Annotated in this window: 106 protein-coding genes and 2 pseudogenes (1 of these 108 running past the window's edge); 49 read left to right on the top strand and 59 right to left on the bottom strand. The window is 73.4% G+C overall.

What is annotated here, in order from left to right:
• Window positions 1-38: 38 nt before the first annotated feature.
• The 3 genes from ACSUPT_RS19510 to xseA form a co-directional block, all read right to left on the bottom strand.
• Window positions 39-629: a malonic semialdehyde reductase gene (locus ACSUPT_RS19510; RefSeq protein WP_404144440.1), complete on the bottom strand. Its 591-nt coding sequence runs from the start codon at window positions 627-629 to the stop codon at window positions 39-41.
• 164 nt (window positions 630-793) lie between these two features.
• On the bottom strand, window positions 794-1,105 hold the full coding sequence (locus ACSUPT_RS19505; RefSeq protein WP_351968406.1) for an exodeoxyribonuclease VII small subunit: 312 nt from the start codon (window positions 1,103-1,105) through the stop codon (window positions 794-796).
• Window positions 1,106-1,133: 28 nt separating this feature from the next.
• Complete coding sequence (gene xseA / locus ACSUPT_RS19500; protein WP_351968407.1) at window positions 1,134-2,369, bottom strand: exodeoxyribonuclease VII large subunit; 1,236 nt, start codon at window positions 2,367-2,369, stop codon at window positions 1,134-1,136.
• Window positions 2,370-2,450: 81 nt separating this feature from the next.
• Here xseA and ACSUPT_RS19495 point away from each other — a divergent pair, with 81 nt between their 5' ends.
• Window positions 2,451-3,443 carry a 4-hydroxy-3-methylbut-2-enyl diphosphate reductase gene (locus ACSUPT_RS19495; RefSeq protein WP_351968408.1) on the top strand — a complete coding sequence of 331 codons (993 nt, stop codon included), beginning with the start codon at window positions 2,451-2,453 and terminating at the stop codon, window positions 3,441-3,443.
• An 88-nt stretch (window positions 3,444-3,531) separates the two neighbouring features.
• The gene (gene ppgK / locus ACSUPT_RS19490; RefSeq protein ID WP_351968409.1) at window positions 3,532-4,272 is read left to right on the top strand and encodes a polyphosphate--glucose phosphotransferase; all 741 of its coding nucleotides are present in this window, start codon (window positions 3,532-3,534) and stop codon (window positions 4,270-4,272) included.
• A 164-nt stretch (window positions 4,273-4,436) separates the two neighbouring features.
• Here ppgK and ACSUPT_RS19485 read toward each other — a convergent pair whose 3' ends face one another.
• Window positions 4,437-4,964 carry a DUF4245 domain-containing protein gene (locus ACSUPT_RS19485; protein ID WP_404144436.1) on the bottom strand — a complete coding sequence of 176 codons (528 nt, stop codon included), beginning with the start codon at window positions 4,962-4,964 and terminating at the stop codon, window positions 4,437-4,439.
• A 126-nt stretch (window positions 4,965-5,090) separates the two neighbouring features.
• Between ACSUPT_RS19485 and glpX the strand changes: the two genes are divergently transcribed.
• Window positions 5,091-6,122 carry a class II fructose-bisphosphatase gene (glpX, locus tag ACSUPT_RS19480; protein ID WP_351968410.1) on the top strand — a complete coding sequence of 344 codons (1,032 nt, stop codon included), beginning with the start codon at window positions 5,091-5,093 and terminating at the stop codon, window positions 6,120-6,122.
• Window positions 6,123-6,369: 247 nt separating this feature from the next.
• On the opposite strand, the gene ACSUPT_RS19475 is transcribed toward glpX, so the two are convergent.
• Both ACSUPT_RS19475 and ACSUPT_RS19470 read right to left on the bottom strand, forming a co-directional pair.
• Window positions 6,370-6,744: a WhiB family transcriptional regulator gene (locus ACSUPT_RS19475; protein WP_351968411.1), complete on the bottom strand. Its 375-nt coding sequence runs from the start codon at window positions 6,742-6,744 to the stop codon at window positions 6,370-6,372.
• A gap of 169 nt (window positions 6,745-6,913) precedes the next feature.
• Complete coding sequence (locus ACSUPT_RS19470; RefSeq protein WP_436945107.1) at window positions 6,914-7,618, bottom strand: DUF1707 SHOCT-like domain-containing protein; 705 nt, start codon at window positions 7,616-7,618, stop codon at window positions 6,914-6,916.
• A gap of 138 nt (window positions 7,619-7,756) precedes the next feature.
• Between ACSUPT_RS19470 and ACSUPT_RS19465 the strand changes: the two genes are divergently transcribed.
• Both ACSUPT_RS19465 and ACSUPT_RS19460 read left to right on the top strand, forming a co-directional pair.
• Window positions 7,757-9,433: a fumarate hydratase gene (locus tag ACSUPT_RS19465; protein ID WP_436945106.1), complete on the top strand. Its 1,677-nt coding sequence runs from the start codon at window positions 7,757-7,759 to the stop codon at window positions 9,431-9,433.
• 144 nt (window positions 9,434-9,577) lie between these two features.
• Window positions 9,578-10,138, top strand: coding sequence for a hypothetical protein (locus ACSUPT_RS19460; protein WP_436945105.1), 561 nt, complete (start codon window positions 9,578-9,580; stop codon window positions 10,136-10,138).
• A 143-nt stretch (window positions 10,139-10,281) separates the two neighbouring features.
• Here the strand turns inward: ACSUPT_RS19460 and ACSUPT_RS19455 are convergent, their stop codons facing one another.
• Window positions 10,282-11,817 carry a ricin-type beta-trefoil lectin domain protein gene (locus ACSUPT_RS19455; RefSeq protein ID WP_436945103.1) on the bottom strand — a complete coding sequence of 512 codons (1,536 nt, stop codon included), beginning with the start codon at window positions 11,815-11,817 and terminating at the stop codon, window positions 10,282-10,284.
• 105 nt (window positions 11,818-11,922) lie between these two features.
• Between ACSUPT_RS19455 and ACSUPT_RS19450 the strand changes: the two genes are divergently transcribed.
• The 3 genes from ACSUPT_RS19450 to ACSUPT_RS19440 all read left to right on the top strand — a co-directional run bounded on the left by ACSUPT_RS19450 (window position 11,923) and on the right by ACSUPT_RS19440 (window position 16,678).
• Window positions 11,923-13,362 carry a class II fumarate hydratase gene (locus ACSUPT_RS19450; protein ID WP_404144427.1) on the top strand — a complete coding sequence of 480 codons (1,440 nt, stop codon included), beginning with the start codon at window positions 11,923-11,925 and terminating at the stop codon, window positions 13,360-13,362.
• Window positions 13,363-13,477: 115 nt separating this feature from the next.
• Entirely contained in the window at window positions 13,478-14,269 is a 792-nt protein-coding gene (gene fomD / locus ACSUPT_RS19445; protein WP_361664742.1) for a cytidylyl-2-hydroxypropylphosphonate hydrolase, read from the top strand.
• A gap of 246 nt (window positions 14,270-14,515) precedes the next feature.
• The gene (locus tag ACSUPT_RS19440) at window positions 14,516-16,678 is read left to right on the top strand and encodes a SpoIIE family protein phosphatase (RefSeq protein WP_404144423.1); all 2,163 of its coding nucleotides are present in this window, start codon (window positions 14,516-14,518) and stop codon (window positions 16,676-16,678) included.
• A gap of 211 nt (window positions 16,679-16,889) precedes the next feature.
• Here the strand turns inward: ACSUPT_RS19440 and ACSUPT_RS19435 are convergent, their stop codons facing one another.
• Window positions 16,890-19,142: a transglycosylase domain-containing protein gene (locus ACSUPT_RS19435; RefSeq protein WP_436945101.1), complete on the bottom strand. Its 2,253-nt coding sequence runs from the start codon at window positions 19,140-19,142 to the stop codon at window positions 16,890-16,892.
• Between the two features lie 273 nt (window positions 19,143-19,415).
• Between ACSUPT_RS19435 and ACSUPT_RS19430 the strand changes: the two genes are divergently transcribed.
• Genes ACSUPT_RS19430 through ACSUPT_RS19420 form a run of 3 tightly spaced genes read left to right on the top strand, consistent with a single transcriptional unit; the run spans window position 19,416 to window position 21,667 of the window.
• Window positions 19,416-20,396 (top strand): SPFH domain-containing protein, encoded by a 981-nt coding sequence (locus ACSUPT_RS19430; protein WP_351968373.1) that lies wholly within the window; start codon window positions 19,416-19,418, stop codon window positions 20,394-20,396.
• On the top strand, window positions 20,393-20,677 hold the full coding sequence (locus tag ACSUPT_RS19425) for a hypothetical protein (protein WP_351968374.1): 285 nt from the start codon (window positions 20,393-20,395) through the stop codon (window positions 20,675-20,677). The genes ACSUPT_RS19430 and ACSUPT_RS19425 overlap by 4 nt, the downstream gene beginning before the upstream one ends.
• 27 nt (window positions 20,678-20,704) lie before the next feature.
• Entirely contained in the window at window positions 20,705-21,667 is a 963-nt protein-coding gene (locus ACSUPT_RS19420) for an endonuclease/exonuclease/phosphatase family protein (protein ID WP_436945100.1), read from the top strand.
• An 87-nt stretch (window positions 21,668-21,754) separates the two neighbouring features.
• Here the strand turns inward: ACSUPT_RS19420 and ACSUPT_RS19415 are convergent, their stop codons facing one another.
• Window positions 21,755-22,714 carry a hydrogen peroxide-inducible genes activator gene (locus ACSUPT_RS19415; RefSeq protein WP_351968376.1) on the bottom strand — a complete coding sequence of 320 codons (960 nt, stop codon included), beginning with the start codon at window positions 22,712-22,714 and terminating at the stop codon, window positions 21,755-21,757.
• Window positions 22,715-22,864: 150 nt separating this feature from the next.
• On the opposite strand from ACSUPT_RS19415, the gene ACSUPT_RS19410 reads away from it, so the two are divergent.
• Together ACSUPT_RS19410 and ACSUPT_RS19405 are read left to right on the top strand one after the other, a co-directional pair.
• Window positions 22,865-23,419 carry a peroxiredoxin gene (locus tag ACSUPT_RS19410; protein WP_351968377.1) on the top strand — a complete coding sequence of 185 codons (555 nt, stop codon included), beginning with the start codon at window positions 22,865-22,867 and terminating at the stop codon, window positions 23,417-23,419.
• A gap of 23 nt (window positions 23,420-23,442) precedes the next feature.
• Window positions 23,443-23,982, top strand: a complete 540-nt coding sequence (locus ACSUPT_RS19405) for an alkyl hydroperoxide reductase (RefSeq protein ID WP_023586776.1) — start codon at window positions 23,443-23,445, stop codon at window positions 23,980-23,982.
• Window positions 23,983-24,085: 103 nt separating this feature from the next.
• Here the strand turns inward: ACSUPT_RS19405 and ACSUPT_RS19400 are convergent, their stop codons facing one another.
• The 5 genes from ACSUPT_RS19400 to ACSUPT_RS19380 all read right to left on the bottom strand — a co-directional run bounded on the left by ACSUPT_RS19400 (window position 24,086) and on the right by ACSUPT_RS19380 (window position 30,027).
• Window positions 24,086-24,904, bottom strand: coding sequence for a hypothetical protein (locus ACSUPT_RS19400; RefSeq protein WP_436945099.1), 819 nt, complete (start codon window positions 24,902-24,904; stop codon window positions 24,086-24,088).
• Window positions 24,901-26,271, bottom strand: coding sequence for an AI-2E family transporter (locus ACSUPT_RS19395; RefSeq protein ID WP_351968379.1), 1,371 nt, complete (start codon window positions 26,269-26,271; stop codon window positions 24,901-24,903). Before ACSUPT_RS19395 ends, ACSUPT_RS19400 begins: the two co-directional genes overlap by 4 nt.
• 109 nt (window positions 26,272-26,380) lie before the next feature.
• Complete coding sequence (locus ACSUPT_RS19390; RefSeq protein WP_351968380.1) at window positions 26,381-27,082, bottom strand: transglycosylase SLT domain-containing protein; 702 nt, start codon at window positions 27,080-27,082, stop codon at window positions 26,381-26,383.
• Window positions 27,083-27,571: 489 nt separating this feature from the next.
• Window positions 27,572-28,894, bottom strand: a complete 1,323-nt coding sequence (locus ACSUPT_RS19385; RefSeq protein ID WP_351968381.1) for a PhoH family protein — start codon at window positions 28,892-28,894, stop codon at window positions 27,572-27,574.
• A gap of 371 nt (window positions 28,895-29,265) precedes the next feature.
• Window positions 29,266-30,027 (bottom strand): isoprenyl transferase, encoded by a 762-nt coding sequence (locus ACSUPT_RS19380; RefSeq protein ID WP_351968382.1) that lies wholly within the window; start codon window positions 30,025-30,027, stop codon window positions 29,266-29,268.
• A 116-nt stretch (window positions 30,028-30,143) separates the two neighbouring features.
• On the opposite strand from ACSUPT_RS19380, the gene mgrA reads away from it, so the two are divergent.
• Entirely contained in the window at window positions 30,144-31,181 is a 1,038-nt protein-coding gene (gene mgrA / locus ACSUPT_RS19375) for an L-glyceraldehyde 3-phosphate reductase (protein ID WP_436945097.1), read from the top strand.
• A 257-nt stretch (window positions 31,182-31,438) separates the two neighbouring features.
• On the opposite strand, the gene ACSUPT_RS19370 is transcribed toward mgrA, so the two are convergent.
• A complete protein-coding gene (locus tag ACSUPT_RS19370) occupies window positions 31,439-32,278 on the bottom strand; it encodes a prepilin peptidase (protein WP_436945096.1) in 840 nt (279 codons plus the stop codon).
• Between the two features lie 269 nt (window positions 32,279-32,547).
• Between ACSUPT_RS19370 and ACSUPT_RS19365 the strand changes: the two genes are divergently transcribed.
• A complete protein-coding gene (locus ACSUPT_RS19365; RefSeq protein WP_404144412.1) occupies window positions 32,548-32,883 on the top strand; it encodes a DUF192 domain-containing protein in 336 nt (111 codons plus the stop codon).
• Here ACSUPT_RS19365 and ACSUPT_RS19360 read toward each other — a convergent pair.
• The 14 genes and pseudogenes from ACSUPT_RS19360 to ACSUPT_RS19295 all read right to left on the bottom strand — a co-directional run bounded on the left by ACSUPT_RS19360 (window position 32,855) and on the right by ACSUPT_RS19295 (window position 45,594).
• Window positions 32,855-34,240, bottom strand: coding sequence for a hypothetical protein (locus ACSUPT_RS19360; protein ID WP_436945095.1), 1,386 nt, complete (start codon window positions 34,238-34,240; stop codon window positions 32,855-32,857). The genes ACSUPT_RS19365 and ACSUPT_RS19360 overlap by 29 nt on opposite strands.
• Before the next feature lie 44 nt (window positions 34,241-34,284).
• Window positions 34,285-35,499, bottom strand: a complete 1,215-nt coding sequence (locus ACSUPT_RS19355; RefSeq protein ID WP_436945094.1) for a GDSL-type esterase/lipase family protein — start codon at window positions 35,497-35,499, stop codon at window positions 34,285-34,287.
• Between the two features lie 318 nt (window positions 35,500-35,817).
• A pseudogene (locus ACSUPT_RS19350) lies at window positions 35,818-36,449 on the bottom strand (OmpA family protein).
• On the bottom strand, window positions 36,449-37,063 hold the full coding sequence (locus tag ACSUPT_RS19345) for a hypothetical protein (protein WP_404144406.1): 615 nt from the start codon (window positions 37,061-37,063) through the stop codon (window positions 36,449-36,451). The pseudogene ACSUPT_RS19350 and the gene ACSUPT_RS19345 overlap by 1 nt, the downstream one beginning before the upstream one ends.
• Before the next feature lie 20 nt (window positions 37,064-37,083).
• Window positions 37,084-37,737, bottom strand: coding sequence for a pilus assembly protein TadG-related protein (locus ACSUPT_RS19340; RefSeq protein ID WP_404144685.1), 654 nt, complete (start codon window positions 37,735-37,737; stop codon window positions 37,084-37,086).
• On the bottom strand, window positions 37,734-37,970 hold the full coding sequence (locus tag ACSUPT_RS19335) for a hypothetical protein (RefSeq protein ID WP_404144404.1): 237 nt from the start codon (window positions 37,968-37,970) through the stop codon (window positions 37,734-37,736). The genes ACSUPT_RS19340 and ACSUPT_RS19335 overlap by 4 nt, the downstream gene beginning before the upstream one ends.
• Before the next feature lie 411 nt (window positions 37,971-38,381).
• Window positions 38,382-39,269 (bottom strand): DUF5936 domain-containing protein, encoded by an 888-nt coding sequence (locus ACSUPT_RS19330; RefSeq protein WP_436945092.1) that lies wholly within the window; start codon window positions 39,267-39,269, stop codon window positions 38,382-38,384.
• 16 nt (window positions 39,270-39,285) lie between these two features.
• Window positions 39,286-40,224, bottom strand: a complete 939-nt coding sequence (locus tag ACSUPT_RS19325; protein ID WP_436945090.1) for a type II secretion system F family protein — start codon at window positions 40,222-40,224, stop codon at window positions 39,286-39,288.
• A 46-nt stretch (window positions 40,225-40,270) separates the two neighbouring features.
• Window positions 40,271-41,617, bottom strand: a complete 1,347-nt coding sequence (locus tag ACSUPT_RS19320; RefSeq protein WP_361663572.1) for a CpaF family protein — start codon at window positions 41,615-41,617, stop codon at window positions 40,271-40,273.
• The gene (locus ACSUPT_RS19315) at window positions 41,614-42,237 is read right to left on the bottom strand and encodes a TadE/TadG family type IV pilus assembly protein (RefSeq protein WP_436945089.1); all 624 of its coding nucleotides are present in this window, start codon (window positions 42,235-42,237) and stop codon (window positions 41,614-41,616) included. The genes ACSUPT_RS19320 and ACSUPT_RS19315 overlap by 4 nt, the downstream gene beginning before the upstream one ends.
• Complete coding sequence (locus ACSUPT_RS19310; RefSeq protein WP_351968427.1) at window positions 42,234-42,629, bottom strand: TadE/TadG family type IV pilus assembly protein; 396 nt, start codon at window positions 42,627-42,629, stop codon at window positions 42,234-42,236. The genes ACSUPT_RS19315 and ACSUPT_RS19310 overlap by 4 nt, the downstream gene beginning before the upstream one ends.
• Before the next feature lie 20 nt (window positions 42,630-42,649).
• On the bottom strand, window positions 42,650-43,879 hold the full coding sequence (locus tag ACSUPT_RS19305; protein ID WP_351968426.1) for an AAA family ATPase: 1,230 nt from the start codon (window positions 43,877-43,879) through the stop codon (window positions 42,650-42,652).
• A gap of 7 nt (window positions 43,880-43,886) precedes the next feature.
• Window positions 43,887-44,618: a Flp pilus assembly protein CpaB gene (gene cpaB, locus ACSUPT_RS19300; RefSeq protein ID WP_361663565.1), complete on the bottom strand. Its 732-nt coding sequence runs from the start codon at window positions 44,616-44,618 to the stop codon at window positions 43,887-43,889.
• A 73-nt stretch (window positions 44,619-44,691) separates the two neighbouring features.
• Entirely contained in the window at window positions 44,692-45,594 is a 903-nt protein-coding gene (locus ACSUPT_RS19295; protein WP_351968424.1) for a hypothetical protein, read from the bottom strand.
• A gap of 286 nt (window positions 45,595-45,880) precedes the next feature.
• Here ACSUPT_RS19295 and ACSUPT_RS19290 point away from each other — a divergent pair, with 286 nt between their 5' ends.
• Window positions 45,881-47,653, top strand: a complete 1,773-nt coding sequence (locus ACSUPT_RS19290; RefSeq protein ID WP_436945088.1) for a chitinase — start codon at window positions 45,881-45,883, stop codon at window positions 47,651-47,653.
• 50 nt (window positions 47,654-47,703) lie between these two features.
• Here the strand turns inward: ACSUPT_RS19290 and ACSUPT_RS19285 are convergent, their stop codons facing one another.
• Window positions 47,704-49,089, bottom strand: a complete 1,386-nt coding sequence (locus tag ACSUPT_RS19285) for an Nramp family divalent metal transporter (protein ID WP_436945086.1) — start codon at window positions 49,087-49,089, stop codon at window positions 47,704-47,706.
• 286 nt (window positions 49,090-49,375) lie between these two features.
• Here ACSUPT_RS19285 and ACSUPT_RS19280 point away from each other — a divergent pair, with 286 nt between their 5' ends.
• From ACSUPT_RS19280 to ACSUPT_RS19270, 3 genes are all read left to right on the top strand, one after another.
• Window positions 49,376-50,719: a M14 family metallopeptidase gene (locus ACSUPT_RS19280; RefSeq protein ID WP_361663556.1), complete on the top strand. Its 1,344-nt coding sequence runs from the start codon at window positions 49,376-49,378 to the stop codon at window positions 50,717-50,719.
• 135 nt (window positions 50,720-50,854) lie between these two features.
• Window positions 50,855-52,705 carry a serine/threonine-protein kinase gene (locus ACSUPT_RS19275; RefSeq protein WP_436945084.1) on the top strand — a complete coding sequence of 617 codons (1,851 nt, stop codon included), beginning with the start codon at window positions 50,855-50,857 and terminating at the stop codon, window positions 52,703-52,705.
• A gap of 102 nt (window positions 52,706-52,807) precedes the next feature.
• Entirely contained in the window at window positions 52,808-54,100 is a 1,293-nt protein-coding gene (locus ACSUPT_RS19270) for an alanine racemase (RefSeq protein ID WP_351963525.1), read from the top strand.
• 5 nt (window positions 54,101-54,105) lie between these two features.
• Here the strand turns inward: ACSUPT_RS19270 and mptB are convergent, their stop codons facing one another.
• Window positions 54,106-55,578, bottom strand: coding sequence for a polyprenol phosphomannose-dependent alpha 1,6 mannosyltransferase MptB (gene mptB, locus ACSUPT_RS19265; protein ID WP_351963524.1), 1,473 nt, complete (start codon window positions 55,576-55,578; stop codon window positions 54,106-54,108).
• A gap of 162 nt (window positions 55,579-55,740) precedes the next feature.
• Here mptB and ACSUPT_RS19260 point away from each other — a divergent pair, with 162 nt between their 5' ends.
• From ACSUPT_RS19260 to ACSUPT_RS19245, 4 genes are all read left to right on the top strand, one after another.
• On the top strand, window positions 55,741-56,121 hold the full coding sequence (locus ACSUPT_RS19260) for a type II toxin-antitoxin system RelE/ParE family toxin (RefSeq protein ID WP_351963523.1): 381 nt from the start codon (window positions 55,741-55,743) through the stop codon (window positions 56,119-56,121).
• Complete coding sequence (locus ACSUPT_RS19255; RefSeq protein ID WP_351963522.1) at window positions 56,118-56,441, top strand: helix-turn-helix domain-containing protein; 324 nt, start codon at window positions 56,118-56,120, stop codon at window positions 56,439-56,441. Before ACSUPT_RS19260 ends, ACSUPT_RS19255 begins: the two co-directional genes overlap by 4 nt.
• A 90-nt stretch (window positions 56,442-56,531) precedes the next feature.
• A complete protein-coding gene (locus ACSUPT_RS19250) occupies window positions 56,532-57,743 on the top strand; it encodes a pyridoxal phosphate-dependent aminotransferase (protein WP_436945082.1) in 1,212 nt (403 codons plus the stop codon).
• A gap of 84 nt (window positions 57,744-57,827) precedes the next feature.
• Window positions 57,828-58,220, top strand: coding sequence for a hypothetical protein (locus ACSUPT_RS19245; RefSeq protein WP_436945081.1), 393 nt, complete (start codon window positions 57,828-57,830; stop codon window positions 58,218-58,220).
• Between the two features lie 131 nt (window positions 58,221-58,351).
• Here the strand turns inward: ACSUPT_RS19245 and ACSUPT_RS19240 are convergent, their stop codons facing one another.
• Window positions 58,352-60,175, bottom strand: coding sequence for a phosphoenolpyruvate carboxykinase (GTP) (locus ACSUPT_RS19240; protein ID WP_351963519.1), 1,824 nt, complete (start codon window positions 60,173-60,175; stop codon window positions 58,352-58,354).
• Window positions 60,176-60,371: 196 nt separating this feature from the next.
• Between ACSUPT_RS19240 and trhA the strand changes: the two genes are divergently transcribed.
• Window positions 60,372-61,064 (top strand): PAQR family membrane homeostasis protein TrhA, encoded by a 693-nt coding sequence (trhA, locus tag ACSUPT_RS19235; protein WP_351963518.1) that lies wholly within the window; start codon window positions 60,372-60,374, stop codon window positions 61,062-61,064.
• Between the two features lie 308 nt (window positions 61,065-61,372).
• Here trhA and ACSUPT_RS19230 read toward each other — a convergent pair whose 3' ends face one another.
• On the bottom strand, window positions 61,373-63,403 hold the full coding sequence (locus tag ACSUPT_RS19230) for a thioredoxin domain-containing protein (protein WP_436945080.1): 2,031 nt from the start codon (window positions 63,401-63,403) through the stop codon (window positions 61,373-61,375).
• A gap of 196 nt (window positions 63,404-63,599) precedes the next feature.
• Between ACSUPT_RS19230 and ACSUPT_RS19225 the strand changes: the two genes are divergently transcribed.
• A complete protein-coding gene (locus ACSUPT_RS19225; RefSeq protein ID WP_351963516.1) occupies window positions 63,600-64,166 on the top strand; it encodes a Uma2 family endonuclease in 567 nt (188 codons plus the stop codon).
• 182 nt (window positions 64,167-64,348) lie between these two features.
• On the opposite strand, the gene ACSUPT_RS19220 is transcribed toward ACSUPT_RS19225, so the two are convergent.
• Together ACSUPT_RS19220 and mca are read right to left on the bottom strand one after the other, a co-directional pair.
• On the bottom strand, window positions 64,349-64,585 hold the full coding sequence (locus ACSUPT_RS19220; RefSeq protein WP_351963515.1) for a hypothetical protein: 237 nt from the start codon (window positions 64,583-64,585) through the stop codon (window positions 64,349-64,351).
• Window positions 64,578-65,459, bottom strand: a complete 882-nt coding sequence (gene mca / locus ACSUPT_RS19215) for a mycothiol conjugate amidase Mca (protein WP_351963514.1) — start codon at window positions 65,457-65,459, stop codon at window positions 64,578-64,580. The genes ACSUPT_RS19220 and mca overlap by 8 nt, the downstream gene beginning before the upstream one ends.
• Before the next feature lie 96 nt (window positions 65,460-65,555).
• Between mca and ACSUPT_RS19210 the strand changes: the two genes are divergently transcribed.
• Window positions 65,556-65,957: a DUF4307 domain-containing protein gene (locus ACSUPT_RS19210; protein WP_361654958.1), complete on the top strand. Its 402-nt coding sequence runs from the start codon at window positions 65,556-65,558 to the stop codon at window positions 65,955-65,957.
• A gap of 226 nt (window positions 65,958-66,183) precedes the next feature.
• Window positions 66,184-66,681 carry a transcription elongation factor GreA gene (gene greA / locus ACSUPT_RS19205; protein WP_023586814.1) on the top strand — a complete coding sequence of 166 codons (498 nt, stop codon included), beginning with the start codon at window positions 66,184-66,186 and terminating at the stop codon, window positions 66,679-66,681.
• A 99-nt stretch (window positions 66,682-66,780) separates the two neighbouring features.
• Here greA and ACSUPT_RS19200 read toward each other — a convergent pair whose 3' ends face one another.
• The 3 genes from ACSUPT_RS19200 to ilvA form a co-directional block, all read right to left on the bottom strand.
• On the bottom strand, window positions 66,781-67,629 hold the full coding sequence (locus ACSUPT_RS19200; protein ID WP_351963512.1) for an ABC transporter permease: 849 nt from the start codon (window positions 67,627-67,629) through the stop codon (window positions 66,781-66,783).
• Window positions 67,626-68,633: an ATP-binding cassette domain-containing protein gene (locus tag ACSUPT_RS19195; RefSeq protein WP_365728250.1), complete on the bottom strand. Its 1,008-nt coding sequence runs from the start codon at window positions 68,631-68,633 to the stop codon at window positions 67,626-67,628. Before ACSUPT_RS19195 ends, ACSUPT_RS19200 begins: the two co-directional genes overlap by 4 nt.
• A 376-nt stretch (window positions 68,634-69,009) precedes the next feature.
• Window positions 69,010-70,239 carry a threonine ammonia-lyase gene (ilvA, locus tag ACSUPT_RS19190; protein WP_351963510.1) on the bottom strand — a complete coding sequence of 410 codons (1,230 nt, stop codon included), beginning with the start codon at window positions 70,237-70,239 and terminating at the stop codon, window positions 69,010-69,012.
• Window positions 70,240-70,361: 122 nt separating this feature from the next.
• On the opposite strand from ilvA, the gene ACSUPT_RS19185 reads away from it, so the two are divergent.
• From ACSUPT_RS19185 to ACSUPT_RS19175, 3 genes are all read left to right on the top strand, one after another.
• The gene (locus tag ACSUPT_RS19185) at window positions 70,362-70,874 is read left to right on the top strand and encodes a MarR family winged helix-turn-helix transcriptional regulator (protein ID WP_361654951.1); all 513 of its coding nucleotides are present in this window, start codon (window positions 70,362-70,364) and stop codon (window positions 70,872-70,874) included.
• 125 nt (window positions 70,875-70,999) lie between these two features.
• Entirely contained in the window at window positions 71,000-71,464 is a 465-nt protein-coding gene (locus ACSUPT_RS19180; protein ID WP_361654948.1) for a sigma factor-like helix-turn-helix DNA-binding protein, read from the top strand.
• A complete protein-coding gene (locus tag ACSUPT_RS19175) occupies window positions 71,461-71,718 on the top strand; it encodes a hypothetical protein (protein ID WP_403498839.1) in 258 nt (85 codons plus the stop codon). The genes ACSUPT_RS19180 and ACSUPT_RS19175 overlap by 4 nt, the downstream gene beginning before the upstream one ends.
• Window positions 71,719-71,728: 10 nt before the next feature.
• Here the strand turns inward: ACSUPT_RS19175 and ACSUPT_RS19170 are convergent, their stop codons facing one another.
• On the bottom strand, window positions 71,729-72,883 hold the full coding sequence (locus tag ACSUPT_RS19170; protein WP_351963506.1) for a cystathionine gamma-synthase: 1,155 nt from the start codon (window positions 72,881-72,883) through the stop codon (window positions 71,729-71,731).
• Between the two features lie 163 nt (window positions 72,884-73,046).
• Here ACSUPT_RS19170 and ACSUPT_RS19165 point away from each other — a divergent pair, with 163 nt between their 5' ends.
• The 5 genes from ACSUPT_RS19165 (at window position 73,047) to msrA (ending at window position 78,988) form a co-directional block, all read left to right on the top strand.
• A complete protein-coding gene (locus ACSUPT_RS19165; RefSeq protein WP_351963551.1) occupies window positions 73,047-74,153 on the top strand; it encodes a hypothetical protein in 1,107 nt (368 codons plus the stop codon).
• 229 nt (window positions 74,154-74,382) lie between these two features.
• Window positions 74,383-75,975, top strand: a complete 1,593-nt coding sequence (locus ACSUPT_RS19160) for a M48 family metalloprotease (RefSeq protein ID WP_436945076.1) — start codon at window positions 74,383-74,385, stop codon at window positions 75,973-75,975.
• Window positions 75,976-76,041: 66 nt separating this feature from the next.
• Window positions 76,042-77,178, top strand: coding sequence for a hypothetical protein (locus ACSUPT_RS19155; protein ID WP_365728112.1), 1,137 nt, complete (start codon window positions 76,042-76,044; stop codon window positions 77,176-77,178).
• Window positions 77,175-78,260, top strand: coding sequence for a hypothetical protein (locus ACSUPT_RS19150; protein WP_399216932.1), 1,086 nt, complete (start codon window positions 77,175-77,177; stop codon window positions 78,258-78,260). The genes ACSUPT_RS19155 and ACSUPT_RS19150 overlap by 4 nt, the downstream gene beginning before the upstream one ends.
• A 62-nt stretch (window positions 78,261-78,322) precedes the next feature.
• Window positions 78,323-78,988 carry a peptide-methionine (S)-S-oxide reductase MsrA gene (gene msrA, locus ACSUPT_RS19145; RefSeq protein ID WP_351963502.1) on the top strand — a complete coding sequence of 222 codons (666 nt, stop codon included), beginning with the start codon at window positions 78,323-78,325 and terminating at the stop codon, window positions 78,986-78,988.
• Between the two features lie 16 nt (window positions 78,989-79,004).
• Here the strand turns inward: msrA and ACSUPT_RS19140 are convergent, their stop codons facing one another.
• The 3 genes from ACSUPT_RS19140 to ACSUPT_RS19130 all read right to left on the bottom strand — a co-directional run bounded on the left by ACSUPT_RS19140 (window position 79,005) and on the right by ACSUPT_RS19130 (window position 81,477).
• The gene (locus ACSUPT_RS19140) at window positions 79,005-79,361 is read right to left on the bottom strand and encodes a DUF1330 domain-containing protein (RefSeq protein ID WP_351963501.1); all 357 of its coding nucleotides are present in this window, start codon (window positions 79,359-79,361) and stop codon (window positions 79,005-79,007) included.
• Window positions 79,362-79,636: 275 nt separating this feature from the next.
• A complete protein-coding gene (locus ACSUPT_RS19135; RefSeq protein ID WP_351963500.1) occupies window positions 79,637-80,911 on the bottom strand; it encodes a L,D-transpeptidase in 1,275 nt (424 codons plus the stop codon).
• Between the two features lie 191 nt (window positions 80,912-81,102).
• On the bottom strand, window positions 81,103-81,477 hold the full coding sequence (locus ACSUPT_RS19130) for a hypothetical protein (RefSeq protein ID WP_399216933.1): 375 nt from the start codon (window positions 81,475-81,477) through the stop codon (window positions 81,103-81,105).
• A gap of 106 nt (window positions 81,478-81,583) precedes the next feature.
• Between ACSUPT_RS19130 and ACSUPT_RS19125 the strand changes: the two genes are divergently transcribed.
• A complete protein-coding gene (locus tag ACSUPT_RS19125) occupies window positions 81,584-81,907 on the top strand; it encodes a hypothetical protein (RefSeq protein ID WP_351963498.1) in 324 nt (107 codons plus the stop codon).
• Between the two features lie 100 nt (window positions 81,908-82,007).
• On the opposite strand, the gene hutH is transcribed toward ACSUPT_RS19125, so the two are convergent.
• From hutH to ACSUPT_RS19100, 5 genes and pseudogenes are all read right to left on the bottom strand, one after another.
• Window positions 82,008-83,549 (bottom strand): histidine ammonia-lyase, encoded by a 1,542-nt coding sequence (gene hutH / locus ACSUPT_RS19120; RefSeq protein WP_403498881.1) that lies wholly within the window; start codon window positions 83,547-83,549, stop codon window positions 82,008-82,010.
• Between the two features lie 109 nt (window positions 83,550-83,658).
• Window positions 83,659-84,839, bottom strand: a pseudogene (locus tag ACSUPT_RS19115) (diguanylate cyclase domain-containing protein).
• Between the two features lie 83 nt (window positions 84,840-84,922).
• The gene (locus ACSUPT_RS19110) at window positions 84,923-85,738 is read right to left on the bottom strand and encodes an enoyl-CoA hydratase/isomerase family protein (protein ID WP_361654926.1); all 816 of its coding nucleotides are present in this window, start codon (window positions 85,736-85,738) and stop codon (window positions 84,923-84,925) included.
• Between the two features lie 36 nt (window positions 85,739-85,774).
• On the bottom strand, window positions 85,775-86,914 hold the full coding sequence (locus tag ACSUPT_RS19105; protein WP_023586834.1) for an adenylate/guanylate cyclase domain-containing protein: 1,140 nt from the start codon (window positions 86,912-86,914) through the stop codon (window positions 85,775-85,777).
• Window positions 86,915-87,076: 162 nt separating this feature from the next.
• Window positions 87,077-87,940, bottom strand: a complete 864-nt coding sequence (locus ACSUPT_RS19100; RefSeq protein WP_351963495.1) for a biotin--[acetyl-CoA-carboxylase] ligase — start codon at window positions 87,938-87,940, stop codon at window positions 87,077-87,079.
• Window positions 87,941-88,059: 119 nt separating this feature from the next.
• Between ACSUPT_RS19100 and ACSUPT_RS19095 the strand changes: the two genes are divergently transcribed.
• The 4 genes from ACSUPT_RS19095 (at window position 88,060) to ACSUPT_RS19080 (ending at window position 90,865) form a co-directional block, all read left to right on the top strand.
• Window positions 88,060-89,649: an acyl-CoA carboxylase subunit beta gene (locus ACSUPT_RS19095; protein ID WP_351963494.1), complete on the top strand. Its 1,590-nt coding sequence runs from the start codon at window positions 88,060-88,062 to the stop codon at window positions 89,647-89,649.
• Between the two features lie 9 nt (window positions 89,650-89,658).
• Entirely contained in the window at window positions 89,659-89,877 is a 219-nt protein-coding gene (locus ACSUPT_RS19090) for an acyl-CoA carboxylase epsilon subunit (protein ID WP_436945074.1), read from the top strand.
• Between the two features lie 80 nt (window positions 89,878-89,957).
• Complete coding sequence (gene mmpB, locus ACSUPT_RS19085) at window positions 89,958-90,086, top strand: morphogenic membrane protein MmpB (RefSeq protein ID WP_351963492.1); 129 nt, start codon at window positions 89,958-89,960, stop codon at window positions 90,084-90,086.
• A 176-nt stretch (window positions 90,087-90,262) separates the two neighbouring features.
• Complete coding sequence (locus ACSUPT_RS19080; protein ID WP_436945072.1) at window positions 90,263-90,865, top strand: nucleoside triphosphate pyrophosphatase; 603 nt, start codon at window positions 90,263-90,265, stop codon at window positions 90,863-90,865.
• Window positions 90,866-90,876: 11 nt separating this feature from the next.
• On the opposite strand, the gene ACSUPT_RS19075 is transcribed toward ACSUPT_RS19080, so the two are convergent.
• Window positions 90,877-91,326: a hypothetical protein gene (locus ACSUPT_RS19075; protein WP_365726582.1), complete on the bottom strand. Its 450-nt coding sequence runs from the start codon at window positions 91,324-91,326 to the stop codon at window positions 90,877-90,879.
• Window positions 91,327-91,681: 355 nt separating this feature from the next.
• On the opposite strand from ACSUPT_RS19075, the gene ACSUPT_RS19070 reads away from it, so the two are divergent.
• Entirely contained in the window at window positions 91,682-93,445 is a 1,764-nt protein-coding gene (locus ACSUPT_RS19070) for an acetyl/propionyl/methylcrotonyl-CoA carboxylase subunit alpha (protein WP_351963489.1), read from the top strand.
• A 156-nt stretch (window positions 93,446-93,601) separates the two neighbouring features.
• Entirely contained in the window at window positions 93,602-94,165 is a 564-nt protein-coding gene (locus ACSUPT_RS19065) for a TetR/AcrR family transcriptional regulator (RefSeq protein ID WP_351963488.1), read from the top strand.
• A 97-nt stretch (window positions 94,166-94,262) separates the two neighbouring features.
• Here the strand turns inward: ACSUPT_RS19065 and ACSUPT_RS19060 are convergent, their stop codons facing one another.
• From ACSUPT_RS19060 to ACSUPT_RS19050, 3 genes are all read right to left on the bottom strand, one after another.
• Window positions 94,263-95,225 carry a DeoR/GlpR family DNA-binding transcription regulator gene (locus ACSUPT_RS19060; RefSeq protein WP_351963487.1) on the bottom strand — a complete coding sequence of 321 codons (963 nt, stop codon included), beginning with the start codon at window positions 95,223-95,225 and terminating at the stop codon, window positions 94,263-94,265.
• Between the two features lie 187 nt (window positions 95,226-95,412).
• Complete coding sequence (locus ACSUPT_RS19055) at window positions 95,413-96,852, bottom strand: NAD(P)H-quinone dehydrogenase (RefSeq protein WP_351963549.1); 1,440 nt, start codon at window positions 96,850-96,852, stop codon at window positions 95,413-95,415.
• Window positions 96,853-97,039: 187 nt separating this feature from the next.
• Window positions 97,040-97,657 (bottom strand): GPP34 family phosphoprotein, encoded by a 618-nt coding sequence (locus ACSUPT_RS19050; protein ID WP_436945070.1) that lies wholly within the window; start codon window positions 97,655-97,657, stop codon window positions 97,040-97,042.
• A gap of 677 nt (window positions 97,658-98,334) precedes the next feature.
• Between ACSUPT_RS19050 and ACSUPT_RS19045 the strand changes: the two genes are divergently transcribed.
• The 3 genes from ACSUPT_RS19045 to ACSUPT_RS19035 all read left to right on the top strand — a co-directional run bounded on the left by ACSUPT_RS19045 (window position 98,335) and on the right by ACSUPT_RS19035 (window position 101,795).
• Window positions 98,335-98,772 (top strand): gamma-glutamylcyclotransferase, encoded by a 438-nt coding sequence (locus ACSUPT_RS19045; protein WP_023586845.1) that lies wholly within the window; start codon window positions 98,335-98,337, stop codon window positions 98,770-98,772.
• Between the two features lie 125 nt (window positions 98,773-98,897).
• Window positions 98,898-99,722 carry a purine-nucleoside phosphorylase gene (locus ACSUPT_RS19040; RefSeq protein WP_351963485.1) on the top strand — a complete coding sequence of 275 codons (825 nt, stop codon included), beginning with the start codon at window positions 98,898-98,900 and terminating at the stop codon, window positions 99,720-99,722.
• Between the two features lie 402 nt (window positions 99,723-100,124).
• Complete coding sequence (locus ACSUPT_RS19035; protein ID WP_436945069.1) at window positions 100,125-101,795, top strand: phospho-sugar mutase; 1,671 nt, start codon at window positions 100,125-100,127, stop codon at window positions 101,793-101,795.
• Window positions 101,796-101,854: 59 nt separating this feature from the next.
• Here ACSUPT_RS19035 and ACSUPT_RS19030 read toward each other — a convergent pair whose 3' ends face one another.
• Window positions 101,855-102,445, bottom strand: coding sequence for a PH domain-containing protein (locus tag ACSUPT_RS19030; protein ID WP_436945067.1), 591 nt, complete (start codon window positions 102,443-102,445; stop codon window positions 101,855-101,857).
• 357 nt (window positions 102,446-102,802) lie between these two features.
• Between ACSUPT_RS19030 and ACSUPT_RS19025 the strand changes: the two genes are divergently transcribed.
• Together ACSUPT_RS19025 and ACSUPT_RS19020 are read left to right on the top strand one after the other, a co-directional pair.
• Window positions 102,803-104,719, top strand: a complete 1,917-nt coding sequence (locus ACSUPT_RS19025) for an FG-GAP-like repeat-containing protein (RefSeq protein WP_436945065.1) — start codon at window positions 102,803-102,805, stop codon at window positions 104,717-104,719.
• A 150-nt stretch (window positions 104,720-104,869) separates the two neighbouring features.
• On the top strand, window positions 104,870-105,238 hold the full coding sequence (locus ACSUPT_RS19020) for a VOC family protein (RefSeq protein WP_436945063.1): 369 nt from the start codon (window positions 104,870-104,872) through the stop codon (window positions 105,236-105,238).
• A 10-nt stretch (window positions 105,239-105,248) separates the two neighbouring features.
• Here ACSUPT_RS19020 and ACSUPT_RS19015 read toward each other — a convergent pair whose 3' ends face one another.
• From ACSUPT_RS19015 to ACSUPT_RS19000, 4 genes are all read right to left on the bottom strand, one after another.
• On the bottom strand, window positions 105,249-106,106 hold the full coding sequence (locus ACSUPT_RS19015) for an XRE family transcriptional regulator (protein WP_436945062.1): 858 nt from the start codon (window positions 106,104-106,106) through the stop codon (window positions 105,249-105,251).
• Between the two features lie 162 nt (window positions 106,107-106,268).
• A complete protein-coding gene (locus ACSUPT_RS19010; RefSeq protein WP_436945060.1) occupies window positions 106,269-106,475 on the bottom strand; it encodes a DUF397 domain-containing protein in 207 nt (68 codons plus the stop codon).
• An 84-nt stretch (window positions 106,476-106,559) separates the two neighbouring features.
• Window positions 106,560-106,769, bottom strand: coding sequence for a DUF397 domain-containing protein (locus ACSUPT_RS19005; RefSeq protein WP_361654889.1), 210 nt, complete (start codon window positions 106,767-106,769; stop codon window positions 106,560-106,562).
• Window positions 106,766-107,644: a helix-turn-helix domain-containing protein gene (locus tag ACSUPT_RS19000; protein WP_361654886.1), complete on the bottom strand. Its 879-nt coding sequence runs from the start codon at window positions 107,642-107,644 to the stop codon at window positions 106,766-106,768. Before ACSUPT_RS19000 ends, ACSUPT_RS19005 begins: the two co-directional genes overlap by 4 nt.
• Window positions 107,645-107,846: 202 nt before the next feature.
• Between ACSUPT_RS19000 and ACSUPT_RS18995 the strand changes: the two genes are divergently transcribed.
• The gene (locus tag ACSUPT_RS18995) at window positions 107,847-108,275 is read left to right on the top strand and encodes an ATP-binding protein (RefSeq protein WP_361654883.1); all 429 of its coding nucleotides are present in this window, start codon (window positions 107,847-107,849) and stop codon (window positions 108,273-108,275) included.
• A 219-nt stretch (window positions 108,276-108,494) separates the two neighbouring features.
• On the opposite strand, the gene ACSUPT_RS18990 is transcribed toward ACSUPT_RS18995, so the two are convergent.
• A complete protein-coding gene (locus tag ACSUPT_RS18990; RefSeq protein WP_403498874.1) occupies window positions 108,495-109,118 on the bottom strand; it encodes a helix-turn-helix domain-containing protein in 624 nt (207 codons plus the stop codon).
• A gap of 176 nt (window positions 109,119-109,294) precedes the next feature.
• Here ACSUPT_RS18990 and ACSUPT_RS18985 point away from each other — a divergent pair, with 176 nt between their 5' ends.
• On the top strand, window positions 109,295-110,629 hold the full coding sequence (locus ACSUPT_RS18985; protein ID WP_436945058.1) for an MFS transporter: 1,335 nt from the start codon (window positions 109,295-109,297) through the stop codon (window positions 110,627-110,629).
• A 107-nt stretch (window positions 110,630-110,736) separates the two neighbouring features.
• On the opposite strand, the gene ACSUPT_RS18980 is transcribed toward ACSUPT_RS18985, so the two are convergent.
• Window positions 110,737-111,099 (bottom strand): peptidase inhibitor family I36 protein, encoded by a 363-nt coding sequence (locus ACSUPT_RS18980; RefSeq protein ID WP_351963478.1) that lies wholly within the window; start codon window positions 111,097-111,099, stop codon window positions 110,737-110,739.
• Between the two features lie 242 nt (window positions 111,100-111,341).
• On the bottom strand, window positions 111,342-111,431 hold the 3' end of the coding sequence (gene helR, locus ACSUPT_RS18975) for an RNA polymerase recycling motor ATPase HelR (RefSeq protein WP_436945056.1). Its footprint extends 2,094 nt past the window's final position; the window shows 90 of its 2,184 coding nt (coding positions 2,095-2,184); the start codon falls outside the window, past its right edge; it ends in the stop codon at window positions 111,342-111,344.

Raw genomic sequence — 111,431 nt, 5'->3', positions numbered from 1 at the left:
GCGCGGGGCCGTCGTCTCGAGGGGGCTCCCCGACGGGGTCACACGGTGGTGACGACCTCGTCGTACTCCAGGCGCGGGGAGCGCGGGTACCACGCGTCGGCGGCGGGCTTGCCGATGTTGACGATCATCAGCGGCGTGTGGTCGTCGTCCAGGAACTCCTTCTGGACGGCCGCGTGGTCGAAGCCGGTCATCGGGCCGGCGGCCAGGCCGGCGGCGCGGACGCCGACGATGAAGTACGCGGCCTGCAGCGCGGCGTTCATGCCGGCCGACGCCTCGCGGACCGGGCGCTCGGCGAAGAAGGCGTCCTTGGCCTGCGGGAACGCGGGGAACAGCTTCGGCAGCTCGGCGTGGAACTCGTTGTCCGCCGCCAGGATGGCGACCAGCGGGGCGGTCGCGGTCTTCGCCTGGTTGCCCTCGGCCATCAGCGGCACGAGGCGCTCGCGGGCCTCGGCGGAGCGGACGAGCACGATGCGCAGCGGCGTCTGGTTGAACGCGGTCGGGCCGTACTTGACCAGGTCGTAGATCGCCTGGACCTGCTCCTCGGTCACCGGCTCGTCGGTGAACGCGTTGGCGGTGCGGGCCTCGCGGAACAGCAGGTCCTGCGCGGCGGGGTCGAGGACGAGCGACATGGGGTGGTGCCTTCCGACGTACGAGTCAGGGGGTGCCGCGCGACGGAACGGGCGCCGCGCGATGCCTCCACCGTACGCCGAGATAGGTGAATCTTCAACTAAAAGGGGGGTGCGGTGCTCCACGTCACAGCGCCGGCCACCCCGCACGGCACCGCGTGGAAGGGCTATCCCTCCTGGTCGGAGCCGTCCCGCTCCTGGGCCAGCGACGCGTCCAGCCGGGCCCGCGCGCCCTCCAGCCAGTGGCGGCAGACCTTCGCCAGCTCCTCGCCCCGCTCCCAGAGCGCCAGCGCCTCCTCCAGCGTCGTCCCGCCCGCCTCCAGCCGGCGGACCACGTCGATCAGCTCGTCGCGCGCCTGCTCGTACCCGATGGCCGCGCCGCTCTCCGTCACCGCCACCGTCGTCGCGCCCGGGTCGGCACCCGCCCCCGGATCCGCCGCGCCCGCGTCCGTCGCCGCGTCCGTCGTGTTCGCTGCCATGTCCTCCACCCTCGCCATGCCCTCCACCCTACGGTCGGGGTCCGACAGCGCCGTCGCCGTCGACCCGCCGCACCGTGAACGCCCCGGCCGCCACCCGCGCCCGCAGCTCCTCGTCCCCGCCCACCTCGTCCGGTGAGCGCACCACCGAGCCGTCCGGCCGCTGCAGGACGGCATACCCCCGCTCCAGCGTGGCCGCCGGCGACAGCGCCACCACACGCGCGCGGGTGTGGGACAGCTCCGACTCGGCCCGGTCCAGCAGGTGCCCCAGCACCCGCCTGCTGCGCGCCAGCAGCGCCTCGACCTGCGCCTCCCGCTCCTCGACCATCCGCTGCGGGTGCTCCATCACGGGCCGGGCCAGGGCGTGCGCGAGGCCCCGCTCCTCCCGCTCCAGCAGAGCCCGTACGCAGCGCAGCGCGCGGTCCCGCAGCGAGCGCACCCGCTCCAGCTCCTCGCGCACGTCCGGCACGACCTTCTTCGCCGCGTCCGTCGGCGTGGCCGCGCGCAGGTCGGCGACCAGGTCCAGCAGCGGCGAGTCCGGCTCGTGGCCGATCGCCGACACCACCGGCGTACGGCACTCGGCGACGGCCCGCACGAGCTGCTCGTCGGAGAACGGCAGCAGGTCCTCGACGCTGCCGCCGCCCCGCGCGACGACGATCACGTCGACCTCGTCCATCCGGTCGAGCTCCCGCACCGCCCGCACCACCTGCGGCACCGCGTGGACGCCCTGCACCGCGACATTGCGCACCTCGAAGCGGACCGCCGGCCAGCGGCGCCGCGCCACCTCCAGCACATCGCGCTCCGCCGCCGACGCCCGGCCGCACACGAGGCCGATCAGCTGCGGCAGGAACGGCAGCGGCCGCTTGCGCTCCATGGCGAACAGCCCCTCGGCGGCCAGCGACCGCTTCAGCTGCTCCAGGCGGGCCAGCAGCTCGCCGATGCCGACCGGCCGTATCTCGGCGGCCCGCAGCGACAGCTGGCCGCGCGGCGCGTACCACTCGGGCTTCGCGTGCACGACGACGCGGGCGCCCTCGGACACGACGTCCGCGACCGCGTCGAAGACCTGGCGATAACACGTCACGCTGACCGAGATGTCGTGCGACGGGTCGCGCAGCGTCAGGAAGACCACGCCCGCGCCGGGCCGCCGCGACAGCTGCGTGATCTGCCCCTCCACCCAGATGGCGCCGAGCCGGTCGATCCATCCCCCGATGAGCCGGGACACCTGGCCGACGGGCAGCGGGGCTTCGGCAGACGTAGTCAGAGGCATACGGCGAGCGTACGCGCCGCCACCGACAGGGCCGCCGCGTCCGCCCCGCGCGGATCTTCGGCGCGGGCGGCCACCCTTACGATGGGGGGCATGACTCCTACGCCTCCTGCCCGCCGGGTCCTCCTCGCCGCTCCGCGCGGCTACTGCGCGGGCGTGGACCGCGCCGTGATCGCCGTCGAGAAGGCGCTGGAGCAGTACGGCGCGCCGATCTACGTCCGGCACGAGATCGTCCACAACAAGTACGTCGTGCAGACCCTGGAGAAGAAGGGCGCGATCTTCGTCGACGAGACCCACGAGGTGCCCGAGGGCTCCATCGTGATGTTCTCCGCGCACGGCGTCGCCCCGATCGTCCACGAGGAGGCCGCGAGGCGGAAGCTCGCGACCATCGACGCGACGTGCCCGCTGGTCACCAAGGTCCACAAGGAGGCCGTGCGCTTCGCGCAGGAGGACTACGACATCCTGCTCATCGGCCACGAGGGCCACGAGGAGGTCATCGGCACGTCCGGCGAGGCGCCCGACCACATCCAGCTGGTCGACGGCCCCGAGGACGTGGCGAAGGTCGAGGTGCGCGACCCGTCGAAGGTCGTCTGGCTGTCCCAGACCACGCTGTCCGTGGACGAGACGATGGAGACGGTCGACGCGCTGAAGGAGAAGTTCCCGCAGCTCATGTCGCCGCCCAGCGACGACATCTGCTACGCCACGCAGAACCGCCAGCTCGCCGTGAAGCAGATGGGCGCCGACTCCGACCTGGTCATCGTGGTCGGTTCGCGCAATTCGTCCAACTCCAAGCGGCTGGTCGAGGTCGCCAAGCTGGCCGGAGCCCGCGCCGCGTACCTGGTGGACTTCGCCGACGAGATCGAGGAGGCCTGGCTGGAGGGCGTCTCGACGGTCGGTGTCACCTCCGGCGCCTCGGTGCCCGAGGTGCTGGTCGAGGGCGTCCTGGAGTGGCTGGCGCAGCGCGGCTTCGAGGACGTGGAGATCGTGAAGGCCGCCGAGGAGTCGATCACCTTCTCGCTGCCGAAGGAGCTGCGCCGCGACCTGCGCGCCGAGGCGGCCGCGCTCTCGGAGGGCTGAGCCCGGGCGGCCGGTGCCGCTCGCCGGGGGCGGCGGCCCTTCGCCGTCCTCCCCCGGAGCGCCGGTCCCCCGCCGTAACGTGGTGTCCATGAACGTCTTCGGAGTGGACATCGGCGGGTCGGGGATCAAGGGCGCTCCCGTGGACCTCGAACGCGGCGATCTGGCCGAGCCCCGCCACAAGGTACTGACCCCGCAGCCCGCGACGCCCTCGGACGTCGCGGACCGCGTCGCGGAGGTCGTGGCGCACTTCGGCTGGTCGGGGCCGGTCGGGGTGACGTTCCCCGGCGTGGTCACCGGGTCGGTGGTCCGCACGGCCGCCAATGTCGACAAGGGCTGGATCGACGTGGACGCGGCGGCGCTGCTCGGGGAGCGGCTCGGCGGCCTGCCGGTGACGGTGCTGAACGACGCCGACGCGGCGGGGGTCGCGGAGATGACGTACGGCGCGGGCCGGGGCCGTACCGGCACGGTGATCATGCTGACGTTCGGTACGGGGATCGGCAGCGCCCTGTTCGTGGACGGGCGGCTCGTGCCCAACACCGAGCTGGGCCACCTGGAGCTGAACGGCAAGGAGGCGGAGAAGCACGCCTCGACCAAGGCCAAGGAGGACAAGGACCTCAGCTGGGAGGAGTGGGCGCACCGGGTGCGGAAGTACCTGGCGCACGTCGAGATGCTCTTCTCGCCCGAGCTGTTCATCGTCGGCGGCGGGGTGAGCCGCAAGGCGGAGAAGTTCCTGCCGCTGATCAAGAACGTGCGCGCCGAGATCGTCCCCGCGCGGCTCCAGAACAACGCGGGCATCGTGGGCGCCGCCATGGCCGCGGCCGGCCGCTAGCGCCGCACCAGACGTCGGACGGTCCTCGGGGGCGCCGCCCGCCCCGCGCGAGCAGGGTCCACGCCGTGCGGGCGGCCCCGCGAGGGCGCGCCGCCCCACCGCGCGCGCCGCCCCACCGCGCGCGGCGCTCTCGCGGGCGCCCGGCCGTGCTCGGCGGCCCGGGGTCAGCCCTGCTTCTGCGTCCTGAGCGCCGCGGCCATCTGGCCCAGGCGCTCGAAGGACGCCGTGCCGGTGACGACCGTCGTCACGCCCTTCTCGCGCAGCACGAGGGCGTCGTACTTGGGGCCCTCCCAGCGCTCCCAGGCACGCCCCGCGACCTGCTGCTTCCTGCCCGTGTCGCGGGCGTCGTGCGTGGTCTTCACGATGTGGCGGACGGGCGTCTCGGTGGACTGCTCGACGGCGACGTACTCCCGCTCCGGCGTGAGGAAGCCCAGGTGCCAGGCGTCGGCGTTGCGGCGGTCGTACGAGACGGAGGTCGGCCGCCAGTCCTTGCCGAGGCCCTCGGGCGCGGCGACCGGGTAGGGGGCGGCGCGCTGGGCCGTCACCAGCTCCACCCGGTAGTCGATCGGCTTCATCGGGTCCACCGTGTCGTCGTGCGGGACGAAGAGGTAGATCACCCCGGCGGCGGCGCAGATCACCGCCATCGACTGGAACATCCCGCGCACTGTCTGCTTGCCTCGCATACCTGCCACCCCCCTATGGTCGCATCAGGGCATCCCGCTCATACGTGGGCCCCTCTGCTCAATTTGTCGACGTACCGATAGAGTCGCAGCACCCTCTTCACCACCGGCCGTCGCCGTACAGAAAGGTGCGCTCCGATGACCGAGCACGCTCTGCCGTCCGAACTCGAGGTCTCGCCCGAGGCCCCCGACCGCAACCTCGCCCTGGAGCTGGTCCGGGTCACCGAGGCCGCCGCGATGGCCGCGGGCCGCTGGGTCGGCCGCGGCGACAAGAACGGCGCCGACGGCGCGGCCGTCCGGGCCATGCGCACCCTCGTCTCCACCGTCTCCATGAACGGTGTCGTCGTCATCGGCGAGGGCGAGAAGGACGAGGCCCCGATGCTCTTCAACGGCGAGCGGATCGGTGACGGGACCGGCGCCGAGTGCGACATCGCCGTGGACCCGATCGACGGGACGACGCTGACCGCGAAGGGCATGCCCAACGCGATCGCCGTACTGGCGGCGGCCGACCGTGGCGCGATGTTCGACCCGTCGGCCGTCTTCTACATGGACAAGCTGGTCACCGGCCCGGAGGCGGCCGACTTCGTGGACATCGACGCGCCGGTGTCGGTCAACATCCGCCGCGTCGCCAAGGCGAAGAACACGGCGCCCGAGGACGTCACCGTCGTCATCCTGGACCGGCCGCGCCACGAGGGCATCGTCAAGGAGATCCGCGAGACGGGCGCCCGGATCAAGTTCATCTCGGACGGCGACGTGGCCGGTTCGATCATGGCGGTCCGCGAGGGCACCGGTGTCGACCTGCTGCTGGGCATCGGCGGTACGCCCGAGGGCATCATCAGCGCCTGCGCCATCAAGTGCCTGGGCGGTGTCATCCAGGGCAAGCTGTGGCCGAAGGACGACGCGGAGCGGCAGCGCGCCATCGACGCGGGCCACGACCTGGACCGCGTGCTGTCCACGGACGACCTGGTGCGCGGCGACAACGTCTTCTTCGTCGCGACCGGCATCACGGACGGCGAGCTGCTGCGCGGCGTCCGCTACCGCTCCGAGACGGCCACGACCTCGTCGCTGGTGATGCGTTCGAAGTCCGGCACGATCCGGCAGATCGACTCCACGCACCGGCTGTCGAAGCTGCGCGCGTACAGCCAGATCGACTTCGACCGGGCGAAGTAGCCCGCGCGGCCGCCGGGCGAGACCGGCGGCCCCGGCGGCAGGGCCACGCCGGACGGCGGACTCGGGACGGGCGGTTTCCGGCCGGGCCGACCGGGACGGCGATACGAAAAGGGGCGCTCCCAGTGCGGTGGGAGCGCCCCTTCCCGTGCGGGCCGTGCCGCGGTGTGCCGTGCCGTCCCTGGGGCCGTGCGGACCGGGTCCGCCGCCGCGTACGGGCCGGTGCCCGTGCGCGCCGCCGGACGGGCGGTCAGCCGGCGGCGGCGATCTGCTGGCCGGCCGACGCGGCCTTCTTCAGCTCCACCTCGCGGCGCCGGCGGCGGGCCAGCACCACACGGCGCTCGGCGGCGGTCAGGCCGCCCCACACGCCGTACGGCTCCGGCTGGAGCAGGGCGTGCTCGCGGCACTCGACCATGACGGGGCAGCGGGCGCAGACCCGCTTGGCGGCTTCCTCGCGGGCGAGCCGGGCGGCCGTGGGCTCCTTCGACGGGGCGAAGAACAGGCCCGCCTCGTCGCGGCGGCACACCGCCTCCGTGTGCCAGGGGCCCGCCTCGTCCTCCCGCGCCGGAACGCGCTGGGACGGGACGGCGGCGACCTGGAGGGGCTGATGCGGCAGTGGCAGCACGGTCTACTCCTGACGACGGCCTACACGGGCGAGAGAGACGATGCAGCAAGCCCTACCCGCTGTGCGCACGCCTATGCACTGAGTCGCACGGGCTTCCAGGTGGTGGGACGCGGTACGGCCGAAACTCGACGGTCGGCCGGGGAGCTCCGCCCGCCGCGCCCCGCCCGCGTCAGTGCCCCAGGTGCTTGCGGAGCTTGTCGTGGATGAGGTCCGCGATGCGCTTGCCGCGCTTGGGGCGGGCCTCGACGTTGCCGAAGACCGAGTAGCCGTTGACGACCACGACGGGGGCCTCCGGGTCGTCGGCCTCCAGGGTCTGCACCTCGAAGTTGCCGAAGACGCCGCCGCCGGTGCCGCGCAGCGAGACGTTCTCGGGGACGCGGATCTCGACGTTCCCGAAGACCGAGGTGGCGTCGATGGTGGTGAGGCGCTGGGTGAAGGTGGCCTCGGTGAGGTCGATCTCGATGTTGCCGAAGAGGGAGAACGCGGTGGTGCGCGGCCCGATGCGGCGCCGGCCGCGCAGGGTGCTGCTGGAGAAGACCGCGACCACGCGGTCCTGGTCGCCGGCCGCGCCGGCCGGGTCGTAGGCCGCGGTCGCGGCCGGGCGGGACCCCGCGGGGGCGGCCGGGGCGGGGAGGTCGCTGACGATGGGCTCCAGCTCGGCGAGGGTCTTGGCGCGGTACACCGCGTCGACGCGCTCGCCGTGCTCCTCGGCGTCGAGCCGCCCCTCGGCCAGCGCGTCCGCGAGGATGTCGGCGACCCGGTCGCGGTCGGCGTCCGAGGCGCGCAGCGCCGGGGCGGGGGCGGCGGACTGCGGGGCGGCGGACTGCGGGGCGCGGGGGTCGGGCTGCTTCTGGGGCTGCTTCTCGAGATCCACCTCCTCAGCCTAGCGAAACGCGATAGATCGCGACCAGGGCCGGGTGAGCCTTACCTCACAAGCCCGGCCCGGCCGGCGCGTCTTACGCTTGGGGGCGCGTTGCCAAGGGAGGCCGCGCCGCTGTCTGCCGAGTGAGGAATGGCCGTCATGCCAGAGTTTGCGTACTCCGATCTGCTCCCGCTGGGAGAGGACACCACGCCGTACCGACTGGTGACCTCGGAGGGGGTGTCCACCTTCGAGGCCGACGGGCGGACGTTCCTCAAGGTGGAGCCGGAGGCGCTGCGCAAGCTGGCCGAGGAGGCCATCCGCGACATCCAGCACTATCTGCGCCCCGCGCACCTCGCGCAGCTCCGGAAGATCATCGACGACCCGGAGGCGTCGGCGAACGACAAGTTCGTGGCGCTGGACCTGCTGAAGAACGCCAACATCGCCGCGGCCGGCGTGCTGCCCATGTGCCAGGACACGGGCACGGCGATCGTCATGGGCAAGCGCGGGCAGAACGTGCTGACCGAGGGCCGCGACGAGGAGGCCCTGTCCCGCGGCATCTTCGACGCGTACACCAAGCTCAACCTGCGGTACTCGCAGATGGCGCCGCTGACCATGTGGGAGGAGAAGAACACCGGCTCCAACCTCCCGGCGCAGATCGAGCTGTACGCGACGGACGGCGGCGCGTACAAGTTCCTCTTCATGGCCAAGGGCGGCGGCTCGGCCAACAAGTCGTTCCTCTACCAGGAGACGAAGGCCGTCCTGAACGAGGCCTCCATGATGAAGTTCCTGGAGGAGAAGATCCGCTCGCTCGGCACGGCGGCCTGCCCGCCGTACCACCTGGCGATCGTCGTCGGCGGCACGTCCGCCGAGTACGCGCTGAAGACCGCCAAGTACGCCTCCGCGCACTACCTGGACGAGCTGCCCGAGGAGGGCTCGGTGCTCGGCCACGGCTTCCGCGACAAGGAGCTGGAGGAGAAGGTCTTCGAGCTGACGCAGCGGATCGGCATCGGCGCGCAGTTCGGCGGCAAGTACTTCTGCCACGACGTGCGCGTGGTGCGGCTGCCCCGGCACGGCGCGTCCTGCCCGGTCGCCATCGCCGTCTCCTGCTCGGCCGACCGCCAGGCCGTCGCGAAGATCACCGCCGAGGGCGTCTTCCTGGAGCAGCTGGAGACCGACCCGGCGCGCTTCCTGCCGGACACGACGGACGAGCACCTCGCCGAGGAGGGCGACGTCGTGAAGATCGACCTCAACCAGCCGATGGACGACATCCTGGCCGAGCTGACCAAGTACCCGGTCAAGACCCGGCTCTCGCTGACCGGCCCGCTGGTCGTGGCGCGCGACATCGCCCACGCCAAGATCAAGGAGCGGCTCGACGCGGGCGAGGAGATGCCGCAGTACCTGAAGGACCACCCGGTGTACTACGCGGGCCCGGCGAAGACGCCCGAGGGGTACGCCTCCGGGTCGTTCGGCCCGACGACGGCCGGGCGCATGGACTCGTACGTGGAGCAGTTCCAGGCGGCCGGCGGCTCGAAGGTCATGCTGGCCAAGGGCAACCGCTCCCAGCAGGTGACCGACGCGTGCGCCGCGCACGGCGGCTTCTACCTGGGCTCCATCGGCGGCCCGGCGGCGCGCCTGGCGCAGGACTGCATCAAGAAGGTCGAGGTCGTCGAGTACGAGGAGCTCGGCATGGAGGCGGTCTGGAAGATCGAGGTCGAGGACTTCCCGGCGTTCATCGTCGTGGACGACAAGGGCAACGACTTCTTCAAGGACCCGGCCCCCGCGCCGACCTTCACCTCCATCCCGGTGCGCGGTCCCGGTCTCGGCTGACCCCGCCCGCGTGACATGAGCGAGAGCCCCCGGCGAGCCCGCCGGGGGCTCTCGCGTCTCCCCCCGCCGGGCTGGACCCGCCTCGGCGCCGGTAGCGTCCCGGCCAGGTGGCTCCGCGGGCGCGGGGCCGATGAGGAGGCGTACATGCGCACGCTCGCCGACCGGTTCGTCCCCCGGCCCGACTTCGCCAGCCGGCACGAGACGGTCATCGACGCGCCCGCCGACGCGGTGTGGGCCGCGTTCCGGGCGATGGAGCTGGAGCGCGGTGTGCGCGGGATCGGCGTCGCCCGCGTCCTGATGGCCGTCCGCGCCGTGCTCGGCCGGGCCGTCAACCGCGGCCGGGTGTACCGGGACGAGCCCTCCGCGTTCACGCCGCTCGCCGAGGAGCCGGGCCGGGAGGTGGTGCACGGCATCGTGGGCCGGTGGTGGCGGCTGGGCGGCGCCCCGAACCGTACGGACGTGGCCACGGCGGAGCAGTTCCTGGCCTTCGCCGAACCGGGGTACGCCAAGGGGACGTTCGGGCTGCGCCTCACCGGGTCGCCGGACGGGCGGCGCACGCGGGTGGTCACCGAGACGCGGGTGCTGTGCACCGACGAGGCGGCCCGGCGGGCGATGCGCCGCTACTGGGGCATGATCCGGCCGTTCAGCGGGCTGATCCGGAAGGCGATGCTGCGGGAGCTGCGGCGCAGGGTCGCCGCGCGCTGAGCGCGGGCGCGTCTCCGCCCGTGCGCGCGCTGAGCGCGGGGCGCGTCTCATCCGTGCCGCGCGCCGGGTGGAGGCACGCCCCCGTCCGGTGCCGGGCACCGGACGGGGGCGTGGTGTGCGCTGGGACGTGGACGCGGTCGGGGTCAGGCGAAGCGCTGGTTCGCGGCGCCCGCGGCGCAGGGCTGGAGGCGCAGCGGGTCCTTGGCGGAGGCGAGGGTGGCGCACAGGTGCGGGGCGGCGGCCGGGCGGAGCGTGCCGGCCTCGCGGACGAACTTCTGGTTGCCGGTGCCGGAGCAGTTCCAGACGATCAGGGCCGTCCCGGCGGTGTAGCGGGCCCCCGGCACGTCGAGGCAGCGGTCGTGGGTGAGCTCGGTGTGGACGGAGCCGCGGTCGGGGTCGTACCACCAGCCCTGGTTGCGGCCGCCGTGGCAGTCCCAGCCGGTGACGGCGGTGCCGTTGCGGGTGGTGGCTCCGGTGACGTCCACGCAGGTGCCGGTGGCGGCGTTGCGCAGCGGGGCGAACTTGTCGTCCCAGGCGCCGGGCACGAGGACCGGCTTGCCGGTGGAGGCGGGGTCGGCGCAGCTCGCCTCCCGCAGCCCGGCCGCGTACAACTGGGTCAGGCAGGACGCGAAGGCGGCGTGGCCGGCCTTGTTGGGGTGGAAGGACTGGCGGACGGAGTTCTCGTCCCAGGGGAACTTGGTCACGTCGACGAAGAGGCCGCGGGCCCACGCCTGGTCCATGCAGACCTCGTGGCCGTGGAAGAGGCGGGAGGCGTCGAGGTAGACGGCGCCGGTGTTCGCGGCGGCGGTGCGCATGCCGCGTTCGAAGGCGGGTACCGCGGTGTCGCGGCCCCAGGCGGTGTCGGAGTCGTAGCCGAGGCCGCCGCAGGCGAGCTTGCCGGGGAAGTCGGGGTTGTCGTGGAAGTCCGGGCCGATGGGGCTCGGGTAGCTCATGACGACGAGCCGGTAGTCCCCGTCGGCGTACCCGGCGTCGCGCATGACGGTGCGCAGGTCGCGGACGGTCTGCTCGACCTTGGGGACGAGTCCGTCGATCCGGTTCTGCCAGGTCGGCGCGTACTTCGGCGCGCAGGGGCCCTGGAGGAGGACGTAGCGGGTGACGCAGTCGGTCATGACGGGGCCGAACTGGAGGTCGTCGTTGGCCCCGGCGACGAGGAGGACCATCTTGACGCGGGTGTTGCGGGCCTTGACGGCGAGGTTGTCGCTCTGGACGAGCTCGTCGGCGTACTGCCGGGTGCCGCCGACGCGGATGTTCGGGGTGGCCGCGCCGGAGCAGGAGACGTTGTACGTGACGTCGGCGGGGATGCCGGTGCGGTGGATCGCCGCGTCGGGCGAGCGGTGGCACCAGTTGTCGGGGCCGTCGGTGCCGGGCTCGTACACGCCGACGCCCTCGCCGGAGATCTCGCTGTCGCCGAGGGAGACGAGGGCGGTCTTGCGCTCCGCGAGGGGCCGCTCCTCGGGGCTGCCGTACAGGGCGGTCGCCTCGGCCGCGCGGACGCGTTCCAGCTCGGCGGGGAGCGGGGCGGAGCTGACGGTCCGTTCGGCGGTCGCGGCCGCGGGGGCGCCGGCCGCCGCGGCGGGCGGGGCGGCGGCGGTGCCGCCGAGGGTGGCGGCGAGCGCGGCGGCTGCCGCGCATACGAGTTTCAGTCTGGTGCGCGCCATTGCGCCTCCTGGAAGTGGGGTTACCCACGGTTTTTACTGGCCGGTAAAGCACTTGGGAATAGACCGAACCAGACAAGTGCTCAACTTTTCCGGGAGGTTGGGACGATGACGGACACCAGCGGGCGGCAGGGCGACGGCCTGGGCGGCGGGAGCGGCGACGGCGGCTTCCGGGTCGAGCACGACTCGATGGGCGAGGTGCGGGTCCCCGCACACGCCAAGTGGCGGGCGCAGACGCAGCGGGCGGTGGAGAACTTCCCCGTGTCGGGGCAGCGCCTGGAGCGGGCCCACATCGCGGCCCTCGCCCGGATCAAGGCGGCGGCGGCCAAGGTGAACGCGGAGCTCGGCGTCCTGGACCCGGAGATCGCGCGGGCGGTGCGGGAGGCCGCGGCGGAGGTCGCGGAGGGCCGGTGGGACGACCACTTCCCGGTCGACGTGTTCCAGACCGGCTCGGGCACCTCGTCCAACATGAACATGAACGAGGTCCTGGCCACCCTCGCGACCGAGCGGCTCGGCGGCCGGGCCGTCCACCCCAACGACCACGTCAACGCCTCGCAGTCGTCGAACGACGTCTTCCCCTCGTCCATCCACATCGCGGCGACCGCCGCCGTGACCGGCGACCTCATCCCGGCCCTCGACCATCTGGCCGCCGCGCTGGGGCGAAAATCAGCCGAATTCGCGGAGGTCGTCAAGTCCGGCCGTACGCATCTGATGGACGCGACGCCCGTGACGCTCGGTCAGGAGTTCGGCGGGTACGCGGCGCAGGTGCGGTACGGCGTGGAGCGGCTGCGGGCCGCCCTGCCGCGCCTGGCGGAGCTGCCGCTGGGCGGTACGGCCGTCGGTACGGGCATCAACACGCCGCCCGGGTTCTCCGCGGCGGTCATCGCGGAGGTGGCGCGGGAGACCGGGCTGCCGCTGACCGAGGCGCGCGACCACTTCGAGGCGCAGGGCGCGCGGGACGGCCTGGTCGAGACGTCGGGCCAGCTCCGCACGGTCGCGGTCTCCCTCACCAAGATCGCCAACGATCTGCGGTGGATGGCGTCGGGGCCGCGCACGGGCCTGGCCGAGATCAATCTGCCGGACCTCCAGCCCGGCTCGTCCATCATGCCGGGCAAGGTGAACCCGGTCGTCCCCGAGGCCGTCCTGATGGTCGCCGCGCAGGTCGTCGGCAACGACGCGACGGTGGCCGCGGCGGGCGCGGCGGGCAACTTCGAGCTCAACGTGATGCTCCCGGTGATGGCGAAGAACCTGCTGGAGTCCATCCGCCTGCTGGCCAACGCGGCGCGGCTCCTCGCGGACCGCACGGTCGACGGGATCACCGCCAACGCCGAGCGGGCCCGCGAGTACGCCGAGTCGTCGCCGTCCGTGGTGACCCCGCTCAACCGGTACATCGGGTACGAGGAGGCGGCGAAGGTCGCCAAGCGGTCGCTCGCCGAGCGCAAGACGATCCGCGAGGTGGTGCTGGAGTCGGGGTACGTGGAGCGCGGTGATCTGACGCTCGAACAGCTCGACGAGGCGCTCGACGTCCTGCGGATGACCCGCCCCTGACCAGCCGCTCCCCCGGCCCGTACCGCCCCTGACCTGCGGCGTCGAACATGCCGGCGTCCCGTATTCGTGACCTGGATCGCGGACGGGCGGCCCGGCGCGGCCCTAAGATCTGCGCATGACAGCGGAGACGACAGGTTCGGCGCCGGAGGCCGGGGCGGCGCCGCGGGCACAGTCCGTACCGGCCCCGGGGGCGCAGGCGGCGCCCGTACCCGCGCCGGCCGGGTCAGGTACGGGCGAGGGGGCCGCCGGCGGCGGCCGGGTGCGGCGCTGGGCGCCCGGCGACCGCATCCTGTGGCGCTACCGGGACAACGGCGACGGCCATGTCCACATCTGCCGCCCCGTGACCGTCGTCCAGGACACCCCGGACCTGCTCGCCGTCTGGATGGCGCCCGGCACCGAGTGCGTCAGGCCCGTCCTCGCGGACGGCACCCCCGTGCACGAGGAGCCGCTGGCCACCCGCTACACCGCGCCCCGCACCACCGCCCGCACCCGCTGGGCCGGCATGGGCGTGCTCAAGCTGGCCCGCCCGGACGAGCCGTGGTCGGTGTGGCTGTTCTGGGAGGACGGCTGGGAGTTCCGCAGCTGGTACGTCAACCTGGAGTCGCCGCGCGTACGGTGGTCCGGGGGCGTCGACTCGGAGGACCACTTCCTCGACATCTCCGTCTACCCCGACCGCAGCTGGCTGTGGCGGGACGAGGACGAGTTCGCCCAGGCGCAGCGCGCCGGCCTGATGGACGCCGACCAGGCGCGCCGGGTCCGGGAGGCCGGTGACGCCGCCGTGGAGGTGATCCGGGCGTGGGGCGCGCCGTTCGCGGACGGCTGGGAGAACTGGCGGCCCGACCCCTCCTGGCCCGTTCCCGAGCTGCCGGCCGACTGGGATCGCACCCCGTGCCGCACGGCACCGTGAGACCCTTGATACGCCCCTGGGGGGTAACCGTAGGATCGTCCTCCGCCGGACGGCCACCAGGCCCCGCGGCCGGCAACGACCGAGTACGGAACAGGAACTGACCGTAAGTCACCTACGAGGGGGTGGAGCCGTGCCCGAGGTGCGCACGGGTCCGTCGCCCCTTGTCGACGCCGCGCTCAGAGCGGGTATAGCGCCTGACAGAGCGATTGCATCGCCCACCCGGCCCGGACGGACGGAATCCCACGCGTGACGGAGCATCCCACCTCCCACGAAGGCAGGCAGCCGCTCGCTGCCCGGCCTCAGGAGCGCACCCGGCCCCGGCAGGAGGCCCCCGAGCCCGCCGGTGAGGCGGGCATGGCCGCGCCCGCGCACGGCAGGCCGCACCCCGGCACGGCCCCCGTCCCGGCCCAGCCGGGTCCCGTGGCCGCGCCCGACGCCCCGGACGGCGCCAACGCGGCGCGCGGCGCCTCCCGTACGGCCCGTTCGGCGTCGGCCGCGCGCAGGGCGGCGGACACCGAGCGCGGCGGCGCCCAGGCGCGGGCCCGCGCGGACGACGAGCCGGAACGTCCCGCCACCCGCGACGCCGCCGCCGGCCATGTGCCCGCGCAGCCGGACGTGCGCGCCGGGGACGGCGCGCCGGCCGGCGGGGTCGCGCCGGTGAGCGGCGGCGGGGTGCCGCAGGACCCGGTGGGGACCGCGCGGCGGGAGGGCGACCGGCTGCGGTTCGTGGGCGCGGCGACACGGCGGATCGCGCGCGGCATCGACCTGGACGAGATCGTGCTGGGCCTGTGCCGGGCCACCGTGCCGACCTTCGCCGACGCGATCCTGGTGTACCTGCGCGACCCGCTGCCGGTCGGCGACGAGCGTCCCGTGGACCCGTTCGTGCTGCGGCTGCGCCGCGCCGACCGGCTGCGTTTAACGGCGGACGACCCCGGTGACCTGGGCCTGTTCCCGGTGGGGCAGGTCGGGGCGCCGGACGTCGAGCAGAGCCCGGCGGCCGAGCTGTGCGAGGTCCGCCCCGGCGGGCACCTGGCTGAGGTGCTGCGCGGGGTGCGGCCGGTGTTCGGCGACTCGGCGGCGGCCCGCGCGGCGCTGCCGGAACTGCTGGGCGAGGGGCCTTCCGTGCCGCCCGGGCACCGGGCGATCCTCGCGCCGCTGCGGGGCCGGCGTCGGGTGATCGGCGCGGCCGTGTTCCTGCGCCGCCCCGACCGCGTCGCCTTCGAGCCGAACGATCTGCTGGTGGCGGCGCAGCTGGCCACGCACACGGCGCTCGGCATCGACAAGGCCGTGCTGTACGGGCGTGAGGCGTACATCGCGGACGAGCTCCAGCGGACGATGCTCCCGGAGAACCTCCCGCAGCCCACCGGTGTGCGGCTGGCGTCCCGCTATCTTCCGGCGGCCGAGACCGCGCGGGTCGGCGGGGACTGGTACGACGCGATCCCGCTGCCCGGCAGCCGGGTCGCGCTCGTGGTGGGCGACGTCATGGGCCACTCCATGACCTCCGCCGCGATCATGGGGCAGCTGCGGACGACCGCGCAGACCCTCGCCGGGCTCGACCTGCCGCCGCAGGAGGTCCTGCACCACCTGGACGAGCAGGCGCAGCGGCTCGGCGAGAACCGCATGGCGACCTGCCTGTACGCGGTGTACGACCCGGTCGCGCACCGCATCACCATCGCCAACGCCGGCCACCCGCCGCCGATACTCCTCCACCTGGGCGGCCGCGCCGAGGTGCTGCGGGTCCCGCCGGGCGCGCCGATCGGCGTGGGCGGCGTGGACTTCGAGGCGGTCGAGCTGGACGCCCCCGCGGGCGCGACGCTGCTGCTGTACACCGACGGCCTGGTCGAGTCGCGGCTGCGGGACGTGTGGACCGGCATCGAGCAGCTGCGGGAGCGGCTTGCGGCGACCGCACAGCTGACGGGCCCGGACCATCCGCCGCCGCTGGAGGCGCTCTGCGACGACGTGCTCGACATGCTCGGGCCCGGCGACCGGGACGACGACATCGCGCTGCTGGCGGCCCGCTTCGACGGGATAACGCCGAGCGACGTGGCGTACTGGTTCCTGGAGCCGGAGGACGCCGCGCCGGGCCGCGCGCGCAGGCTCGCCCGCAGGGCCCTGGCCCGCTGGGGCCTGGAGGAGCTCAACGACGCCGTGGAGCTGCTGGTCAGCGAGGTCGTCACCAACGCGGTGCGGTACGCGTCGCGGCCGGTGACGCTGCGGCTGCTGCGCACGGACGTACTGCGCTGCGAGGTCGGCGACGACTCGCCGCAGCTGCCGCGGCAGCGCCGGGCGCGGGACACCGACGAGGGCGGGCGCGGTCTGTTCCTGGTCAACCGGCTGGCGCGCCGGTGGGGTGCGACGCGGCTGTCCACCGGGAAGGTCGTCTGGTTCGAGCTGCCGACGCGGGTCTGAGCCCGCCGGGTCGCCCCGGCCGCCGACGCCGCCGCGGGGCGCGTCCGGTGCCGGGCGCGGGCCCGCCTTGCGGGCGTCGGGCACGTACGGCGGGGCGACGGGCGCGTACGGCGGGGCGACGGGCGCGTACGGCGGGGCGACGGGCGCGTACGGAGAAAGGGAGGCGGCCGGGGCCCTGACGGGTCCCGGCCGCCTCCCCTCTCCGGTGCGGCTACTGCTTGACGGGCTTGTCGTTGACGAACCCGGTGTCCGGGCCCGGGTCCGTGCCGGGCTCGCCGCCGTCGCCCGGGTCGGGGCTGGCCGGCGCCGACGACGACGGGGACTGCGTGGGCGGCGTCGGCTGCTGGGACGTCGGGCTCTGCGAGGACGGCGTGCCCGTCGGCGCGCTGGAGGACGGGGAGCTCGTCGGCTCGTCCGGCTCGTCGCTCGGCGAGGACGACGGCGACGCGCTCTCGGAGGGCGAGGAGCTGGGCTCCGGCTCCGGTCCGGCGACCTCCAGGACGTCCAGGTCGAACCGCGCGTCGGAGCCGCCGCCGAGGGCGTCCAGCGTGTAGTCGGCCCAGATGCGGGCGGGGAAACCGCCGCCGTTGGCGCGGCCCGAGTTGGCCGTGCCGGTCAGCGTGACCTGGGTGCCCTTCTCCGCGTCCTCGCCGAAGAGGGCGACCACCGTGGTCAGCTCGGGCGTGTAGCCGGCGAACCAGGCGGACTTGTTGTTCTCCGACGTACCGGTCTTGCCCGCCGCCTCGTACGCGGAGGTGTTCGCCGCCGCGCCCGAGCCGTTCTTGACGACGCCGGTCAGGACGGAGGTGACGGTGTCGGCGGTCTGGCGGCTGATGACCTGCGCGCCGATCGGGTCGGCCGGCTCGACCGCGCGGTCCTTGTGCTCGGCGGACTTCACGATCGTCGGGGTAACCTTCTTGCCGTGGTTGTCGAGCGTGGCGTACACGCCGGCCATGTCCCAGGTGGAGGCGCCCATGACGCCCAGCGACATCGCGGGCGCCTCGACGAACCCCTCGGAGTCCCGCATGCCGAGGTCGAGGGCGGTCTTCTTCACCTTGTCGGGGCCGACGTCCACGATCATCTGGGCGAAGACCGAGTTGATCGACTTGTTCATGGCGCGCTGGACGGTGACCGGGCCGTAGCTGCGGTCGTCCTCGTTCTCCGGGGCGAACGGGGTGTCGCTGCCCTCGACGGGCCGGCGGCTGGTGCCGTCGTAGACCGTGTTCACGCCGATGCGGCGGCCGTCCTGCGTCGTGGAGGCGTTCTCCAGCGCGGAGGCGAAGACGAGCGGCTTGAAGGTGGAGGCGGGCTGGTAGTCGCGCCGGGTGGCGTTGGACATCCAGTGCTCGGTGGCGCCGACGCCGCCGTACAGGGCGACGACGTGGCCGGTCTTCGGGTCGACGGAGGTGGCGCCCGCCTGGACGGTGGAGTCGACCTTGTCGCCCTCGCGGTCGAGCTTGCTCTCCAGCTGCTCGTCGACCGCCTCGACGAGCTCCTTCTGGCGCTTCTTGTCGATCGTGAGGGTGATCGTCCAGCCGCCCGCGCTGATGTCCTCCTCGGAGACGCCCTGGCGGATCAGCTCCTGGTTGGCGGCCGAGACCAGGTAGCCGGTCTGGCCCTCCATGCCGGGGGCGGGCTTGGGCTTCTGGGGCACGGGGAACTTCATGCCGGCCCGCTTGGCCGGGTCGAGCCAGTTCTCCTCGACCATGTTGTCCAGGACGTAGTTCCAGCGCTCGGTGACGAGCTTGCGGCCGGTGGGCGTCGCCGACGTCCAGTCGTACTGGCTGGGCGCCTGGAGCAGCGCGGCGAGGTAGGCGCCCTGCTCGACGGTCAGCTCGCCGGCGTCGACGCCGTAGTACGCCTGCGCGGCGGCCTGGATGCCGTAGGCGCCCCGGCCGTAGTAGCTGGTGTTGAGGTACCCGGCGAGGATCTCCTCCTTGCTCTTGCGCTGGTCGACCTTGAGGGAGATCACCAGTTCCTTGAGCTTCCGGGTGACGGTCTGGCTCTGGTCCAGGTAGTAGTTCTTGACGTACTGCTGGGTGATGGTCGAGCCGCCCTGCTTGCCCTGGCCGGTGATCGTGTTGATCACACCGCGGGCGGTGCCCTTGAAGTCGACGCCGGAGTCCTCGTAGAAGGTCTTGTTCTCCGCCGCGACGAACGCCTTCTCGACCGGGTCGGGGATCTTGTCGAGGCCCACGATCGAGCGGTTGACCTTGCCGCTGCGGGCGAGGATCGAACCGTCGGCGTACTTGTAGACGTTGCTCTGCAGCACCGCCTCGGCGTTGGCGGTGGGGACCGGGACCAGCAGGTAGACGGCGTAGAAGCCGCCCATCGCCAGCAGGCAGAACACGAAGAACGTGCCCAGCAGCTTCCGCCAGGTGAAGAAGCGGCGTATGCCTCCGCGGCTCCCCTGTGCCCGGCGCGCCCCGCGCTGCCGGGACCGTCGCGCGTCTCCTCGGCCCATGGCTCCGTCGCTCCCGTTGGTCGATGTTCGTCCGGCTGGCCTGGTCCGTCCGGTCCAGCCGGTTCGTCCGGCGATGTCGGCCCCCACGTCCGGATCAGCTCAGCAAGCTAACCCGCCACGGCCGACGCAGACCAACGAGTCCCGTCTTTTCCGGACGTGAGAATCAGCACCCGTTTCCACAGGAACCGACTCACCTGGGGTGGACAAGGTTGCGAGAAGCGTTAAAGTGATATCACTTTGCTTCACGCATGAGAGCACGGGAATGGGGGGATCATGTCCGGGACGACGGGCGGGACGACAGGTGCGGCCACGGCCTCGACGGCGGGGGCCGGGGGCCGGGCGGCGGCCGAGGGGGCGCGGCCGCGGGTGCGGGAGTTCACCGCGTACAGCGTCGGCGGGGGCTTCGCGCTGCTGGCCGGCCTGGTCGGGCTGGCGGCCGGGGTGTGCCTGGTCGTCGCGGGGACCGCGGTGGCGGAGGACACCTCGGCGGCCGCGCGGGCCGGGCTGATCGCGCTGGGGGTCCTGGTGGGCCTCGGGTCGCTGCTCGCGATGTGCGGGCTGAACATGGTGGCGCCCGGCGAGGCCCGCGTGGTGCAGCTGTTCGGCCGCTATCGCGGCACGGTCCGCGCGGACGGGCTGCGCTGGGTGAACCCGCTGACCTCCCGGGTGGCGATCTCGACCCGCGTACGGAACCACGAGACGGCCGTCCTGAAGGTCAACGACGCCTACGGCAATCCGATCGAGCTGGCCGCGGTCGTGGTGTGGCGGGTCGAGGACACCGCGCAGGCCATGTTCGAGGTCGACGACTTCGAGCAGTTCGTGTCCACGCAGACGGAGGCGGCCGTCCGGCACATCGCGATCGAGTACCCGTACGACGCCCACGACGAGGACGGCCTGTCGCTGCGCGGCAACGCCGAGGAGATCACCGAGAAGCTCGCGGCGGAGCTCCACGCGCGGGTGGAGGCGGCGGGTGTCCGCGTCATCGAGTCGCGGTTCACCCACCTCGCGTACGCTCCGGAGATCGCCTCGGCGATGCTTCAGCGGCAGCAGGCCGGCGCGATGGTGGCGGCCCGGCAGAAGATCGTGGAGGGCGCGGTCGGCATGGTCGAGCTCGCCCTGGACCGGATCGCGGAGCGCGACATAGTGGAACTGGACCCGGAGCGGAAGGCGGCCATGGTCTCCAACCTCATGGTGGTGCTGTGCGGTGACCGCTCGGCCCAGCCCATCGTCAACACGGGCACGCTCTACCAGTGACGGCCCGCCGCGAGCGCAAGCAGGTCCTCCTCCGCCTCGACCCGGCGGTGTACGAGGCGCTGGCCCGCTGGGCGTCGGACGAGCTGCGCAGCGCGAACTCGCAGATCGAGTTCCTGCTGCGCAGGGCCCTCGCGGAGGCGGGGCGCCTGCCGGCCGGCCCGGCGCCCCTGCCCCGCCGGGGCCGCCCGCCGAAACAGGCCCCGCCGCCGTCACCTCCGCCCCGGGGCGAGGGCGCGGCGGACGCGGAGCCGGACGCCCGGCGGGACGGGGACGGGGAGTAGCGCGGATGGGGAGCGGGGGGCCGAGTGGTGCGGGACGGCGTTTGGGGACGGGACGCCCGGGGCCGGTCGGCCTGGACGCGGGGGCGGGTGGTGGCCGGGGTGGCCGCGCTGGTCGCCTGGCTGATCGTGTTCCACGCGACGGTGCCGGACCTGCCGGGGCGGCCGGCGAGCCTGCTGGAGACCTTCCTGCCGTGGCTCGGGCTGACCGTGCCGGCCCTGGCGGTCGCCGCACTGGTGCGGCGCTCGGCCCTCGGCCTGCTGGCCGTGCTGCTGCCGGTCATGGCGTGGGGCGGCCACTTCGGGCCGCTGCTGCTGCCCGGCCCCGACGCACCGCACGACCTGACGGTGGTCCAGCACAACGTCGCCGACGACAACCCCGACCCGGCCGGTACGGCACGCGCCCTGACGGCCGTACGCCCGGACCTCATCGCACTCCAGGAGGTCACCCCCGAGGCGCTGCCGGCCTACCGGGCGGCGCTCTCGGCCCGGTACCCGCACCACGCGGTGCGCGGCACGGTCGGCCTCTGGTCGGCGCACCCCCTGAGGGACGCGCGGGCGCTGGACATCCGGCCGCGCGGTGTGGACGACGGGTGGCGGCGCGGGCTGCGGGTCACGGCGGCCACCCCGCGCGGCGACGTGGCCGTGTACGTGGCGCACCTGCCGTCCGTACGGCTCACGGCGCGGCGCGGTTTCGACGCGGCCCGGCGGGACGAGAGCGCCGAGCTGCTCGGGGCCGCCCTCGCCGCCGAGCGGCTGGACCGGGTGGTGCTGCTCGGCGACCTCAACGGCACGGTGGACGACCGGGGGCTCGCCCCGCTGACCTCCCGCCTCGACACGGCCGGCAGGAGGCTCGCGTTCAGCTGGCCCGCGTCGGCGCCGGTGGCCCGTATCGACCAGGTCCTCGCGCGGGGCGCCGAGGTCGTGCGGCTCTGGACGCTGCCCCGGACGGGCTCCGACCATCTGCCGGTCGCCGCACACCTCACGTACTGATCCCTGGGCCGCCCCCGACCCGGCGGTCCCGACCCGCCAGCCCCGGTCCACCGGTCCCGTTCCACCGACCCCGGCGGGGCGGGGCGTCTAGCGGGCGTCCGCCGGCAGCACCCGTACCGGGAGCGCCGCGAGCGCGCCGCGCAGCGCCTCCGCCAGCTCCTGGAACTCCGCCGCCCTGGCCGCGCCCGTACGCATCGCCAGGGCGACCCGCCGCGACGGCGCCGGGTCCGCGAAGTAGCCGGTCACGAGGCTCGGGTTCCGCCCGGTCTCGACCTTCACGGCGGTGCGCGGCAGCAGGGTCACGCCCAGCCCGCCCGCGACCAGCTGCACCAGCGTGGAGAGCCCGGCCGCCGTCGTGGTGACCGCGGCGCCGTCGGTGCGCCCTGCCTCGCGGCAGATGTCGAGGGCCTGGTCGCGCAGGCAGTGCCCCTCGTCCAGCAGCAGCAGGTGCAGCTCCCGCAGCGCGTCGCGCGGGATGTCCGTACGGCCGCCCAGCGGATGGTCGTCGGGCGTGACCAGCACGAAGTCCTCGTCGAACAGCGGCAGTTCCGTCACTCCCGGCACGCCCAGCGGCACGGCGAGCAGCAGCACGTCCAGCCGCCCGGAGGACAGCCCCTCCAGCAGCGAGTACGTCTGCTCCTCGTGGACCTGGAGGTCCAGCTCCGGGTAGCGGTCGTGGACCAGCCGCAGGACCGTCGGCAGCAGATAGGGCGCGACGGTCGGGATCACCCCGAGGCGCAGCACCCCGGTGAAGGGCGCCCGTACGGCCTCCGCCTCCTCCAGGAGCTCGCCCACCGCGTCCAGCACCGCCTTGGCGCGGACGGCCAGGCGCTCCCCCGCCGGTGAGAGCAGCACCTTACGCGTCGTACGCTCAAGGAGCTGGACACCGAGTGCCTCTTCGAGAGCCGAAACCGCGCCCGAGAGCGCCGGCTGGCTCATCCCGATCGCGGCGGCCGCGTCCCGGAAGTGGAGATGCTCGGCGACGGCCGCGAACGCTCTGAGCTGCGCCAGGCTGGGCTGTTTACCTTTTTGTGCGGAATTGTGCACGGAGGGTATGGGCGAGACCACTGATAACCACCTTCGATCAACGCGACCCAGTCTAGCTATTTCACTGATCAATGCACGGCGTGCCATGCTGGCGATCGTCCAACCTCCACGGATGACCCACCAGGGACATCCCCGCCACTAGGAGAGCGTGTGCTCACTGTCGGTGACCAGTTCCCCACGTACGACCTGACCGCCTGTGTGTCGCTCGAGAGCGGCAAGGAGTTCGCGCAGATCGACCACAAGTCCTACGAGGGCAAGTGGCGCGTGGTGTTCTTCTGGCCGAAGGACTTCACCTTCGTGTGCCCGACCGAGATCGCCGCGTTCGGCAAGCTGAACGACGAGTTCGCGGACCGCGACGCCCAGATCCTCGGCGTCTCGGGCGACTCGGAGTTCGTCCACCACGCCTGGCGCAAGGACCACGCCGACCTGCGTGACCTGCCCTTCCCGATGCTCGCCGACTCCAAGCACGAGCTGATGCGGGCGTGCGGCGTCGAGGGCGAGGACGGCTTCGCGCAGCGCGCCGTCTTCATCGTCGACCCGAACAACGAGATCCAGTTCGTCATGGTGACCGCCGGCTCCGTCGGCCGTAACCCCAAGGAGGTCCTGCGGGTCCTGGACGCCCTGCAGACCGACGAGCTGTGCCCGTGCAACTGGACCAAGGGCGAGGACACCCTCGACCCGGTCAAGCTGCTGGCCGGCGAGTAACCAACCGGAACGAGTGAATCACCATGTCTCTTGACGCCCTGAAGTCCGCCATCCCGGACTACGCGAAGGACCTGAAGCTGAACCTCGGCTCGGTCATCGGCAACAGCGACCTGCCGCAGCAGCAGCTGTGGGGCACCGTCCTGGCGTGCGCGATCGCCTCGCGCTCCCCGAAGGTGCTGGCGGAGCTGGAGCCGGAGGCGAGGGAGAACCTCAAGCCCGAGGCGTACGAGGCGGCCAAGTCGGCCGCCGCCATCATGGCGATGAACAACGTCTTCTACCGGACGCGCCACCTCCTCTCCGACCCGGAGTACGGCACGATGCGCGCCGGTCTGCGGATGAACGTCATCGGCAACCCGGGCGTGGAGAAGGTCGACTTCGAGCTGTGGTCGCTCGCCGTCTCCGCGATCAACGGCTGCGGCCAGTGCCTCGACTCGCACGAGCAGGTGCTGCGCAAGGCCGGCATGGAGCGCGACACAATCCAGGAGGCGTTCAAGATCGCCGCGGTGATCCAGGCGGTCGGCGCGACGCTGGACGCGGAAGCGGTCCTGTCCGCCGCCGAGTAATCGGCCGGCCCGGTACGACACGCCGAGGGGCCCCACCGGCATCCACTGCCGGTGGGGCCCCGTCGCGTCTCCACACGCCCCGGACGGCCGGGGCGCCCCGCGGCTACCGGGACTCGGACGTGGGGGTCGTCGGCAGGCCCCGCGGCGGGGCCGCCTTCAGGCGCTCCAGCAGCTCCCGGGCGTCCTCGACCAGGAACTCCTTCACCCCGTCGAGCGGCGCGTGCGTCGACTCGCCGGGCGGGGGCCCCGTGTCGTCGATGTACTCGCCGACCGTGCTGACCGACAGCGCGAGCACGACCGGCCCGTCCAGGACGTAGAGATCGGCGTACGTGCCGCCGCTGACGCTGAAGTACGCCTTCTCGCCCAGCCCCGGCACCAGCTCCGGGACCGGCTCGTCCGGCATGGCGGCCTCGCGGTGCCGCGCCTCGAACTCGGGCCCCGGGTCGGTCTTCCGGTGCAGTTCGTAGCGGAGGCTCGCCTCGTACCCGGTCGGGGGCTCGCCCAGGTGGACCGTGCAGTACGAGCGGTCGAGCGCCGGATGGCTGAACGCCTGCGCGTCCATGGTGGCGCCGCGCTTGCCGAGCGCGGTGACCAGCGCCGACAGCGGCGCCTCCGCGCACAGGGACGGCGCCGCCCGGTAGCCGCCGAGGTCCGGGTCGCCGGTGCGGTACGCGGCGAGGCCGGCCGCCCACAGCGCGGACGCGGCCAGTGCCCCGCCGAGCGCCCACATCCAGGGCCGCCGGTAGCGCGACCAGCGCGTCCCGCCCGCCGGGGCGCCGCCCTCGGGGCCGTACGGGCCGTCCCCGCAGCGGCCGCCGCCGAAGCCGTGCGGGGTGCCGTCGCCGCCCGGCCCGTGCGGGTCTGGCCCGCCGGGGCGCAGGGGGTCGCCGGCGTCGTCGAGGAGTTCGGGTTCGGATATCACGCGGTCCCCGGCCGTCCGGTTCCGCCGCCGCCCGGCTCGCCGCCGGGTTCCGTGCCGCCCTCGGCGGGGCCGACCACCGGCACCGTGGCGAGCCGGCGCAGCACCTGTTCCTCGCTGTACGCGCGGAGGTAGCCGACGACCGTGTTGGTGACGGCGACCAGGGGGACCGCGACGACCGCGCCGCCGATGCCCGCGACGAGCCCGCCGGCCGCGACCGTCAGCACGACGGCCAGCGGGTGCACCCGCACGGCCCGGCCGAGGATGAACGGCTGGAGCACATGCCCCTCGATCTGCTGCACGGCGAGCACCACGAGCAACACCATCAGGGCCGTGAACACCCCGTTGGTCACGAGCGCGACGACGACGGCGAGGGCGCCGGAGATGACCGCGCCGACCAGCGGGATGAAGGCGAAGAGGAAGATGAACACGCCCAGCGGGACGGCGAGCGGCACGTCGAGGAAGTAGATCCCGAGCCCGATGAAGATCGCGTCGATCATCGCGACGATCACCGTGCCCCGCACATACGCGGTGAGGGTGCGCCAGGCGCGCGGTCCGGCGCCGGCCACGCCCGGCCTGGCCTGGGCGGGCACCAGCTTGAGGAACCACTGCCAGACCTTCTTCCCGTCGTAGAGCAGGAAGAGGGTCGAGAACATCGCGAGCAGTATCCCGGTCATCACCTCGACCACGACGGTGACGCCGGTGAGGCCGGCGGAGGTGATCTCCTCGGTGTTGGTGCCGATGGTGTCGCTGAGGTTCTTCGCGATGTCGTTGATCTGGCTCTCGGTCACATGGAAGGGGCTGTCGAGCGCCCAGCGCTTCAGCTCCTCGATGCCGTCCCGCACCCGCGCGGAGACATTGCCGAGGTTGTCCATCACCTGCCAGACGACGAACCAGCCGACGAGGCCCATGATGACGAAGCCGGTGACGGCGGTGAGGGCCGTGGCGAGCCCGCGCGGCAGTCCGAGCCGCTTGAGCCGGCCGACGGTCGGCTGGAGCAGGGCGGTGATGAGCAGCGCGGCGACGAAGGCCAGCACGACCAGCTGCACCGCGCTGATGATCTTCATGATCACCCAGAGCGTGCCCGCGAGGACGAGCAGCCGCCAGCCGGCCTCGGCGGCGACGCGCATCCCCCAGGGGACGGCGGCCGCGGGGTCGGGCCGGGCGGCGACGGCCGGGGCGTACGCGGGGGGCGCGGGCACGATGTCGGGGCCCGCGGGACCGGGCACGGCGGCGGACGGCTTGTCCGGGGGCACGCCGTCCGGGGCGTCGGGCTCCGCCTCCGCCTGCGCGCGGCGCTCTTCGAGCCGCTGCCCCATCCGGCTCAGTCCGGCGCCCAGCCGGCCGATCCACCCTGGCACTCTCGACATGACCTTCCCTGCTCCCCCGCCCTGCCCCCACTTCCGGCTTCCCGACCGTACACGCACGAAGCCCCTCACCGTAGGACGGCGAGGGGCTCCGCGAAGTTGAGCGCCGCTGTCAGTACCAGTGGTTGGCCTGCCAGAACGACCAGGCGCCGCAGGGGCTGCCGTAGCGCTCGTTCATGTAGTTGAGGCCCCACTTGATCTGGGTGGCCGGGTTGGTCTGCCAGTCGGCGCCCGCGGAGGCCATCTTGGACCCGGGGAGCGCCTGGACCAGGCCGTACGCGCCCGAAGAGGGGTTCTGCGCCCGGTAGTTCCAGCTGGACTCGTGGTCCACGATGTTGCTGAAGCACTGGAACTGGTCGCCCGGCACCATCTGGCGGGCCATGGCCTGCACTTCGGCGACGGTGTACGACGACTGGGCGGCGAAGCTCGACGCGTCGCGGACGGCGTCGCGGCTGGCGCGCTCGCGTGCCTCCCGCTCCTCGCGCTCCTTCTCGGCCTTCTCCTCCGCGGCGGCCTTCTTCGCCTCGGCGTCCTTGGCGGCCTGGCGGCGCGCGTCCTCCCAGGCGGCCTGCTGCGCGGCGGTGTCGGCCGCGGCGGCCTGCGCCTCGGCCTGCTGCGTCAGCGAGGCGACTTGGACCTGCGCCTGCTGGCCTGCGGGTATGTCGGCGAGGAGGGTCGTGTCGGCGGCGGTCGCCTCGAACTTCTCCGGCTGCGCCGCCTGCGGGTTGCCCGCGGCGACACCGACGACGGCGCCGACAGTGGTGACCGCGGTGGCCGACGCCACCGCGAATCCCCGGACCGAGATCCGGCTCACACGGTTTCCTTCCAGCATCGCCCGCACGGGTGACCTCGCGGGCGCGATCGTGCCCCTGGCACTGGTCCCCCACTGCTCAGGTCACGGGGGACGCGGGCCCGGTGGGCAACTCCCCTCGGGGAGCGCCGCGTGGTGCTCGGGCGGCATACGGCGTACGTCTGTTGAGTTGTGCTGCCACGGGTCCGTGAGGATGTGGCTGTGCCGTATGCGGGGCCTGACGGAAGCAAGACTCTAGCGGGAAGGCGTCAACGCAAGGCAATTCCTCGCCGCGTGGGAAAGCTCACACCCCGTTGGCCCCAGAAGTTTCGGTGAAAGAGGCGCGCGAAAAGGCGCCGCCCGGCTAAGCTCTCGCGCTTCGCCGGGCGGCGCCCCTGGAGTCCAACTCCGCAGGGGGTGTTATGGGTGGCGTTGGGTCAGTTCGACCGGCACCCGACTTTCACTTTCCTCCACACCCCAGGGCATTCCGGTCAGATCTCCCCCATACCTCGATCAGATGTGGACGTCTTCGAGCATTTCGGTCACCAGTGCGGCGATCTGGGACCGCTCGGACCGGGCGAGCGTGACGTGCGCGAACAGCGGATGCCCCTTCAGCTTCTCGACGACGGCGACGATCCCGTCGTACCGGCCCACCCGGAGGTTGTCCCGCTGGGCCACGTCATGCGTGAGGACGACCCGGGAATTGGCCCCGATCCGGGACAACACGGTCAGCAGGACGTTCCGTTCGAGGGACTGCGCCTCGTCGACGATCACGAACGCGTCGTGCAGGGAGCGGCCGCGGATGTGGGTCAGCGGCAGGACCTCCAGCATGTCGCGCGCCGTGATCTCCTCGATGACCTCGCGCGACGTCACCGCGGACAGCGTGTCGTAGACCGCCTGCGCCCACGGGTTCATCTTCTCGGCCTCGGTGCCCGGCAGATAGCCCAGCTCCTGCCCGCCCACCGCGTACAGCGGCCGGAAGACCATCACCTTCTGGTGCTGGCGGCGCTCCAGCACGGCTTCGAGGCCGGCGCACAGCGCGAGCGCCGACTTGCCGGTGCCCGCCCGCCCGCCGAGCGACACGATGCCCACGTCCGGGTCGAGCAGCAGGTCCAGGGCGATGCGCTGCTCGGCGCTGCGGCCCCGGATGCCGAACGCCTCCCGGTCGCCGCGCACCAGCCGCACGGACCCGTCGGAGGTGACCCGGCCGAGCGCCTTGCCGCGCTCGGACTGCAGGACGAGGCCGGTGTGCACGGGCAGGTCGGCCGCGTCGGGCACGTACAGGGTCTCCTCGGTGTAGAGGAGGTCGACCTGCTCGGCGGAGAGCTGCACCTCGCACATGCCGGTCCAGCCGGAGTCGGTGATGGCCAGCTCGGCGCGGTACTCCTCGGCGAGGAGGCCCACGGAGGACGCCTTGATGCGGAGCGGCAGGTCCTTGGAGACGACCGTGACGTCGTACCCCTCCGCCTGGAGGTTGCGGGCCACGGCGAGGATCCGCGAGTCGTTGTCCCCGAGGCGGTAGCCGGCCGGGAGGAGGCCCGGGTCCGAGTGGTTGAGCTCCACGCGCAGGGTTCCGCCCAGGTCCCCCACGGTGACGGGCGCGTCGAGCCGTCCGTAGCGGACGCGCAGGTCGTCCAGGAGGCGCAGCGCCTGTCGGGCGAAGTAGCCGAGCTCCGGGTGGTGCCTCTTGGCCTCCAGTTCCGTCACCACGACGACGGGCAGCACGACCTCGTGCTCCTCGAAGCGGGTCAGGGCGTTGGGGTCGGCCAGCAGGACGCTGGTGTCGAGTACATAGGTGCGCCGGTCGTCGGGACGGCGCTTAGTGCTGGTCACCACGGAAGGACAGACCCCCTCTTATAGAGGCGCGTGAGGTCGGGGTGCGGCGGCCGCGACAGCTGCGGCAACTGCGGCGCCGCGATGGGGCGGGCCGGGATCGGGCCTCGGTGCACGGGCCGCGACTCCGGCCCACCGGTTCGTCCGCCCACCTGGGGTGTGCGGTGGTCCTGGCGCAAAGGGCCTCCCGGGCGAGCGGGCTCCGTACCGCTCACTCGCAAGGGATATGCCCCCGTTGCCACCGCGCCATGCCCGCGGGGCACTGGCATATGACAGCCCGTCGGGGAGCGCGGCGGACCCCGGACGCGCGCGAGCCGGGCCGCGTCGTCGGCGGCCCGGCTCGGGAGCGGGTGGCGGGGCGGGGCCCCTGTGCGTCAGGTGCCGTAGCGGCGGTGGCGTGCGGCGTAGTCGCGCAGCGCCCGCAGGAAGTCGACCTTGCGGAAGGCCGGCCAGTGCACCTCGCAGAAGTAGTACTCGGAGTGCGCGGACTGCCAGAGCATGAAGCCGGACAGCCGCTGCTCGCCGCTGGTGCGGATGACCAGGTCGGGGTCGGGCTGGCCGCGCGTGTAGAGGTGCTCGGAGATCAGGTCGATGTCGACGATCTCGGCGAGCTCCTCGAACGTCGTGCCCTTCTCGGCGTGCTCCAGGAGCAGCGAGCGGACCGCGTCGGCGATCTCCTGGCGGCCGCCGTAGCCGACGGCGACGTTGACGAGTATCCCGTCGATGTGCCGCGTCGACTCCTCGGCCTCCTTGAGGACCGCCTGGGTGCGGGCGGGCAGCAGGTCGAGCGTGCCGACGTGGTGGACGCGCCAGCGGCCGTCGGCGGCGATGGTGCGCACCGCGTCCTCGATGATGCCGAGGAGCGGGACGAGCTGCTCCTCGGGGCGGTTGAGGTTGTCGGTCGACAGCATCCAGAGCGTGACGACCTCGACGTCCGTCTCGGTGCACCAGCCGAGCATTTCCATGATCTTGCTGGCGCCGGCCTTGTGGCCCTGCTCGGGCGTGCCGCCGGACGCCTTCGCCCAGCGGCGGTTGCCGTCGAGGATGACGCCGATGTGCTTGGGCACCTGGGCGTGGTCGAGGCGGCCCTCCACCCGGCGCGCGTAGAGCCTGTACACCAGGTCGCGCAAGTTCACCGATCTCACCTCTCGCATACGGGACACAGCGGCCGTCCCCGAGCCCGCCACATTACTGCGCGCTACGGGCGACGGCCCAACCCGGTGTGTCACAACTCCGTGATAGGGAGAAAGGCATGTCCGCATCCCCTCTCTACCGCGCAGCCGACGACCGGTACGACTCCATGGAGTACCGCAGGACCGGCCGCAGCGGCCTCAAGCTCCCCGCCGTCTCCCTGGGCCTCTGGCACAACTTCGGCGACGACCGCACGCTGGAGTCCCAGCGGGCCATCCTGCGCCGGGCGTTCGACCTCGGCGTCACCCACTTCGACCTGGCGAACAACTACGGTCCGCCGCCCGGCTCCGCCGAGGTGAACTTCGGCCGGCACCTCACGCAGGACTTCCGTCCGTACCGGGACGAGCTGGTCATCTCGACCAAGGCGGGGTACCTCATGCACCCCGGCCCGTACGGCGAGTGGGGCTCCCGCAAGTATCTGCTGTCCTCGCTCGACGCCTCGCTGAAGCGGATGGGCCTGGAGTACGTCGACATCTTCTACTCGCACCGCTTCGACCGGAACACCCCGCTCGAGGAGACGATGGGCGCGCTGGCCTCCGCCGTCCAGCAGGGCAAGGCGCTGTACGTGGGCGTCTCCTCGTACAGCAGCGAGCAGACCGCCGAGGCGGCGCGGCTGCTGCGGGAGATGGGCGTCCCGGCCCTGATCCACCAGCCGTCATACTCGATGATCAACCGCTGGACCGAGGAGGACGGCCTCCTCGACACCCTGGAGGCCGAGGGCATGGGCTGCATCGCCTTCGCGCCGCTGGCCCAGGGCATGCTCACCGACAAGTACCTGAACGGCATCCCCGAGGGTTCCCGCGCGTCGCTGGGCAAGTCGCTGGACCCCGGCCTGATCTCCGACGACGTCGTCCGGCGGCTGCGCGGCCTGGACGCGATCGCGCGCCGGCGCGGCCAGTCGCTGGCGCAGCTGGCCCTGACCTGGGTGCTGCGCGACGAGCGGATGACGTCGGCGCTCATCGGCGCGTCGAGCGTGGCGCAGCTGGAGCAGAACGTCGCCGCGCTGAGCGGGCCCCCGCTGACGGAGGAGGAGCTGCGGGAGATCGACTCGTTCGCCGTGGACACGGCCGGGGTCAACATCTGGGCCGCCCGCAGCTGACCGGTCCGGGACAGGCCCCGGCGGGGAAGGAAAACGGGCCGGTCCGTGGGGGGGGATACGGACCGGCCCGAGGGGGGGTTTCCACCATAACCCTTCGTAAGGGCGGATGGGTGCCAAGACATGCCGTCGCTACGCTCCGGAAACGCGGGACTGCGCTGCGGCGTGCTCCCCGCCTGCGCGGCCTCCCCCCGACTGCCCGGCACTGTCCTCCGCAGGGGTGACCCGGCGGGCCGGGCGCCCGGTTGACGCTCGCGGCCCTACGGCGCCGGGAGCGCGCCGACGAGGAGGCCCAGGACGGCCCCGGCGATCATGAAGGGGCCGAACGGGATGGCGCTCCGGCGGGTGGCGCGGCGGCGCAGGACCAGGAACAGGCCGTACGCGGCCCCCAGCGCGAAGCCCGCGAACGCGCCGAGCAGCAGGACCGGCCAGCCGTACCAGCCGAGCGCCGCGCCCAGCGGCAGGGCGAGCTTCACATCGCCGAAGCCCATGCCGTTGGGGTTGACCAGGAACAGCACCAGATAGGCGCCGCCCAGCGCGAGCGCGCCCAGCAGGGACAGCCGCCACGACCCGGCGTGGCCGGGCAGCAGCGCCGCGGCGCCCAGCAGAAGCGGGACGCCGACGGCGAGCGGCAGGGTCAGATGGTCGGGCAACCGGTGGACGCGCCGGTCCACGGCGGCCAGGAGCAGCGCGAACGGCGCCAGCAGCAGCCACACCGCGAGCTCCGGCCGCCACCCGGAGGCCCCGAGCGTCCAGGCCGCCCCCGCACCGGCCGCCCCGGTCGCGGCTGGCCCCGCCCCTGCCGCTCCCGGGCCCACCGCTCCCGCGCCCGTCGCCGCTGCGAGCAGCGCGCACGCGACGGCCCCGGCGAGCGGCGCGGCGGCGAGGAGCGGGACGCGGTCGCGTTCCGGCCGGGCGCAGGCGGCGCAGTGCGCGGGGCCCAGCCAGCCGCGCGGTCCGGGGGCGTAGGGGTGCCCGGCGGGGCAGGCGTCGCGCCAGGGCTCGTCCGGCTCGACGGCCAGCCGGTGCGCGGCGCGCCGTACGAGCAGCCCCGCGGCGGCGCCCCACAGGGCGGCGGCGGCGATCAGCGTGGCGTACACACGCCGACCCTAGAAGGACGCGGGCCGCTCGCCTATGGGCACGGGCGTACGGGCATCCGCCGGAACCCCGGCGGCGGGGCGGTCGGTGGGCCTACCGTGCCGGTATGGGATGGCGGAACGGGACGGGCGTGCTGCGGGTGGAGGACGGGAGCGGTGTGCAGGGGGCCGCGGGTGCGCCCGGGGCCGGGGCCGGGGGTTCGGCCGGGGCCGGGGGTGGCGGGGTGCCGGGGGTCGGGGGTGGCGGGGTGCCGGGGGCCGGGGGTGGCGGGGTGGCCGTTCCGGTGGAGATCGCGGCCTCGTACCGTGCGCGGGCGCGCGGGCTGCTGGGGCGGGACGGGATCGACGGGGCGATGCTGCTGACGCCGTGCGCGAGCGTCCACACCTTCCGGATGCGGTTCGCGATCGACGTGGCCTACCTCGACCGCGACCTGCGGGTCCTCGCCGTCGTGCCGGGGATGCGGCCCGGACGGCTGGGGCTCCCCCGGCCGCGGGCCCGCCATGTGCTGGAGGCCGGGGCCGGGGCGATGGAGCGGTGGGGCATCCGGCGCGGGGTCCGGCTGGTGGTGGACGCGCCGGTCACGGGGGGCCCGGGCCGAGCAGCGTGAACGCCCCGTACGCGGCGGACGCCGACGCCAGGACGGCGAGGACGGTCGCGGCGTACCGGACGCGCAGCCTCAGCAGGGCCACGGCCGCGGGCAGCAGCAGCGGGAACGCGGGCATGATCAGGCGCGGCCGGGAGCCGAAGTACGCGGCGCCGACCAGGGACACCGCGACGACGGCGAGCGTGTAGACGAGGACCGGGAGCGGCTGCCGCTGCCGTACGCACAGCCACACCGCCCAGCCGAGCACCGCGAACGCCGCCAGCAGGCCCGCCCCGGCGAGCGGCTGCGGCCCGGTGAGGTGGCCCGCGACGAACCGGGCGAGGGCGACGCCCCCGTCGATGCTGTTCCCCCAGCCGGCCTGGACGTCGAAGTACGCGGTGGGGCTGCCGGTGCGGACGGCGACGTACACGACGTACGACAGCCAGCCCAGCGGCGCGAGCAGCACCCCGGTGACCAGGCCGGGCGTGACGCGGCGGTCGCGGACGGCGGTGGCGAGCGCGGTGACGCCGAGCGCGGCGATCAGGGCGACGGCGGACGGCCGGGTGAGCCCGGCCAGCACCGCGAGGGAACCGGCGAGGACCCACCGGCCGCGCAGCACGGCGTACAGCGACCAGGCGGCGAAGGCGGTGAACAGGGTCTCCGTGTACGCCATGGACTGCACGAACGCCGTCGGGTACACGCCCCACAGCACGGCCAGGGCGATTCCGGCGCGCCGCCCCGCGAGGTGCGCGCCGACCGCGTGGATGCCCCAGGCGGCGGCGAGCGACGCGATCCAGGAGACGGCCAGCCCGGCGGGGGCGGCGCCGATGGGCAGCACGGCGGACAGGGCCCGCTCCAGGGCGGGGAACAGCGGGAAGAACGCCAGGTCGGAGTGGACGGCGCCGTCGGGGAGGGTGACCTCGTGGCCGTACCCGCGCTCGGCGATCCGGGCGTACCAGACGGCGTCCCAGCGGCCCGTCAGCCGGTGCCACGCGTCCTCGCCGCCCGCCGCGGCGGCCCCCAGGAGCACGGCGAGGCCGAGGAGGCGGGTGGCCGCGTACCCGAGCAGCGCCTGGGCGGCGCCCGACCGGACGAGGCGCGCGACCGGTCGGACGCCGCCCGGACGGGCGTCCGGGGCGGCGGCGTCGTCCGGGCGGGCGTCCGCGGGGCGGCGGGCGGCCGGGATCGCGGCTTCGTCCGGGCGGGCGTCCGCGGGGCGGCGGGCGGCCGGGATGACGGCTTCGTTGGGAGCGGCCGCCGGGGCGGGTGGGGCCGGTCGCTCCATGCGGTCCGTCCCGTCCATGCGGTCCGTCCCGTCCATCCGGTCCGTCCCGTCCATCCGGTCCGTCCCGTCCATCCGGTCCGTTCGGTCCAAGGGCATCGGCCGATTATGTCCGCCGCCCGGACGGCGCCGGTCCGAATCGGTCAGGACAGCGGTGTGAGGTACATCCCGGTCGGGCCGGAGCCGGGGGTGTTGCGGCAGCCGTGGTGCCCGGTCGGCTTGGCGAGGAGGAGGCCGAGGCAGCGGCTCTGGCCGAGCTGCCCGTAGTGGTTGGGGTGCATGGACTCCTGGACGGGGCCCTGGGTGCTGTCGCTGTCGATCCAGCGCGCCCACTCGCTGGTCGTCCCGGACGCCGGCTGGGTGGCGCTGACCAGGCGGCTGGCGGTGGCGCACACCTCGCGACCCTGGAGCATGTCGCGCAGATCCAGGAACTGGGCGCCCTTCGCGGTGGCGACGGCGCGCAGCCGGTTCGCGAGCTGCGGGACGAGGGAGTCGCGGGCCCAGTCGGAGTCCTTGTTCCAGAACGGGCAGCCGCCGGTGTTCACCCGGGACCAGCCGCTCTCGGAGTACCGGTTCTCGGGGCCGCGCGGGAGGGGCGAGGGGTACGACTGGAGGACGAGGCGGTACGAGGAGGGCGCCTGCCCGGCGGCGGACATCACGGCGCGGACGTCGTCGACGGTCCTGGCCACGTCGGCCATGACGGCGTCGATCCGGGAGTCGACCAGGACCTGCTGGTCGTCGTGGCAGTACGAGTACCAGACGATGTAGTCCTTGGCGCACTTCTCGATGATCGACGCGAAACCGAGGTCGTTGCCGCCGACGGAGAGGACGATCACCTCCACGTCGTGGCGGGCGGCGATGCCGGCGAGCTGGTCGGCCTGCGGCGCCTCGCCCTTGAAGGCGACGCCTCCGCTGGCCGCGCGCAGGACGTTGCGGGTGGTGGCACCGGAGCAGGCGAGGTTGAACAGGGCGTCAGCGGTGCCGGCCGCGCCGTTGACCTCGGCGGAGTCGGAGCGATGGCAACCGTTGGCGGCGGTGGCGCCATACACCCGGGCGGGGTCGTATGTGGTGCCGGTCCACGCCCGGTCGGTGCCGTCGCGGGAGCCGGCGTCGTTGAGGCTGTTGCCGCGCCATCGGCCGGCCTCGCCGGAGATATAGCTGTCGCCCATGGAGACCACGGCGGTCGGGAGCGGATCGGCGGCCTCGGCGGCGTACGCGGTGGACGTGGCGGTGGTGGCCGCGGCGCCGAGCAGCAGGGCGAGGGCACCACCCAGGAGACGACGGGCACGGCCGGCGGTGCGGAAGGCGGTGCGGGACGCGGGGGGTCTGCGGTGGGGGGCGGAGCGGAATCCGGGCACGGCGAACTCCATCGTTCGGCCACGCCGACGGGACGCGCGGGGCGCGCCCCATGGCGCTGTGGCGCATGGGTGAGGGTGGGGCCGCCGGCCGGTGGCATGCGGGAATTTCGCACGCGCCGAGTTATTACCGCTAGGTAGCGTCGGGTCTCTTTTCGGTCACGAACGGGGCGAATTGCGCAACGGGGCGCATCGATATTCGGCCGAGCGCGGGCGTGGCTGAGCGCGGTCGATGCGGGGCCGCTGGAACGACGACGGCGGGCACGGGGGCCTCACCACTCCCCCGGCCCGCCGTTTCGTCGGGTCGCGCGTGACCGTCGCCTAGGGGCCTGTCGGGAAGGAGACCTCGACGCGGCGGTTCTTGCGGCGGCCCTCCTCCGTGCTGTTGTCCGCGATCGGGTACTGCTCGCCGTAGCCGCGGATCTCGTACGTGATGTTCTGCCCGGCCAGCAGCGGCGAGAGCACCCCGTGCACGGCGTCGGCGCGCTGCTTGGACAGCACGTCGCCGTGCGCGGCGGACCCGAGGTTGTCGGTGAAGCCGAACACCCGGATCTTCGTGGCGTTCTGCTTCTTGATCTCCTCGGCGATGGCCGCGATGCGGGAGTTCGCCTCGGGCGTCAGCTTCGCGCTGTCCTTACCGAACAGCACCTCGGCCTGGAGCGCGAACTTCAGATTGGTGCTGGTCTCCTCGCGGCGCTCCTCACCGCCCTCGACTCCACGATGGAGACGATCGGCAACACCTTGGCGGCGGCGAGCGTGGCGCCCTCGCGCATCTTCAGGCCCGGCGCGTTCGGGTCGATCTCGGGCACCGGCGCGGACACCTCACTGCCCGGCGGCACCGCCCCGGGCGTCTCATCGGCCCGCGCGGCGGAGGGCGCGGTGAGGTGGACACCGGTGAGCAGGACCAGCGCGCCGAGGAGGCTGGTGACGGGACGTCGGGTGGGCGCTCGCATCACGAGATCTCGATGGTCGCGGTGGGCATGAGCGGCACTTGGATGTCGACCTGGGTGACGTTCGCGGGCGGCGCCGGGAACTGGGCGAAGACGGCGACCGACTTGCCGGCTTCGAGGCTCGTCACGCCTGTCGTCGTCAGCGGGTATCCCTCCGTGTCGCGGAGGACGTAGTAGCGCTTCTTCTCGGTCTTGTCCACGAGGGTGATCCCGGCGAAAGAAAGGCCGGTCCGCTTCACGTTGACCTCATTGCCGCTCCACTGCGACTTGGTGAGGAGCATCTGAGACGACGTGTTCTTGAGAGTGGCGGAAACGGTGAGGAAGCCCCCCGGATCGCGTACTGCGCTGTGGACGACGAACTGGAAGCCGTCGCCGCCGTCAAGGGTGGCCAGCGTCTTGCTCGTGTCCGGCGTAGAAGGGTCGGCCGCACCGCCCGTCGGCTTGTTCTGCTCGCCGGGTGCGGACGAGGCGTTGCCCGCGTTCTGGGGCGACTGCGTCGCGGCATCATTGCCGCCGTCACTCCCACAAGCGGACAGCACCGCCACGAGCACAGCGGCCGTCACGCCCGTGGCCGCACCGCGCGCTGTCGCGCCGCATCGCCTAGCCTTGAATGCCATTTCTCAGCGTTCCTTCGCGGTCAGTCCTCGGCCAGTCGTACCTCGAAGAGGTCGGACATGTCCGGGAGGTCTTCGGGATCGAGATCCACCTGCGTGCCCTCGCAGTCCAAGGACCCGGGGGACGGCTTCTCCTCGTCAGAGGGCTCGTCGGTGGCGGGGTCGTCAGCCGGCGGTTCATCGGTGGCCGGTTCCTCTGCGGACGGTTCCTCCGCGGCTTCGAAGGAGCATCGGGGCACGACCACCGCCGTCGCCGTCGCCGTCGCGTGCTCACTCTCCGTTCCGGGCAGGATGGTGTCCCCGACGGGCTTGGTCGAACGGACGGTCACCTGGAAACCCCACCGGCCGTCGCCGAGCGACGAGCAGCCGGTGACGCTGGCCCCGTTGCGCGCGGCGTACGCGTGGCTCGCCCCGCAGCCGTCCTCGCCCGTGAGCACCCCGTCGAAGAGGTCGCCCCAGCCGGTGGGATCGAGTCCGTCCAGCGAGAACCGGTCCCTGGACTCCTTGGCCGCCGCCAGGGCAGCGGCGTCGGCCGCCGACTGCGCTCCGTTGCGCGTGGCGCCCGCCTGGCCGACCGCGAAGAACGCGAGCGCGAGAAAGAGCAGGCTCACCACCATGAAGATGTACAGGGGGGACGCCTGCCCTCGGTCACCTCTGCCGCGTTCGGGGCCGGTCAGCCGCCACCGATCACCTTGGCCACCTGGGCCCGCAGTCCGTTGGCGATGGTGTCGCCGATCCCCGACCCCACCAACGCCACGATGATCACCCCCACCAGAATGATCACCCCCACATACTCCACCGCCCCCTGCCCGCGGTCGCCGTGGCGTTTCAGGGCGGTGGTCGTGGTGTTCGCCCAGGTGCCCACGTACACCTTGGCCTGAGTCAGGGCCTTCAGTGCGAGGTTCGACATGGCGGTCCCCTCCGGGATCGGGATGGTACGGGTCTTCGGCGCCGGGTGCGTGTGGTGCGGGGGGTGCCCCGGCGGTCACGCGGGTCGGTGCGTGGCCGTACTCAGGGTGAGCCCCCTTCATGATGGGCCTCAAGGGGCGTTCATGGGCGGGAATCGGCAACTGGGGTCCGAATCCGTGGTCGGCCATGGCTGTCGCGCCCCCCGTCGTTCCCTTGGTCCGCCGTTGACTCGGCAACGAATGTCCCACATCCGCTTGCGGAAGCGAAGCCTCTTCCGCACATTCGGCCGAGTCGGGTACGCGCGGATTCCCTCGGGCGCGCAAGGGATCTGACGGGGTGTCCGCAGCGGGGGACGGGCCCCGGGCGTATGCGGTTGCAGACGGCTGCCGCGCGCGTGTCCCGGTGTTCACCGCTACCCGCCCAGCAGGTCGGCCAGGTCGACGCCGGAGCCGTAGTAGAAGCTCAGCGCGATCAGGATCATCGTCGCGGGCAGCATCACCAGCGTCACGACGAGGGTCGTCTTCGGGACGGCCTTCGCGGCGGCGCGGCGGGCGTTCTGGGCGTCGGTGCGGCGCATGTCGTTGGCGATCTGGATGAGCGTGTCCACGATCGGCGCACCCAGTTCCTCGCCCTGCTGGAGCGCGGTGACGAACATCGACACCTGCTCCGAGGCGTTGCGCCGGCGCAGCTGGTCGAAGGCCTCGCGGCGGCTGACGCCCATGTCCATCTGGCGCAGGGTGATGCGCAGTTCGTCGGCCCACGGGCCGGAGTACCTCTCCGCGACGCGCTCCAGCGCCTGCCGGAAGCCCAGCCCGGCGGAGACGACGACGGCGAGGACGTCCAGGAAGTCCGGGAGGGTGCGTTCGATGTCGTCCCTGCGGCGCCGGATGGCGAGGCGCAGCAGGACGTCCGTCCACGTCAGGCCGTACGCGAGGACGACGACCGCGACGACCGGCTGGCCGCGCAGCAGCATCGCCAGCGCGGCGGCCACGCCGAGGGCGCCGTACACGGCCCGCCGGGCGGCGTACCGGTCGACGGTGAGGCCGCCCGGGTTGCCCGCCATGTCGAGGCGGCGGCGCAGGGCGTCGACGCGCCGGGGGCCCATCAGGCGCAGCACGGCCGGCGCCCAGCGCATGCCGAGCCGGTCGACGCCGGAGCCGACGGCGGTGGTGCGGGTGGCGCCGACCTCCAGGGCGACGGCGAGGTCGCCGGGGAGCTGCGCCTCGGCGCGGTAGAGGCGTACGCCGTGGAAGACGCCGTACACGGCGAGACCGGTCAGGGCGGCCAACAGCAGAACCATGGTGTCCCCCGCCCCTTCAGACCCGGACCCGGGAGAGCCGGCGGATCATCACGAAACCGGCCGTGTACAGGGCGAACGCGATGAGTGATCCGGCCTGGCCGGCGAACGAGCCGGTCATCTTGTCCAGCGCCCCCGGGTTCATGCCGTTGATCATGAGGAGGAAGCCGAGGCCGAGGAGCGGCAGGGCGAACGCGGTGACCTTCACCTGGGAGAGCAGGGTGGTCACCTCGCGGCGGGTCTCCTTGCGCTCGTCGAGGGTGCCGGTGAGGTTGCGCAGCGAGCCGACGACCTGGCCGCCGGCCCGGTTGGACAGGACGAGGGTGGTGACGAGGACGACCAGTTCGCGGGAGGGAAGCCGTTCGGCGAGGTCGCCGAGCGCGTCGTCCAGGGTGCGGCCGACGGCGAGCTGGTCGGCGACCTTGCGGAGCTCCTCGCCCGCGGGGTCGTCGAGTTCGTCGGCGGCCATGGAGATGGCGGTGCGCAGGGCGAGTCCGGCCTGTGTGGCGTTGGCGAGGACGCGGGTCAGCTCGGGCAGCTGGTTGATGAACGCCTCGGTACGGCGCTGCCGCTGCCAGTTGAGGAACGCGTCGGCGCCCCACACCCCGGCGAGGACGGCGAGGACCCCGAAGAACGGCGCGAACACGGCGGCGGCCGCGGCGTACAGGGCGAGCAGGCCCCCGAGGGCGTACACGGTGTACTCGGCGGGGGTGAGGTCCAGGCCGGTGACGGCCAGTTTCCGCTCGACGCGGCGGCCGTACCGGGTGCGGCGCAGCCTGCGGTCGAGTGCGGGGAACCGGCGGCCGCGCCCGGCGAGGGGGACGGGTCCCGTCTGGGTCATCCGTGCCACGAGCGCCTTCTGCTGCGCCCTGCCCGCGGCGTAGGCGTGCACGCCCAGGACGGCGAGGAAGCCGGCCAGGAGGGTGACGCCGAGCGTCAGGAGCGGGAGGTTGTCCATCGTGTCGTCTGTCCGTCGATTCCGGTCCGGAGGGGTGCGGGGGGCGTTACGCGGCGGTGGTGCCGCGCAGGGCGAGCTGGGCGTCGCTGTGGGCGACGCCGAACGCGGCGGGGGTCGGCTCGTTGTACAGGTGGAGGCGTTCGGCGACGCGGCGGGGCAGCGGGTGGTGGGTGAACCGGCCGTGCACTCGGCCGTCCGCGGTCATCGGCTGGGCGTCGAAGCGGCAGACGGTGGCGATGCGGTACTCCTCGCGGCCGTGGGAGTCCACGATGGCGATCTCGGTGATCCTGCGGGCGCCGTCGGCGTGCCGGGTGAGCTGGACGATCACGTCGACGGCGCTGTTGATCTGGTCCTTGATGGCCGCGAAGGGCACTTCCACCTCGGACATGGAGGCGAGGGTCTGGAGGCGCATCAGGGCGTCCTCGGCGCTGTTGGCGTGGACGGTGGCGAGGGATCCGTCGTGGCCGGTGGACATGGCCTGGAGCATGTCGAGGGTCTCGCCGCCGCGGACCTCGCCGACGATGATGCGGTCGGGGCGCATGCGCAGGGAGTTGCGGACGAGGTCGCGGATGGTGATGCGGCCCTTGCCCTCCACGTTGGCGGGGCGGGCCTCCAGGGTGATGACGTGGGACTGCTGGAGGCGCAGTTCGGCGGAGTCCTCGATGGTGACGATGCGTTCGCCGTCGGGGATGAGGCCGGACAGGGCGTTGAGGAGGGTGGTCTTGCCGGTGCCGGTGGCGCCGGACACGATCACGTTGAACTTGGCGCGGACCAGCCCGGACAGCAGCATCACCATGTGCTCGTCCAGCGAGCCGAGGGCGACCATCTCGTGGAGCGTGAAGGCGCGCGGGAAGCGGCGGATGGTGAGGACGGGGCCGCTGAGGGAGAGCGGCGGGATGATGACGTTGACGCGCTCGCCGGAGGGCAGGCGGGCGTCCACCATCGGATTGGACTCGTCGACGCGGCGGTTGACGGTGGAGACGATCCGCTCGATGGTCTGCATCAGCTGCTCGGCGGACGAGAAGCGCATGGGCAGCCGTTCGAGGCGGCCGTGCCGCTCGACGTACACCTGGTCGGGTCCGTTGACCATGATCTCGCTGATGGAGGCGTCCTCCAGGAGCGGTTCGAGGATGCCCAGGCCGAGCGCCTCGTCGACGACGCGGCGGATCAGGTGGGAGCGCTCGGTGGAGGAGAGGACGGGGCCCTCGCGGCTGATGATGTGGCCGAGGACCCGCTCCAGGCGTACGCGCCGGTCGGCGGCCGGGAGCGCGGACATCTCCGCGAGGTCGATCTCCTCCAGGAGCTTGGCGCGGTAGACGGCGACGAGGTGGTCCTCCTCACCGTCCCTCCCGCCGGCCGGTTCGGAGCTGGTGACGCGGGCCCGCAGGCTCATGAGGTCCCTCCCTCGCTGGTCGTGACGGGCATGGTGGTGGTGCGGGTGACCGGGTCGAAGCTGAGGAGCGGCAGGACGGTCGGGACGCTGACGGTGACGGTCGCGATGACCTCCTCGTCGCCGGGCGGGGCGCTGACGGTGGCGCCGTCGGCGAGCCAGCCGCTCATGGCGCCGAGCCCGGCGGCCTCGCCGTCGCCGCCCTGGGAGGCGACACGGGCGGCGGCGCGAGCCGCCGTGCCGGCCTGCTGGGCGGCGTAGGCGACGATGCCGAGCTGGATCGCGGCGAGGGCGGCGATCAGCAGGAAGCCGATCCAGCCCGCGAACTCGATGGCGGCCTGCCCCCGGTCCCGCCCCGCGCCCGCCCCGTCCCGACGCGGGCCCCGGCCTCCGCGCGGGTGGGCCGCGGGCGCCGTATGCGACGCGGGCGCCGTATGCGACGCGGGCGCCGTATGCCCGTCCCGCCCCGTCGCCGGATGCCGGTGGCCGGCGGCCGGGCGCTCCTCGCCCGTCGCGGCGGCCGGCCGGTCGCCCACGGGGTGCGCGGGCCCCCGCCCGCCCGGCGGGCCGCCCGGCGGCCGGGGCTGCCGCCCGCGGGGGCCGGGCGCCGCGGCGGGGGTCATCGGGGCTCCCGTTCGTCGGCCGCCGCGGCGTGGGCGCGGACGGTGAAGGGCAGGTTCGCGCCCGGGAACAGCGCCGGGACCCGGATGCTGACGTCCGCGGTGAACAGGTCGCCCGCGCCCCCGCAGGACGTACTCGCCGACCAGGCGCCCGACAGCGTCGACCCGGCCGCCGCCGCGCAGTCGCCGCCGACCGCGCCCGCGCGGGCCGCCTCGTCCGCGGCGTTGCCCGCGAGGGAGTACGTGTAGCCGATGAGCGCCGCCTGCCACAGCACCAGCAGCACGCCGAGGACCAGCGGGACCATGCCGGTGAACTCCACCGCCACCTGGCCCCGGTCGCCGTACCGGTGGCCGGCCGCGCCGTGTGGCGCGGCGGGCCGTGCGACGCGTCCCATGGCCGCCCCTCCCCTCTCCGCTACTTCCTGCGTGCCTTCAGCAGCCTGCCCGTCCGGTCGCCCGCCGACTCCGGTGCCTTCACCAGGCCCAGTTCGCCGGCGAGCGCCCACAGGGCCTGCTTCACGGTCGACTTGGCCTCCAGTTCGTGCATCCGGCCCGCGTCGAGGGAGGGCTGGAGCTCCTTGAACGCGGCGGGGACGGCGGTGCGGGCGACGCGGGTGCCGGTGATCTTCTCGACGAGGGCGGGCTGGATCTCCGTATGGCGGGTGTGGCGGTTGACGACGGTGGTGGTGTCCTCGCCCTTGCGGATCTGCAGCCGCTCCCAGAGGCGGACCATGCGCTTGGCGGCGCGGACGGCGACGACGTCGGGGGTGACGACGAGGAGCGCGGTGTCGGCCATCTCGACGGCCGCGGCGTTCGCGGAGTCCATCTTCGTGCCGCAGTCCACGACGACGACCTCATAGGCGTGGCGCAGGGCGCTGATGATCTGGCGGGCGGACCGGTCGGTGACCTCTTCGCCGCGCTCCCCGTCGGCGGGTGCGAGGAGCAGGGCCAGCCCGGTCGGGTGGGTGTAGAGGGCGTCCTGCAGGACGCGGGGCGTGATGTCCTGGATGGCGGCGAGGTCCGCGGCGGAGCGGCGGAACTGCACGTCCAGGCAGGAGGCGACGTCGCCGGACTGCAGGTCGAGGTCGGCGAGGGCGACGCTGCGTCCGGAGGCGCGGGCGGCGAGGGCGAGCTGTACGGCGGTGACGGTGGTGCCGACGCCGCCCTTGGCGCCGCTGACGGTGACGACGGTGCCGCCGGGTCCGGCGGGGGCGCCGCCGGACTGGCCGAGGTGGCGGCGGACGCCGGCGGCCCACGCGGCGGCGGACTGAACGCGCTGGGCGAGTTCCTCGTACGAGAGGGGGAGGCCGACCAGTCCGCGGGCGCCGGAGTCCATGGCGGCCGAGTACAGGCCGGGGCTGGTGTCGGCGGTGGCGAGGACGACGCCGACCGCGGGGAAGCGCAGGGCGACCTCGCGGATCAGGTCGAGTGCGGGGACGGGGCCGATCCGCTCGTGGACGAGGACGACCTCGGGCAGCCCGTCGAGGGAGTCGGCGGCGGCCCGGGCGAGGGTGTCCACGAGGGTGGTGGAGTCGCCGGCGGGGGCGGGGGCGGCCTGTTCGGCGTCGGGGAGCTGGGCGAGGAGGGTGGTGATGGCGCGGGCCGCGTCGGGGTCGCCGACGGCCGCGAGGACGCGTACGGTCACGGGGCCCTCACTTGTCCTTGTCTTCGTCGAGCGTGTACCGGGACTCACCGGGCTTCGGGGCGGTCTGGCCGTCCTTGGGCAGCAGGGCGAGGCGTACGTGCTCGGCGAACGACTCGGCGTAGGCGACGCGCTGGGCGTCGGCGGTGGTGAGCGCGAAGGTGATCGGCACGGCCTCGCGGGCGCCGGTGCCCGAGCCGCTCTGGTTGCCGCCGCGGGCCTGGTCGATGGGGGTGAGCCTGCCGACGTCGAGGACGCGGGCTCCGGCGACGATGAGCCGGGACTCGGCGACGGCGTTCCTGCCGCGGCCCTCGTCGTCGAAGGTGGCGAAGATGTTGACCCGCGCCCCGGCGGTGATCTTCCCGGCGACGCCGGTGGAGGCGTCGATCATGATGGCGATCTCCTGCTCGCCGCTCGCGAGGGCGGGCCGGTCGGCGATCATGTCCTTCTGGAGGAGGGAGCCCTTCTTCAGGTCGGAGACGGCGATCTTGCCGTGGACGGCGGACAGGCTGCGTACGGCGTTGGCCGACAGCCACCGCTCCGGCATGGTGATCTTCTCGAACTGGCCCGGCTGGAGGGCGGCGTAGGCCGGTACGTCCGCCTTGACGCGGTACGCCGTGACCTCCGGTCCGACCTTCGCCTGGACGTCCCCGACGATGACGACGACGCCGGCGAACGCGCCGATGGCGCACAGGGCGGACAGGACGAGCAGGATGACGCCGCGGCGCTGACGTGCGTTCATGGGCGGGAGAACCTCGTGAGGTGGCGGGCGGGGGACGGGCGCGTGCGGGCGGGCGGCGGTCCGGCGCGGGGCGTCACGACGCGTGCCGCATCGGTGTGCCCGGGGGCAGGGCGGCGACGGGTCCGCCGGGCGCGCGGGGCTCGGGCACGGCGGGCGGGGCGAGCGGCGCGGCGCAGAAGCCGCAGCGGTCGCCGAGCAGTTCGGCGCCGCACCAGCCGCACCTCTCCCGCCGCACGGACGACACCAGCTGGTGCAGGACGGGCAGGTCGGGCAGGTACGCGGCGAACTCGACGAGCTTGCCGGTGCCCCACCAGGCGGCGGACGCGGCGGGGAGCGGCACCTCGTCGACGCCCTGGACCCGCCAGGCGGGGGCGAGGGTGCCGGTGACCCAGTCGGTGGCGAGGGGGCCGCGCGCGACGGCCAGGCGGGTGGCGAAGTCCGGGCCGGGGAACGGGTCGCCGGTGTGGGAGCCGAGCCGGACGAGGCCCGGGCGCGGGTTGGCGAGGACGGCGAACTGGGAGCCGGGCATCCAGGACTTGGCGTGCGCCTTGAGCGTGACGGGGACGCGGTCGAGGCGGGCGACGGAGTTGAGCACGGCGCCGGTGTGGACGTAGTGGGCGAGGAGCCGGGCGGCGGTGGCGAGGACGCCGGGGCCGAAGTCGCAGACGGAGAGCTGGCGCAGCTGGCGGACGAGCACGGCGGCGCCGAGCGGCGGAAGGTCCAGCGGCAGCAGGGCTATCCGGTCGCTCTCCAGGAGGGCGCGCACGGTGTGGAGGCGCCGCACATGGGCGGCGGGTGTGGACGCCGGGTAGAGCGCGACGAGGTGCCCGTACTGGTCGAGCAGGGTCTGGGTGTCGGCGAGCGCGGCGGCCAGCGGCTGGTCGTCCGGGTGCGGCAGGACGGCGGCGCCGGGGGTGTGGTGGTCGGTCGGCGGCAGCACCAGGTCGGCGCTGGTGACGGCAATCGCGGTCGGCACGCTGGTTCCCCGTTCGGCTCCGGCCACCGGCTGTTCTCGGCGGGTCGCGGTCGGCTGCGACACCTGTTGCTCCGTGGGTGCTCCTGACCCGCACTTTATCGGCGGGAACGGGGCTGGAGAACCGCTTTCGGACTCCTCGTGGTGGATCATGCGCGCCGCGTGGGTCACGAAGGGGGGCGAAGGGGGCAGAAGTTGACCCGCGCCTCACCCTTCTCGCCGTCCGCGCACGCCGGTTACCGGTCCGGAACCTTGACAACCGCATTGGTCTGGACCAACTTGGTCGGGCATGGGCGCGGTGGCCACCGACGCGTACGCCTTCTCCCGATCCCCACTCCCCCACTCCACCCCCACTCCCCACCGGAGGAAGCACGTGGACCGCACCAGATCGCTCGTCGGCGGCGCGCTCGCGCTCGCCGTCGCGTCCGGGCTCGTCCTGGCCGGCGGCGCCGCCACCGCGCAGGCCGAGGACCGCAACGTCGCCCGGAACGCCGGGTTCGAGTCCGGCCTCGCCGACTGGACCTGCTCCGGCGGAAGCGGCGCCGCCGTCGCCTCGCCGGTCCGCACCGGCGCCGCCGCCCTGAAGGCCACCCCCGCCGGCCTGGACAACGCCCGCTGCTCCCAGACCGTGAAGGTCCGGCCCGACTCCACGTACAAGCTGAGCGCGTGGACGCAGGGCGGGTACGCCTACCTGGGCGCGACCGGCACCGGCACGACCGACGTGTCCACCTGGTCGCCCGGCTCCTCCGCCTGGCAGCAGCTGACCACCAGCTTCACCACCGGCCCGAACACCACCTCGGTGACGGTCTACACGCACGGCTGGTACGGCCAGGCCGCCTACCACGTGGACGACGTGTCGGTCTTCGGGCCGGACGGCGGCGGGAGCGGCGACCCCGACCCGGTCGTGCCCGCGCCCCCGGCCGGGCTGGCGGCCGGGACGGTGACCTCGTCGTCCGTGGCGCTCACCTGGAGCCCGGTGAGCGGCGCGACCGGCTACCACGTGTACCGGGACGGGACCCGCGTCCAGTCGGTCTCCGGCACGTCGGCGACCGTGACGGGCCTGGCCGCCGCCACGTCGTACGCCTTCCAGGTCACCGCGTACAACGCGGCGGGCGAGTCGGCCCGCTCCACGGCGGTCACCGCCCGCACCGCGCCCGGCGGGACCAACCCGAACCCGTCCGTGCCGAAGCACGCGCTGACCGGCTACTGGCAGAACTTCGACAACGGCGCCAAGGTGCAGAAGCTGCGCGAGGTGCAGGACCAGTACGACATCATCGCCGTGTCGTTCGCGGACTCCACGGCCACGCCCGGCCAGATCACCTTCAACCTCGACCCGGCCGTCGGCTACGCCTCGGTCGCCGACTTCAAGGCGGACATCGCCGCGAAGAAGGCCGCGGGCAAGTCGGTCGTCCTGTCGGTCGGCGGTGAGAAGGGCAACGTCGTCATCAACAGCGACGCCTCCGCCACGGCGTTCGCGAACAGCGCCTACGGGTTGATGCAGGAGTACGGCTTCAGCGGCGTCGACATCGACCTGGAGCACGGCATCAACGCCACGTACCTCACGAAGGCGCTGCGCCAGCTGTCGGCGAAGGCGGGGCCGGGGATGGTCCTGACGATGGCGCCGCAGACCATCGACATGCAGAACACGAACACCGAGTACTTCAAGCTGGCGCTCGCCGTGAAGGACATCCTGACGATCGTCAACATGCAGTACTACAACAGCGGTTCCATGCTGGGCTGCGACGGCAAGGTCTACTCGCAGGGCTCGGTGGACTTCCTCACCGCGCTCGCCTGCATCCAGCTGGAGGGCGGCCTCGACCCGTCGCAGGTCGGCCTCGGCGTCCCGGCGTCGCCGCGCGGCGCGGGCAGCGGCTACGTCGACCCGTCCGTGGTGAAGAACGCCCTGGACTGCCTGACCCGCGGCACCGGCTGCGGCTCGTTCAAGCCGTCCAAGACCTGGCCCTCGCTGCGCGGCGCGATGACCTGGTCCACCAACTGGGACGCGACGGCCGGCAACGCCTGGTCCAACGCCGTCGGCCCGCACGTCCACAACCTGCCGTAGGCGGTACGGGACCGGGGGCGCCGCGCCGGGGGGCGCGGCGCCCTCGCCGTTCACCAGGGCAGTTCGCGCACCTGCTGGACGCACAGCACCAGGAACAGCAGCCCGGCCGCGCCCAGCACCGCGTTGCTGAGCCACCCGTTGCGCCATTCGCGCGGCGTGCGGGAGGAGTTGAGCAGCCACAGCAGGGTCACGGCGAGGAACGGCATGAAGAAGGCGCCGATCACGCCGTAGACGACGACCAGCACGAACGGCTGGTCCAGGAAGAGCAGCGCCATCGGCGGGAAGGTCAGCCACAGCAGGTACGCGCGGAACGGCACCGACCGCTCCGCCGGCACCGCGCCCGCCCGAGCGCCCTCCCCCGCCTCCAGGCCCGTGCCCGCCGGAGCGCCCGCGCCCGTCTCCGCCTCCGCGCCGGGCGCCGCCGAGGCACCGTCCCGGGCCCGCAGCCGGGTCACGAAGTCCGCGAACAGCAGGCTCACGCCGTGCCACACGCCGATCAGCGAGGTCACCGACGCGGCGAAGAAGCCGACGAGGAACAGCTTCGCCGTGGCGGTCCCGTACTGCTCCTCCAGGACCCCGCCCAGGTCGATCAGGCCCTTGTCGCCCTTGGCGATGGCGATGCCGGAGGAGTGCAGCAGCTCGGCGCCCACGATCAGCATGGCGACGACGAAGACCCCGGTCGTCAGGTACGCGACCCGGTTGTCCATCCGCATGACCCGCATCCAGCCGGTGTCCCGCCAGCCCTTGGCGTTCACCCAGTAGCCGTACGCGGCGAGGGTGATCGTGCCGCCGACGCCGCCCACCAGGCCCAGGGTGTACAGCAGCGAGCCGTCCGGGAGGATGGGGACGAGCCCCGCCGCGAGGTCGGCCAGGTTCGGCACGACCCGCACCGCCAGGTACACGGTGACCAGGAACATCACGCCGACGAGCGCGGTCATGACCTTCTCGAACACGGCGTACCGGTTGAACCAGACGAACAGCAGCCCGCCCACCCCGCACAGGACCGCCCACCACTTCAGGCCCATCACACCGGGGAACAGCGCGGCGAGCGGCAGCGCGGTCGAGGACATGGCGGCGGCGCCGTAGACGAAGCCCCACACGGCGACGTAACCGGTGAAGTAGACGGTCGTCCACGCGCCCAGCGACCGCCAGCCGTCGAGCAGCGTACGCCCGGTGGCGAGGTGCCAGCGCCCGGCGGCCTCGGCGAGCGAGATCTTGATGAGGCAGCCGAGCACGGCCGCCCACAGCAGCGTGTAGCCGTACTTGCCGCCCGCGACGAGCGTGGCCACCAGGTCGCCCGCGCCGACGCCGGTCGCGGCGACCACGATGCCGGGCCCGATGTGCCGCCAGCCCGGCCGGCGCATCGCGGGCGCCGCCGCCGTGCCCGCCCCGCTCCCCGCCCCCGGCGCGTCCGCGGTGTCCGTCGTCTCCGCCATGGGTGTCCGCCCCTCTCCTCGTCCCGTCCGAAACCCTCCGGCCGGCCCGCCGACCGATCATGCGCACGTCACACAGCCGGGCGCGGGAGCCCGCGGGCACCCCGCGCGCAGCACGCCCGCGGACGCCCGCGGCGCCTCCGCGCCGGGTGCGTGCGACGCGGCAGACCTTCCCCCGGCGGCCGGACTTCACGCACATGACCGGACTTCACTCTTGACGGGGTCATGCCATGCCAGCACTCTGCGGCGCACGGGGACACCCACCCCGACCCCCACTCCAGGAGCCAGCATGCGACTACGCATCCCCGGCGGACGGTCCGCCACCCTCGCGGCCGCACTCGCCCTCGCCGTCGTGGCGCCGCTCACCGCCGCCGCGAGCACCCCCGGCACGGCCGCTCCCGCCGCCCCGGCCGCCCAGACCGAGGAGGTCATCCGCCAGTACGAGATCCACGGCCCGTCCACCCCCGCCGAGCGCGCCGCACTCGCCGCGACCGGCGTCTCGCTCGACGAGGTGGAGGCGCACTCGGTGGTGGTCAGCGCCAACGCCGAGCAGGCCCGCCGCCTGCGCGCGCTCGGCCACCGCCTGGAGGCGCTGCCCGCGCCCCCGGCCCGTACGGCGGGCGGCCCCGTCACGCCCATGGACTTCCCGTCCGCCGACTCCCGCTACCACAACTACGCGGAGATGACGGCGGAGATCGACCAGCGGCTCCGCCAGTACCCGACGATCATGAGCAAGCGCGTGATCGGCAAGTCGTACCAGGGCCGCGACATCGTCGCCATCAAGATCAGCGACAATGTGGCGACCGACGAGAACGAGCCCGAGGTGCTGTTCACCCACCACCAGCACGCCCGCGAGCACCTCACCGTCGAGATGGCCCTCTACCTGCTGCGCGAACTCGGCGCGGGGTACGGCTCCGACAGCCGCGTCACCAACGCCGTCAACGGCCGCGAGATCTGGATCGTGCCGGACCTCAACCCGGACGGCGGCGAGTACGACATCGCGTCCGGCTCGTACCGCAGCTGGCGCAAGAACCGGCAGCCCAACCCCGGCTCCTCCTACGTCGGCACCGACATGAACCGGAACTGGGACTACAAGTGGGGCTGCTGCGGCGGCTCCTCCGGCTCGCCGAGCTCCTCCACCTACCGGGGCGCGGCGCCCGAGTCGGCGCCGGAGGTGAAGGTCGTCGCCGACTTCGTCCGCTCCCGGATCGTGGGCGGAAAGCAGCAGATCAGGGCGGCCATCGACTTCCACACCTACAGCGAGCTCGTCCTGTGGCCGTTCGGCTGGACCTACGCCGACACCGCGCCCGGCATGACCCAGGACGACCGGGACGCCTTCGCCGCCGTCGGCCGCAAGATGGCGGCCAGCAACGGCTACACCGCCGAGCAGTCCAGCGACCTGTACATCACCGACGGGTCGATCGACGACTGGCTGTGGGGCGACCAGCGCATCTTCGGCTACACCTTCGAGATGTACCCGAGCGGCTCCTCCGGCGGCGGCTTCTACCCGCCCGACGAGGTGATCGAGCGGGAGACCGCCCGCAACCGGGACGCGGTGCTCCAGCTGCTGGAGAACGCCGACTGCATGTACCGCTCGATCGGCAAGCAGCAGCAGTACTGCGCGACCTCCTGACCCGCTCCCCCGCCGCCGGGGCGCACCCGCGGTGGCACGGCCCGGCCGTGCCACCGCGACCGGCGCCAAACCCCGTTCTGGGCAGGCCTGTCGACGGCTACCCTGCTGGCGGGGAACACCGCGGGAGGGAGCGGTATGACGGGGGCTGGAACGCGGCTGCTGCCGCTGGGCGGGGACGATCCGGACGTGCTGGGCCCCTACCGGCTCGCCGGACGGCTCGGCTCGGGCGGCATGGGCCGGATCTACCTGGCGCGCACGGGCCCGGACGGGCCGCTCGTCGCGGTGAAGACGCTCCTCGCGGAGGGCGAGGTCAGCGCGCACGACCGGCGCCGCTTCGCCCGCGAGGTGACGCTCGCGCAGCGCGTCGACAACCGGTACACGGCACGGGTGCTGGACGCCGGCCCGGACGCGCCCACACCGTGGATGGCCATCGAGTACATCGCCGCCCCGTCCCTGGCCGAGCTGGTCCGCACGGCCGGGCGGCTGCCCGCGTCCGCCATCCGCTGGATCGCCGCGGGCACCGCCCAGGCGCTGGCCGCCCTGCACGCGCAGGGCATCGTCCACCGGGACGTGAAGCCGCAGAACGTCCTGCTGCCGCTGGACGGGCCCCGGTTGATCGACTTCGGCATCTCGCACGCCCAGGACATCACCCGTACGACGCTGACGCTCGGCACGATCGCGTTCACCTCGCCCGAGCAGGCGCGCGGCGAGCCGTCCACCGAGCGGTCCGACATGTACTCGCTGGGCGCCACCCTCTTCCACCTGGCCGTCGGACGGCCGCCCTACCCGGAGGGCGAGGACACGCTGCGGCTGCTGGCCCGGGTGTCGCGCGGCGACCTGGACCTGACGGGGCTGCCGAAGGAGCTCGTCCCGCTGGTCCGCCCCTGCCTGGCGGTCGAGCCCGGCGACCGGCCGGGCCCCGGGGACGTGCTCGACGGGTTCCTGGCGCAGACGCGGAACCTGCCGGCGTCGGCGGGCGGGAGCCGCTGGCTGCCGCCGCGCTGGACGGAGCTGATCACCGCCTACGAGCGGCAGGCCGAGGCGTGGCGGGCGGCCCCGGCGGGCCCGGTGGACCCGGAGGCCCCCACGGTGGACGCCCGCACCCGCGCCGTACCCCCGCCCGATCCGACCCGGATGTACACGGAGGACCGCGAACGGGCCGGGCGACAAGAGCGGGAGCGGGAACGGCAGCGGGACGAGCGTGAGCGGGCCCGGCGGCGCGCGGAGGCCCGGGCGGCGCGGGCCCGCGCGGCCGCCGGGGCGCGGACCGGCGCGCCCGCCGCGAGGCCGCGGCCCGCGCCCAAGGCCCCGTCCCCGCCGGCTCCCGCGCCCCGGAAGGACTCGTCGGGCGGCGGCTGGCTGTTCGTCCTCCTCGTCGTCGGAGCCATCCTGTACGTCGCGAACAACCTGGACACCTCGTCCACCACGTCCTCGTCCACGGCCGGCGGCGCCTCCGTCACGCGCCCGTCCCCCGGGTACGCGTACACGCCCCGCCGGCCGACGCCCAGCGCGGAGGACCTGGCGTTCCGCGCGGTGCGGGCGGGCGACTGCCTCGACGTGTACGACGACGGGTACGACAGGTGGAGCAGGCCCGTCCCGGTCCGCGTGGACTGCGACTCGGCCGGCGCCTACGTCCACGTCGGCCGCGCCGGGCCGGCCGCCACCTGCGAGACGGGGGCGGGCCGGGACCGCTGGTCCCACTACGGCGACGACGGGGTGCGCACGGTGCTGTGCCTGTCCCGCCAGTTCCGCACCGGCCAGTGCTTCACCGCCGGCATCGACCGCGAGGGCCGGGCGTCGGCGAACCTGATGGAGATCTGGAACTGCTCCCACGACCGCGTCCCGAAGGGCCGGACCCACATCCTCCAGATCACCGGCCACTACCGGATGCCGTCCGGCGGCAGCCCCCGCTGCGACGAGAACACCCGCTACTGGACCTGGGAGGTGAACGGCGGCCGCAGCTACATCTGCGCCCGCGTCGTCTGACCGTCGTGAGACCGCGTTGACCAGGCGTTCGCGCGGGTGTTAGACACCGTCGAGCACCGACGCGACGCCTGTCGCACCGCACGCGACCCCGAGGGAGGCCCCATGGCCGCCGCCCGCACCGTCCCCACCGCCCTCGCGGACCGCCTGGCGGACGAGCGCCTCGACCACCGCTTCAAGGGCCTGCCGCCCGACGCGGACGGCCTGGCGGTCGGTGAGCTGGCCGCCCAGCGGCGGAACGTGTTCACCGGCGGCTTCACCACCCCGCTCCTCACGCTCTCCGCGCCGGCCCTCGACCACAATCTGGCGCTGCTCGGCGATTACTGCGCGCGCCACGGCCTGGCGTTCGCGCCGCACGGCAAGACGACGATGGCGCCGCGGCTGTTCGCCCGTCAGCTGGAGCTGGGCGCCTGGGGCATCACGGTCGCCGTCCCGCACCAGGTGCGGGTGTGCCGGGCGTTCGGGGTGGGGCGGGTGTTCCTCGCGAACGAGCTGGTCGACGCGGCGGCGCTGCGCTGGGTCGCCGGGCAGCTCGCGCAGGACCCGGAGTTCCGCTTCGTCTGCTACGTGGACTCGGTGCGCGGCGTCGAGCTGATGGACGAGGCGCTGGCCGGGGCGGCGCGGCCGGTGGACGTGGTGGTGGAGCTGGCGGCGGGCGAGGGCGCCAGGACCGGGGTGCGGACGGACGCGGCGGCCCTGGAGGTCGCCGAGGCCGCGGCCGCCGCCGGGTCGCTGCGGCTGGTCGGCGTCGCCGGGTACGAGGCCCAGGTGCCGGACGCGTCCCCGGAGGCCGTACGGGCGTGGCTGCGCCGGCTGGTGGGCCTGGCCGTGGAGCTGGACGGGAAGGGGCTGTTCGCGGGGGCGGAGGAGATCGTGCTCAGCGCGGGCGGCAGCGAGTGGTTCGACGCGGTGGCCGACGTGTTCGCCGGGGTGCCGGCGCTGTCGGCGCCGGTGCTGAAGCTGCTGCGTTCGGGGGCGTACGTCTCCCACGACCACGGCCACTACGAGCGGCTGACGCCGTTCAACCGCGTCCCGGGGGAGGGCGCGCTGGAGCCGGCGTTCCGGCTGTGGGCCCAGGTCGTGTCGCGGCCCACGCCGACGGAGGCGTTCCTCAACGCGGGCAAGCGGGACGTGTCGTACGACCTGGCGCTGCCGGTGCCCCGGCTGGTGCGGTCGGGCCGGGACGGGGCGGTCCGCGCGGCGGAGGGCCTGGCGGTGACGGCGCTGTCGGACCAGCACGCGTGGCTGCGGACCGAGCCGGGCGGCACGGCGCTGGAGGTGGGCGACTGGGTGGCGCTGGGGCTCGCGCATCCGTGCACGGTGTTCGAGAAGTGGCCGCTGATCCCCGTGGTGGAGCCCGACGGGACGGCCGTCGACTTCGTCCGCACCTTCTTCTGAGCCGCTCAGGCCCGGGACGGCTCCCGGTCCTCGGCGCCGCGCGGCGCCGGCAGCCACACCCCGGCCGCGAAGTCGGAGCGGCGCAGCAGGAGCTGGGCGCCGATGGCGCAGGCGACGGCCGCCAGGGCGAAGCCGTACGCGGGGGTGCGGCCGTCCGGCGCGGTGACGTACACCAGCCCGGCCGACAGGACGGTGACGGCCCGGCCGGTGCGGCCGTTCCAGGCGGTCGCGGCGAGCGGCGGCACGGCCCACAGCAGGTACCAGGGCTGCACCATCGGCGAGAGCGCGACCAGCGCGAGGAGGGCGAGGCCCAGGGCGTGCAGCGGGTCGAGCCAGCCGCGCGCCACGCAGGAGGCGAGGTACGCGACGAGGGCGAGCGCCAGGGTGAGGCCCATCGCCTGGACGGCCCGCTTCACCGGGTCGGGGTCGGCGCCCGACAGGTAGTACATGGACTCGCCGAGCGCGACGCCGAGGTCGCTGGTGAGGGAGAGCGCGGTGTGGATGGTCCCGGCGACGCTCTGGGTGCGCAGCCAGCCGAAGCCGGTGCCGGCGCAGAGCGTGGCGCCGGCCGCGACGGCCGCGGCGACGGCGCCCGGCCCGAGGACGCCCTTCGCGACGCGCCGTATCAGCGGGCCGGAGGTCTCACGGCCGACGACGACGCCGATGAACAGCAGTGCGAGCGCCGCCGGCGACTTGATCATCATGGCGAGGGCGACGAGGACGCTGCCGGCGACCCAGCGGCCGCGGCGCACGGCGAGCGCGGTGCCGGCGAGCAGCAGCCCGGCCATCAGCCCGTCGTTGTGGAGCCCTCCGACGACGTGGACGAGCAGCAGCGGGTTGAGCACGCCGAGCCAGAGCGCGCCGGACGTGGCCTTGCGGGGGGCGAGCCGGAGCAGCGCCCAGAACAGCAGGGCGAGCGCGGCGACGGAGACGATCCGCATCCCGAGCACGGCGGGCACGAGGTGCCCGGAGGTGGCGACGGCGACGAGCTGGGCGACGACGAGGAAGACGGGGCCGTACGGAGCGGGGGTGTCCGTCCAGTGCCCGCCGACGCTCGCGGCGGCGGCCCCGCCGAGCCCATCGGGCGCGAGGACCGAGGGCCCGAAGCGGTACACGTCGTGGCCCTCGACGACCATGGCGCCCTGGGCGAGGTAGCTGTACACGTCGGCGCTGTACAGGGGCGGCGTGAGCAGCAGCGGCGCGGCCCACCAGCCGAGCGTGACGGCGGTGGCGCGGCCCCCGACGGCGGCGCCGTCGGCGACGAGCCTCCCGTACCGCCACCAGGCGACGACCAGCAGCGTCAGCCCGGCCAGGGCCAGGAGCACGCCCGGCCGCGCGGTGTCCTGGGCGCGCGGGAACCACAGCCCCCACGGGTCGCGGGCCGGCATGGTGCCGGCGGCCCACCCTCCGAGGGCCACCCCGACCGACCCGACAGCGCCCAGGCGCCTGCATCCGGCGACGCTCCTCAAGGACCACATGAGGAGCCAACCTACCCGCCCCCGCCCCGAACCCACCCGGCCCGCGCCAATCCCCTCGCAAACACCTTCGAACACCCCCTCGTCCCGGTGAATCCCGTCCGCTCCCGACCCGCACCCGGAGCTGCCGTGTTTAGCGTTTCCTAAACCGGAAGGGACGGGTACGTGTCAGAGCAGTGGGACATCTTCCTGACGGACGAGGTGGATCAGTGGCTCCACGACCTGGAGAAGACCGATGCCGCGTCGTACGTGCTGGTGAATCAGGCGATCTGGGTCCTCGCGTGCCACGGCCCCTCCGAGGGGCGCCCGCTGGTCGACCGCGTGCGGGGCTCACGGCTGCACAATCTGAAGGAATTACGTCCTCCCTCCGCGGGGCACAGCGAGATCCGCGTGCTCTTCATGTTCGATCCGTGGCGGTCCGGCATTCTGCTGGTCGCGGGGGACAAGGCCGGCCGCTGGGCCGAGTGGTACGACAAGGCCATCCCCCTGGCCGAACGCCTCTACGCCGCATACGTCACCGCCCGTGAGAAGGAGCTGGACAAGTGACCGGACCGATCAAGTGGTCGAGCAGTGGGCACAGGGAACGCGCCGAGGAGATCGCCGGGGGCGGGGACGAGTTCCTGCGCGGCGCGGAACGCATGCTGGCGGAGGCCCGTGGCTGGCGGCTGGCCGAGATGCGCGAGGAGCGTGGTTTCTCGCAGGCGCAGATCGCCCAGCGCATGGGCGTCACCAAGGGCCGCGTGTCGCAGATCGAGAACGGCCAGGCCTCCGGCACCGACGTCGTGTCCCGCTACGTCCGGGCCCTGGGCGGAAGCCTGGTCATGGTCGCCGTGTTCGACGACGGCGATCTGCGCAAGGTCGGATGAGCCGCGCCCCCGAAGTCACGGGCGCCCGGGGGCACCGGCGTGGCGCAAAACACGAGGCGGGGTGGGCCCGGCGACCGTAAGCTCGCGAGCATGCAGGTCATCCAGTCAACGAAGCTCGCCAACGTCTGCTACGAAATCCGCGGCCCGGTGCTCGACGAGGCGATGCGGCTGGAGGCGGCAGGCCATCGCATCCTCAAGCTGAACACGGGCAATCCGGCGGCATTCGGTTTCGAGTGCCCGCCCGCCATCCTCGAAGACGTGCTGCGCAACCTCGCCGACGCGCACGGCTACGGGGACGCGAAGGGCCTGCTGTCGGCGCGGCGCGCGGTGATGAGCCACTACGAGACGAAGGGCATCCCGCTCTCCGTCGAGGACATCTACCTGGGCAACGGCGTCTCCGAGCTGATCCAGATGGCCATGCAGGCGCTGCTGGACGACGGTGACGAGGTGCTGGTGCCCGCCCCGGACTATCCGCTGTGGACGGCGTCGGTGGCGCTGTCGGGCGGTACGCCGGTGCACTACCGGTGCGACGAGCAGTCCGACTGGATGCCCGACCTCGCGGACATCGAGCGCAAGATCACCGACCGCACCAAGGCGCTCGTCGTCATCAACCCGAACAATCCGACCGGCGCCGTCTACGACGACGAGATGCTGCGCGGCCTCACCGAGATCGCCCGCCGCCACAACCTGGTCGTCTGCTCGGACGAGATCTACGACAAGATCCTGTACGACGGCACCACCCACACCCCGACCGCGGCCATCGCCCCGGACCTGCTGTGCCTGACGTTCAACGGCATGTCGAAGAACTACCGGGTGGCCGGCTACCGCAGCGGCTGGCTCGCGGTGTGCGGCCCGAAGGCGCACGCGTCGTCGTACATCGAGGGCCTGACGATCCTCGCCAACATGCGCCTGTGCGCCAACATGCCCGCCCAGCACGCGATCGCCGCCGCCCTCCAGGGCCGCCAGTCCATCGAGGCGCTGGTCGCGCCGGGCGGCCGGCTGCTGGAGCAGCGGGACGCGGCGTACGAGCGGCTCATCGACATCCCTGGCGTGACCTGTGTGAAGCCGAAGGGCGCGCTGTACCTCTTCCCGCGCCTCGACCCGGCCGTCTACAAGATCAAGGACGACCGGCAGATGGTCCTCGACCTGCTGCGCGCCGAGAAGATCATGGTGGTGCACGGCACGGGCTTCAACTGGCACGAGCCGGACCACTTCCGCCTCGTGACGCTGCCCAACACGACGGACCTGATCGACGCGGTGACCCGCATCGGCCGCTTCCTGGACGGCTACGGCCAGCACTAGGACGGCCACTCCTGGGACACGACTCAACTTTAGACTGATTCCAATGTAGGATGGACTCCTGTCTGCGAGCAGGAGGCCGTCCCCATGTACGAACCGATCCGCACCAAGTCGGTCCACCGGATGGCCGACGACGACCGGAACAAGTTCCCGCACCGCTCCCGCGAGGAGGAGCTGGACATCCAGCTCGCCGGGCATCTGGCGGCGCTGCTGGCCGTCACCGACGAGCTGGGCGACGCCGCCGCGGCCGAGCGCATCGCCCGGCAGGTGGCCCGGCTGCGCGGCGCCCCGCCGGCCCGGCACGCGGGACTGTCCGGCGCGGACACCCCCGCGCTGCACCGCCGCGCCCACGCCCTGGCCGGGCGCGCCCTCGTCGTCGCGGCGTCCCGTGCCGACACCGCCGTCGCCATCCTGGCCGCCGAGCGCATGGACGCCCACGCCGCCGCCCTGGACGCGGCGGGTCTGGTGGGCACCGCCTGAGGCCCCGTACGGGAAACCCCCGGAACGACGGTGCGTCGTTCCGGGGGTTTTCTCCGGCCGCGGCCCGGCCGGGATGACTCCACAGGTCAGGGCGTTGTCGGTCGGCCCGGCCGCGGGTCTGCGGGGGCCGCTCAGCCCAGGCGGGAGACGAGCGCGCGGTACTCGTCCCACAGCTCCTTCGGCGTGTGGTCGCCGAAGGTGTTGAGGTGCTCGGGGATGAGCGCCGCCTCCTCGCGCCACACGTCCGCGTCGACCTTCAGCAGGAAGTCGAGGTCCTCCTCCGGCAGGTCCAGGCCGTCCGTGTCGAGCGCGTCGCGCGTCGGCAGGATGCCAATCGGCGTCTCGACGCCCTCGGCCTTGCCCTCCAGGCGCTCCACGATCCACTTCAGGACGCGGCTGTTCTCACCGAAGCCCGGCCACACGAACTTGCCCGCGTCGTTCTTGCGGAACCAGTTCACGTAGTAGATCTTCGGCAGCTTCGACGCGTCCGCGTTCTTGCCGACCTTGATCCAGTGGGCCATGTAGTCGCCCATGTTGTAGCCGCAGAACGGCAGCATCGCGAACGGGTCGCGGCGCAGCTCGCCGACCTTGCCCTCGGCGGCGGCGGTCTTCTCGGAGGCGACGTTCGCGCCGAGGAAGACGCCGTGCTGCCAGTCGAAGGACTCCGTGACCAGCGGCACGGCCGAGGCGCGGCGGCCGCCGAAGAGGATCGCGGAGATCGGCACGCCCTTGGGGTCCTCCCACTCGGGCGCGATGATCGGGCACTGCGAGGCGGGGACGGTGAAGCGGGCGTTCGGGTGGGCGGCCGGGGTGCCGGACTCCGGCGTCCAGTCGTTGCCCTTCCAGTCGGTGAGGTGCGCGGGCGTGTCCTCGGTCATGCCCTCCCACCACACGTCGCCGTCGTCGGTGAGCGCCACGTTCGTGAAGACGGCGTTGCCCCACAGGGTCTTCATGGCGTTGGCGTTGGTGTGCTCGCCGGTGCCGGGCGCGACGCCGAAGAAGCCGGCCTCGGGGTTGATCGCGTACAGGCGGCCGTCCTCACCGAACCGCATCCACGCGATGTCGTCGCCGATGGTCTCGACGGTCCAGCCGGAGATCGTGGGCTCCAGCATCGCGAGGTTCGTCTTGCCGCAGGCGGACGGGAACGCCGCGGCGACGTACTTGGCCTCGCCCTGTGGCGGGGTCAGCTTCAGAATGAGCATGTGCTCGGCGAGCCAGCCCTCGTCGCGGGCCATGACGGACGCGATGCGCAGCGCGTAGCACTTCTTGCCGAGCAGGGCGTTGCCGCCGTAGCCGGAGCCGTACGACCAGATCTCGCGGCTCTCGGGGAAGTGCGAGATGTACTTGGTCGTGTTGCACGGCCACGGCACGTCGGCCTGGCCGGGCTCCAGCGGGGCGCCCAGGGTGTGGACGGCCTTGACGAAGAAGCCGTCGTCGCCGAGCTCGTCCAAGACGGCCTGGCCCATGCGGGTCATGGTGCGCATGGAGACCGCGACGTAGGCGGAGTCGGTGATCTCGACGCCGATCGCGGAGAGCGGGGAGCCGACGGGGCCCATGCAGAACGGGACGACGTACATGGTGCGGCCGCGCATCGAGCCGCGGAAGACGCCCTGCTCACCCGTGAAGATCTCCCGCATCTCGGCGGGGGCCTTCCAGTGGTTGGTGGGGCCCGCGTCCTCCTCCTTCTCGGAGCAGATGAAGGTGCGGTCCTCGACGCGCGCGACGTCGGTCGGGTCGGACGCGGCGTAGTAGGAGTTGGGGCGCTTGACCGGGTCCAGCTTCTTGAAGGTGCCCTTGGCCACGAGCTCCTCGCACAGGCGCTCGTACTCTGCCTCGGAGCCGTCGCACCAGACGACACGGTCCGGCTGCGTGATCTCCGCGATCTCGTCGACCCAGGCGATGAGATCCTTGTGTTGGGTGGGGGCGGTGCTGGGAGCCGCGTTTTCGCGCGCCACGGTTGCTCCTTGTTGAGGGGTTTTGAGGTTGTTGCCCCGTGGGGGCTGCGACCCGGACGCTGCGTGTGCGCGCTCATCCGGTGCCGACCGCACTCATTTGATCATCCGCCGGGAATGCGCATATGTCCAGAGGGCCTCTCACGTGAGCATCGCCACTTGTATCCCGGTCCTACGGGGGCGTAGGTAGCATTCCGGCATGACCGCCGCCGCCGTGATCGAGCAGTCCGACACCGACACCACCCCGACGCATCTGCCCCTGAAGCCGCGGCTGCGCGGCTGGCTGCACGCCGGGATGTTCCCCGCCGTGCTGGTGGCGGGGCTCGTCCTGACCGCCCTGGCCGACTCGACACGCGGCCGGATCGCCTGCGGGATCTATGTGCTCACGGCCTGCCTCCTGTTCGGCGTGAGCGCCCTGTACCACCGGGGGAACTGGGGCCCGCGCGCCACGGCCGTGCTGCGCCGCCTGGACCACGCCAACATCTTCCTGATCATCGCGGGGACGTATACCCCGCTCACGCTGCTTCTGCTCCCCGACTCCACCGGGCGGGTGCTGCTGTGGGCGGTGTGGGCCGCCGCCCTGGCCGGCATAGCGTTCCGGGTCTTCTGGGTCGGCGCGCCCCGCTGGCTGTACACGCCGTGCTACATCGCCATGGGCTGGGCGGCCGTGTTCTTCCTGCCGGACTTCCTGCGCGAGGGCGGCGTCGCGGTGCTGGTCCTGGTCGTGGTCGGCGGCGTCCTCTACAGCGTGGGCGGCATGGTGTACGGGCTGAAGAAGCCGAACCCGTCGCCCCGCTGGTTCGGCTTCCACGAGGTGTTCCACTCCCTGACGCTGGCGGCGTTCGTGACGCACTACGTGGGCATCTCGCTGGTCGCCTACCAGCACGCGTAACCCCTGCGGCGCGCGGCGGGGCGCCCCGCGCGCCCTTCCGGCTCCCGCGCCCCGTCCCGCTCCCGAGCGCCCGGCGCGCCCCTCCGGCCCGCGACCCGCCGCGCACACCGGTACGCCCGCCCCGCACGCCCCCGTACGCCCGCCGAACGGGCAACCGGACGGGAAGGGCCGGCATCAGCGGCCGGCCCGGGCAGACCGCCTCGGCGCCGGGCCCGCGACGGCCCGGGACGGGGACGGTCCGGCTGAGCGCCCACCCCGCGACGGCCCGGTTCTGCGTCCGCCGCGAAACCGCCCCTCAGCGAAGCCCCTCAGCGCCCGCCCAGCTGCCCGGCCAGCGCGGCCGGGTCCGTCGTCGGGGCGTCGCAGGTGAAGTGGCGGCACACGTACGCGGCCGGGCGCCCGCCCACCAGCGGCCGGTCCCGCAGCAGCGGGAACTCGTCGCTGTCGGGCTCGCCCACCGCGACCACCGCGCCCGGAGCCGTGCCCAGCAGCGCCGCCCGGTGCAGGGCGGCCCGCTCCCCATCGCCGGCCGGGCCCACGACGGCCACCTCACGCGGCCCGTCGAGCAGCGCCTCCGCCACCGCGAGGCCCCAGCCGATGAACCGCGGGGCGCGCGGCCCCAGCGCCTTCACCACGCCGAGCGCCCGCTCCGCCGCGGTCCGGTGCGCCTCCGAGCCGGTGTGCGCGGCGTACGACAGCAGCGCCCCGGCGGCGGCGGTCCAGCCGGAGGGCGCCGCGTTGTCGGTGGGGTCCTGGGGGCGGCGGATCAGCGGTTCGGCGTCGTGCGCGGTGTCGTACAGCGCGCCGTCCTCACCCCGGAACTGGTCGAGGACGATGTCCAGCAGGAAGCCGGCGAACTCCAGCCAGACGCCCTCGCCGGTGACGGCGGCCAGCGCGAGGAAGCCCTCCGCCACGTCCCCGTAGTCCTCCAGCACCCCGGCGTTCGCGCCCGTGCGTCCGTCCTTGGAGGTGCGCGCCAGCCGCGCGCCCTCGTCGAGGTGGACCCGTACGAGCAGGTCGGCGGCCTCCGTGGCGCGCTCGACCAGGTCGGGCCGGTCGAAGCAGGCGCCGGTCTCGGCGAGCGCGGCGATGGCGAGGCCGTTCCAGGCGGCGACCACCTTGTCGTCCCGGCCCGGCCTCGGCCGCTCGTCCCGCGCGGCGAGCAGCCGCCGCCGGATGCCGGAGAGCCGCTCGGCGTCGGCCACCCCGGCGTCGCCCGGCAGCCGCAGCACGGAGGTGCCCTCCTCGAAGGTGCCCTCCTCGGTGACGCCGTAGAAGTGCGCGGCGTACGCGGCGTCGTCCTCGCCCAGGACCTCGCGCAGCTGCCGCGGGGTCCACACGTAGTACGCGCCCTCGACGTGCCGCCCGGTGCCGTCGTCGGAGTCGGCGTCCAGCGCGGAGGCGAACCCGCCCTCGGGGGTGCGCAGCTCGCGGACCATGAAGTCGGCGGTCTCCAGCGCCACCCGGCGCGCCGCCTCGCAGCCGGTGGCCCGCCACAGATGCGTGTACACGCGGCACAGGAGCGCGTTGTCGTACAGCATCTTCTCGAAGTGGGGCACCACCCACTCGCGGTCGACGGAGTAGCGGGCGAAGCCCCCGCCGAGCTGGTCGTAGATGCCGCCGCGGGCCATGGCCTCGCAGGTGTCGGCGGCCATCTGGAGGGCGCCCTCGGAGCCGGTGCGGGCGTGGTGCCGCAGCAGGAACTCCACGACCATCGAGGGCGGGAACTTGGGCGCCCCGCCGAAGCCGCCGTGCCGCTCGTCGTACTCGCGGGTCAGCGCGAGCAGCGCCTGCGCGAGCTCCTGCTCGCCGGGCGCCCCGCCGTCGCCGCCGAGCGCGAGGGAGCGGCCCGACAGCTCGCGCACGATGTTCCCGGCGACCTCGCCGACCTCGTCGCGCCGGTCCCGCCAGGCGGCCGAGACGCCCTCCAGCACCTGCCGGAACGACGGCATGCCGTGGCGGGGCTCGGGCGGGAAGTACGTACCGAAGTAGAACGGCTCGGCGTCCGGGGTGAGGAACACGGTCATCGGCCAGCCGCCGTGCCCGGTGGCCGCCTGCACGGCCTCCATGTACACGGCGTCCACGTCGGGCCGCTCCTCGCGGTCGACCTTGACGGAGACGAAGTGCTCGTTCAGATACGCGGCGGTGGCGTCGTCCTCGAAGGACTCGTGCGCCATGACGTGGCACCAGTGACACGCTGAGTAACCGACCGACAGCAGGATGGGCACATCGCGCCGCTCCGCCTCTTGGAACGCCTCGGGTCCCCACGGCCACCAGTCGACCGGATTGTCGGCGTGCTGAAGCAGATAAGGCGAGGTCGTACCAGCCAACCGGTTCATACGACCCAGCCTCTCACAGCGCCTGGCGCGACCGGTGAAACCCTGATGCGCCCGCCTCGCCTGGCCGAATCGCATGTGTGGGCCATCGCGTGGTGGGCGACTCCCCTCCTTCAGGGCCGAGCGACCCGACATCCCGGAACAGTAGGCTGGGCGCAGCAGACTTGGACCTGCCGAGGCTCCTCGAAGGAGGTACAAGATGACCGCCGAGATGGTGGCGCCCGCGTGGATGCATTCGCAGATCAGCGCGGAGCAGTACGACTCCTGGTCCGAGGAGCAGTGCGCCGGCATCGAGATCGTGGACGGGATGGTCGTCGTGAGCCCGAGCGCCTCCAAGCGGCACAACCGGCTGGCCCGGTTCCTGGCCAATGCCCTGGACGCCGCCGCGGGCCCGGACTGGAACGCGGACACGGACTTCGACGTCCGCCTGCAGGACGTCCCGCTCACCAACCGCCGTCCGGACGTCATCGTCTACCGGGCGGAAACCATCGACCTCACACCTACCCGCCCCGAGCACGTACTCCTGGTCGTCGAGGTCGTGTCCCCGGGGTCGGAGACCACCGACCGGATCGTGAAGGTGGACCAGTACGCCAAGGCCGGCATCCCCTTCTACTGGCGGGTCGAACAGGCCGCCACCGGCATCCCGATCGTCTACACCTACGTCCTCGACCCGGCCAGCAGGGCCTACCGGGACGGCGAGGTGTTCACCGGCACCGTGAAGGCCACCGCGCCCTTCCCGGTCACGGTCGACCTTGGGGCCCTGTGAGCAACGAGGAATCGCCCGCGCCCTCGGCGCCTCCGACGTCCTGTGGGCGAAGGCATGTCCGCAACCGGGGGCCTGTGGGCAGCGGTCCCCAGCTCGGCCCGGACCCGTCGTAGGCGGTGCGCACCGCACAGGGAGCGGGCGCGCGGCGGCGGTCCCCTGGGCGGGGCCGCCGCCGCGGACGGCTACTTGCGGGTGGCCGGCTTCGCCTGGCCGGCGGAGGGCCGGGGCTGCTCCGGGGCCTCTTCGAAGTCGACGCGGTTCATGTGCCGGTTCATCGACTTCATCAGGGCCCAAACGGCGAGGGCCATGACGGCGAACACGATGAAGCCGAGGACGCCGGGCGTCACCTTGTTCTTGTCCAGCTCGGCTGCGAGGGGGACGAGCTGGGTCAGTGCCTGGTGTGCGCTCATGTCAGGCATTGTCCCGGATGCCCGCGAAGAGGTCGCTCTCGGGGAGGTCGGTGTCCACGAGAGACCTGGCCAGCTCGTACTCCTCCGTCGGCCAGACCTCCTTCTGGATCTCCATCGGGACGCGGAACCAGCCGCCGTCCGGGTCGATCTGCGTGCGGTGCGCGATCAGCGCCTTGTCGCGGGTCTCGAAGAACTCCGCGCACGGCACGAACGTGGTGAGGGTGCGCTCCTCGCGCTGGAACTCGTCCCAGCGCTTCAGCCAGTCCCCGTACGGGGACTCCAGGCCGCGCTCCAGCAGCGCGTCGTGCAGCGCCTGGGTGCGCGGGCGGTTGAAGCCCTGGTTGTAGTAGAGCTTCAGCGGCTGCCAGAGCGGGCCGAACTCCGCCTCCGGGTACTTCTCCGCGTCGTTCGCGCCGTCGAAGGCCACCATCGTGATCTTGTGGGTCATGATGTGGTCGGGGTGCGGGTAGCCGCCGTTCTCGTCGTAGGTGGTGATCACCTGCGGGCGGAACGCGCGGATGGACCTGACCAGGCGCCCGGCCGCCTCGTCGACGTCCTCCAGGGCGAAGCACCCCTGCGGCAGCGGGGGCAGCGGGTCGCCCTCGGGCAGGCCGGAGTCGACGAAGCCGAGCCACTCCTGCTGGACGCCGAGGATCTCGCGCGCCTCGTCCATCTCCTTGCGGCGTACCTCGTGGATGTTCTCCTCGATGTACGTGTCACCCTGGAGCCGGGGATTGAGGATGGAGCCGCGCTCTCCGCCCGTGCACGTCACGACGAGCACGTCCACCCCCTCGGACACGTACTTGGCCATCGTGGCCGCGCCCTTGCTCGACTCGTCGTCGGGATGGGCGTGCACTGCCATCAGTCGCAGCTGCTCAGTCAAGACTGGTCCTCAATGATTGGTCAGGTCGCTCGGCTTCTATAGTGACGGAATCGGCGCGGGGGATATTCCGTCGTTCGGCGTACGAGAGGAACGATCATGGGCGTGACGGGCGAGCGGCTCCCGGAGGGCCGGTACGGCCGTGCCGCCGAGGCGCGCACGGACCGCGGGCTCAAGATCGTCGGCTCGGTCCTCGGGGCCGGGCTGCTCGCGCTGATCGGCTGGTTCGGCTATGACTACATCGCAGGTCAGAAGGTCAGCGGCGAGCTGATCAAGTTCGATGTGGTGGCGGCGGACCGCGTCGACGCGCACCTGGAAGTACGCAAGGCGGACGGCGCCAAGGGGTACTGCACGGTGCGGGCGCTCGCGGAGAGCGGCGCCGAGGTGGGCCGCAAGGAGATCCGCTTCGACCAGGCCGCGACGCGCGTCGACGAGGTGGTCACCATCCGTACGACCGAGCTGGCCACGGCGGCCGAGCTGCTCGGCTGCTCGGCCGACTGACCGGCGCCCCCTCCCCCGGCCCGGCCCCGGGCCCGGTCCAGGGCCCGCCGCGCGGGCCCCGGCGGCGCGCCGCCGCCCGTGCGACCTGGGGAGTCACGGCTCGCGTGACATTCGTCCTCCCCCTGCGGGCACGTAATTGTTAGGCTCGTGGTTTCGCCCTCCCGGGAAGACCGCATGCTTCTGGTAGGGCGATGCTTTGTATACCCAGCACCGACGAGGAGCACCTGTGACCCAGACCAGCGACAACGTCACCTGGCTCACCCAGGAGGCGTACAACCAGCTCAAGGCCGAGCTGGAGTACCTGTCTGGTCCCGCGCGAACCGAGATCGCTGCGAAGATCGCGGCGGCGCGCGAGGAGGGGGACCTGCGCGAGAACGGCGGGTACCACGCGGCCAAGGAGGAGCAGGGCAAGCAGGAGCTGCGGGTACGCCAGCTCACCCAGCTCCTCGAGCACGCGAAGGTCGGCGAGGCCCCCGCCGAGTCCGGCGTGGTGGCTCCCGGCATGGTCGTGACGATCGCGTTCGACGGCGACGAGGACGACACGCTGACGTTCCTGCTCGCCTCCCGCGAGTACGCCAGCTCGGACATCGAGACGTACTCGCCGCAGTCGCCGCTCGGCTCGGGCGTGAACGGCAAGAAGGTCGGCGAGGACGCGGAGTACGAGCTGCCGAACGGCAAGAAGGCGTCCGTCCGGATCCTGGACGCCAAGCCGTACCAGGGCTGACCCCGGCCGGCGAACGGACAGAGGGCCGGGCGGCACCACGACGGTGCCGCCCGGCCCTTTCGCGTGCCGGTCCTCGATCCGCCGGGCGGACGAGTCCGCTCAGGCCGCCGAGCGGTACTTGCGGACGGCGAGCGTGCGGAAGACCGCGATGATCAGTAGCGACCAGATGATCGACGCGAGCACGGGGTGCTGCATGGGCCAGGCGTCCGACTGGGACACGCCCGGGTTGCCGAACAGCTCACGGCAGGCCTGCACGGTCGCGCTGAACGGGTTCCACTCGGCGATGTGCCGCAGCCAGGGCGTCATCCGCTCGGCGTCCACGAACGCGTTGGAGATGAACGTGACGGGGAACAGCCAGATCAGCCCGCCGGACGTGGCGGCCTCCGGGGTCCGTACGGACAGGCCGATCAGGGCGCCGATCCACGAGAAGGCGTAGCCGAGCAGGAGCAGCAGCGCGAACGCGCCGAGCGCCTTGGGCACGCCCTCGCTGATCCGCCAGCCGACGAGCAGGGCGACGATCGCGAGGACGACGACGGTCAGCGCCGTCTGCACCAGGTCGGCGAGGGTCCGTCCGGTGAGGACCGCGCCGCGCGCCATGGGCAGCGAGCGGAACCGGTCGATGAGGCCCTTGTGCATGTCGTCGGCGATGCCCGCGCCGGCGCCCGCGGTGGCGAACGTGACGGTCTGGGCGAAGATGCCGGCCATGAGGAAGTTGCGGTACACCGACGCGTCGGTGCTGCCGCCGATGTTCATGGACCCGCCGAAGACATAGCTGAACAGCACCACGAACATGATGGGCTGGATGAGCCCGAAGATGACCATCTCGGGGATCCGGGACATCCGGATCAGATTGCGGCGGGCGATCACCAGCGAGTCGGTGAGCGACTGGACGACACCGCCGCGCGGGCGGGGGGCTGCGAGGCGCGGGGCCTCCGTGGCGGCGGTCACTTCACGGGCTCCTTCCGGGGGTGGGCGGCGGACGCCTCGGCGGCGTCCGCGTCGTCCCGCTGCTCGGCGGCGTGGCCGGTGAGCGAGATGAACACGTCGTCGAGGGTGGGGCGGCGCAGTCCGATGTCGTCGATCTCGACGCCGCGCGCGTCCAGTTCGCGGATGACCTCGGCGAGCAGCTTGGCGCCGCCGGTGACGGGCACGGTCAGCTTGCGGGTGTGCTCCTCGACCGTGACGGTGCCGCCGCGGCCGAAGCCGGCGAGCACCTCCCGGCTGGTGGCGATCTCGCCGTGCGCGTGGACGACGACCTCGACGCGCTCGCCGCCCGTGCGGGCCTTGAGCTGGTCGGCGGTGCCGCGGGCGATGACCCGGCCGTGGTCGACCACGCAGATCTCGTGGGCGAGGTGGTCGGCCTCCTCCAGGTACTGCGTGGTGAGCAGCAGCGTCGTGCCGCCCGCGACGAGCTCCTGGATGACCTCCCACAGGGCCTGGCGGTTGCGCGGGTCGAGGCCGGTCGTCGGCTCGTCCATGAACATCACGGGCGGGGAGACGACGAGGGCGGCGGCCAGGTCCAGGCGGCGGCGCATACCGCCCGAGTAGGTCTTGGCGGGGCGGTCGGCGGCGTCGGCGAGGCCGAAGCGCTCCAGCAGCTCGGCCGCCCGGGCCTTCGCGGCCTTGGCGGACATCTGGTAGAGCCGGCCGACCATCTGGAGGTTCTCGCGGCCGGTGAGGTACTCGTCGACCGCCGCGAACTGGCCGGAGAGGCCGATGGCGCGGCGCACCTCGTTGGGGTGCTTGAGGACGTCGATCCCCGCGACGACCGCCCGGCCGCTGTCCGGCCGCAGGAGCGTGGTGAGCACGCGCACCGTGGTCGTCTTCCCGGCGCCGTTCGGACCGAGGAGGCCGAGGACGGTGCCTTCGGGGACGTCGAGGTCCACCCCGTCCAGTGCTCGTACGTCGCCGAAGGTCTTCACCAGACCTTCGGCGTGAATGGCGCCTGGCATGTATCTGCTCCCGACTTGGGCACATTTGGCGTGGTTTGGCTCACCACAGCTTAAGGACGGCTCAGCCCCGCGGCCCGGTGAACGTATGAACTGCGCCACACCGTAACGCGATATATCGCGTCCCGCAACACACTTCGGCGGTGGCCGGATACGGAGCGGAGCCGTCCGCGCGGGCGCCCCGCCGCGGGCCGTCATGCGGGCCGCCGCGCGGGGCCGCCACGCGGGCGCTCCGGGGCCGGGACCCGCGCCGAACCGGCCAGGCCGACCGCCCGCCGACCGCCGGACGGCACGCCCGGCCCCGCCCCGACCGCCGACCGACCCGCCCGCCCCGTCCGCCGACCAGCCGGCCCGACCCGGGCCCCGCCGCGCCCCGGGCTCAGTCCAGGACCGTGTAGCCGGCCTCCGCCAGCGCGCGCAGGACGTCCGCGCAGTGCTCGCGGCCCTTGGTCTCCAGGTGCAGTTCCACCTCGACCTCCGTCAGGCCCAGGCGCGGGTCGGTCCGGACATGGCCGACGTCCAGGACGTTGGCGTCCACCACCGTCAGGACGCCCAGCAGGTTCGCCAGCGCCCCCGGCCGGTCCGTGAGGCGCAGCCGCAGGCTCAGGTACCGGCCGGCCGCCGCCATGCCGTGCCGCAGCACCCGCTGCAGGACCAGCGGGTCGATGTTGCCGCCCGACAGCACGGCCACCACCGGCCCCTCGAACGACTCCGGGTCCGACAGCAGCGCGGCGACCGGGCTCGCGCCCGCCGGCTCGACCACCAGCTTGGCCCGCTCCAGGCACAGCAGCAGCGCCGACGACAGGGCGTCCTCGGACACCGTGCGCACCTCGTCCACGACCTCCCGGACGAGCTCGAACGGTACGTCGCCGGGCCTGCCGACCGTGATCCCGTCCGCCATGGTGGGCCCGCAGTCCACCGCCACGGGCCGCCCCGCCGCCAGCGACCTCGGATACGCGGCGGCCGCCGCCGCCTGCACGCCGATCACCTTCACATCGGGCCGCAGCGCCTTCACGGCGACGCCGATGCCCGCCGCCAGGCCGCCGCCGCCCATGCCGACCACGACGGTCCGCACCTCGGGGCACTGCTCCAGGATCTCCAGGCCGACCGTGCCCTGCCCCGCGATGACGTCGGGGTGGTCGAAGGGGTGGATGAACACGGCTCCCGTGTCCCGCGCGTACGTCTGCGCCGCCGCGAGCGTCTCGTCCACGACGTGGCCGCGCAGCCGCACGTCGGCGCCGTACTCGCGGGTCGCGGCGACCTTCGGCAGCGGGGCGCCGACCGGCATGAACACCGTGGAGCGCACCCCCAGCAGCGAGGACGCCAGCGCCACGCCCTGCGCGTGGTTGCCGGCCGACGCGGCGACCACCCCGGCCGCCCGCTCCTCGGGGCGCAGCCCGGAGATCCGCACGTACGCGCCGCGCAGCTTGAACGATCCGGTCCTCTGGAGGTTCTCGCACTTGAGGTGGACGGGGGCGCCGACCAGCCCGGAGAGGTGACGGCTCCCCTCCAGCGCGGTCATCCGCGCGACGCCTGACAGCATCTTCTGGGCGCCCCTGATGTCGTCCAGCATGACGGATCGAGCGGGGCGAAAGGTGCGGAAGCTCATGGCAGCAGTCTGGCAGGCCGCGAAGTCGGCAACGGGTTCGTGCAGCCCCGGTACGGACGGGCGGCACTCCGCGTACTCTGTCCCCCACCGAACCCGACCACCGCACGAGAGAGCCCCCAGCCATGCCCACTTCCCAGGACATGACGACTGATCTCGACTCCGGTCTCCTCGATGCCCTCCAGCACCAGGTGGCCGTCTTCGCCCGGCGGGCCGAGCAGACCCGCCTCGGCGGGACCGGTCAGCTCCGCAACTCGATGGACCGGGCCGCGTACCTGCTGCTCAACCGGCTCGACCAGGAAGGGCCGATGGGCGTGAAGGCGCTGGCGGCCGGGATGGGCATCGACTCGTCCACGGTGACCCGCCAGGTCGCTCCGCTCGTCGACACCGGTCTGGTGAAGCGCACTTCGCACCCGGAGGACGGCCGCGCGGTCGTCCTCCAGCTGTCTCCGCGCGGGCAGGCGCGCCTGGAGGAGGTGCGCTGCTCCCGCCGCGATCTGATGGCACGGGTCACGGAGGGCTGGACGCCGGACGAGCGGGAGGCGTTCTGCACGCTGCTCACCCGCTTCAACTCGGCGCTCTCCGCCCGGCAGTTGGGACTCCAGCCGGTCGACCCGGAGCCGGCGCACGGCTCCTGAGAGGACCGCGCCGGCGCCCCGGGACGGGACCGCGCCGGCGCCTTCGGCCGCCCCGTGGCGGGCGGGCCCGGCCGGCTTGTGTCAGGAGTCTTGACCGGGCCGCGCGGCTGCCGTCAGATGAGGACGTGGCCGCAGACGACTCGGGGTTCGCCGCGTTCGTGGCGGGTGCGGCGGGGCGGCTGCTGCACGTCGCGACGCTCCTGACGGGCGAGCCCGCGCAGCCGCCCGGTGCCAACCCGCGCGCCGAGCGGCTGCTGACGGCCGCGCTCGGCGCGACGTACGCCCACTGGGACCGGCTGCGCGGCGACGACCCGTATGTGCACGCCCGCCGCGAGCTGGCAGTGCGGTTCGCGCGCGGGGCCCGGCGTTTCCGGCGGGGGCGCGGCGGCCCGCTGTCCGGGCTCGCCCCGCGTGAGCGGCTCGCCGTGGTGCTGCTGCTGTACGAGGGGCTGTACGAGGAGCAGGCCGCCGCGCTGATGGGCCTGTCCGAGGAGCGGGTGCGGGAGCTGTGCCGGCGGGGCGTGGGCGCCCTGCGCAGCGGGCCCGCGCCCGCGACCGCACCTGCCCCGCGCGAGGGGGCCGCGGCGTGAGCGCCCGGCACGACCACAAGGAGCGGGAGGTCGTCCGGCTGCTCGCCGGGGCGGCCCGGCCGCGCGTGCCGCGGGACCTGCCGGCCCGCGTCCTGGCGTACGGGGCGCGCGTCCGGCGGCGGCATCGGTGGCGGAGGCGGGCGCTGTGGCTGCTGCTGGCCGCGGGGGCCGTGGCGTTCGCCGTGTGGGCGTACGCGGTGGAGCCGTGGGCGGCGCCGCCCATGAGGACGACGCCGCCCCTGGAGCCGTGGTGAGCCCGCCGGGTCAGCCGAGCGCCTGGCGCAGGTCGGCGAGGAGGTCCTCGACGTTCTCGATGCCGACGGACAGCCGGACCAGATCGCCCGGCACCTCCAGCGCGGAGCCGGCGGCGCTGGCGTGGGTCATCCGGCCGGGGTGCTCGATCAGCGACTCGACGCCGCCCAGCGACTCGCCGAGCGTGAACAGCTTCGCCCGGTCGCACACGGCGACGGCCGCCTCCTCGCCGCCCGCGACGCGGAACGACACCATGCCGCCGAAGCCCCGCATCTGCTTGGCGGCGACCTCGTGGCCCGGGTGCTCCGGCAGGCCCGGGTAGAGGACCTGCGTCACCTTCGGGTGCTCGGTGAGCATCTGCGCGACGCGCTCGGCGTTGGCGCAGTGCCGGTCCATGCGGACGGCGAGGGTCTTGATGCCGCGCAGCACGATCCAGGAGTCGAACGGGCCGGCCACCGCGCCCATGGCGTTCTGGTGGTACGCCAGCTCCTCGCCGAGCGCCTCGTCGGCGGTGATCAGCGCGCCGCCGACCACGTCGGAGTGGCCGCCCATGTACTTGGTGAGGGAGTGCACGACGACGTCCGCGCCGAGCGCGAGCGGCTGCTGGAGGTAGGGGGAGGCGAAGGTGTTGTCGACGACCAGCTTCACACCGGCCGTGCGGGCCACGTCGGCGAGGGCCGCGATGTCGGTGATACCGAGCAGCGGGTTCGACGGCGTCTCGACCCAGATCGCCTTCGTACGGTCGGTCAGCGCGGCCCGCACGGCCGCCGGGTCGGAGGTGTCGGCGACCGACCACTCGACGCCCCAGCGCGAGGCGACCTTCGCGAACAGCCGGAACGTGCCGCCGTACGCGTCGTTCGGGATCACCACGTGGTCGCCGGGTACGAGCAGCGCGCGCAGCAGGCAGTCCTCGGCGGCGAGGCCCGACGCGAAGGCGAGGCCGCGGCGGCCGCCCTCCAGCGCCGCGAGGTTCTCCTCCAGCGCCGTACGGGTCGGGTTGGCGCTGCGGCTGTACTCGTAGCCGCCGCGCAGCCCGCCCACACCGTCCTGCTTGTAGGTGGACACCTGGTAGATGGGCGGGACGACCGCGCCGGTCAGCGGGTCGGCGGTGTTGCCCGCGTGGATGGCGCGGGTCTCGAAGTTCTGGTGGGTGTGCTCGTCGCTCATGGTGCGAGGGTAGTGCGGCGCGGGCGCCCGGCGCGTACGGAAGCCGCGCAGCCGCCCCGCCCGGCGCGGACGAAGGGCGGGGAGCGCCGCGTCCGGGGGCCGCACCGGGGCGGCGGGGCCTGGGGGCTTCGACGCGTGTCCGGTCCGGGACAATGGGCCCATGGTGGAATTTCTCTGGTTCCTGATCGCCGTCGGCCTGATCGCCGCGGTCGTCGCGCCCTGGCTGCTGCGCCGCCGCTCCGGCGGTATCCGCCTGGCCGAGCCCGGCGCGCCCGACGCCGCCGACCCGCTCGCCTACGGCTTCGTACGGCAGGAACTGCTGGACGTGCGCATGCCCGGACCGGACGAGGACCTGATGGAGGTGCTCGACGTCGTCCAGCGCACCCAGGACTGGCGGGCCGCGTCGCAGCTGCTGGCCGGCACGCCCAAGGAGGGCGAGGTGCGCTGGCAGCGCGTGCAGGCGTTCGCGGGCGCCGCGTCGCTGGAGCTGGCGCAGCGGCCCGGGGAGGGCGGCGCGTGGCTGCGGGCCTGGCGGGCCGAGGCGCCGAAGGACGCGGGCGGCGCGGCTGTGCACGCCGAGTTCCTGGTGCAGCAGGCGTGGCGGACGGCGAAGGTCGGCACCGACGAGTTCCGCATCATCCTGGAGGAGGCCCGCGCGGTGTGCGAGGAGGCCGCGCTGCTGGCTCCGGGCGACCCCGTGCCGTACATCGCGGAGCTGGCCGTCGCGCGCGGCCTGGGCTACTCGCACGAGGCGTTCGACCAGGTCTGGGCGAAGGTCATGGACCGCAACCCGCAGCACATGGGGGCGCACATCGCGGCGCTGCACTACTGGTGCGAGAAGTGGCACGGCTCCCGCGCGGACGCCGACCGGTTCGCCCAGTCCGCCGCCGCCCGGGCGCCGCAGGGCTCGCTGCTGGCGGCGCTGCCGCTGTTCGCCGTGTGGGAGCACGTCGACGACCTGACGATGGTCCGGGACTTCTACGGGACGCAGGTCGTGTCGCGGGCGATGGAGGGCGCGCTGTACGCGGTGCACTCGGCCCGCCCGGACGACCCGATGCTGGCGCACGTACGCCATCTGCTGATCCACTTCCTGGTGGGCGCGGAGCGCTGGAGCGAGGCCATGGCGCAGATCGTGCACGTCGACGGGCACGTCGGTGCGCTGCCGTGGACGATGAGCGAGGACCCGGCGGCGCAGTACGCGCTCTACCGGGCGCTGGCGGTGGCCGGCTACGAGGCGAACGGCGGCAGCCCGGCGACGCTGCCGAGGTGATTCCCGGCGGCCCGGCGACGCTGCCGCGCTGACTCCCGGCTCATCGCGCCTCCGGGCGCGGTGAGCCGCCGCGGGCGCGGTGAGCAGCCTGGCGCGGTAAGCGGCCTCAGGCGCGGTGAGCCGTCACGCTAGAACACAGTTGCGACCCGCGCCGCCGGTGGGTGATACTCCGCTTCCCCCCACGCCTCTTTGTCATGCCTCTTTCCAACCCGTGGGGGGACTCTGCCCGATGGGCGCTTCCGTGCGCGCGCTGCGCGCCCTGCTCCTGCTCGCCGGCTTCTATCTGCTCGGCGTCGTCATGCTCGCCGTCCTGGCCGGTCTCGACTGGGCCGCCGCCGTCTGGGCGCCCAGCGGCGTCGCCGTGAAGCTGTACGTGGTGAGCGTGCTGCTCGCGATACCGGTCGTGCGGGGCATGTTCATGCTGCGCACCCCCCGGGAGGACGGCGCGCACGGCGTCCTCGTCACGCCCGAGCAGGAACCGCGCCTGTGGCAGGCCGTCCGCGAGCTGGCCGCCGAGGTCGGCACCCGCGCGCCCGACGAGATCCGGCTGACCGCCGACATGAACGCGGCCGTCAGCGAGGACGCCCGCCTCATGGGCCTCATCGGGGGCACCCGCCGCCTCTACCTGGGCCTCCCGCTGATGACCGGGCTGACGGAGGCGCAGCTCCGCGCCGTGCTCGCCCACGAGATGGGTCACTACGCCAACTCCGACACCCGCCTCGCCGCGCTCACCGTCCGCGGCCGCGTCCAGGTCGCCCGGACCATCGCCCACTTCGAGGAGCGCGCCGGCAGCAAGGTCGCCAAGGAGCGCGCCCGGCAGGAGAAGAAGAACCGGAAGAAGCTCGCCAAGGGCAAGAAGGCCAAGGAGGTCGACACGACCGGCGTCGGCCTCACCTACCGGGCCATGGCGAAGGTGTACCGGGCGTACGGCCACTTCTACCTGCGCGCCACGCTGGCCGGCTCCCGCCGCCAGGAGCTGGCCGCCGACCTGGCCGCCGCCCGCATCGCGGGCCGGGACGCGGCCGTGTCCGCGCTGCGCGAGATCCCCGTACTGGACTCGGCGCACGGCTTCTACCTCGACGAGTACGCCACCATCGGCGTCGGGGCCGGGCTGCTCCCGCCGCCCGGCGAGGTGTTCGGCGGCGTCCGGCACCTGCTGGCCGCGCGCGCCGGCGAACTGGCGGAGCTGCGCCGGAACCTGCCGGACGAGCCGGCGTCCCCGTACGACTCGCACCCGCCGATCGCCGAGCGCGTCGCCCGCCTGGAGGCCCTGCCCGACGACGGCCGCGCGTCCGAGCCCGCGGTGCCCGCGCTGGGGCTGCTGGCCGACCCCGGTACGGCGATGGTCGCCGTGGAGCAGTCGGCGCTCCCCCCGGACGCGCTGCGGCTGCGCCGCGTGGACTGGCCCGAGCTGGTGCACCTGTCGATGACGGAGTTCTTCGCGCGGGAGGCCGAGCCGCTGCGCCGGGCCACCGCCGAGGTGACCGGCGCCGACGGGACGCTCGACGCGCTGCTGAACGCCCTGGACCTGGGCGTGGGCTGGGAGATCGCGGACCGGCTGCCCAAGTCGGAGGAGGCCGCGGCAGCGAAGGGCCGCGCGGCCCGCGAGTTCGCCCGCCCGGTGCTGCGCGGTGGCCTGGCCCGGCTGGTCGCGGGCGAGCTGATCGCGCGCGGCACGGCCCGCTGGGAGATGTCCTGGTCCGACGCGGCGAGCCTGCGCATGCCGCCCGGTTACGACGACGAGCTGCCGGCCGCGCTCGACGCCGCGGTCGCCGACCGGCCGGACACGGCCCCGCTGCGGCAGCTGCTCGCGACGGTCTGACGTACGGGCGCGGCCCCGGCCCCGCCCTCGTACGCCCCCATTCCACTCACCCCCGAGGCCCCACCTGTGAAAATCCTGCTCTGGGTCGTCCTGACCCCCGTCGCCCTCATCGTCCTGGTGGCCGGTGTGTACTTCCTCAAGGCGATCATCGAGGGCGCCATCGAAGGCTGGCGCTCCGACCCCGAGGCCGAGGAGACCGCCGCGAAGGCCGCCGAACGCGTCGCCGCGCTCGGCCTGCTCCCGCCCGAGCGGCAGCACACCAAGCTGGCCGCGCCCGAGCCGCAGGCCCTGACCGTGGCCGTCGCCGCGGCCCGTGCGGGCGACTGGGAGCCGGCCGCCGCGCTGATGGACCGGACCGCCGCCGACCGCGACTGGGAGCGGCGCACCGCCTACGTGGAGAAGCTCGCCGACGTGGCCGCCGAGACCGACGCGTGGCTGACCGCCTGGGAGGGGGCCCGCCCCGACGATCCGGGGGCGGCGCTGCTGCGGGCCCGCAGCTCGGTGTTCCTGGCGTGGAAGGTGCGCGGCGCGAAGCGCGCCCAGTACACGACGAGCGAGCAGTTCGAGGGCTTCCACCGCACGCTGGCCCGCACCCGGCACGAGCACGCGCGGGCGGCCGAGCTGGCCGTGCCGGGCGACCCGTCGCCGTACGTGGGCGAGATCTGGACGGCCATCGGCCTCGGCTACCCGCACGAGGAGATGCACCGGATCTGGAAGGACATCACCGACCGGGCCCCGCACCACTACGAGGCGCACTTCTCGGCGCTCCAGTACTGGTGCTCGAAGTGGCGCGGCTCCGAGGACCTGGCGCGGGCGTTCGCGGTGAAGGCGGCCGCCTCGGCGCCTCCGGGCACGCTGATGAAGGTCTTCCCGCTGATCGCGCACTTCGAGCACGACGAGTCGGACTCGGCGGACGTGGACCGCACCCCGGAGATGTACGCCGCCGTGGACGCGGCGCTGGCCGACGCGGCCGCCGCCGACCCGGACCACCCGCGCCTCGCGGAGGTGCGGCACCTCCTCGCGTACTACCTGTACCTCCAGGAGCGCTGGGAGCCCGCGCTGGAGCAGTTCCGGCTGGTGGACGGGTATGTGGGCGCGCTGCCGTGGCGGTACCGGGGCGACCCGGCGGGCGAGTTCTGCCGGATGCGCGACGAGTCGGCCGTGAACGCCGGTCCCGCCGCCGGCCCGGAGGCCGCCGCGTGAGCTCTGACGTCTTCAAGATGCTGGTGTTCGCCGTCGCCGTCGCGGTGGTCGTGGCCATGTACCGGTCGAGTACGGGCGACCCGGTGCCGCGGCGCGCCACGAAGTCGGAGCGCGCGGCGCGGGCGCTGGGCCTGCTGCCCGCGTCGCGGCAGAACAAGAGGCTGCCCGCCCCGGATCCCGAGCTGGAGCGGGCGCTCGTGGCCGCGTCGGCGCGGGACGACTGGGAGCCGGCGGCCCGGCTGATGGCCGCGACACGGGAGCGCCAAGACTGGCCGCGCCGCTTCGCGCACACCCACGCGCTGGGCGAGGCGGCCGCGCGCCGCGTCGGCGGGTGGCTCGACGCGTGGGAGGCCGCCCGGCCGCAGGACCCGGACGCGGCCCTGGTGCGGGCCTCCTCCACGGTCTCCCGTGCGTGGCTGCTGCGCGGCACGAGGAGGGCGGCGGACACGTCCGGGCGGCGGCTCGCGGGCTTCTTCGACGTGCTGCCCCGCTCACGCGACCAGATCGCGCGGGCGGCGGAACTGGCTCCGGAGGACCCCACCCCGTATGTCGTCGAGCTGCGCACCGCACGCGGGCTGAACTACCCGCACAAGAAGATGCACCGCGTCTGGCAGGAGATCACCGACCGGGCGCCGCACCACCCCGGCGGGCATCATTCGGCCCTCCAGTACTGGTGCGCCAAGTGGCACGGCTCCGAGGAGCTGGCGACGCGGTTCGCCCAGGTGGCGGCGGCCTCGGCCCCGCTCGGCACGCTGCTGCGGACGCTGCCGCTGCTGGCCTGGTGGGAGCACCACGGCGACAAGGCGAAGGCGCGTGACCACCGGACGCCGGAGCTGGTGGCGCTGGTGGACGCGGCGCTCGCGGACGTGGCGGCGGCCCCGCCCGACCACCCCGACCTGCCGGGCGCGCGGCACTGCCTGGCGTACTTCCTGACCCGCCAGGGCCGCTTCGAGGCGGCGCTGGAGCAGTTCCGGCTGGTGGACGGGTACGTGGCCGCGTTCCCGTGGACGTACTACGGGGACCCGGCGGCGGTCTACTGCCACTGGCGGGACAAGGCGGTGCGCGGGGCGCGCGGCCGCTGAGGAATCCTCCGGGGGGCCCGGGGCGTTCTCCTCCAGAGCCCCCCTTCCGGAGGAGACCCGTCATGTTCCAGTACCGCCGTACGCCCGAGATGCCGCTGCCCGAGCAGGCGCTGAAGGGCCGCCCCGAGCCGGAGTTCGCCCTGCCCGACCGGCACACGGTCCTGGGCACCCCGCTGCTGGGCCCGTACCCGGAGGGGCTGGAGGTCGCGGACTTCGGGCTGGGCTGCTTCTGGGGCGCGGAGCGCAAGTTCTGGCAGACGCCGGGCGTGTGGACGACCCTCGTCGGCTACCAGGGCGGGTACACGCCGAACCCGTCGTACGAGGAGGTCTGCTCGGGCCTCACCGGCCACACGGAGGTCGTGCGGGTGGTGTACGACCCGGCGGAGGTGTCGTACGAGCGGCTGCTGAAGGTCTTCTGGGAGGCCCACGACCCCACCCAGGGCTACCGCCAGGGCAATGACGTGGGCACCCAGTACCGCTCGGCCGTCTACACCCACACGCCCGCCCAGGAGGCGGCGGCACGGGCGTCCCGCGAGGCGTACCAGCGGGTCCTGGCGTCCTCGGGGTACGGCACGATCACCACGGAGCTGCTCCCGGCCGCCGACCGCCCGTTCTACCCGGCGGAGCCGTACCACCAGCAGTACCTGGACAAGAACCCGGCGGGCTACTGCGGCATCGGCGGCACGGGCGTCTCCTGCCCGATCGGCGTGGCCCCGGCCGACGGCTGACCCTCCGGGCCCTGCTTCAGGACCCGGACGACTGCGCCGCGCGGATGGCCGCGGCGGTCTTCGCCGGGTCGTAGCCCTCCGCGACGCCGTCGATCAGGAGGAGGTCGCCCTGCATGTGCCGGGTGCGCAGCGGGAGCAGGGCCTGGTAGTCCTCGGACTCGTACCAGCGGCGGGCGCGCTCCATGGACGGGAAGACGATGATCACCGGGGACTCCGGCCACTCGCCCTCCAGGACCTCCCGCTCCGGCGCCCCGTGCACCAGGAAGCGGCCACCGAACGGGTCCAGGGTGGACTGGACGCGTTCGATGTAGGTGAGGACCTCGTCGTGCAGGGTCTCCTGGGGCCGCAGATTGGCGATGGCGTACGCGGGCACGGGGCGCCTCCTAGGGTGAACGGCCCCTGGTCCGGGGCCTGTTGACCCCCAGCCTGCCCCATTCGGACGTGGCGCGCGAGGCGTTTCGACGGCCCGGCGCGCCGGGCGGCCGACCCCGCGCAGGGCCGGGTGGGCGGAGGCCGCACAGGCACAGGGTGCCGACTCCCCCGCGAGACCGGGCACGCGCGCGGCCGACTCCCCGCAAGGCCGGATACGCACAAGGCGGCGGCGCTCCCTCGCGGGGGCGCCGCCGCCTTCCTGTACCGGGGGCCGGATCAGAGGGCCGAGCCGGCCTTCCAGTCGGCCCAGCTCATGTTCCAGCCGTTGAGGCCGTTGTCGGGCTGGATGGTCTTGTCCTTGGAGTTCTTGACCACGACGACGTCGCCGATCAGCGAGTTGTTGTAGAACCAGGCGGCCGGCTGGTTCGGGTCGCCCGCGCCCTTGACGTCGTTGAGGCCCACGCAGCCGTGGCTGGTGTTGACGTTGCCGAAGACGGAGTCGGCGCCCCAGTAGTTGCCGTGGATGAACGTCCCGGACGTGGAGAGCCGCATGGCGTGCGGGACGTCCTTGATGTCGTACTCGCCCTTGCCGTCGTCGTCCGTGAAGCCGACGGTGGCGCCGTTCATCCGGGTCTCCTTGAACTTCTCGGAGATCACCATCTGACCGTTGTAGGTCGGGGTCTCCGGGGAGCCTGCGGAGATCGGGATCGTCTTGACCGTCTTGCCGTTGCGCTGGACCGTCATGGTCTTCTTCGCGACGTCGACGGTGGAGACCTGGTTGCGGCCGATCTTGAAGGTGACGGTCTTCTGCTGGACGCCGTAGACGCCGTCCGCGCCCTCGACGCCGTCGAGCTTCAGCTTGAGCGTGACCGTGGAGCCCTCGGCCCAGTACTGCTCGGGGCGGAAGTCGATGCGCTGGGAGTTGAACCAGTGCCCGACGACCTCCTGGCCGCTGGACGACGACACCTCGATGCCGGCCTGGACGGCCTTCTTGTCGGTGATCGGCTTGTTGAAGTTGATCGACACCGGCATGCCGACGCCGACGGTGGAGCCGTCCTCGGGCGTGAAGTTGCCGATGAAGCTGTTCGCCTGCGAGACGGTGGTGAACGACGAGTTCTCATGGGCCTCGCGGCCCTCGGAGTCCTTCGCCGTCACGGCGATCTTGTAGGTGGTCGCGCGCTTCAGCGGTCCGGACGGCTGCCAGCTCTTGCCGTCGGCGGAGATCTTGCCCTCGACCGCCGCGCCCTCGCCGGACGTCATCGTGACCGAGGTCAGCGTGCCGTCGGCGACCGTGACCTTGGCGTCGTTGTTGATCGACGCGTTGATCGCGCCGTTCTTCGGGGAGATCGTTATTCGGGCCTGCGAGGTCTTCTCCGCGGCCGCCTCGTCGACCTGGGCCTGCGAGCTGTTCGGACTCTCACTGCTGCCGTTGGCGGCATCGGCCTCGTCGCCGCTGTTGCAGCCCGTGAGCACCAGCACACCGCTGAGCAGTGCGGACGCGGCCACCAGGCCTCTGCGCCGCTTACCGTCCGTCATCACACGCTTCTCCATCGTCATGGAATCCCTGCCAACACTCCCCATAACACCCATGAGACCCCCTCCGGTTCCGCATCGGTACAGGGTGTGGGGAACACCACTGACCGACGCACGGACGCGGCGTCCGGTTCCCGGTATGGGGCGGCCCCGGACACGCGCACAGCCGTGCGCATACCCGGGGCCCTGAAGGGTGTCACATATCCGGCTCAGACGTCCCGGCCCGTCCGCCCGGCGTCCTCTTCCCCGTCCCCGTCCTCCGCCTCGTCCTCCAGGTCCTCGTCGTCGAGGTGCCACGCGTCGACGTCCGGGTCGTAGTCGGCGCGCTCGCTGCTCCAGGACGCTTGGACCAGTTCGACGCCGGGCACCTCGCCGATCAGCTGGAAGGGCTCGACCAGGTACGCGAGGGCTTCCGCTTCGTCCTCGCGGACGGCGGTGGCGGCGTGCGCGCGCTCCTCCTCGGGCATGAACTCGTCGTCCTCGATCCGTCGCAGAGCGGCGTCGGTCAGCTCGTCCCGCTCGGTCACCTCCAGCACCAGGTCCACCCGAAGTCGTACATACCGTGAGGTCTCAGAAGCGCTCATATGACGGAGCGTAAGGCGCTTCCGGCCCCGGCTTTTCCGCGACCCGCTGTGTTCACTAGCATCGGCGCAACACCCAATTCTCGATTCCGCAAGGGGATCTGAATCTGTGTCCGTCGCACGCCGACCTCTGCTGACCGCCACCGCCGCCGGGACGCTGCTCGGTGCTCTGTGGTTCGTCCCCTCGGCGAACGCCACCGTCGAGGAACCGGCCGCCGGCGGGTCCCGCCAGGCCGTCACGGCGCTCCATGCCGGGACCGGCGGCGAGGGCCGGGCGCTGCCGCGGGACGGGGCCGGGCAGGAGCTGCGGCTCGCCGACACGGGCGCGGGCGTCGACACCACGCCGTACGTCCTGGGCGGCACGGCGTTCCTCGCCGTCGGCATCGGCCTGGTGGCCTTCGCGATACGCCGCGGGGCGCACGCGCCGTTCTGACGCGTACGCCCCGGTGGGATGCCGCCCGCGCGGGCGGCTCCGCGGGCTGCGGCTGCGGACGGGCCCGCGGGCCGGTCCGCAGCCCGCGGGCCCGTGCCCCTTACGCCAGCGGGCCCGTCACGGGCTCGACGGCCGCGACGACCCCGCCGTCCCGTACGAAGGCGTCCGCCGCCTCCAGGTCGGGCGCGAGGAACCGGTCCGGGCCCGGGCCCTGCACGCCCGCCGCGCGCAGGGCGTCGATGACCGCGCGGGAGGCGGGCGCCGGGGTGAGCCCGTGGCGCAGTTCGATCGCGCGCGTCGCCGCGTACAGCTCCACGGCGAGGACCCGGTTCAGGTTGCCGATCGCGGTGCGCAGCTTGCGCGCCGCCGACCAGCCCATGGAGACGTGGTCCTCCTGCATGGCGGACGACGGGATGGAGTCGGCGGAGGCGGGGACGGCGAGCCGCTTCATCTCGCTGACCAGCGCGGCCTGCGTGTACTGGGCGATCATCAGGCCCGAGTCGACGCCGGCGTCGTCGGCGAGGAACGGCGGCAGGCCGTGGCTGCGGTTCTTGTCGAGGAGCCGGTCGGTGCGGCGCTCGGCGATGGAGGCCAGGTCGGCGGCGGCGACGGCGAGGAAGTCCAGCACGTACGCGACGGGGGCGCCGTGGAAGTTGCCGTTGGACTCCACGCGGCCGTCGGGCAGGACGACCGGGTTGTCGACGGCGGCGGCCAGCTCCCGCTCGGCGACGAGCCGGGCGTGGGCCATCGTGTCGCGTCCGGCGCCCGCGACCTGCGGGGCGCAGCGCACCGAGTAGGCGTCCTGCACGCGCGGGGCCTCGTCGGCCTGGAAGTGGCCGACCAGCCCGGAGCCCTCCAGGACGGCGAGCATGTTCGCGGCGGCGGCGCCCTGGCCGGGGTGCGGGCGGATGGCGTGCAGTTCGGGCCGCAGGACCTTGTCCGTGCCGAGCAGCGCCTCCAGGGTGAGGGCCGCGGTGACGTCGGCGGTCTTGTACAGCTGCTCCAGGTCGGCGAGGGCCATGATCAGCATGCCGAGCATGCCGTCGGTGCCGTTGAGGAGCGCCAGGCCCTCCTTCTCGCGCAGTTCGACGGGGGCGATGCCGTACTCGGCGAGCAGTTCGCCGGCGGGGCGCACCGTGCCGTCGGGGCCCTCCGCCTCGCCTTCGCCCATGAGGGCGAGCGCGCAGTGGGAGAGCGGCGCGAGGTCGCCGGAGCAGCCGAGCGAGCCGTACTCGTGGACGACGGGGGTGATGCCCGCGTTGAGGAGGTCGGCCATGGTCTGCGCGACGTGCGGGCGGACACCGGTGTGGCCGGACGCGACGGTCTTCAGGCGCAGGAACATCAGGGCGCGGACCACCTCGCGCTCGACGCGCGGGCCCATGCCGGCGGCGTGCGAGCGGACGATGTTGCGCTGGAGCTGGGCGCGCAGCTCCGTACCGATGTGCCGCGTGGCGAGCGCCCCGAACCCGGTCGACACGCCGTACACCGGCTCGGGCTTGGCGGCGAGGGCGTCCACGGTCTCCCGGGCGCGGGCGAGGGCGTCGAGGGCCTCCTGGGAGAGCTCGACGCGGGCGTTGCCGCGGGCGACGGCGATGACGTCGGCGGCGGTGGTACCGGACGTCCCCACCACGACAGTGTGCATATCCATATTCAGCAGCCTACGGATTGAATCGCAACATGTCACTACCCCATCGCGCCACCGACCCTTACCGTGCGTGACGGCCGCGGGCGGCGCCCCGCACCGCCGGAACTCACGCCTCCGGAGGGGCGTCGCGGAACCTGCGCCGGTCGCGCGAGGCGGTCGGCGGCGCGTCCGCGAGCCGTACGACCGCGCCGTCCCGGCCCGCCACGACCGGCTTCGGCGAGCGCGCCGCCTTCGCCCGGTACTGCGCCGCGTCCGCGAGCCGGAACAGCCGCCGCGCCGAGCGCACCGGCCCGATCGGGTCCCCCGTCGACGCCACTCCGCAGGCGACGCCCTCCCCGAACTCCAGCTCACCGGCGCGTACGCACAGTTCGTCGGCGACCGCGACCACCTCGTCCGCCTCGGGCCCGACCGACACGAGGCAGAACTCGTCACCGCCCAGCCGGGCCGCCAGCGCACCCGGCAGCCGCGCCCCGGCGCACGACAGCACCGAGCCGAACCGCTCCAGGAGCCGGTCGCCGACGGCGTGCCCGTGGGTGTCGTTGACGTCCTTGAGCCCGTTCAGGTCGCAGACGACCAGGCTCACCACCGAGCCGTCGGTGAGGAAGCGGTCCACCGCCTCGTCCAGCCGGGTGTCGACGGCCCTGCGGTTGGCGAGCCCGGTCAGCGGGTCGGTGAAGGCCAGCTTGCGGACCTCCTCCAGGCGCTCGGTCTGCGCCAGCCCCGCCGCGACGACCGAGGCGAGGACCGTCGCGAAGTCGGCGTCGGCCCGGTCGAAGACGGGCGCCCCGACCGGGCGGGCGACGTACAGCTCGCCCCACGCCCGGCCGTGCAGCACGATCGGCGCGATCACACAGCAGCCGCGCCCTCGCCGCCGCAGCGCGGCCACCCTCCCCCAGGAGCCCGGCTCCGCCCGGCCGGGAGGGGCACCCGCCTGGTGGTACCCGCGCCCCGGTTCGACGGGCCAACCGTCGGCCGTCTCCACCCACGCGTCGGGCTCCCCGCCGCCCGCCCACCGCTCGTGCAGGAACTCGGTGATCTCCGAGAACTGGTGCACCGGGTACGCCTCGGCCTCGGGGAACTCCTCCTCGCCGGCGCCCGCTCCCCCGCGTTGACCAGCACCCTCAGCCGGCCGAGGTCCCGCTCCCAGACCGAGAGCGCGGCGAACGTGCCGCCGAGCGCCTCGCACGCGCCGAGGGCCGCGGCCCGCCAGCACTCCCGCGGAGTGTGCGCCGCGGCCATCCCCTGCGCCAGCGCCACCACGGCCCGCAGCCGGACATCCTCACCCATTCCCTTAGCTTAGGAAGGAATCGGCACTTTCAACCCACCTGCGGCGAATCGTTACGCCAGGTGACCGCACGTGTGTACGGCGCCTACTCGCCCGGCCAGCGCGGCGCGCGCTTCTCGTTGAACGCCGCGACGCCCTCGCGCCGGTCCCCGGAGAACGCGACGGACCGCCACGCGCCGTCCTCCACCTCCAGGCCCGCCCGCAGGTCGAGGCCGTGGCCCAGCCGCATGGCCCGCTTCGCGGCGCGCAGGCCCACCGGCGAGTTCGCCGCGATGCGCCCGGCCAGCTCCAGCGCGGCACCGCGCGCGTCGTCCTCCACGAGCTCGTCCACCAGGCCCAGCCCGGCCGCCTCCGCCGCCGGCACCCGGCGGGCGGTGAACACCAGCTCCGCCGCGCGCGCCGCCCCGACCCGGCGCGGCAGCAGCTGCGTACCGCCGCCGCCGGGGATGACCCCCACGGACACCTCGGGCAGCCCGACGACCGCCGTCGCGTCGGCGACGATCAGGTCGCAGGAGAGGGCCAGCTCGAAGCCGCCGCCCAGGGCGAAGCCGCGCACGGCCGCGATGGTCGGCATCGGCAGCTCCAGCACGCCCGTGTACGCGGCGCGTGCGGTGGGGCGCTGGCGCATCAGGTCGGCGTCCGTGAAGGAGTTGCGCTCCTTCAGGTCGGCGCCCACGCAGAATGCGCGGTCGTTCGAGGAGGTCAGGACGGTGACGCGGGCGTCGCGGTCGGCGGCCAGCGCGTCGCAGGCGGCCGCGATGGAGCGGGCCATCTCCGTGGACACGGCGTTCATCGCCTTGGGGCGGTCGAGGACCAGTTCCGCCACGTACCCGTGCCGGCGTACGGCGACGAACTCCCCGTACCGCTCCTCGGACCGCTCCTGAGTCTGCTGCTCGGACATGGCGCCCACCCTCCCGGTTAACGACCGTTCATTCGTCTACCCGGGGATCTTAGGCTCCCGCCGCGACAGCATCCAGGGCTCGATGACGCCGAGGCCGCGCACGGGCCGCTGCCACATCGGCTGCAGCGCGAAGCGGTACGAGGGCGGGGTCGCGCCCTCCTTCTCCGCGCGGGCCGCCTCCTCCGCCGCCTGCGCCTCCGACACGGGCGCCTCGCCCGTGCGGGTCAGGTCCTCGGCGAAGGCCCCGTCCACCAGGACCGCGTTCTTGGGCGCTATCGAGGTGAGCCGGCTCGCCAGGTTCACCGTCGTACCGAACACATCACCCATCCGGGTGGTGACCGTGCCGAAGGCGATGCCGACGCGCAGCGCGGGCATCGTCGCGTCCTCCTTCAGCGTCTCGATGAGGCGCAGCGAGATCTCCGCGGCCGTCCCGGCGTCGTCGGCGGCGAACAGCACCTCGTCGCCCAGCGTCTTGATCAGCCGCCCGCCGTGCGCGGCGACCAGGTCGGCGCAGGTCGTCTCGAAGGTCTCGACCAGCTCGCCGAGCTCCTCCTCCTCCAGGCGCCGGGTGAGCCGGGTGAAGCCGACCAGGTCCGCGAAGCCCACGGCCAGCCGCCGGTCCACCATCTCCTCGTCGTCCCCGGCCTGCACGACCCGCCCGGTCGCCGCGGCCAGCTGCCTGCGCCACACGTACACCAGGAACTCCTGGAGCTCCGGCAGCAGCAGCTCCACCAGCGGATACGTGACCTCGGTGCGGGTCATGCCCGGCTCGGGCGGCTCGGTCAGGCCCTCCAGGAACGAGTCGATCTGCCACTCCGCGAGCCGCGCCGTCGTCTGCCCCGTGGACCGGGCGACCTGCACGGCCATCGGCTCGCTCAGCAGCCCCGCCTCGACCAGACCGGCCAGCCGGCGCAGCGCCAGCACGTCCGCCTCGGTCAGCGCCTTGGCCTGCCCGATGTCCGGGAAGCCCATGGCCCGCCAGAAGCGGGCGGCGAGGTCCATCGAGACCCCGGCCGTGCGGGCCGCCTGGAAGGGGGTGTAGCGCCGCTCGGCGCCCAGGATCAGCTGCTCCAGGCGGATGGCGAGGGGGTTGTCGGTCGGTTCCGCCGTGTGATCGACGACATGGTGGGGGGTGGGGTATTCCGGTTCGCCCGCGTTCTCGCCGTCGACGGTCACCGGCCGCCTCCTGCCCGATCCGTACGCACTGCCCTGCCTGCCGTTCTGTCGCTGACCCGCCGCGTCGACCCCCTTGTCGACCACCTCGGCGAACCCGGCCGGCGGATCGCCTCAACGATACGGCAGGTGTGCCCTAGCTCACGTCCCGGAGAGCCGGAGCGTTCAGTCCACCGGACGCAGATGGACGATGTCGCCCGCGCCGACCGCCTCGCGCCCGCCGTCCGGGAGGGCCACGACGAGCCGCCCGTCCCCGTCGACGGCGGCGGCCCGCCCGGTGAGCGTCCGGTCGCCCGGCAGCTCCGCCCGTACGGTCCTGCCGAGCGTGGCGCACCCGGCCGCGTACGCCTCCTGAAGCCCGGAGGCGGCCGGGTCGCCCGCCGCGGCGGTCCAGCGGCCGTACCACTCCTCGACCGACCGGAGCACGGCCCGCAGCAGCGGGTCGCGGTCGGTGCACACCGCGTCGGCGAGGGCCAGCGACCCGGCCGTCGGCACGGGGAGCTCGTCGGCGCGGAGCGTGACGTTGAGGCCGACGCCGACGACGATCCCGTGGTCCCCGGCCCGCTCGGCGAGGATGCCGCCGGCCTTGCGCTCCTCCCCGCCGACCGTCACGAGCAGGTCGTTCGGCCACTTCAGCGCCGTGTCGACGCCCGCCGACCTCGCCAGGCCGGTCGCGACGGCGACGCCGGTCAGCAGCGGCAGCCACGCCAGGCGCTGCGCCGGCACGTCCGGCTTGAGGAGCACCGAGAAGAACAGCCCCGACCGCGCGGGCGCCGACCAGGCGCGGTCCAGCCGGCCCCGCCCCGCGGTCTGCTCCTCGGCCACCAGGACGGCGCCCTCGGGGAGTTCGGCGGCGCGGGCGGCCAGGTCGGTGTTGGTGGAGCCGGTACGGGGCACGACATCGATGGACGTCCACAGCGCACCCGGCCGCAGCAGCGCGCGGCGCAGCGCGGGGGCGGCCAGCGGGGGCCGTTCGAGGTCGCTCCAGCGGCTCGCCGGGCCGGTTCCTTGACCATGAGAGGGCGTCATGCAACCCAGCCTAGGTGTGGCAAACACCGCACTGCCGAACGGCATCGCCGCCGATACGCTACGGGCCAGTAGCCAACGAGCCCGTGACCACACCTGACCAGGCAGGGAGCCGCATCCCGATGTCCGAGCGTCAAGAGATCGACATTCACACGACCGCGGGGAAGCTCGCGGATCTGCAGCGCCGTATCGAGGAGGCGACGCACGCGGGTTCCGAGCGTGCCGTCGAGAAGCAGCACGCCAAGGGCAAGCTCACGGCCCGCGAGCGGATCGCCCTCCTGCTGGACGAGGACTCCTTCGTCGAACTGGACGAGTTCGCGAGGCACCGGTCCACCAACTTCGGCCTGGAGAAGAACCGCCCGTACGGCGACGGCGTCGTCACCGGCTACGGCACGGTCGACGGCCGCCCGGTCGCGGTGTTCTCGCAGGACTTCACCGTCTTCGGCGGGGCGCTGGGCGAGACCTTCGGCCAGAAGATCATCAAGGTGATGGACTTCGCGCTGAAGACCGGCTGCCCGGTGATCGGCATCAACGACTCCGGCGGCGCCCGCATCCAGGAGGGCGTCAGCGCGCTCGGCATGTACGGCGAGATCTTCCGCCGCAACACCCACGCGTCGGGTGTGATCCCGCAGATCAGCCTGGTCGTCGGCCCCTGCGCGGGCGGCGCGGTGTACTCCCCCGCGATCACCGACTTCACGGTGATGGTGGACCAGACGTCCCACATGTTCATCACCGGGCCCGACGTCATCAAGACGGTGACCGGCGAGGACGTCGGCTTCGAGGAGCTGGGCGGCGCCCGCACCCACAACACCACCTCGGGCGTGGCGCACCACATGGCCGCGGACGAGAAGGACGCCATCGACTACGTGAAGTCGCTGCTGTCCTACCTGCCGTCCAACAACCTCTCGGAGCCGCCGGCGTTCCCGGAGGAGGCGGACCTCGCCCTCACCGACGACGACCGCGAGCTCGACACGCTCGTCCCGGACTCCGCGAACCAGCCGTACGACATCCACACGGTCATCGAACACGTGCTGGACGACGGCGAGTTCCTGGAGACGCAGGGCATGTTCGCGCCGAACATCGTCACCGGCTTCGGCCGCGTCGAGGGCTTCCCGGTGGGCATCGTCGCCAACCAGCCGATGCAGTTCGCGGGCTGCCTCGACATCAACGCCAGCGAGAAGGCGGCGCGCTTCGTGCGCACCTGCGACGCGTTCAACATCCCGGTCCTGACCTTCGTGGACGTGCCGGGCTTCCTGCCCGGCGTGGACCAGGAGTACGGCGGCATCATCCGGCGCGGCGCGAAGCTCATCTACGCCTACGCGGAGGCGACCGTCCCGCTGATCACGGTCATCACCCGCAAGGCGTTCGGCGGCGCGTACGACGTGATGGGCTCCAAGCACTTGGGCGCGGACCTGAACCTGGCCTGGCCGACCGCGCAGATCGCCGTCATGGGCGCGCAGGGCGCGGTGAACATCCTGCACCGCCGCGCCATCGCCGCCGCCCCCGACGACGAGCGCGAGGCGCTGCGCGCCCAGCTGATCCAGGAGTACGAGGACACGCTGCTCAACCCGTACACGGCGGCGGAGCGCGGCTACATCGACGCGGTGATCATGCCGTCCGAGACGCGGGCGCAGATCGTGCGCGGGCTGCGTCAGCTGCGTACGAAGCGGGAAAACCTGCCCCCGAAGAAGCACGGCAACATCCCCCTGTGAGGAGCCTCGATGATCAAGGTCGTACGGGGCAACCCGACCCCCGAGGAGCTGGCCGCCGCACTGGCGGTGGTCCGGGCGCGCGCCGCCGCGGCGACGGCGGCGGCGGCCGGTGCGGCCAGCGCGTCCCCCCGCACCCCGGAGGCCTGGTCCGCGCCCACGCGCATCACCCGGGGGCTGCCCCCGTCCCCGGGTCCGCGCTCCTGGACGCGGAGCTACTGGCCGGCGTAGCGGCGTGGTGACGGACGGGCGGGTCCCGCTTGAGTACGCGTACTCAGGCGGGACCCGCCCGCGGTCCGCAGGATCGAAGGATGCTGTGGTCCGACCCCGAGAACGAACCGCCCGAGGAGATGCGGGCCATGCAGGCCATGCTGCGGCGGGCCGGCACGCTGCTGGCCCTCGCAATGCTGATCAGCATCCTCACCACCACCCTCCGCTGACCCGAGCCCCCACCGCGGCCGTCCCTCCCGCCGGGACCGCCGCCACCCCGTTGCGGGCAGTCGTCCCGCCGGACCCGCCGCCCGCCCCGTTGTGGCGGATGTCGCCGCCCCGCACCGGGCGAACTCACAGCGGCGCGGCCCGCAGGGCGGGGTAGGGGGGTGCTTACGATGGGTTCATGAGTCCTCAGCGTCGCCTCGTCCTCGCCTCCGCCTCCCCCGCCCGCCTCGGCCTCCTGTGCCAGGCCGGCCTCTCCCCCGAGGTCGTCGTCAGCGGCTTCGACGAGAGCAAGGTGACCGCCCCGACCCCCGCCGAGCTGGCCCTCGCGCTGGCGGAGGCCAAGGCCTCGCTGGTGGCCGCCCGCCCGGAGGTGTCCGGCGCGCTGGTGATCGGCTGCGACTCGGTGCTGGAGCTGGACGGGCAGGCGCTGGGCAAGCCCGCCGACGCCGAGGAGGCCGTCGCCCGCTGGAAGTCCATGCGGGGCCGGGTCGGCGTCCTCCAGACGGGGCACTGCGTCCACGACACGGCGGCGAAGCGGTACGCCTCCGCGACGGCGTCCACGCTGGTGCGGTTCGGCGAGCCGACGGACGAGGAGATCGCCGCGTACGTCGCGAGCGGCGAGCCGCTGCACGTGGCGGGCGCGTTCACGCTCGACGGCCGTTCGGCCCCGTTCATCGACGGCATCGACGGCGACCCGGGCAACGTCATCGGCCTGTCCCTGCCGCTGCTGCGCCGCCTGCTGCGCCAACTGGACGTGGCGGTCACCGACTTGTGGGCGTAGCGCCCAGGCGCTCAGACGGCCTGCGGGGCCTCCCCGGCACCCTCGGCGCCCGCGCCGGCCGGGGCGGCGGCCCCGGGCCCGTACGCGACGAGGCTCAGCACCACCAGCCCCATGACGGCCATGAGCCAGGCGAACGCCGCCCATCCGACGAGCCCGACGGCCACCGCGCCGAGGACCGCGTGGGTGACCGCGCAGGTGACGAGCAGGACGCGGCCCCAGCGGCCGGGCGCGGCGCGCCGGAAGCCGGCGCGCAGGAGCACCGCCCCGCACACGGCGAGGTACAGGCCGAGGGCACCGCCCGCCGCCCACGTGCCGGTGACCATCAGGTCGGGGTCGAGGCCCGCGAGGGACATGCGCTGACCGGACAGGATGGTGGCGAGCACACCGTGCAGCAGCACCGCGCCCACCGCCTCGGCGAGCAGTACGGCGCCCGCCGTCAGTGCTATCGGTCTGCGGGTCACCACAGACACCCCCTGCCCCGGTTACCAGCGGTACGGACGACACCGCGCAGGCTACTCACGAGTAAACCCTCGGGCAAGGGTGGAGGACGACACGGCAAAGAATCATTCGCCCATTCGTAGGGACTCCACAAAGAAACAGGACGCCCCGCTGGCCGCGGGAACAGAGACCTTGACCACACCGCAGGACTACTGTGCAGTCAAGAAGCCCTGCGTATCGAGGCAGGACAAGGGGTTTCGGGATCTGAGCGGCCCTCGTTTCACGCTCCGTGTGGGCAACCTCACGACTGGGGAACAGTCGAAACGTCGTGTCGGCAGTCCCTAAACTCAGCGTGTTTTGGGAATGGAGGGAGCCATCGTGCGCAAGGTGCTCATCGCCAACCGTGGCGAAATCGCTGTCCGTGTCGCCCGTGCCTGCCGGGACGCCGGGATCGCGAGCGTAGCCGTCTACGCCGATCCGGACCGGGACGCCCTGCACGTCCGTGCGGCGGACGAGGCGTTCGCTCTGGGCGGTGACACCCCGGCGGCCAGCTATCTGGACATCGCGAAGGTGCTTCAGGCGGCCAAGGACTCGGGGGCCGACGCGGTCCACCCGGGTTACGGCTTCCTGTCGGAGAACGCGGAGTTCGCCCAGGCCGTCATCGACGCCGGGCTCATCTGGATCGGCCCGCCGCCGCAGGCCATCCGCGACCTCGGCGACAAGGTGGCGGCCCGTCACATCGCGCAGCGCGCCGGCGCTCCGCTGGTGGCCGGCACGCCGGACCCGGTGTCCGGGGCCGACGAGGTCGTGGCGTTCGCCCGCGAGCACGGCCTGCCGATCGCGATCAAGGCGGCGTTCGGCGGTGGCGGCCGCGGTCTGAAGGTCGCCCGCACCCTGGAAGAGGTGCCGGAGCTGTACGACTCGGCGGTCCGCGAGGCCGTCGCCGCGTTCGGCCGGGGCGAGTGCTTCGTGGAGCGCTACCTGGACCGGCCGCGCCACGTGGAGACGCAGTGCCTGGCCGACAAGCACGGCAACGTCGTCGTCGTGTCGACCCGTGACTGCTCCCTGCAGCGCCGCCACCAGAAGCTGGTGGAGGAGGCCCCGGCGCCGTTCCTCACCGAGGAGCAGAACGCCGAGCTGTACCGGGCGTCGAAGGCCATCCTGAAGGAGGCCGGCTACGTCGGCGCGGGCACCGTCGAGTTCCTCGTGGGCAACGACGGCACGATCTCCTTCCTGGAGGTCAACACCCGCCTCCAGGTCGAGCACCCGGTGACCGAGGAGGTCACGGGCATCGACCTCGTACGCGAGATGTTCCGCATCGCCGACGGCGAGGAGCTCGGCTACGGCGACCCGGAGATCCGGGGTCACTCGTTCGAGTTCCGTATCAACGGCGAGGACCCCGGCCGCAACTTCCTGCCCGCGCCGGGCACGGTCACCACGTTCGAGCCGCCGTCCGGTCCGGGTGTCCGCCTGGACGCCGGCGTCGAGTCGGGCAGCGTCATCGGCCCCGCGTGGGACTCGCTGCTGGCGAAGCTGATCATCACGGGTGCGACCCGGCAGCAGGCGCTGGAGCGGGCGCGGCGCGCGCTGGCGGAGTTCCGCGTGGAGGGCATGGCCACGGCCATCCCGTTCCACCGCGCGGTCGTCGCCGACCCGGCGTTCGCCCCGGCGGAGGGCCCGTTCAAGATCCACACCCGCTGGATCGAGACGGAGTTCGTCAACGAGATCAAGCCGTTCGCCGCTCCGGCCGACGCCGAGGCGGAGGACGAGGAGACGGGCCGCGAGACCGTCGTCGTCGAGGTGGGCGGCAAGCGCCTGGAGGTGTCGCTGCCGTCGTCGCTCGGCATGAGCCTGGCCCGTACGGGTCTGGCGGCGGGCGCCCGCCCGAAGCGCCGCGCGAAGAAGAAGGCCGCGTCGGCCGCGTCCGGCGACACGCTGACCTCCCCGATGCAGGGCACCATCGTGAAGGTGGCCGTCGAGGAGGGCCAGGAGGTCAAGGAGGGCGACCTGATCGTCGTCCTGGAGGCCATGAAGATGGAGCAGCCGCTGAACGCGCACCGCGCGGGCACGGTGAAGGGGCTGAACGCGGAGGTCGGCGCGTCCATCACGTCGGGCGCCGCCATCTGCGAGATCAAGGACTGACGCCTCCCCCCGCAGTGTCCCGAGGGCCCCGCCGGCTGCCGGCGGGGCCCTCGGGCGTGTGCGTCCCGCCCCGGCCCGCCCCCGGGGGAGCCGGTGGAGGACGAAAGGCGGTCCGTACGCGAATGGCATGCTGGAGGGACGAGGGAGGAGCGCCGGATGACGACGACCAGGCCCATGCGTGCCGACGCCCGCCGCAACCACGAGCGGCTGCTGCGTGTCGCGCGGGCGGCGTTCGCGGAGCACGGTACGGACGCGGCGCTGGAGGACATCGCGCGGCGCGCGGGCGTGGGCATCGGCACGCTGTACCGCCACTTCCCCAACCGGCACGCGCTGATGAACGCCGTCTTCCAGGACGCCGTGACCGCCCTGCTGGCCCGTTCGCGGGAGCTCGCGGCGGCGGACGAGCCCTGTACGGCGCTGGTGGAGTGGCTGCGGGCGATCGTCACCCACGCCGGCGAGTACCGGGGCCTGGCGCGTGCGCTGATGTCGGCGTCGTACGACCCGAGTTCGGCCCTGTCGCAGTGCAACGACCCGCTGCGCGAGGCGGGCGCCCGGCTGCTGACCCGCGCGCAGGAGGCCGGGGCGGTACGGCGTGACGTGTCGATCGGCGACCTGCTGCAGCTGACCAACGCGATAGCCCTGGCCGCCGAGCAGAACCCGGACGACGAGGCCCTGGCGGACCGCCTCCTGACCCTGACCCTGCGCGGTGTGAAGCCCTGACCTCGCGGGGCGCCGAGCGGGGAGTTCCCTGAGGCGGGGGCCGTACGGGACCCTCCGGGAGTCCCGTGAGGCGGGGCCGTACGGGACCCTCCGGGCCTCAGCGCCGGCGGAGGTCCGCGACGCGGGCCTGGCGCTCCTGGGCCTGGGCGTCCGGCGGCAGCGGGGCGCTGCGGAGCTGGGGGCCGCCGGGGTGGCGGGTGCCGCGCTGGCCGGGCAGCGGGACGTCGCGCCGCTGGTGGCGGGCCTGACGGCTGCCCGAGGCGGCGGACGTGCCGGGGCCGCCGCCCGCGACGGTGATCTGGACGCCCTGGTCGGCGAGGGCCTGGAGCTCCATCGCGGCCCGGTCGTCGTGGGCGGGCGGCTCGTCCGTCACCAGGCGGGTGATCATGTGGGTGGGCACGGTCTGGAACATCGTGTCCGTGCCCAGCTTGTTGTGGTCGGCGACGACCACGACCTCCGCCGCCGCCTGCACCAGCGCCCGGTCCACGCTGGCGGACAGCATGTTGGACGTGGACAGGCCGCGCTCGGCGGTGAGGCCCGCGCCGGACAGGAACGCCCGCGACACGCGCAGCCCGTGCAGGGACTGCTCGGCGCCGCTGCCGACCAGCGCGTAGTTGGAGCCGCGCAGGGTGCCGCCGGTCATGACGACCTCGACGCGGTTCGCGTGCGCCAGCGCCTGGGCGACCAGCAGCGAGTTGGTCACCACGGTCAGTCCGGGGACCCGGGCGAGCCTGCGGGCCAGCTCCTGTGTGGTCGTGCCGGCGCCGACGACGATCGCCTCGCCCTCCTGGACGAGACCGGCGGCGACGTCGGCGATGGCGGTCTTCTCCGCCGTGGCGAGATGGGATTTGTGCGGATAGCCGGGCTCGCGGGTGAAGCCGCCCGGCAGCACCGCACCGCCGTGGCGGCGGTCGAGGAGTCCCTCGGCCTCCAGCGCCCGCACGTCACGCCGCACGGTCACTTCGGAGGTCTGGACGACGCGGGCGAGCTCCCGGAGCGATACCGCCCCGTTGGCGCGCACCATTTCAAGGATCAACTGACGACGTTCTGCAGCGAACACGAAACTGACAGTAACGCCACCCGTCGACACTTTGCAGGTGTATGGGTCGATTCCGAGATTTTACGAACAGACGGGGCCGCCAAGTGCTATAGGCGGCCCCGTCTGTGAGCGATCCCTGACCGTTCGATGTCCCGACTTGCCGGGGGTTGCCGGGGGTTGTCCCCCGGCGGGCCCGCCCTGCGGGGGCTCACGCCTCGGCGGTGGTCTTCCGCGTGTGCAACTGCCGGGCCACTTCGGCGATCGAGCCCGAAAGCGAGGGGTACACGGTGAAGGCGTTCGCGATCTGCTCGACCGTCAGATTGTTGTCGACCGCGATCGAGATGGGGTGGATCAGCTCGCTCGCGCGCGGGGCGACGACACAGCCGCCGACGACGATCCCCGTGCCCGGACGGCAGAAGATCTTGACGAAGCCGTCCCGGATGCCCTGCATCTTGGCGCGCGGGTTGCGCAGCAGCGGCAGCTTCACGACGCGCGCGTCGATCTTCCCCGCGTCCACGTCGGCCTGCGTGTAGCCGACGGTGGCGATCTCGGGGTCGGTGAAGACGTTCGAGGAGACGGTCTTCAGGTCGAGCGGGGCGACGGTCTCGCCGAGGAAGTGGTACATCGCGATGCGGCCCTGCTGGGCGGCGACCGACGCGAGGGCGAACACGCCGGTCACGTCACCGGCCGCGTACACGCCGGGGGCGGAGGTGCGGGACACCTTGTCGGTCCAGATGTGCCCGGAGTCCTTCAGGCGCACGCCCGCCTCCTCCAGGCCCATGCCCGCGGTGTTCGGGATGGCGCCGACCGCCATCAGGCAGTGCGTACCGGAGATCACGCGGCCGTCGGCGAGGGTCACCTCCACCCGGTCACCGACCCGCTTGGCGGACTGGGCGCGGGAGCGGGCCATGACGTTCATGCCGCGCCGCCGGAACACGTCCTCCAGCACGGCCGCGGCGTCCGGGTCCTCGCCAGGCAGCACGCGGTCGCGGGAGGAGACCAGCGTGACCCGCGAGCCCAGCGCCTGGTAGGCGCCCGCGAACTCCGCGCCGGTCACACCGGAGCCGACCACGATGAGCTCCTCGGGCAGCTCGTCGAGGTCGTACACCTGCGTCCAGTTGAGGATGCGCTCGCCGTCGGGCTGGGCGTCGGGGATCTCCCGGGGGTGGCCGCCGGTCGCGATGAGCACCGCGTCGGCCGTCAGCGTCTCCTCCGTGCCGTCGGCGGCGGTGACGACGACGCGGCGGGAGCCGTCGAGGTCCTGCGCCCCGTCGAGCCGGCCCCGGCCGCGCATGACGCGGGCGCCGGCGCGGGTGACGGAGGCGGTGATGTCGTGCGACTGGGCGAGCGCGAGGCGCTTGACCCGGCGGTTCACCTTGCCGAGGTCGACGCCGACGACGCGGGCGGCCTGCTCCACGTGCGGGGTGTCGTCCGCGACGATGATGCCCAGCTCCTCGTAGGAGGAGTCGAAGGTCGTCATGACCTCGGCGGTCGCGATGAGGGTCTTGGAAGGGACGCAGTCGGTCAGGACGGAGGCGCCGCCGAGGCCGTCGCAGTCGACGACGGTCACCTCCGCGCCGAGCTGGGCGCCCACCAGGGCCGCCTCGTATCCGCCGGGTCCGCCACCGATGATCACGATCCGGGTCACTGGGGTCACGCCTCGCGCTCTCGTCACGGCGACCCCGCGGACGGGTGGGCCCGGCAGGGGTCGGGATTTTCCTCATGGGATGGGAGTACGTACGTCATTGTCCCGCACTGTTTCGATCCAGCGACATTCTCGCGCACCCCCACCCCCCGCTCACCCCGGGGGTACGCCCCCGGCGGCCCCGCGCCCCCTACGACGCGGCGGCGCCCCGCAGGTCGCGCACGGCCCGCCGCACCGCCGCCGACACCGGGGCGGCGCCCTCGGACAGGACGGCCAGACGCTCCTTGAGCGCGCGCCGCCGCTCGGCGGACAGGGCGGTCCCCAGCCGTCCGCCCGCGTGCGCGAGCCCGGCGAGCAGCGCGGCGCGGCCGCCCGCCGCGGGGTCCTCCACGACGGCGGCCACGGCGGCCCGCACCCCCTCGGCCGCGGTGCGGCCGTCCGCGGTGAGGACCGCGCGGTGCAGCGGGAAGACACCGAAGACCCTGCTGGTACCGCGCTCCAGCAGCCCGTCCTTCTCCAGGCCGCGCAGCACCGCGTGGACCGAGGCGCGGCCGTCCGCACGGACCCAGTGCAGCCACGTCCTGCCGGGCTCGGCGGCGACCGCCTCCCACACCTGCCGGAGCGCGGCGTCCTCCGGCGCGCCGCCCCCGGCGGCCCGCACCGCCCCGCCGCCGTCGACCAGGCGCCCGCCGTCGAGCAGCTCCGCCAGCAGCGCGCCGCGCACCGCCGGAGCCAGCACCTGCCGGTCAGGCAGCCGGTCCCCGCGCGCGCCGAACGCCAACAGCACCATGTCCCCCGCCAGCCCCACCCGTTCCCCCTCCCCCGCAAACCCCACCAGTCTCCCCGCCGCCGCCCCACCTGTCCCCCTTTTCCCGCAACGCGGTGGGCAGCCGTTCCGCCGGGGGCGGAACGGCGTGACCCGCTGTGGCAGGGCGCCGCAACGCGCTGTGGCCATTCGTTTCGCCGGGGCGGGCCGCCGCGACCCGCTGCGGGCCAGGCACCGCAACACGCTGGGGGCAGCCGTTCCGCCGGGGCAGGGCACCGCAACACGCTGTGGGCAGCCCTTCCGCCGGGGCAGGCCGCCGCGACCCGCAGCGGGCCGGGCCCCGCACCACGCTGTGGGCAGTCGTTCCGCCGGGGCGGAACGGGTGGGCACAGCGGGGCGCCCCGCCCAGGTGGCCGCGCACCGGCATGTAGGCCCGTACAGCGGGGCGCCCCGCCCACGTGGTCCAGCACCAGCACGTAGGGCCCCGTACCGCAGCGCACCCCCGCCCAGGGGGCCGAGCACCAGTACGCATGCCCCGTACCGCAGCGCGCCCCGCGCGCCCGCGCGCAAGCCGCACAACCCGCGGCCGCACCACCCCGCCAGAGGCGAACCCGCAGGCCGCGCCCCCCGCCCCGGCGGCGTACCAGGGCGCCAGGGGGCGGAGCCCCGTGCACGGGAAGGGAGGCACGGGGGGCGGAGCCTCCCGTACCCTCGATCCCATGTCGCTCTACGCCGCGTACGCCGGCAACCTCGACGCGCGGCTGATGACCCGCCGCGCCCCCCACTCCCCCCTGCGCGGCACGGGCTGGCTGAACGGCTGGCGGCTGACCTTCGGCGGGGAGCAGATGGGCTGGGAGGGAGCGCTCGCCACCATCGTGGAGGCCCCGCGCTCGCAGGTCTTCGTCGCCCTGTACGACGTCGCTCCCATGGACGAGGACTCCATGGACCGCTGGGAGGGCGTCGGCCTCGACATCTACCGCCGCATGCGGGTGCGCGTGCACACCCTGGACGGCGAGGAGCCCGCCTGGGTGTACGTCCTCAACGGCTACGAGGGCGGCCTGCCCTCCGCGCGCTACCTCGGCGAGATCGCCGACGCCGCCGAATCCGCCGGCGCCCCCCACGACTACGTCATGGAGCTGCGCAAACGCCCCTGCTGACCGGGCGCGCCGCCGGGGCCCCGCAGGGCGCCCGAGCCGTTCGTGGAAAGCGACAAGACAACGATACGAACACCGTAGGCCCTGTCATCTACGCGCGTAGGCCCAGACGGGTTACCCTCATCCGCGTGAACGCATCTGTTACCCCGGACCACCGCCAGGACGACCCCCGCACCGCCGCCCAGGCCGCCGCCGCGCGCCTCCGCGAGCTGACGGGTGCCGAGAACCACGACGTCGCCCTCGTGATGGGCTCCGGCTGGGCGCCGGCCGCCGACGCGCTCGGGGCCCCCGAGGCCGAGTTCCCGGTCACCGAGCTGCCGGGCTTCCCGCCGCCGGCCGTGGAGGGCCACGGCGGCCGCATCCGCTCGTACCGCGTGGGCGAGAAGCGCGCGCTGGTGTTCCTCGGCCGTACGCACTTCTACGAGGGCCGCGGTGTCGCCGCCGTCGCCCACGGTGTGCGCACCGCCGTCGCGGCCGGCTGCCGGACCGTCGTCCTCACCAACGGCTGCGGCGGCCTGCGCGAGGGCATGCGCCCCGGCCAGCCGGTCCTGATCAGCGACCACATCAACCTCACCGCGGCCTCCCCGATCGAGGGCGCGAACTTCGTCGACCTGACGGACCTGTACTCGCCGCGTCTGCGCGCCATGTGCAAGGAGGTGGACCCGTCCCTGGAGGAGGGCGTCTACGTCCAGTTCCCCGGCCCGCACTACGAGACCCCGGCCGAGATCAACATGGTCCGCGTCCTCGGCGGCGACCTGGTCGGCATGTCCACGGTCCTGGAGGCGATCGCGGCGCGCGAGGCGGGCGCGGAGGTCCTGGGCATCTCCCTCGTCACCAATCTGGCGGCGGGCCTTTCGGGTGAGCCGCTGAACCACGAGGAGGTCCTCCAGGCGGGCCGCGACTCGGCCGCGCGGATGGGCGAGCTGCTCACCCGCGTGCTGGAGCGCATCTGACGCACGCCGGTGCGGCGGGCCCCGCACCCGGGGCCCGCCGCGCTCCCCGGGGCGCGGGGCCCTCGGCTGCCGCCGCCCCGTGGGGACGAGGCCCCCGCCGGGCCCGGCGCCCGCCGTGCCGGCGGAGATGTCACGCCCCGGCGGACACGGGGTACGAGTCCCCCGCACACCCCTGACGCGGCCGGCCGCACGGCGTGACCGCGCGAACCGCCCGCACCCGTCCGACGGCCGGACGGCGTCCGCCCCGGACACCCGTCGGACACCTGTCGGCACCACCCGGCACCCACCGGGGCGCCGGCACCCCCGGCCCGGACGGCGCGCCGGCGGCCGGACACGCGCCGGCACCGCCGGGCATCCGGCGGCACGGCATCCGCGTACGACGACACCAGAGAGGCAGACCCCGTGCAGCAGAACCTGCAGCAGGACCAGCAGGACCTCATCGCGCAGGCGGAGGCGTGGCTGGCCGAGGACCCGGACGAGGAGACGCGCGGCGAACTGGCGCGGCTCATCGCGGACCGGGACCTCGACGAGCTCGCCGCCCGTTTCGCCGGCACGCTGCAGTTCGGTACGGCCGGGCTGCGCGGCGAGCTGGGCGCGGGGCCCATGCGGATGAACCGCTCGGTCGTCATCCGCGCGGCGGCCGGCCTGGCCGCGTACCTGAAGGCCAAGGGCCGGTCGGACGGCCTCGTGGTGATCGGTTACGACGCCCGGTACAAGTCGGTGGACTTCGCCCGTGACACGGCCGCCGTGATGGTGGCCGCCGGTCTGCGGGCGGCGCTGCTGCCGCGCCCGCTGCCGACGCCGGTCCTCGCGTACGCCATAAGGCACCTGGGCGCGGTCGCGGGTGTCGAGGTGACCGCGAGCCACAACCCGCCGCGCGACAACGGGTACAAGGTGTACCTGGGCGACGGTTCGCAGATCGTGCCGCCGGCGGACGCGGAGATCGCCGCGGAGATCGCCGCCGTGCGGTCGCTGGCCGACGTGGAGCGCGCGGACAGCGGCTGGGAGACCCTGGGCGACGAGGTGCTGGACGCGTATCTGGCCCGTACGGACAAGGTGCTGACGCCGGGCACGCCGCGTACCGCGCGGGTCGTGTACACGGCCATGCACGGCGTCGGCAAGGACGTGGTGCTGGCGGCGTTCGCGCGGGCGGGCTTCCCCGCCCCGGTGCTGGTCGAGGAGCAGGCGGAGCCGGACCCGGCGTTCCCGACGGTCGCGTTCCCGAACCCGGAGGAGCCGGGGGCGATGGACCTGGCGTTCGCGAAGGCGCGGGAGGCGGCCCCCGACATCGTGATCGCCAACGACCCGGACGCGGACCGCTGCGCGGTGGCCGTGCCGGACGCGTCGGCCGAGGGCGGCTGGCGGATGCTGCGCGGCGACGAGGTGGGCGCGCTGCTGGCGGAGCACCTGGTGCGCAAGGGCGCGAAGGGCGTGTTCGCCGAGTCGATCGTGTCGTCGTCGCTGCTGGGCCGGATCGCCGCGGCGGCGGGCGTGGGCCACGCGGAGACGCTGACGGGCTTCAAGTGGATCGCCCGCGTCGAGGGCCTGCGGTACGGCTACGAGGAGGCGCTCGGCTACTGCGTCGACCCCGAGGGCGTACGCGACAAGGACGGCATCACGGCGGCACTGATGGTGGCGGAGCTGGCGTCGGAGCTGAAGGAGCGGGGCCGCACGCTGACGGACCTGCTGGACGAGCTGGCGGTCGCGCACGGCCTGCACGCCACCGACCAGCTGTCGGTCCGCGTCCAGGACCTGGGCGTGATCGCCGACGCGATGCGCCGGCTGCGGGAGGTGCCGCCGACGGAGCTGGCGGGCCTGCGGGTGGCGCGCGCGGAGGACCTGGCGCGGGGCGCCGGCGACCTGCCGCCGACGGACGGGCTGCGCTACTACCTGGAGGGCGAGTACGAGGCGCGGATCATCGTCCGGCCGAGCGGTACGGAGCCGAAGCTGAAGTGCTACCTGGAGGTCATCGTCCCGGTCGCGGACGCCGCGTCGCTGGCGGACGCGCGGTCACGGGCGGCGCGGACGCTCCAGGACCTGAAGCGTGACCTGGGGGCGGCGGCGGGCATCTGACCCGTACGGGCCAGCGGAGAAGGGGTGCCGGGACCTGTCCCGGCACCCCTTCGCGCGTCTCAGCCCAGGGCGAGGAGCACGGCCAGGGCGACCAGCCCGGCCGCGGCGGGCGCGATGACCTCGTACGCCCAGCGGACCTGCGGCTCACCCTTGGCGGTGGGCCGGACGGCGTTCTGCTGGGCGAGGGTGCGCAGCTCCTGGACGGTGGCCTCGGCGCCGACGAGGTGCTTGCCGCCGCTGCGCACGTTGAGCTTGCGCTGCCGCATGGAGACGGGCACGGCCCAGAGCTGGTACTTGGCGCCGCCCCGGGTGAGGACCTCGGTCGAGTACGTGGCCTTCAGCTCGGCGACGGCGGCCCAGGGCACGCGGACGGTGCGGAACGGGTTGCGGATGAGCATCCGGTCGTCGTCGGCGTACACGGCGGGCCGCAGGGTGAAGGCGTAGACGAGCGGCACGCCGAGCAGCAGCGCGGCGAGCGCGGTCCACGGGGTGAGCCCGTCCCCGCGCAGGAGGGCGTCGCCGCCCATCCACAGTCCGATGCCGAGCAGGAGCACACCACCCGCCATGGCCATCGGCGACCGGTAGACGCGGTCGGCGGAGGCGGACGGGGAAGGGTTCCCGGACTTTCCGGGCTGCTCAGGGCTCGTCATGAGCCCGATTGTGCCTCACGCCCCCCACCGGCCCCGAGCACCGGGTCCCGGACCAGCCGCCCCTCCGCGGGCGCGGCGACACCGCTCCGGCGGGAGCCGGCGCCACGGCGTCGCGACGTGCGGGTCCCGCACGCCCTCCGCCACGCGCCGGGCCCGCCGAGCCGCGCCGGGGGGGGCGCCGCCCGTCCCGCGGCAGGCGCCCGCCGGTACGTCGCGCGGGGCCCGAAGCCCGCGACGATCCCCCGCGCCCGCCTCCCCCACCTCCGCCGACGGACCGACGACCCGTCAATTCCCCTGCTTTATATGATCACTTCCCGCACAAACGTTCCCTCTCATGGTTCGAAAGCAGGCATGCCCATGTCGCGTCGACGTCCCGTCCGCTCCAGACGGCTGACCGCCCTGGCGGCGGTGGCCCTCGCAGCGCCCCTGGCGCTGTCCACGTCCCCCGGCCACGCGGTCACCGGCCCCGTGGCCGCCGACACCTCGTACGCGTTCACCGCGCGGCTGGTGATCGGTGAGGGCGAGAGCATGCGCGCCTGCTCCGGCGCGCTGATCGACAGCCGGTGGATCATGACGGCCGCGTCCTGCTTCGGCAACGGCGCCGCCGAGGTCGCCCCGGGCAAGCCGCCGCTGAAGACCGTCGCCACGGTCGGCCGTACGGACCTCGCCACGGCCACCGGGCACGTCAGCGAGATCGTCGAGATCGTCCCCCGCGTCGGCCGCGATCTGCTGCTGGCCCGTCTGGCGGCGCCCGCGACCGGTGTCACGCCCGTGCCCGTCTCCGCCACTCCCGCCGCCGTCGGCGACACGGTCACCACGGCCGGATTCGGCCGTACGAAGACCGAGTGGGCGCCGCTGAAGCTGCACACCGCCACGTTCGGTGTGGACGCGGTGTCGGACACGTCGATCGACATCAGCGGCAAGACGCCGGACGACTCCATCTGCATGGGCGACGCCGGCGGCCCGCTGCTGCGCATGCTGAACGGCCGCCTGGAGCTGGTCGGCGTGAACAGCCGCTCGACCCAGGGCGGCTGCTTCGGTACGGACGCCGCCGAGACCCGCACGAACGCGATCGACACCAGGGTCGACGGCCTCGGCGCGTGGACCGCGCTGGTGACCGGGGCGCGCTGGGGCCAGGCGGGCGAGAACGCCGACGCCTCCCAGGAGCTGTCGGGCGACTTCGACGGCGACGGCAAGACCGACACGGCGGTGCTGCACAAGTACGCGCCGGCCGCGAGCGGCGCCAACCACACCGCGCTGTGGAAGTTCACCAGCACCGCGTCGGGGACGTACAACCCGGTCCGGGCCTGGGACAACCTCGCCAGCAGCCCGACGTCGTGGAACTGGGACGCGTCCAAGTCGGTCGCCGGCGACTTCAACGGCGACGGCAGGACGGACGTCGCGGTGCTGTACGACAACGGCCGCCAGACCGACGGCTCGTACCGCAGCACCCTGTGGACGTTCACCAGCAACGGCACGGGATTCAACGCGCCGGTGATGAAGTGGAGCTCCGGTACCGGCTCGTGGAACTGGGACCGCTCCAAGCCCGTCGCGGGCGACTTCAACGGCGACGGCAGGACCGACGTCGCCGTCCTCTACAACAACGGCCAGCAGGCGGACGGCGGCTACGGGACCACCCTGTGGACGTTCACGGCCAACGCCACCGGCTTCGACGCGCCCACCGTCAAGTGGAGCTCGGGCGCCATGTCCTGGACGTGGGACCGCTCCAAGCCCGTGACCGGCGACTTCAACGGCGACGGCAGGACCGACCTCGCGGTCCTCTACAACAACGGCCAGCAGACCGACGGCAGCTACCGCACCACGCTGTGGACGTTCACGGCCAACGCCACCGGCTTCGACGCGCCCACCGTCAAGTGGAACTCGGGCACCGGCTCGTGGAACTGGGACCGCTCCAAGCCCGTCACCGGCGACTTCAACGGCGACGGCAGGACCGACCTCGCCGTCCTCTACAACAACGGCCAGCAGACCGACGGCAGCTACCGCACCACGCTGTGGACGTTCACCGCCAACGCCACCGGCTTCGACGCCCCGGCCGTGAAGTGGACCGCCGGCACGATCTCCTGGAACTGGGACCGCTCCAAGCCCCTCACCGGCGACTTCAACGGCGACGGCACCACCGATGTCACCGTCCTGTACAACAACGGCCAGCAGACGGACGGCTCGTACCGCACCGCTCTGTGGAGGTTCGCCGGCACGGGAGCGGCCTTCGCGAACCCGGTCCGCGTCTGGGACAGCATCGACATCGCCGACTGACGCACCGGCCCGTGCCCAAGGGGACACGGCTCTCCCCGCACCACCCGGAGGCCCTGGACACCGCGCCAGGGCCTCCGCCCGCGCGCACCGATGAGTGGGCCCGCCACGGACGGTCTATCCGGCGACACGACCGTTCACGACAGGAGTGCCATGTCCACGATCCAGCCGGTGATCGTCACGGCCGACCACGTCGCCCTGGCGGACTTCTACACGAAGCTGTTCGCCGCCGAGGAGATCTTCCGGGTGCCGCCGGAAGGCCCGGTCTTCTACCTCGGCCTGCGCATCGGCGACACCGACCTCGGGCTGGTGTCCCGGCAGGACGCGCCGACCGGGGTGCCGTCGCGGGTGCTGCTGAGCATCGCGGTCGACGACGTCGACGAGACGCTCGCCCGCGTGGAGGCGCTGGGCGGTTCGGTCGGCGACGGGCCCCGGGACATGCCGTGGGGACAGCGCGTCGCCCACATCCGGGACCCCGACGGCAACGCGCTGAACCTCACCCAGCCGACCCCGACCCGCTGACGCCCCCGGATCAGTCCCTGGGCCCGGCGACCGCCCCGATGCGCTGGGCGAAGCCCCGTACGCCGGGCAGGGCCCGGTCATGGCGCAGCAGCCCGGCGGCCATGGCCCGCACGGCACCGCGCCGGACTTCCTGCGGCGCGGCCCGCTCGGCGGCCAGGAGGGCCTGGTAGCAGCGGTCGGGCTTGCCCCACTGGTCGAAGGCGCGCGCCACGTCGATCCAGTACCGGGCCCGGCGCTCGGCGGTGGGCAGCGCGGCGGGGTCGACGCGCCGGGCGTACTCGACGGCCTGCCCGGCGTCCCCGAGCAGATGGCTGATGGAGATCCGGTGCAGCAGGACCTGACCGGGGCCGAAGACGCTCCCCCGCAGCTCCGCGTCCCGCCCGAGCCGCCCGGCGGTCGCCTCGGCCTCACCGATGAGCGCGGACGCGGCATGCCGGTCGCCCTGCTTGGCGGCGGTGTACGCGGCGGTGGCATACAGATTGCCTTGCACGGAGAGCCGTTCGGTGAGGCCGGTGTCCCGGTGGCGGGCCAGCCCCTGGGCTGCGGCGACGGCGATGTCGGTGGCGTCCGCGTAGTGCCCCTGCCGGCGCCACACGGACGACACCATCCGGTGCGCTTCGGCGACGGTGACGGCATCGGCGCCACGGAGCGCGGCGGCGAGCGCCCGGTCGGCGGTGAGGGCGGCGACGTGGTCGTCACCGCGCTTGATGCACAACCGGGTGGCGATGATGTGGAGCGCGGCAACCGCGTCCGCCGACTGTTCGGGACGGCCGTCGAGGGCCTGCGCGAACTCGATCCGGCGTGGCAGCGCGCGGGCGAGGGCGTCGTACCGGCAGGCCCCGAAGTCCCGCCGGGACGCCTCCACCACTGCGGCGACGGCGGAGGGACTCGGGTCCAGGGCGCCAAGCCCGCGTTGTACGGACCCCGGGAGAACCGCCCCGGTGGCGGCGGCGCCCAACCCGACGAGGAACCCCCTGCGCAGCACCGAACCGTCCCCCTTCACCGGCCGAGCGGTACCGGCCACCGCCTGTCACCCGCCAGAGACGAGGTACCCCAGAAACTCACCCCAGGCACACGGCGCCACGGCGAGACGGGGACCGTCACAGTCCTTGGAGTCCCGCACGTACACCGCCCCGGACACCATGGCGACCTCGACGCAGTCGTTGGGGTTGCTGGTGTCGCTGTAGCTGCTCTTGAACCATTCCAGCGACGGCCCGCGATCAGGAACCTCGCGCATCCTGCCCTCCCAATGCGTACCGGACAAGGCGTGATCAACACGTGCCCCGCAACGGGTGACCGGCCGCGTGGCTTGGTCAACCGGTCAGCGCTCGGAGGCGTACGCCACGAAGCTGGACCAACTGTGCGGAGTGACGGCCAGGAAAGGACCGTCGATGTTCTTGGAATCGCGGACATGGACTGTGCCGGGGGTGGTCGCGACCTCGACGCACGTCGCTTCATTGCCGTTGCTGCTGTAGCTGCTCTTGAACCACTCCAGCGACCAGCTATCCGCGGCAGAGGCCTTGCGCATCATCTCTCTCCCAGCACTTCTTCGATGAGGGCCAGTGACTCCCGTGGGGTGAGAGCCTGGGCCCGGATCATGCCATAGCGCAGCTCAAGGATTCGGAGCTGCTTCGGGGTTGACACGGCACGGCCCCCGAACACTCCCTCAGACCGCCCGATCGCAGTGCCGTTCGGAAACTTCAGCACCTCAATGCCACCATCCAGCCCAGGGTGGGTCTCGACGTCCGTTGGCATTACCTGGAGCGAGACGCTGCGCATGCTCCCTACTTCCAGGAGGCGTTCAAGCTGACGACGCCACTCCATTGTGCCTCCGATGGGCCGATGCAGCGCCACCTCTTCCAAGACGAAGCTGAGAGACGGCAGGGGCGAGCGATCAAAGACGGAACGCCTGGCCATACGGGCTGCCACCCCTCGCTCCACCTCATCCTGCGAGTACGGCGGCTGCCGCGTCTCCAGCAGCGCCCGAGCGTGACCCTCCGTCTGCAACAGACCGTGGATGCCGTGGCTCACGTACGCCCCGATCTCCACCGCCCGAGCCTCCAGCTTCGCCAGATCGCGGACCTCCTTGGGATAGCGGACGCCCTCCACATCCTTCTTCATCGCCGCGATCAAGCCGTCCGCCTTCAGGACGCTGTCGGCCCTGTCCAGGTATTCCGGGCGAGGAATCCGCTTGCCGCTCTCGACCTTGTAGACGAGGTCCTCGCCGTATCCGATGAGCCGCCCGAACTCGGCCGCCTTCAGCCCCGCCGCCTCCCGGCGCAGCCGTAGCTGCCGTCCCACCGTCGCGACGACGGCCGCTCCCGACTCGTCGTCCGGATCCACCTCCCAACCCGGTTCGTCCGCGTCCCCCTTGGGCTCCTGCGCCCCGTTCGCTTCCGCCGTCAACGCGTCACCTCCGACGTACCGCCACAACCGTTCACGCCCTGCCCACGCGTCCCTGCGGACAGGCCGGACAGGCGCCGACAAGCACCCGACAGTGACTGTACGCACCCGGTGAATCACTGGCAGCCACACAGCAGGCAACCCCAGGATCTGTGACATGAACCACAAGCCCCCTCATCTTCCCGCCTGCGCGGGCGACTTGAGCATGAAGCTGCACCCTTCCCGCGCCGGGGCGCGGCTCGGGCGGGAGCTTGCCGCCGTGTGGCTGCGCGACCAGGGCGTCGTACGGGAGCTCGCCGATGACGCCCTCCAGCTCGTCGCCGAACTGGCCGCGAACGCCGCGCTGCACGGGCGCGTGCCCGGCCGGAGTTTTCTCCTGACCGTGCGCCTGGCCGACGCCGGCCGTGTCCTGCGCGTCGAGGTGACCGACACACGCGCCGATGCCGTGCCCACGTCCACGCCGCAGGCTCCGCCGCCCGACAGTGAGAGCGGGCGCGGTCTGCTGATCGTCGCGGGGCTGGCCGACCGGTGGGGCGTGGCGGAGGGCCCGGTGCCGCGCAAGACCGTATGGGCCGAGCTGGACCTCGTACGGGATGCCGCCGCACCGCTCCGGGAGCCCGATCCGGTCGGGTGAGCGGTGGGTGGGGCGCCGTCCGGCGGGAGGGGCCGTGCAAGGTGCCCCCGCAGGGGTTGGCGGCTTCGGTCGGGTTCCCTTCATACGGGCCCGAGGCCGCCGGCCCCGAGGGACACCGGCCCGCCCCGACCCGTCCACCGGGCAGAGGCTGCGACACCCGCCGCACGGCCCGCCCGCCCCAGGCAGCGCCCGGCGCCGTGCCGGTCCGGTCGTCGCGGGTCAGGGCGTCGTGGGCGGCGCGTCCGGGGCGGGAGCGGTGGTGGACGGGCGGGCGCGGACGACGGCCTGGTCGCCTCGGGGGCCGAACAGGTGCAGGATCTCCACGGCGTTCGTGTCGGCGGGGCCGAACCAGTGCGGCTCGGTGGTGTCGAACTCGGCCACTTCGCCGGGCCGCAGCGTGAAGTCCCGCGCCCCGAGGACGAGGCGCAGCCGACCGGCCAGGACGTAGAGCCATTCGTAGCCCTCGTGGGTGACCAGTTCGGGCGGGCGGGGTGCCAGTACCTGCTTGAAGACCTGCACGCGGCCCGGATACTGCGTCAGGGGCACGAGGACGCTGCCCCGGCCCTTCCGCAGGGGCCTCAGGTGCACCCGGGGGTCACCGCTGGCCGGCGCCGCCACCAGCTGGTCGAGCGCGACACGGTGCGCCCGCGCCAGCGGGATGAGCAGGTCGAGCGTGGGGCGCCGCCTGCCCGACTCCACCCGCGACAGCGTGCTGACGGAGATCCCCGTCGTGGCGGCGAGCGCCTCCAGCGTGAACCCCCGTTCGCGGCGCAGCCTGCGCAGCCGGGGCCCGATGGCGTCGAGGATCTGCTCCAGCTCCGGGTCCCCGGATTCCGTGTCCATGGGCCCAGTTTTGCAGTCTTCGCAAAATCCCTGGGCCGCGGCCGGGGTGCGGCCCGAGCCTTGCCGGGCATTGTTCCCCGACATCAGAGGTAGCCGTGACCGCGACGACACACCCTGTTCCACCCCTGCTCAGTGCGCGTCGGCGTTGGACGGTCCTGGCCGTCTGCTGCCTGAGCATGTTCCTGGTGGGCCTGGACACCACCATCGTCCATGTGGGTCTGCCGGCCATCGGGCGCGGCCTGGACGTCGGCACGCGCGGTCTCGAATGGATCGTGGACGCCTACACCCTCGTCCTGGCGAGCTGCCTGGTCTCCTCGGGGGCGCTGGCGGATCGCTTCGGACGCCGCCGCGTGTTCCAGTACGGGCTGGCCGTGTTCGGCGCCGCCTCACTGCTCTGTGCGCTCGCCCCGTCGGTAGGCGTGCTCGTCGCGGCCCGCGCCCTGCAGGGGATCGGCGCGTCGATGCTCAGCCCGGTGGCGCTCGCGATCGTGGTGAACGCGATGCCCGACCCGAGGGAACGGGCGCAGGCCATCGGTATCTGGGCGTCGGTGTTCGGGCTGAGCATGGCCGCGGGACCCGTGACGGGCGGCGCGCTGCTCGCCGGGCTCGACTGGCGGGCGCTGTTCTGGATCAACGCCCCGGTCGTCGGGGTCGTCCTGCTGCTGAGCGCGGCGTTCGTACCGGAGTCCAGGGCGCCGCGGGCCCGGCGGCTCGACCTGCCCGGCCAGGTCCTGCTGACCATGGTCCTCGCCGTAGCGGTCGGCGTCCTGATCGAAGGGCCGCACATCGGCTGGACGTCGCCTGCCGCGCTCGCGGGATACGCGTGGGCCGCGGCGGCGGCAGCCGCATTCGTGTGGGTCGAGTCGCGGCGGCGTGAACCGCTCATGGATCTGCGTCTCTTCAGGCGCCCGGCCTTCAGCGGTGCGGTCCTGGGCGCGGTGACGGTCTTCGTCGCCCTGAACGTGACGCTGCTGCTGAACACCTTCTACCTGCAGCACACGCGGGGATGGACGCCGCTGGCGGCCGGGGTGGTGACCTTGCCGCTGGCCGTCGGGGCCACCGTCTGCGCCCCCTGGTCCGGCCGCATGGTCGGCCGCACGGGACCGCGGCTGCCGCTGCTCCTGGCCGGCGGGTTCATCACGGCCGGCGCTCTCTGCCTGGTTCGGCTCACGCCGCACACGAGCGTGCTCCTGCTGTCGGCCGCGTACGCGCTGATCGGCATGGGGTTCGGCTTCGCCAACGCCCCGATCACGAACACGGCGGTGAACGGGCTGCCACCCGCCCGTGCCGGTGTGGTCGGGGCGATCACCTCCACCGCGCGGCAACTCGGCGCCGCCCTCGGTATCGCTCTCGCCGGCGGCCTCGTCGCGGCCGCCCACCCGGCGGACCTGGCGCACGCGTCCCGCGCGGGCTGGATCCTGGTCGCCGTCTGCGGGGTGACGCTCCTCCTCGTCGCCCGCACGGCACGGGCGCGGGGAGGCGCGGTCACCGCCTCCCCGCGAGCGCGGTGAACCGCGTGACGCACCGCGGTCCACCGCTCCAGGCCCCGGCGTGTCCGGCGACACGGGGCGCCGGGGCGCCGGGGGCCGGAGCGTCGGCAAGGCCACGCGCCGTGAGGCTAGTTGGCCACGCGGTAGGCGCTGACCCAGGCGCCGATGCTGCCGTAGCCGGTGCGGTCGATGACGATCGCACCGCCCGTGCAGTTGTGGTGGTCCCACAGCTCCACCCGCGTGGCGCTCTCCGTGCGGGCGGATCGGATGCGGTCGTTCCAGTTGTCGCCGACGTACTTGCACTCCCCGGTGTTCCCGGAGAACCACCGGTCGAGGCCGGAGAAGCCGGTCGAGGCGTACGCGTGGAAGCTGCCCGCCAGCGCACCGGCGGGGGCGGCGGGGGACGAGGGGGTGAGCGGTCCGGCGGAGGACGGATGGGCGGTGACGATGACGCCGGCCAGGGCCGCGGCCGTGACCATGATCTTGCGCATGACGGACATCTTGCCTCCCGTAAGTCGACATGTCCTGCCGGGTGAAGGCACAGCGGGGTGGCACCAAGCACGCGTCGACGCCGCGAGCCGTTCCGCGCGTTCACTCGGCGGCTTCAAAGTAGCCCGCGGCGGCAGCCGAGCGGTCGCGTCCGCGGCGGAATGGCGTGAACACGCAACGGGCCCCGGACCACCCCGCGCCTCCGCGTCGGAGGGGGCGCTCCGGAACCGCGCGCCGGGGCCCCTCAGTCGCTGGTCAGCACCACCAGCCGCTGCGTCGCCCGCGTCATCGCCACGTACCGGTCCACCGCGCCCGCCACGCCCCCGCCGAACCG

It is taken from the genome of Streptomyces sp. SudanB25_2051, assembly GCF_964272635.1.
Classification (GTDB): Bacteria; Actinomycetota; Actinomycetes; order Streptomycetales; family Streptomycetaceae; genus Streptomyces.
The sequence above is the reverse complement of the archived record's forward strand: the minus strand, read 5'-3'. Positions and strand labels throughout refer to the sequence as shown.

What these genes read in the sequence shown, in the direction of transcription:
- ACSUPT_RS19510 (WP_404144440.1), bottom strand. Translation starts at nt 629, where the DNA reads ATGTCGCTCGTCCTCGACCCCGCCGCGCAGGACCTGCTGTTCCGCGAG.
- ACSUPT_RS19505 (WP_351968406.1), bottom strand. Translation starts at nt 1,105, where the DNA reads ATGGCAGCGAACACGACGGACGCGGCGACGGACGCGGGCGCGGCGGAT.
- xseA (WP_351968407.1), bottom strand. Translation starts at nt 2,369, where the DNA reads ATGCCTCTGACTACGTCTGCCGAAGCCCCGCTGCCCGTCGGCCAGGTG.
- ACSUPT_RS19495 (WP_351968408.1), top strand. Translation starts at nt 2,451, where the DNA reads ATGGGGGGCATGACTCCTACGCCTCCTGCCCGCCGGGTCCTCCTCGCC.
- ppgK (WP_351968409.1), top strand. Translation starts at nt 3,532, where the DNA reads ATGAACGTCTTCGGAGTGGACATCGGCGGGTCGGGGATCAAGGGCGCT.
- glpX (WP_351968410.1), top strand. Translation starts at nt 5,091, where the DNA reads ATGACCGAGCACGCTCTGCCGTCCGAACTCGAGGTCTCGCCCGAGGCC.
- ACSUPT_RS19465 (WP_436945106.1), top strand. Translation starts at nt 7,757, where the DNA reads ATGGCCGTCATGCCAGAGTTTGCGTACTCCGATCTGCTCCCGCTGGGA.
- ACSUPT_RS19460 (WP_436945105.1), top strand. Translation starts at nt 9,578, where the DNA reads ATGCGCACGCTCGCCGACCGGTTCGTCCCCCGGCCCGACTTCGCCAGC.
- ACSUPT_RS19455 (WP_436945103.1), bottom strand. Translation starts at nt 11,817, where the DNA reads ATGGCGCGCACCAGACTGAAACTCGTATGCGCGGCAGCCGCCGCGCTC.
- ACSUPT_RS19450 (WP_404144427.1), top strand. Translation starts at nt 11,923, where the DNA reads ATGACGGACACCAGCGGGCGGCAGGGCGACGGCCTGGGCGGCGGGAGC.
- fomD (WP_361664742.1), top strand. Translation starts at nt 13,478, where the DNA reads ATGACAGCGGAGACGACAGGTTCGGCGCCGGAGGCCGGGGCGGCGCCG.
- ACSUPT_RS19435 (WP_436945101.1), bottom strand. Translation starts at nt 19,142, where the DNA reads ATGGGCCGAGGAGACGCGCGACGGTCCCGGCAGCGCGGGGCGCGCCGG.
- ACSUPT_RS19430 (WP_351968373.1), top strand. Translation starts at nt 19,416, where the DNA reads ATGTCCGGGACGACGGGCGGGACGACAGGTGCGGCCACGGCCTCGACG.
- ACSUPT_RS19405 (WP_023586776.1), top strand. Translation starts at nt 23,443, where the DNA reads ATGTCTCTTGACGCCCTGAAGTCCGCCATCCCGGACTACGCGAAGGAC.
- ACSUPT_RS19395 (WP_351968379.1), bottom strand. Translation starts at nt 26,271, where the DNA reads ATGTCGAGAGTGCCAGGGTGGATCGGCCGGCTGGGCGCCGGACTGAGC.
- mgrA (WP_436945097.1), top strand. Translation starts at nt 30,144, where the DNA reads ATGTCCGCATCCCCTCTCTACCGCGCAGCCGACGACCGGTACGACTCC.
- ACSUPT_RS19360 (WP_436945095.1), bottom strand. Translation starts at nt 34,240, where the DNA reads ATGCCCTTGGACCGAACGGACCGGATGGACGGGACGGACCGGATGGAC.
- ACSUPT_RS19345 (WP_404144406.1), bottom strand. Translation starts at nt 37,063, where the DNA reads ATGGCATTCAAGGCTAGGCGATGCGGCGCGACAGCGCGCGGTGCGGCC.
- ACSUPT_RS19335 (WP_404144404.1), bottom strand. Translation starts at nt 37,970, where the DNA reads ATGTCGAACCTCGCACTGAAGGCCCTGACTCAGGCCAAGGTGTACGTG.
- ACSUPT_RS19330 (WP_436945092.1), bottom strand. Translation starts at nt 39,269, where the DNA reads ATGGTTCTGCTGTTGGCCGCCCTGACCGGTCTCGCCGTGTACGGCGTC.
- ACSUPT_RS19325 (WP_436945090.1), bottom strand. Translation starts at nt 40,224, where the DNA reads ATGGACAACCTCCCGCTCCTGACGCTCGGCGTCACCCTCCTGGCCGGC.
- ACSUPT_RS19320 (WP_361663572.1), bottom strand. Translation starts at nt 41,617, where the DNA reads ATGAGCCTGCGGGCCCGCGTCACCAGCTCCGAACCGGCCGGCGGGAGG.
- ACSUPT_RS19315 (WP_436945089.1), bottom strand. Translation starts at nt 42,237, where the DNA reads ATGACCCCCGCCGCGGCGCCCGGCCCCCGCGGGCGGCAGCCCCGGCCG.
- ACSUPT_RS19310 (WP_351968427.1), bottom strand. Translation starts at nt 42,629, where the DNA reads ATGGGACGCGTCGCACGGCCCGCCGCGCCACACGGCGCGGCCGGCCAC.
- cpaB (WP_361663565.1), bottom strand. Translation starts at nt 44,618, where the DNA reads ATGAACGCACGTCAGCGCCGCGGCGTCATCCTGCTCGTCCTGTCCGCC.
- ACSUPT_RS19290 (WP_436945088.1), top strand. Translation starts at nt 45,881, where the DNA reads ATGGGCGCGGTGGCCACCGACGCGTACGCCTTCTCCCGATCCCCACTC.
- ACSUPT_RS19285 (WP_436945086.1), bottom strand. Translation starts at nt 49,089, where the DNA reads ATGGCGGAGACGACGGACACCGCGGACGCGCCGGGGGCGGGGAGCGGG.
- ACSUPT_RS19280 (WP_361663556.1), top strand. Translation starts at nt 49,376, where the DNA reads ATGCGACTACGCATCCCCGGCGGACGGTCCGCCACCCTCGCGGCCGCA.
- ACSUPT_RS19275 (WP_436945084.1), top strand. Translation starts at nt 50,855, where the DNA reads ATGACGGGGGCTGGAACGCGGCTGCTGCCGCTGGGCGGGGACGATCCG.
- ACSUPT_RS19270 (WP_351963525.1), top strand. Translation starts at nt 52,808, where the DNA reads ATGGCCGCCGCCCGCACCGTCCCCACCGCCCTCGCGGACCGCCTGGCG.
- mptB (WP_351963524.1), bottom strand. Translation starts at nt 55,578, where the DNA reads ATGTGGTCCTTGAGGAGCGTCGCCGGATGCAGGCGCCTGGGCGCTGTC.
- ACSUPT_RS19250 (WP_436945082.1), top strand. Translation starts at nt 56,532, where the DNA reads ATGCAGGTCATCCAGTCAACGAAGCTCGCCAACGTCTGCTACGAAATC.
- ACSUPT_RS19245 (WP_436945081.1), top strand. Translation starts at nt 57,828, where the DNA reads ATGTACGAACCGATCCGCACCAAGTCGGTCCACCGGATGGCCGACGAC.
- trhA (WP_351963518.1), top strand. Translation starts at nt 60,372, where the DNA reads ATGACCGCCGCCGCCGTGATCGAGCAGTCCGACACCGACACCACCCCG.
- ACSUPT_RS19230 (WP_436945080.1), bottom strand. Translation starts at nt 63,403, where the DNA reads ATGAACCGGTTGGCTGGTACGACCTCGCCTTATCTGCTTCAGCACGCC.
- ACSUPT_RS19225 (WP_351963516.1), top strand. Translation starts at nt 63,600, where the DNA reads ATGACCGCCGAGATGGTGGCGCCCGCGTGGATGCATTCGCAGATCAGC.
- ACSUPT_RS19220 (WP_351963515.1), bottom strand. Translation starts at nt 64,585, where the DNA reads ATGCCTGACATGAGCGCACACCAGGCACTGACCCAGCTCGTCCCCCTC.
- ACSUPT_RS19210 (WP_361654958.1), top strand. Translation starts at nt 65,556, where the DNA reads ATGGGCGTGACGGGCGAGCGGCTCCCGGAGGGCCGGTACGGCCGTGCC.
- ACSUPT_RS19195 (WP_365728250.1), bottom strand. Translation starts at nt 68,633, where the DNA reads ATGCCAGGCGCCATTCACGCCGAAGGTCTGGTGAAGACCTTCGGCGAC.
- ilvA (WP_351963510.1), bottom strand. Translation starts at nt 70,239, where the DNA reads ATGAGCTTCCGCACCTTTCGCCCCGCTCGATCCGTCATGCTGGACGAC.
- ACSUPT_RS19185 (WP_361654951.1), top strand. Translation starts at nt 70,362, where the DNA reads ATGCCCACTTCCCAGGACATGACGACTGATCTCGACTCCGGTCTCCTC.
- ACSUPT_RS19170 (WP_351963506.1), bottom strand. Translation starts at nt 72,883, where the DNA reads ATGAGCGACGAGCACACCCACCAGAACTTCGAGACCCGCGCCATCCAC.
- ACSUPT_RS19160 (WP_436945076.1), top strand. Translation starts at nt 74,383, where the DNA reads ATGGGCGCTTCCGTGCGCGCGCTGCGCGCCCTGCTCCTGCTCGCCGGC.
- msrA (WP_351963502.1), top strand. Translation starts at nt 78,323, where the DNA reads ATGTTCCAGTACCGCCGTACGCCCGAGATGCCGCTGCCCGAGCAGGCG.
- ACSUPT_RS19135 (WP_351963500.1), bottom strand. Translation starts at nt 80,911, where the DNA reads ATGGAGAAGCGTGTGATGACGGACGGTAAGCGGCGCAGAGGCCTGGTG.
- ACSUPT_RS19130 (WP_399216933.1), bottom strand. Translation starts at nt 81,477, where the DNA reads ATGAGCGCTTCTGAGACCTCACGGTATGTACGACTTCGGGTGGACCTG.
- hutH (WP_403498881.1), bottom strand. Translation starts at nt 83,549, where the DNA reads ATGCACACTGTCGTGGTGGGGACGTCCGGTACCACCGCCGCCGACGTC.
- ACSUPT_RS19110 (WP_361654926.1), bottom strand. Translation starts at nt 85,738, where the DNA reads ATGTCCGAGCAGCAGACTCAGGAGCGGTCCGAGGAGCGGTACGGGGAG.
- ACSUPT_RS19100 (WP_351963495.1), bottom strand. Translation starts at nt 87,940, where the DNA reads ATGACGCCCTCTCATGGTCAAGGAACCGGCCCGGCGAGCCGCTGGAGC.
- ACSUPT_RS19095 (WP_351963494.1), top strand. Translation starts at nt 88,060, where the DNA reads ATGTCCGAGCGTCAAGAGATCGACATTCACACGACCGCGGGGAAGCTC.
- ACSUPT_RS19090 (WP_436945074.1), top strand. Translation starts at nt 89,659, where the DNA reads ATGATCAAGGTCGTACGGGGCAACCCGACCCCCGAGGAGCTGGCCGCC.
- mmpB (WP_351963492.1), top strand. Translation starts at nt 89,958, where the DNA reads ATGCTGTGGTCCGACCCCGAGAACGAACCGCCCGAGGAGATGCGGGCC.
- ACSUPT_RS19080 (WP_436945072.1), top strand. Translation starts at nt 90,263, where the DNA reads ATGAGTCCTCAGCGTCGCCTCGTCCTCGCCTCCGCCTCCCCCGCCCGC.
- ACSUPT_RS19065 (WP_351963488.1), top strand. Translation starts at nt 93,602, where the DNA reads ATGACGACGACCAGGCCCATGCGTGCCGACGCCCGCCGCAACCACGAG.
- ACSUPT_RS19045 (WP_023586845.1), top strand. Translation starts at nt 98,335, where the DNA reads ATGTCGCTCTACGCCGCGTACGCCGGCAACCTCGACGCGCGGCTGATG.
- ACSUPT_RS19030 (WP_436945067.1), bottom strand. Translation starts at nt 102,445, where the DNA reads ATGACGAGCCCTGAGCAGCCCGGAAAGTCCGGGAACCCTTCCCCGTCC.
- ACSUPT_RS19025 (WP_436945065.1), top strand. Translation starts at nt 102,803, where the DNA reads ATGTCGCGTCGACGTCCCGTCCGCTCCAGACGGCTGACCGCCCTGGCG.
- ACSUPT_RS19020 (WP_436945063.1), top strand. Translation starts at nt 104,870, where the DNA reads ATGTCCACGATCCAGCCGGTGATCGTCACGGCCGACCACGTCGCCCTG.
- ACSUPT_RS19010 (WP_436945060.1), bottom strand. Translation starts at nt 106,475, where the DNA reads ATGCGCGAGGTTCCTGATCGCGGGCCGTCGCTGGAATGGTTCAAGAGC.
- ACSUPT_RS19005 (WP_361654889.1), bottom strand. Translation starts at nt 106,769, where the DNA reads ATGATGCGCAAGGCCTCTGCCGCGGATAGCTGGTCGCTGGAGTGGTTC.
- ACSUPT_RS18995 (WP_361654883.1), top strand. Translation starts at nt 107,847, where the DNA reads ATGAAGCTGCACCCTTCCCGCGCCGGGGCGCGGCTCGGGCGGGAGCTT.
- ACSUPT_RS18990 (WP_403498874.1), bottom strand. Translation starts at nt 109,118, where the DNA reads ATGGACACGGAATCCGGGGACCCGGAGCTGGAGCAGATCCTCGACGCC.
- ACSUPT_RS18985 (WP_436945058.1), top strand. Translation starts at nt 109,295, where the DNA reads ATGTTCCTGGTGGGCCTGGACACCACCATCGTCCATGTGGGTCTGCCG.
- ACSUPT_RS18980 (WP_351963478.1), bottom strand. Translation starts at nt 111,099, where the DNA reads ATGCGCAAGATCATGGTCACGGCCGCGGCCCTGGCCGGCGTCATCGTC.